Raw genomic sequence first — 115,343 nt, 5'->3', positions numbered from 1 at the left:
ACAACTGTCACACCTTGGCTGAGTGCCGCGCCGCCTCCAAATGCCGCTGCCACACTGACCGCTTCGAGAATGTTTTCTTCTGTTGCTCCCTCATCAAGACAGCCCTTCGTATGATAGATCATGCAATATTCATCTTGGGCATTGATGGCGATTCCGAGTGCAATCAGCTGCTTTTCTCTTTCAGTCAGAGAATTGCCGGCAAAGCATTGTTCAGTAAATTCGTTATACTTTCTTCCCATCAGAGGCATCTTTTGTTCAAATGTGCCTAAACCTAATTTATACTGTTTTAGCGCGTCCTGCATGCTTCCTCTGTCTTGATTCAAAGAGATTCCCTCCATCTGTTTAACATTCCTTTTTATTATGAACAGCTTTTAGGAAAATACCCGAAAAAAACCCCGGATTTCTCATCCGGGGTTTCAACGTGTCAGCAAACCCTCGCATTCGTTGTCAGACCTGCGCGTTGGTGCTCACGAATTAAAACATTCGCTCCGCTCCAATGCTCGGCCTTCCTAGACTTCAAGGGTTTTCATTCACGCTGAAAAGATAACAAAGCCCTAAAACTTAGTTTTAGGGCTTTGTCAATAATCGAACCCCGGATTTCTCATCCGGGGTTTCAAGCTTATTCAGATACAGGAAGCACAGCTCCGTCGTATTTTTTCTCGATGAAGTCTTTGATCTTTTTAGAGTGAAGAACTTCCATCAGCGCTTTGATTTTAGCAGAGTCTTCGTCGCCTTTTCTAACGGCGACGATGTTAGCGTATGGGTTGTTTTTCGTTGATTCTACTTCAATCGCGTCTTTTTTAGGATTTAATTTATTTTGGATCGCATAGTTCACATTAATGAAGGCCGCGTCTCCTTCTTTGTTTTCATATGCTTTTGCCGTTAATTCAGGCGCTACTTTTTTGAATTCAAGATTTTTCGGGTTTTTCTTAATGTCTTTCAATGTTGCGTCAACTGTTTCCACTTTAGAATCAAGCGTGATTAATCCTGCGTTTTCAAGCATTGCAAGCATCCGGCCTTGTTCAGCGACGTTGTTTGTCAGGATAATTGTCGCTCCGTTTGGAAGATCTTTTAGCGATTTGTATGTTTTAGAGTAAATACCAAATGGCTCTAGGTGAACAGCGCCGGCATTCACAAGTTTGTAATCTGTGTTTTCTTTCATTTCTTGCTCAAGGTAAGGAATGTGCTGGAAGTAGTTCGCATCCACTTCTTTATCAGCTAAAGCTTTGTTGTACATCTTGTAATCACTAAGCACTTTCACTTTCAGCGTGTAGCCTTTTTCTTTCAACAATGGTTCAGCTTCTTTTAAAATTTCCGCATGCGGTGTTTTTGTCGCCGCAACGACAATGTCTTTCTTGCCGGATTCAGCGCCGTTATTCGAACCGCAGGCAGCCAGAACTCCTGCAAATACAAGCAGTAATGCACCTAAAAATAGCTTTTTCAATGTAAATCCTCCCTTATCGTTTATCTATAATATTTGTTATTACATCACCGATGATTTGAATAATAAACACGATGATTAAAATAAACACAGTAGCAACGAAGGTCACATCAGCATTATTAGACTGATATCCTTCTACATACGCAAGGTTTCCAAGGCCGCCTGAACCGATGGCTCCGGCAATAGCCGTTGAGCCGATCAAAGCGATGGCCGTAACCGTGATGCCTGAAATAAGAGCCGGCATAGACTCCGGAAGCAGCACTTTGAAAATAATCGTAGACGTTTTAGCGCCCATTGATTTAGCGGCTTCAATCACACCTTTGTCAACCTCGCGCAATGCGATTTCAGCAAGGCGCGCGTAAAATGGTGCCGAGCCGATCACCAGCGCCGGCAATGCGGCGTTTGGCCCTAAGATCGTGCCCACTAAAAATTTCGTAAAACCTAATAATAAAATAATTAAAATGAGGAATGGAATCGATCTGAATATATTGACAATGGCTGCAATTACAGAGTTGACAGCTTTATTCTGCCAGAGGCTCCCTTTGCTTGTCAGGAAAAGCAGCAAGCCGAGGATCACCCCGATGACAAAAGCAAACACCAATGAAATCAGCGTCATATACAGTGTTTCATATGTCGCGTTCCACAATTCAGTTAAATCAACATTCGGGAAATACTTTTCAAACATTCGTGATCACCTCTGCTTTTACCTGTTTGTCATTAATGAACCGGATCACGTTTTGCACTTCTTCCTCGTCTCCGTCAATGTGGATGAATAATGAACCGTAAGCTCCATCCTTCGTCTGCGTGATTTTCCCCTGCAGAATATTGACACTGACATTGAAGTTTCTGATCATTTCTGTAATCAGAGGCTGTTCAGCCGAATCACCGACAAATGTGAGCTGAACCGTTTTTCCTGATGCTGTTTCATCAAGAAGATGCTGAAGCGTTTCTTTCGTTTCTTCCGGCTCTGTCACCTGCTGAACAAATCGTTTTGTCATGTCTTCTTTCGGATTTTTGAAGACGTCGAGAACTTCGCCTTCTTCTACAACCCTTCCGTTTTCCATGACGGCGACTCTGTTGCAGATTTTGCGGATGACATGCATTTCGTGTGTAATCAGCACAATCGTCAAGCCGAGTCTTTCATTAATATCGGACAATAAATCCAAAATTGAATCTGTCGTTTGTGGATCTAACGCTGATGTCGCTTCATCACAAAGGAGAACCTTCGGATTGTTTGCAAGCGCTCGGGCGATGCCGACACGCTGCTTTTGCCCGCCGCTCAGCTGAGACGGATATGTTTTTTCTTTTCCTTCTAAACCTACCAGTTTAATCAGTTCATTGGCACGCTTAATCCGTTCGCTCTTTTTGATCCCGGCAATTTCTAAAGGAAACATGATATTCTCTCTGACGGTCCGCGACCAAAGCAAGTTGAAATGCTGGAAAATCATGCTGATTTCATGGCGTGCTTTTCTTAAACCGCGTCCGTTTACTTCATTAATTTTAGTTCCCGCCACTTCCACGGTTCCTGAGGTTGGTTTCTCAAGGCCGTTCAGCAGACGGATTAAGGAACTTTTACCAGCTCCGCTATATCCTATAATTCCAAAAATCTCACCTTTTTTAATGGAAAGCGAGACATTTTGGACAGCATTGACATCTCCATGTTTCGACTTGTAAACTTTTGAAACATCTTGAAGATTGATCAAAGCAATCACCTGCCTTAACACTATTCTAAGAAATCTTCCGGGTTTTTCTGCAAAAGAAAAGCCTTTCTGCACATGTGAGCAGAAAGGCTTATATAAAACGCCTTTCTCTCATCTTTCAAAGCTGAACGCTTCGTGTGAATTGGCACCATTTCAACAGTGTTGATGGTTGCCGGGCTTCATAGGGCACTTCCCTCCACCTCTCTTGATAAGAGAAATATATAGTCTTTTTCGTCCGGAAATTCTTAATGTAGAATAGCACGGCGAATCAGCAAATGTCAATAAAATAAATGATGTCAACTTTTACTATTATAATAATTTTTTATTTTTCAATTCTTCAAAATCCTCTGAAAAAATCCGTTCGTCAGCCAGAGAATGGCCTCGAGTTTCAGCAGGGCTCTGAATGACCCCTTTACTTTAAGGCTTCCCCTCTGGATCAAGTGCTGGAGGGAAATGTCTCCGTGCAATAAATGAATGATTTCCGCTTGGTTTCCGTAAAAGGTCAGGTTGGACGTTTGAGGCGGAGAAATTTTTTTCATTTCTCCCTGTTCGTTTATTGAGACGGTTAAGGCTTCTGTTTCTCCTTGGAAGGTAATGAGCAATGCTGAAGCATTCAAAAGGGGTTTTAAAAACAGATGCTGGTACTCATCTTCTAAAACTTCCGCTTTCTCCATATGTACAACCTCCTATTTGTTGGTCATACATACACATTTCTCTTTCTGCGCAAGAACCCCTTTATAAAACGAACGACAATTTCATTGGAATACGTCGAGAAATATGTCATAAATGGGATGCGGAAGATGATTTTTGTTTAATCAGCTCATATAAATAAGAAACAGAATGAAACGCGTATCCTCTTTCAACCACTTTTCCGCCTTTAAACAGCAGAAAGCAAGGGACGCTCTCAATTTGATACGCTTTTGCAAATGTCGGAGAATAATTGACATTGTTTTGATAGAAGGCGACATCAGGCAGCATCTCTTTCACCACTGTCAGCATTTTGCTTGCAAGCTGGCAGGTGCCGCAAAACGGAGTATATAAATATAGGAGATACACATCATCTGCGATGTGCTCTAGCTCATGTTCTTGAAGTTCTTTCATGCTATACACCTCGGGACTTTCTTTCAAGAAAAATAGTATGGACATTCAGATTTGCGCGGAGCAGCACAGAAGCGACATGGTGTCTCGGTGCAGCCTCTACTTCCTTATAGGCTCTGTCGATATGCAAATGGCAGGCGTCATTAAATTCTCTTTTCAGCTGTTTTCTTAATTTCTCGCCTGATTCATCAGCATCAACTAATATATAGACGTCTTTATCGTAAAGCTCATCAGCCAATTCCTCAAGCTTCAGCTGGCTGATTGTTCCGTTTGTGCAGATGATGCGCACTGGTTCATTCAGCACACTTTCAACTTTCTCTTTATCTGATTTCCCTTCGACAATCATCACCTTTTCCTGCTCATCCATTTTCATCACCTGCTGCGCCAAATTTGAAACGTTCAGATTGTAAAAAGAAGGCAGTGAAATTCACCGCCAACATTAACACCAGCCGTTTTCATAGTCACAATCCACGTATTTTTCATCGTTTCCTGAGACCACATCGGCTGTTTTATAAAATTTCTCATTTTCAAAGGAATAACCGGATTTAAGCTCATATTCATCCATGCTTGTCATTTGCCCGATCATCTCATTATCATGATATAACGAGAGCCGGCCATTTTGAAAGCGGCCTGTCACATCATTGGTGACATCGAGCTTTTGTTTGCTGAAAGCCATATTGGACACCTCCTACACCGTTAGCGTGTCCAATTGCCTTCACAGCTATCCTATTTTAGTCTTCTTGTGTCATCTCTTCGTATTGCTCTGCTGTCATCAGTTTTTCAATTTCAGAAGCGTCAGACGGCTCAATGACGATCATCCATGCTTTTTCGTACGGAGATTCGTTGACGAATTCCGGACTGTCATCAAGATCTTCGTTTACTTCCACAACAGTTCCGTTAATCGGTGCATAAAGCTCAGATACCGTTTTAACGGATTCAACACTGCCGAATGGCTCGTCCGCTTTGATTTCAGCGCCAACTTCAGGAAGCTCGACAAACACGATGTCGCCTAGCTCGGACTGGGCAAAATGCGTAATTCCGATTCTGGCTTTTTCTCCCTCAACTTTAACCCACTCGTGTTCTCCTGAGTAACGCAAATCTTTAGGTATGCTCAATTGAATCCCTCCATTTTTTACAGCACTACAATAAGAAGATACCACACTTTTCAAAAAAAATTGACATTAAGCCCAGTTTTCTTCAAATTGGTCTTCTTTAAAACCGACTGTCACTTTTTCGCCGTCTGTTGTAAGAGGGCGTTTGATCAGCATTCCGTCTGAAGCCAGCAGTTCAAGCTGTTCGTCCTCTGACATGTGATACAGCTTTTCCTTTAGATTCAGTTCGCGGTATTTCATGCCGCTCGTGTTGAAAAATTTCTTGAGATCCAGCCCGCTTTTTTCATAAAGCGCTTTTAGTTCTTCTTTGCTTGGAGGCTGCTCTGCAATATGTATTTCGTTGATTTCTTTTCCATGCTCTTCAAGCCATTTCTTTGCTTTGCGGCACGTTCCGCATTTAGGGTACCAGTAAAAAGTTAACGACATCTTCTTCCCCCTCAATAAAATAATCGAGGTTATTTTAACACAGTTTGTTTTAAAAGCCTAAAACTGTGCTCCTTAAAAAAGCTCCGCGCATGCGGAGCTTTTGGACAATCAGACAATATATTTTTCAGCCTCAAAAACGCCCGCTGCCGCTTCGCGTTTTTTCTGAATGACGTTTTTAGGCGTTACGCGCGTCAGCTTGCGAAGAGCGGAAAGCATCATGCGGAGTGAATCTCCTTCTTCTATTGCGATAAGGGATTCCTTCGCGTGCGCTTCAATTTCGTTAAAAGCTTCCTGAACGAAAATTTCAGTATACAGCACCTTTTGCGCCGCTTTTTCTTCTCCTTGGGCGGCAATGGCCTTTTCCGTTCTGAGTACGGCGGATTCCATTGCGTATACATTGCTGACGATATCCGCGACGTTGACGAGAATTTCTTGTTCGCGATCGATGGCTTTTCCGTATTTTTGCGCGGCGAGACCGGCGGCGAACAGCGCGATTTTTTTGGCTTGCTTGACGATATATTTCTCCTGCTCTAAAACGCCGCTGCCCGGCTCTTCCGGCATAAGCATCATGAGTTCTTCTTGGAGCGCCTTCGCTTTTTCGAATAGAGGCAGCTCGCCTTTTAACGCTTTTTTCAGGAAAGTGCTTGGCACGATTAACCGGTTGATTTCGTTTGTGCCTTCAAAAATCCGATTGATCCTTGAATCCCGATAGGCTCTCTCTACTTCGTATTCCTGCATAAAACCGTAGCCGCCATGAATCTGCACGCCTTCATCTACGATATAATCAAGCGTCTCGGATCCGAATACTTTATTCAGAGAGCATTCGATGGCGTATTCTGCAATTGACTTGGCGATTTGCCGGCCGTCCTTGAGGTCTTCGGCCGTAAACTGGCTCATATTGTCTTCAAACAGCCCGACGGTTCTGTACACAGAGCTTTCCATCGCGTAAAGCCTTGATGCCATTGTCGCGATTTTTTCCTGTGTCAGCGAAAAGCCCGCAATCGGCGTTTTAAATTGGCGGCGCTGATTTGCGTATGCTGCAGACAGCTCAATCACCCGCTTAGATGCTCCAATCGTGCCAACCGCCAGCTTATAGCGGCCGATATTCAAAATATTAAAGGCGATGACATGCCCTTTGCCGATTTCTCCGAGCAGGTTTTCTTTTGGCACTTCAGCCTGATCTAAAATAAGGGTTCTTGTCGATGATCCTTTGATCCCCATTTTCTTTTCTTCCGGACCTGTGGATACGCCCGGGAAATCTTTTTCTACAATAAAGGCTGAGAATTTGTCGCCGTCCACCTTCGCGTAAACGACAAATACATCAGCAAAGGCAGAGTTGGTAATCCACTGTTTTTCACCGGTTAATACGTAATGCGTCCCCGCTTCATTCAGCACGGCTGTTGTTTTTGCTCCCAGCGCATCAGACCCGGATCCGGGTTCAGTCAACGCATAAGCCGCGATCTTTTCGCCTGAAGCAAGCCCGGGCAAATACGTTTTCTTTTGCTCTTCTGATCCGAAAAAGACGATCGGCAAGGAACCGATGCCGACATGCGCGCCATAAGAAAGCGAAAAGCTTCCCGCACGCGAAAATTTTTCCGTAATGAGTGCGGAGCTGATTTTATCAAGGCCGAGCCCTCCGTATTCCTCTGGCACATCAGCGCCAAGCAGCCCTAGTTCGCCGGCCTTCTTCAACAGTCTGACAGAATGCTCGAATTGGTGGTTTTCGATTTCATCTATATGAGGGAGAACATCTTGCTCGATGTAATCCTCTGTTGTTTTTGCAATCATTTTATGCTCGTCAGTGAAATCCTCCGGTGTATACATTTGATCGTATGTGACATCGTCGATTAAAAATCCGCCGCCTTTTTGTACTTCAGCCGCTTTTTTCACCATTTGTTTTTCCCCCTTTAGCATAATTCAAATACACCGGCCGCTCCCATCCCGCCGCCAATACACATTGTGACGACTCCAAACTGCTCGTTTCTCCGCTTCATTTCATGAATGAGTGAAAGTGTAAGCTTTGTGCCCGTACAGCCAAGCGGGTGCCCAAGCGCGATGGCGCCCCCGTTGACATTCACTTTTCCTTCATCAATTCCCAGTTCCCTGATCACTTGAATGGCCTGTGATGCGAAAGCTTCGTTCAGTTCAAACAAGCCGATATCCTGCAGCTGCAGCCCGGCAAGCTTTAAGGCGCGCGGAATGGCTTCCACCGGTCCGATGCCCATCACCTCCGGCGGCACGCCGCCTACCGTAAAGGAGCGGAATTTCACAAGCGGCGCCAAGCCAAGCGCATCAGCTTTTTCCCGATCCATCAGCATGACAGCTGCCGCTCCGTCACTCGTTTGCGAGGAATTGCCGGCAGTAACTGTTCCATCAACAGAAAAAGCCGGACGCAATGTCGCTAAAACCTCTGTGGTCGTTTGCGGGCGAACACCTTCATCCTGAGAAAACACAAATTGTTTTTCCTGCGGCTTATGATTTTCTCCGATTTCTGTCACCGTCACTTCGACAGGTACTATCTCATCTTTAAATTTCCCTTCTGCAAGGGCTTTGGCCGCATTCTGGTGGCTGCGAACGGCAAATGCGTCCTGATCCTCACGTGAGACGCCGTATTTTTTCGCGACCTGCTCAGCTGTATGTCCCATGCTCATATAATATTCCGGCGCCTGTTCTGCCAACGCTAGGTTCGGACGGGTGACATGCCCCATCATCGGAACCTGTGACATGGATTCTGCTCCCCCGGCAATCGCTGTATCGTAGGCACCAAGCATAATTTTTTCTGCCGCATATGCGATGGACTGAAGACCTGAAGAGCAGTAGCGATTGACTGTAATCGCCGGAACCGTATACGGCAGTCCCGCGAGCGCGCCGATGTTTCTCGCCATATTGAGCCCCTGTTCCGCTTCAGGTGTTGCACAGCCGATAATCAAGTCGTCAATATTGCCTTCGTAGCCGCCTGCCCGCTTCAGTGTTTCCTTCACGCAAATCGCTCCTAAATCATCCGGACGAACGGCGGCCAGCGATCCTTTTTTGGCTTTCCCAACCGGTGTCCTTGCACCTGACACAATGACTGCTTCTTTCATAAGCTCCCTCCTAATTCCGTAAAGGTTTACCTTTCACAAGCATATGCTGCATTCTCGCTTGAGATTTCGCCTCTCCTGCCAAACTCAAAAACGCTTCTCTCTCGATTTCCAATAAATACTCTTCATCAACCTCTGTGCCAAACGGCACTTTTCCGCCGGCTATGACATAAGCGAGTTTTTTCGCGATGTTGAAATCATGCTCAGATATATAGCCGGACAGTTTCATCTGCTCAGCGCCAAGCAAGAGTGCCGCATAACCGGTTTCTCCCGGCACCTTGACCTTTTCTTTTACAGGCGTGCGCCAGCCGGTATCGTATAAAGATGCGGCAAGCTGCTTCGCATCGTACAGCAGGTGATCCTGATTCACGCTGATATGGTCCGTTTCTTTTAAGATGTTCATCTCACGGGCCTCTTGGGCGGAAGCGGACACTTTCGCCATTGCAATCGTTTCAAATGTTTTCATTGCCGCATTCATCGGATCAAGACCGCGGCGTAGATGGTTGATGTACAGCTCTTTGTTTCCTCCTCCGCCAGGGATGAGGCCGACACCCGCTTCCACAAGGCCCATATAGGCTTCGCTTGCTGCTTGAATACGAGCGGCCGGCAGGCATACTTCCGTTCCTCCGCCGAGCGTCATGCCAAATGGCGCAGCGACAACCGGTTTTGCGCTGTATTTGATTTTCATCATCGTCTCCTGAAAACGGCGTATCACGAAGTCAACTTCCAAAAAGTTGTCATCCTGGACTTCCATTAAGATCATGGCGAGATTCGCGCCGACACAGAAATTTTTTCCTTGGTTGCCGATGACAAGCCCTTTATAGTTCCGCTCTGTTTCCTCTAACGCCTTGTTGATCATTTGGATGATGTCGAGGCCGATGGCATTGCTTTTTGAATGAAATTCAAGCAGGGCCACATCATCTCCAAGGTCGATCAGGCTTGCTCCGCTGTTTTTTTCAATCACGCTGTTTGTTTCCTTGAGCGCTTGTAAATGAATCCGTTTTTTGTTTTCTTTCACGGCTCTGTATTCGCCGCGGTCATAATAAAATACCGTTCCGTTCTCTCTGATGTAAAAGGTTTCATTTCCTTTGTCCAGCATGTCTTTAATCCAGCCGGGCATTTCAGCTCCAAGCTTTTCCGCCGACTGCTTGAGGCCGATGGCATCCCACATTTCAAACGGGCCCAGCTCCCAGCCGAATCCCCACTTCATGGCTTGGTCAATCGCATGAATATCATCGGCAATCTCGCCAAGCAGCTCGGCTGAGTAAAGCAAGGTTTGAGATGTGATATTCCACAGCAGTCTGCCGGCTCTGTCATCGGAATAAATAAGCGCTTTCAATTTGGCTTTTGTCCCTTTTACCTGTTTTGCCGCTTCAAGCGCCGGTGATTTCATTTTTGTCCGCTCGCCATAAGTAAGCGTCAATGGATCAAGCTCATAAATCGTTTTTCCTTCTTTTTTATAAAAGCCTTGTCCGGCCTTGCTTCCGATCCATCCTTTCTGAAGCATATCGTTCATGAAGCTTGGCAAGCGGAACATATCTTTTTCTTTTCCGTCCGCTTTGTCATACACATTTCGGGCCACGTGAGCGAATGTATCGAGTCCGACCACATCAAGCGTTCTGAAGGTCGCGCTTTTCGGTCTGCCGATCAGCGGACCTGTGATCGAATCGACTTCCCCAACCTGATAGCCGCCTTTCAGCATTTCTTGAACTGTGACGAGAAGCCCGTACGTGCCGATGCGATTCGCGATAAAGTTCGGTGTGTCCTTTGCTGTGACAACACCTTTTCCGAGGACATTTTCACCAAACGCCGTCATAAACTTCAAAATATCAGGGTCCGTTTCCTGAATCGGAATGATCTCCAGCAGTTTTAAATAACGGGCAGGATTAAAAAAGTGCGTTCCGAGAAAATGGGCTTTAAAATCATCCGACCGGCCCTCAGCCATTTCCTGAACTGATATGCCGGATGTATTGCTTGAGACAATGCTTCCTGGCTTCCGGTATTCATCCACAAGCGTAAAAATTTGCTTTTTGACTTCAAGGTTTTCGACAACGACTTCAATAATCCAATCTGCTTCTTTCAGCTTTGCTGCATCATCCTCCAGATTGCCTGGCGTGATATAGGACGTATTTTTCGCTGATGTGAGGGGAGCGGGTTTTTGTTTCAGCAGTTTTTTCAACGCCTGCCGGCTCAGCCTGCTGCGAACCTCCGGACTGTCCTTTGTCAGTCCCCTTTTTTCCTCTTCCTTTGTCAAATCGTTCGGCACAATATCAAGCAGCAGGACAGGAATTCCGATATTAGCCAAATGCGCCGCAATCCCGGAACCCATTACCCCCGATCCTAAAACGGCTGCCTTCCGAATGTGTTTGTGCATGAGATATCCCCCTTGAACATTGAATGAATAATCATTCATTTTTTGACCAAAAAAAATGAAACCCGTTTCTTCTTTCATCTTAAAAGATTTCCGGTTCGACTTCAATAGCTAATTTGTTATTTTTTTGAATGAAGCCTATAAAAGACGGGCAACTTAAATCCGGAGGTGAAGGGAATGGTGCGAGAGAAAAAAAATCCGTCTTCAGCGGCAGTCAGCGCGGCGAGCGTAAAAGGAGACGCCGGTCCGACCCAGCATTACGGCGGCGGAAAACGGACAAGTCAAAATCAGCAGTATAAAAAACAGAACATGGAACAATCATAATGCAGCTGCTCCTTCGCGGCTGCTTTCACTTTTTCAAGATCCCTTTTAGCACAAACGCTGCATTGGCGGGCCGTTCGGCAATCCTTCTCATAAAGTAGCTGAACCAGTCCGTTCCATATGGGACATACACACGCATTCTGTACCCTTCCTTGGCAAGTTCCTTCTGGCGCTCCGGCCTGATGCCGTATAGCATTTGAAACTCAAATTGCGACGCGGGGATTTGATGCTCGGCGACAAGCTGTTTCGTACATGCAATGATGTCATCGTCATGTGTGGCGACAGCCGTGTAGTTCCCGCTTAACAGCTGCAGCTTGATTAAGTTTTGAAAATGAAGGTCTGTTCCTTTTTTGTCGGGAAACGCTACAGCCGCAGATTCTTTATACGCGCCTTTCACAAGTCTGAGATTCGGCTTTATGTCACACATGTTTCTAATGTCTTCTGCCGCCCGGTACAGATACGCCTGTATGACCGTGCCGAGCTTCTCAAATTCCTGTTTGCATTTCCTGTAAATAGAAAGTGTCTGTTCATAATGAGAATAGTCTTCCATATCAATGGTCACAGCAACATCATATTGCTTCGCAACGGAAAGAATGTCGCGCAAATGAGTAAGAGCGAGTTCTTCTGAAAGATCAAGCCCGATCGAGGTCAGTTTTAATGAAAGCTCTGAATCCAATTGGTATTCGGCAATGGCTCGAATGGCTTTCTTGCATTCCTCGGCGACTTGATTTGCTTCTTTTTCCGAAGCTGCATACTCGCCTAAATAATCAATCGTTGCGCATAAACCAGATCTGTTTAGCCTTTTGACGGCCTTAACCGCCGAGTCAATTGTTTCCCCTGCGACAAATCTTTGTGCGCCGAACCGCGTTCCGTATGCTTTTGCGAACTTGGTAAGTGTTTTATTTTGAGAAAAAAATAAAAACACATGTCTTAACATCCGACTCCCTCCCGCCGTCATCTTCAAAACACCTGTATATAACTCCCAGACTGAAGGAAACTATAAAATGAACAGAAATCAAAGGAGGATCACAATGGACAATCAGCAGCAAGCTCAAATGCCGCCTTCCGTTATTTCGACAAAGGATCATTTGTATCTCAATGACATGCTGAACTGGAATTTGCTCGCGATGAAAAAAGCGCATTTCATGGCGCAGCAGTGCCAGGATCAAACATTAAAGCAAGAACTCGACCGTGTCGGACACATGCACCATGATCACTATCAAAGAATTGTAAAGCACCTGCAGCCGGACCAGCAGCAGTCCGGTTATATCCAATAAGGAGGCGCCAGAATGAATCAGCAAAATCAGAAAATCAGCAACCCGCAGACACCCGTACCGACAACTTCGGAGATGAATGACAGAGATTTCGTCAATGAACTGCTGTCAACGGAAAAATACATGACAACAGCTTATTGCACAGCCTTGCACGAATTCAGCCACGAGTCTCTTTATCAGGATATTCAATCCATTTTTGATGAGTCACAAAAAGCGCAAAGAAAACTATATGACCTCATGTTCCAATATGGATGGTATTCTGTTGAAGCGGAGGATGCCCAAAAGCTGCAGCAGTCCTATCAAAAGTTCCAGCAGACCATTCAGCAGCAGTCTCCTTACCAGCAATAACAGCATCAGCAAAAAGGATACGATGCGCGTTCGGGCATCTATCCTTTTTTTATGGGGAAAAAACAGTTGACTTTTCATTTATGCTTATTTATATTTAATAAGCATTAACTATTTTGTCATCAAAATATATATACAGTGTATGTAATAGAGGGGAAATGAACATGAAGAGTGCGGATCGGTTAATGTCCGATATTCAACTATCGCTTCAGGCGCTCTTTCAAAAGATACAGCCTGAAATGCTGGAAAGTATGGAGAAACAAGGTATTACCCCAGCGCAGCTGTTTGTGCTGGCCAGCCTGAAAAAACACGGAAGCCTTAAAATTTCTGAAATTGCCGAGCGCATGGAGGTTAAGCCAAGCGCGGTGACATTAATGGCAGATCGACTTGAGCAAAAAAATCTCATCGCCAGAACGCACAACACGAAAGACAGGCGAGTGATTGATCTCAGTCTTACTGATGAAGGAGACAGAAAGTTCGAGGAGGTTTTGGCGGGCAGAAAAGCCATAATGGCGCGATATCTCTCTTTCTTGACGGAGGAGGAAATGCTTCAGGCGGCGCATATTACAGAAAAGCTCGCACAGGCAGCAGCGGAAACTGATGAAAAGCACAACACGAAAAGAGGAAACGAATGAAATGAGTAATGAAGACAAACAGCAATCAAAACGAACATTATTAATAACAGGCTTAATTATTGCCATGTTTTTTTCAGCGCTTGACGGTACCATTGTCGGAACGGCCATGCCGAAAATCGTCGGTGATCTGGGCGGTTTGAGCATGATGACCTGGCTGACAACAGCTTATTTGTTAACATCCACAACTGTTGTTCCAATTGCCGGTAAACTGGCCGATTTATTGGGACGCCGCATTGTCTATGTATCAGGTTTGATCATTTTTATGGCAGCTTCTGCTTTGTGCGGAATGGCCAACAATATGACAGAATTGATTATCTTCCGAGGGCTTCAAGGAATCGGCGGAGGCATTATGATGCCGATGGCGATGATTGTCATCGGTGACTTATTCACAGGTAAACAGCGTGCTAAATTCCAAGGGGTCTTTGGCGCAATTTACGGGCTGGCTTCAGTGATTGGGCCGCAAATCGGCGGCTGGATTGTAGACTCTTTAAACTGGAAATGGGTTTTCTATATTAATCTCCCAGTCGGAATCATTGCTGTTATTTTTATTGCCAGAGGATTGCAGGGCCGCCGGCAGACTGGCCCGATCAACTTCGATATCGCTGGTATTTTCACGATGATTGTCGGGGTTGTCAGCCTCCTCCTCGCCTTAAGCTTTGGCGGGAAAGATTACGCGTGGGGTTCATGGCAGATTCTTGGCCTGTTCGCACTCGCACTGATCGGCATTGTCAGCTTTATTATCGTAGAATCAAAAGCAAAAGAGCCTATCCTGCCAATGTATCTGTTTAAAAACAGAACGTTTACATTTCTAAACCTGATCGGCTTCTTTATGAGTATCGGCATGTTTGGTGCCATTACGTTTGTTCCTTTCTTTATGCAGGGAATTGTTGGCGTAAGCGCGTCTGAATCAGGCACGATTATGACTCCGATGATGATCTCTATGATCATTACAAGTATTATCGGCGGCCAGCTTGTTTACAAAATCGGCATTAAACCGCAAATCATTACAGGTATGCTGGTGATGGCCGGCGGATTCCTGTTGTTGACGACTTTGGATCTTGATACGAGCAAGCTTGTCGCTACATCGTATATGGCGATCATCGGTCTGGGAATGGGTCTGGTTATGCCGATTCTGACACTTGCTTTACAGGAAAGCTTCTCGAAGGAAGAGCTTGGGGTTGTCACTTCATCCAGCCAATTCTTCCGTTCTATCGGAGGGACATTCGGTATTACTATGCTTGGCGCTGTGATGAATGCGAGATCAGGAAGTTTATTAACAGATAAACTGGTGCCGTACTTAGACTCACTTCCGGCACAGGCAAGCTCGTTTGCCTCACAGCTAAAAGGGATGATTGACACAAATCCGCAGGGACTTCTGCAATCATTGTTCAGCCCGGAAGCCCTGAAACAAATTCCTGCTGCTTTCTCATCTCACATTTTGCCAATTTTAAAAACATCGTTAATGGATTCACTCCACAGCGTGTTTTATACCGGCCTGATCTTTATCGCAGTCGGAGCCGTATTTACTTTGTTCTTAAAGCCTATCAAGCTATCGAACAAGAAAACGGGAGAAGAAGTAAAAGAGAAAACGGCACAAACCGTTGAATCACCTTCCCATTAATAGAGCACCCCGCGGGTCCCAAATCCGCGGGGTTTTCTTATTCGATCATCTGAGCCCTGCCATTTCCGAAGGACCAATCCTCATCCTGATTTCCAGCCAGCATGATAAACACATCTTCTTTTCTTACACCAAGCTTGGTATGAATCCGACTTGCGATTGACCGGTAAAGCGCTTTTTTCTGGTCAGTTGTTCTTGAATGTTTCAACGTAAAATGAATGTATATCAGCTCATCGGTACGCTCGACCTGCAGATAAGACGGATCATAAAAAAATTCGCTGTTTTCATATTGCCTGATGACTTGAAAATAGTCATCTTCCGGCACATTGATTTCTTCAGTCATTGATTGATGAATGGTCCTGCTTAGTTTTTGAAGCCACGCTTCGCTTCTCCCCGCCCGTAAATGAATTTGTACAAATGGCATCCCCGCATCTCCTCTCTTACAGCGTCTGTCCGCTGTCAATTGTGATGATTTGACCTGTGAGCGATTCCTGTTCAACAAGCGAACAAATCAATTTGGCGACATCATCCGGTTCAGCAATACGCTGCAGCAACAAAGTGCCGATCATACTTTTCATTTTTTCTTCCCGGCCGGCCCACCATCTCGTTGCGACAGCTCCCGGTGCTACACCGCTCACTCTGATTTCAGGCGCTAAGGCGTGCGCCAAAGATTTCGTTAAGCCGTGTACCGCCGATTTTGACACTGCGTAAGGCATAGATGAACCCGCACCGGTTACCCCTGCGATGCTGCCGACATTTACGATCGCCCCGGCCTTGCTTTTTTTCATGAAAGGAACCGCTGCCCGCGCGCAAAAAAACATCCCTTTCACATTGACAGCGTAAAGCTCATCCCAGATGTCTTCTGTCGCAGCTTCAAGGTCCTCCATTGGAATATGCCTTGTAATGCTGGCATTGTTGATTAAAATATCAATGGTGCCGTATGTTTTCACAATCGATTGAACCATATCCTGCACTTCGCTGTTTTTGGATACATTCGCTTGGATGGCAAAAGCTTGCCCGCGATCTTTTTTAATCATTTCTACTGTTTCCTCCGCTTCGGATTGCGAGCGTGAATAATTCACCGCAACAATCGCTCCGCGTTTTGCCAATTCCATGCTGGCTGCTCTTCCGATTCCTGTGCCGCCCCCTGTTACGAGAGCTATTTTGTTCATGACATTCATTGCCGCCACTCCTTGCCGTTTATGAAATTTTCTTGCTGATTCCATTGTAATCCAGGTTTGGTGTTACGTATAATGATTGTTAAAGATACTTGCTATCACTTAGATTGATAGCAAACGAACGGAGGAATGCAAAATGGAAAGCGGAGATTTACGTGTGTTTCAAATGGTAGCCCGCGAAGGCTCCATTACAAAAGCGGCCCGGCAGCTTGGCTATGTGCAATCGAATGTCACGGCCAGAATTCAGCAATTGGAAGCTGAGCTGGGCACCATGCTGTTTTTGCGCCATAATCGGGGCATGACGCTTTCCGCAAGCGGAAAGCTGCTGCTGGACTACACCAATAAAATTATCGGTCTGCTGGATGAAGCGTCTAAAGCACTCTCATCCTCCGTCGAACCAAGCGGACCGCTTATGATCGGCTCCACTCAGACAACCGCCGCAGTAAGGCTTCCGAAGCTTCTGGCTTCTTATTATGCAGAGCACCCAAACGTCCAGCTGTCTTTAACAACAGGACATACACAATTTCTCCTTGATCAGGTTCTTCGCTATGAATTGGATGGCGCCTTTATCGGATGCGAATGCAATCATCCTGAGCTCGAATCCTATCCTGCATTTGAGGAAGAGCCGGTAATGGTTTCGGCTGCTTCCGTCTCTAGTGAAGAGGACGCCATTACAAAACCGATTCTCGTTTACAGCACAGGCTGTTCGTATCGCGAGACACTTGAAAAATGGCTGCGCTCTGTCGGTGTCACACAGCCAGTCATTATGGAATTTGGAACGCTTGAAGCGATTATCGGCGGGGTTACAGCAGGTCTTGGCATCTCGCTGCTGCCGAGAACGGTTGTGCAGAAACACGCGGCTGAAGGGACGATTCGATTGTACCCGCTGCCTGAAGCTCTCAGACAGATGAAAACAGAATTTATTGTCCGAAAAGATTCGTTTATCAGCAGCGCGCTGCGGACATTTATGGATTCCTTCTTGCCCGAAAAAACGTCAGCATCACAAAAAAGCAGTCTGCTGTGATTGGCAGACTGCTTTTTTAGCTATTGTTTGTTTCGATGCGCTTCATTTAATTCCTTAATATGCTGAATGATATCTTTAATGCCCTGCTTCCCGTCAGGATATGTTGCATTCCAATGCTTGGCGAGCGGGGGCATGCTTTTGGCGATATGCGTGTATAAAACCCATTGCTTTACTTCTTCTTTTAGCTCATTGCTTGTTTCACCAAGCAGAAGCTCAGTATACTTCTCCAGCAATCCATCCAGCTGCTCCTGAAGTTTTTGTTCCATTTTCCATCTTCCTTTCAAAAAACAGCAAGGAGCTTTCTACAGTGAAAGCTCCTTCGCTGACGTATTATCCATGTGATGTAAGAGCCGCTTCCTGGACAATGCATCTGCCCCTGCCATGAGGGATGCAAAGAGGCGTTCCGAACAGCGGGTCCTGTGTGACCTGACAGTTCATCGAAAACACATTTTGCACAAGGTCACAAGTAATGACCTCTTCCGGACGGCCTTCAGCATAAATACGTTTATCTTTTATAGCCACAAGATGATGCGCATAGCGGCACGCCAAGTTTAAGTCATGGAGAACCATGACAATCGTCCGCTCTTCCGTCTCATTCAGCTCAAACAGCAAATCAAGAATTTCGATTTGGTGCGTCATGTCCAAATACGTTGTCGGTTCATCCAGAAGGATAATATCCGTTTCCTGCGCAAGCGTCATCGCGATCCAAGCCCGCTGGCGCTGTCCGCCTGACAAAGAATCGACGGCGCGGTCAGCCAGGTCTTCAAGTTTTGTTGCTTTAAGCGCTCTCTCAACCGCTGCCTCATCCTCTTTTGACCACTGTTTCAGCCAATTTTGGTAAGGATATCTTCCTTGCTTTACAAGCTGATGCACGGTCAGCCCCTCTGGAGCCGAAGGCCCCTGCGGCAAGATGGCGAGCTCTTTTGCGACTTCCTTCGTCGGAAGCTTGGCAATCGCTCTTCCTTCCAGGAGCACTGAACCGCCTCTCGGCTTCATCAGACGCGCTAATGAACGTAAAAGTGTCGATTTTCCGCAGCCGTTGCTGCCAATAAATACGGTAATTTCACCTTTGGGAATTGTTAAATTCAACTCATCAATAATAACGGCATCCCCGTATCCTAAGCTCAGCGTTTCTGTAGAAATTGCACTCATACCCATAACCGCTCCTTTTTGCTGGCTTTAGCAGCACTATGTATTGCACGTTTTCTATATACATGCGTCGTTTAAAGTCAATTGTCATCAATGCAAGTGATTCAGCCATTTGATATGGTTATATATCCCTCATTGTAGCAGAAAACACTGACTTTGAAAATCATTTTCAATTAGTATTTTGGACATCATTGGCGTTTATGGTTTTTAATCACATGGTTATTTCTTGATTTCTCTCACCGAACCGTTTTTCAGCTTCAGCTTTAAGTCGATATGATCAAAATGGCTGTCCAGATTAAACGCTGCCAGCACACTGTGAATCACTTCTGTTTCAGCCATTTGGTCATTCACGGAAAGCTCGCTCAGGATCATTTTCATCTCATCTAATGCTTCTTCTCCCTCCTGAGTTATGCCAGAGAGTTTATCCTGGATTTCCGCTGTTTCCTGAGTCCCGTTTTTTGTATAGATTCCTTCATACCGATTATGCTCACCATCCCCGTAGCTCACACGAAGCGAGAAATTGCTGTAAGGAACGGACTTCAGTTGAGTGACGGCTGAATGTTCTCCTTCTGCCTGCTGTTGTTCTTCATTGAGACGGCAGCCCGCAATCAGAACCACTGCGAGACAAACAGCCCCGGCTGCTCTGATCAAATGCATATGTTTCCCCCCTGTAGGATTCCATTTGTTTTAGGTATATCCAGAGAATGAAATCCTCATTCAGGGAAGAATTTAAAAAGCCGAGGCATATAACGCCACGGCTTATCTTTAAGATTCTGTCATTTGCAAAAAGGCTTCCGCATCACGAACGGCCAGCTTGATGGCATTTTCCCAGAAATCGCGCTTCGTAATATCAGCGCCCAAATGCTTCATCGCCAAATCTTCCACAGTCATAGAAGCTGTATCCCGCAACAGTGCAATATACTTCTCTTCAAACGCGTTTTTTTCCTCAAGCGCCATTGCGTAAATACCGAGAGAAAACAGGTAGCCGAACGTATAAGGAAAATTGTAAAACGGCACCCTCGTGATGTGAAAGTGAAGCTTTGACGCCCAAAAGAGCGGATGGTATTCTCCTAACGCATTGCAATATGCTTCTTTTTGCGCCTCTTCCATCAGCTCATTCAAACGGCCGGCCGGAACCACTCCACGCTTTCGTTCTTCATAAAATCTCGTTTCGAATAAGAATCTTGCATGGATATTCATGAAAAACGCAACGCTTCTTTGCACTTTATCTTCAAGAAGGACGAGCTTTTCTTCCTTCGTCTCCGCCTGCTGGACAGCCGCATCCGCCACAATCATCTCTGCAAACGTTGAAGCCGTTTCTGCGACATTCATGGCATAGGACCGATTTAACGGCCTGACATTGAGCATTGATTCCTGATGGAATGCGTGCCCAAGCTCATGTGCAAGCGTTGAGACATTTGAGGCACTTCCCGAAAATGTCATGAAAATCCGCGATTCTCCGCTGTCAGGAAAGCTCGTGCAAAAGCCGCCGACTCTTTTTCCGCTCCTGTCTTCCGCTTCTATCCAACGGTCCCGAAACGCTTTTTCAGTGAAAGAGGACAGCTTTTTGCCAAACGTTGAAAACTGGCTGATGATGACATTTGCGGCTTCATCATAAGTATAGGCTTTTCCGTCAGACCCGATCGGCGCCTCAACATCGTACCAGCTGAGTTTTTCAAGGCCGAGCATCGAGGCTTTCCGGTTCAGAAACTGAACGAACGGCTGCTTGTTTTCAGTGATGACCTGCCACATCATATCAAGTGTTTCTTTTTTCATCCTGTTGATCTGCAGCGGCTCCTTCAAGACGTTCTCCCAGCCCCGCGCTTTATAGGTTTCAAGCCGGAATCCCGCCAAATGATTAAGCGTGCTGCTGAACACATCCTGCTTGCTTTCCCAAGCTTGATGCAAACGTTCATATATTGTTTTTCTGACAGCGCGGTCTTGATGATCCATCACATTTTCAGCCTGGCCGACAGACAACTGCTTGTTCACACCGTTTTCCTCATACGGGATCGTCATTTTTCCGACAACCATATTGTATAAGTCGCTCCAAGCGTGGTATCCGTCCACCGCGAGGTTTCCAATCAGCTTTTCTTTATCCGGGCTGAGCTTTTCGGCAACCCGCTGTCTTCTTTCATTTAATATGTATGATACATCGCGTAATCCCGGTTTTGTTAACAATTCATTCCACACATCTTGATCAATGGCCACAAGTTTATGATCTAATGTAACGAGTGACGATTGAAAATCTGCGGAAAGCCGGTTCATAAGTGACTGATGCTCTATAGCCTTCTGATCATTGATATTCTGGGCCTGAAGGCAAGCGACAAAAGCGCCGGCCTGCTGAAGCATGACAGATGTCTGTTCGAATACAGCAAGCAATGCCGTCAGCCCTTCAGCCTCTTCGGGCGATTCTGGCGCCTGAAACGCATCAGTCCTATCTTGAAATGCAGAGAGACTTTGTGACAGCTCCTCAATATATCTCTTGAATTCTTCTGAGTGGCTCCCGCCCTTAAAAAATGAATCCAGATCCCACCTCTGGTCTACCCCTTGCAGCGCCATAACACAAAACCCCTTTCCTTCTTTCGTTTTATTATAGAACAATTCTGAATTATTGTATAAAAATTTCTTTTATAGGCGTCTTTTTCCGTATATGAATGTACAATAGCTGTAACAGATCATTTAGGAGGTATATGATGCATAAAAAAATCGCAATCGTAACTGGAGCGTCAAAAGGCTTTGGTCAGCTGGCGGCAGTAAAGCTCGCCAAGTCATTTTTCGTGATTGCCACAACAAGACAGCCTGAGAAAGCTGAACAGCTGCGGGAATTGGCCGCAGCACACAATGTGTCAGATTCTATTCACATAACCGCTCTCGACGTCACAGATGAACAATCCATTGCCTTATTCGGGAAAGCTATGAGTGCTTACGCTCCCATTGATCTTCTCGTCAACAACGCCGGAACGGCTTACGGCGGATTTGTCGAGGATGTGCCGATGGAACATTTCAGACAGCAATTTGAAACGAATGTCTTTGGAGTCATCCATGTGACAAAAACTGTGCTGCCTTACATAAGAAAGCACGGCGGCGCAAAGATTATAAACGTGAGCAGCATCAGCGGACTGACCGGATTCCCTGCGCTGTCGCCTTATGCGGCGTCCAAGCATGCATTAGAGGGTTTTTCTGAAAGCCTGCGTATCGAGCTGCTTCCATTCGGTATCGAAACCGCTTTAATCGAACCGGGCTCATACAAGACATCGATCTGGTCAACCTCATTATCAAATTATATGTCGGTGCCTGCAGACGATTCAGCCTATCATCAATACTATAAAAAAATTCTTTCCTACGTCGAAAAAAACGCCGATGAAAGCGGGGACCCCCAAGAGGTTGCCGACCTCATTTATCATTTGGCAACAAAACAGCACGTAAAGAAATTCCGTTACCCAATCGGAAAAGGCATCAAGCTCACCCTGTTATTCCGGTCGCTATTCCCTTGGTCTGCGTGGGAGTCTATCCTGAAGAAAAAACTATTCAACTAACCTAAATTATAATTATTATAATTTAGTATTGATTTTTAATTAATATATGGTATAATTATATTAACAGATCACAAGGAGGACGTTATCTTATGAAAACTGAAAACGCAAAAACAAACCAAACATTAGTTGAGAATTCAATGAACACGCAATTATCAAACTGGTTTCTTTTATACGCTAAGCTCCACCGCTTTCACTGGTATGTGAAAGGACCGCATTTCTTTACATTGCACGAGAAATTTGAAGAACTGTATGACCATGCAGCGGAAACAGTCGATACCATCGCAGAGCGCCTGCTGGCGATCGGCGGGCAGCCTGTTGCCACAATGAAAGAATACATTGAGCATGCATCTATCACAGACGGCGGAAATGAAACGTCAGCGTCAGAAATGGTACAAGCATTGGTAAACGACTACAAACAAATCAGCAGCGAATCTAAATTCGTGATCGGCCTAGCTGAAGAAAATCAAGACAATGCAACAGCGGACTTGTTTGTCGGATTAATTGATGAAGTGGACAAACAAGTATGGATGCTTTCCGCCTACTTAGGATAAAAAAAGCTGAACCCTTTTCGGGTTCAGCTTTTTATTTTCTTATTAGCTTGTGCTGCTTTCTGTCTGTTTGGTCAATGTCACATTCAATGTTTTCGTTTTTCCGTTTCTCAGCACTTGGATTGTCGTTTGATCTCCGACTTTCAAGTCTTTGTAAAGGATCTGACGGATATCCGCACTGCTTTTCACGTCTTTGCCGTTTAGTTTGACAATGACATCCTCAGATTTGATGCCGGCTTTTGCTGCTGGTGAATTCCCTTGAACTTCTTTTACATAAACACCTTTGCCCAATTGATCGCCAAACAGGCCAAGTGTATTTTCCTGATACGTTTCAGGAACTTGCGACATATCAATCATTTGCACGCCTAAAAATGGTCGATCTACTTTCCCTTTTGCCAGCAGCTGGTCAACAATCGGCTCGACATCATTGCTTGGGATCGCAAATCCAAGTGACTCCACGCCGCTTTCGCTCACCTTCAAACTGTTGATGCCGATGACCTGACCGCTTGCATTGATTAACGGGCCTCCGCTGTTCCCCGGATTGATCGCTGCGTCAGTTTGCAGCACGTTCATTTCCACCGTGCCTTGTGTTGTATCCACATCAATCGTCCGGTTGAGTCCGCTGATAATGCCTTGTGTTACCGTGCCGGAAAACTGCTGACCGAGCGGATTTCCGATGGCGATGACCTTTTCACCCGTACGCAGCTGTGAAGAGTCGCCGAAGCTCGCCACTTTTTTGATGTTCTTGCTGTTGATTTCCAGAACAGCCAAATCAGTAATCGTATCACTGCCGACAAGCTTGGCAGTCTCCGTTTCCCCATTGTATAACGTGACAGTCAGCTTATTAGCGCCTTCAACGACATGGTTGTTTGTGATGACATACGCCTTATTGCTGTCTTTTTTGAAAATGACGCCTGACCCGGTTCCGCTTTCACTTTCTGAACTGGAGCCGCCACCCGTGCCGAATGTGTTATTTTGAGAGGTTTGGATATTTGAGATGCCGACAATCGTCGGCTCTAAATCCTCTACCATATCAGCAACGTTTGAAGCGTTCGTTATCGGTGTCGTTGAAAAATTATTAGATTGCACCTGTTTATTGGCGGAAGCCGTCTCGATCGCCTGATTTTGGTCTGACGGAAGATAAGGAGCGACACCGAGCATCAGGCCCCCGCCGATAATCCCGCCTAAAATCGGACTCAGCCATGCGGCTCTCCGTTTCTTTTCCTTTTTCACAGCCGTTTCTTTCTTTTCCATTTCTAACGCAGAAGCTGTTTCCTGCTTTCCCGCTTCATATGAAACAGGCGCGTCAAGCAATTCCTGTTCAGGATGTTCAATCAGCTGCCGGTTTTCTATGTTCGAATGTTCTGTATGTGAAGATTCTGTTTGATGTTGATCGTTTTGGTCATCACGTCGATAATCCATGGTTCTTACACTCCTTTAACGATTTTTCATTTATCGTTACATATTCATCGCATGTACAAGTTCAATTGTCCCAATAATGAGGAGAAAAGCAAAGCACCAAAATAGAATATGTTTCATCATCCTACATCTTCCTCGCTCTTTTTCTTCCTTCCTTCCCTTAAACATATCATAAACAAACATTGTGGGATAAAAATGAAAAGAATATGTGAAATTATGAAAATGTCCTGCCGTATGTTAAAACTAGTTTATAATGACGTTGAAAGGATGTGAAGAGCCTTGTCATACACCATTTATCTAGTTGAAGATGAGGATAACCTGAATGAACTGCTCACGAAGTATTTAGAGAATGAGGGCTGGAACATTACATCTTTTACGAAAGGTGAAGACGCCAGAAAGAAAATGACGCCGTCTCCCCACCTGTGGATTCTCGATATCATGCTGCCGGATACCGACGGCTATACATTAATAAAAGAAATCAAAGCGAAAGATCCTGACGTGCCGGTCATTTTTATTTCCGCCCGAGATGCAGATATTGACAGAGTGCTTGGCTTAGAGCTTGGCAGCAATGACTACATTTCAAAGCCGTTTCTGCCGCGGGAGCTGATTATCCGTGTGCAAAAGCTGCTGCAGCTCGTTTATAAAGATGCTCCGCCTGTCCAAAAAAATGAAATCGCCGTCTCTTCGTACCGGGTCGCTGAAGATGCCCGCGAAGTCTATGATGAAAACGGAAATATCATCAATTTGACGTCGAAGGAATTTGATCTGCTGCTATTATTTATCCATCATAAAGGGCATCCATACTCTCGTGAGGATATTCTCGTTAACGTATGGGGGCATGATTATTTCGGAACGGACCGTGTTGTTGATGACCTTGTCCGGAGACTGCGCAAAAAGATGCCTGAATTGAAGGTGGAGACGATTTACGGGTTCGGCTACAGGATGATGACATCATGAAAAACAAACCGCTCTCGTTTCAAATATGGGTTGTCATATCCGGCATCCTGTTAGCGATATCCCTTTTACTGCTTGTCTTATTTTCAAACACGCTGCGCGATTTCTTTACGAATGAAACGTATACGACAATTGAAAATGAGCAGCATGTTCTGACGGAGTACCGCCTGCCGGGTTCAATTGAAAGGCGTTATTACAGTGAAGAAGCCACCGCGCCGACCACCGTCCGCTCCGTACAGCACGTGCTCCTGCCAGAAAATGAAGAAGCTTCTTCAGACAAGGATTTAAGCATTCTGTCGTCTTCGTTTATCCATAAGGTGTACAAGCTGGCCGATAAGCAGGAGGCCAAAAAGAAACGGTACAGCGCCGATATCAATGGAGAGAAAGTGTTTTTTGTCATTAAAAAGGGGCTCTCCGTTAATGGACAATCAGCAATGATGCTCTCTTACGCGCTTGATTCTTATCGGGACGACCTGGCCTTTACCCTATTCAAACAGCTTCTGTTTATTATAGCTGTTGTCATTTTATTAAGCTGGATTCCGGCCATTTGGCTTGCGAAGTACCTATCAAGGCCTCTCGTGGCATTTGAAAAGCACGTCAAACGGATTTCCGAACAGGATTGGGATGACCCAGTGAAAGTGGACCGGAAAGATGAGATCGGCAAATTGGGCCATACCATTGAAGAGATGCGCCAAAAGCTTGTGCAAAAGGACGAAACTGAAAGAACCCTCTTGCAAAATATCTCTCACGATTTAAAAACGCCGGTCATGGTCATCAGAGGCTATACGCAATCGATTAAAGACGGGATTTTCCCTAAAGGAAATCTTGAAAATACAGTAGATGTCATTGAAGGCGAGGCCCTTAAACTGGAGAAAAAAATAAAGGATTTATTATATTTAACGAAGCTGGATTATTTAGCAAAGCAAAAAGTGGAGTACGATATGTTCAGTATCGCGGAAGTGACGGAAGAAGTCATCGAAAGACTGAAATGGGCGCGGAAAGAATTATCGTGGAGAATTAATGTAGAAGAAGACATTCTGATGATGGGCGATCCGGAGCAATGGAACAAACTCCTCGAAAATATTCTGGAAAATCAAATCCGCTATGCTGACACAAAAATAGAAATCAGCATGAAACAAGATGATCGGAATATCGTGATCACCATTAAAAATGACGGCCCGCATATTGAAGATGAGATGCTCTCCAGCCTATATGAGCCATTTAATAAAGGGAAGAAAGGCGAATTCGGCATTGGTCTCAGCATCGTAAAACGAATTTTAACTCTTCATAAGGCGTCTATCTCAATTGAAAATGACAAAACGGGTGTAACTTACCGCATAGCAGTGCCAAAATAGACTGTACATGTTTTTGCAGTCTATTTTTTTATGTGAAAGAATAGCCGTTAAAATCTCTGTAATTTGCTTTGAGCGGCTGTTTGCATTGATGAACCCATTTTTTCTCTGACAAGGTCTGTTTCGGATATTTGACTTTCTCCACTTTGATTCCTCTGTTTCGCAAGCGGCTGATCATTTCGTCCAATTCTTTCATTTTAGATTCACCCTTTCGCTTGAGCTTTGACCATTCGGTCATCTCAATATATAATATAAATAATACATGATAAAAAAACAAGTTACAATAAGGTTAATTTTATAATAGAAGGTGTGACTATATGGTCATATCCTAATGAGGCCTTCGGGCTCTGAAAGGGTGGAACCATTGAAGGAAAAAGAAAAGCTGATTATTGAAACAGCCTTAAAACTATTTGCGCAAAAAGGATACAACTCAACTTCAGTTCAGGAAATCGCAAAAGAATGCAAAATATCTAAAGGCGCTTTTTATATTTATTTTCCTTCGAAAGAAGCGCTTCTTCTGTCTATGCTGAACTACTATTATGATAAAACGTTTACCCGAATTTTAAATATTAAAACGAAGGGCGACAGCCCGAGAACGGCTTACCGCAAACAGCTGACCGTACTCTATGAAAATATCCTTGAACATAAGGATTTTATCAGCATGCAAATGAAGGAAGGTTCCCTGCCTTACACAGAAGAAGTGGAGCAATGCGCAAAAAAAATCCGCCAGTCCTCACTTCAATTTCATATTGACAGCCTGCTGAACATTTACGGAAAAGCAGCGGAGCCGTACACTGCAGAGCTTTGTTTCTTAATTGAGGGGATCAGCCAGATTTATCTGGAATGCATGATTTTGCTCGATTACAGTGTGAAGCCGGATCAATTAGCCGACATCATTATGAATCGAATTGATGATATGGTAAAAGGCATGTCTGAACGACACGATAAGCCTTTCATCACATTGGAAGAGGCAAGCTCTTTATTTGGGCCTCTTACACACGGACGGCCTGACCCGCTGACTGAATCGATTGTGAAAAGCCTTCGTGACAAAATTAACAGCTTACACACAAACTCCTCTCTTGAATTATCGGAGAGCTTAGACATACTTGAAGCAGAAATGAAGAAAAAAACACCGAAGCTGGCGATCATAAAAGGAATGATCCATAATCTGACGGAGTCTGAAGCTCTCGCCAAAGATGCGGAGCAGCTTAAATACCTATTAAAACAGCAACATATTTAGAAGAACGGCTGCTTAAAAAGCAGCCGTTTTTTCTTTCTATTACGCCTTTGGCTTTACCATCTCTTCAGGCTTAACCATTTCGTTAAATTGCTCCTCTGTCAGCAATTCAAGCTTCAAAGCAGCTTCTTTCAGCGTTAATCCCTCTTTATGAGCGAGCTTGGCGATTTTCGCCGCGTTTTCATATCCGATATGCGGGTTCAGCGCCGTAACAAGCATTAATGAATTTGACAGGTTTTCCTCAATCGTTTCTTTGTCAGGCTCAATACCGACAGCACATTTATCATGGAATGAATTCATGCCGTCACTAAGCAGCTGCACAGATTGCAGGAAATTGTAAATAATCACAGGCTTAAACACGTTCAGTTCAAAGTTCCCCTGACTTGCCGCAAAGCCGATTGTTGCATCGTTCCCCATGATTTGCGCTGCGATCATTGTTAATGCTTCACTTTGTGTCGGGTTGACTTTACCAGGCATAATGGAGCTGCCCGGCTCATTTTCAGGAATGACGATCTCCCCGATGCCGCAGCGAGGTCCGCTTGCAAGCCATCTGACATCGTTGGCGATTTTCATTAAGTCAGCCGCAAGCGCTTTTAATGCGCCATGCGCATAAGTGATTTCGTCATGGCTTGTTAGCGCGTGGAATTTATTCGGCGAGCTGCTGAACGTTTGGCCGGTCAGTTTTGTGATCTCTTCTGAGACAAGCTCTCCAAACTCTGGGTGAGCGTTGATTCCGGTTCCGACAGCCGTTCCTCCGATTGCAAGGGCACGCATTTTATCTGTCGCTTCCAAAATCATTTCCTTCGAACGGTCCAGCATGTAAACCCATCCGCTGATTTCCTGTCCGAGCGTCAAAGGCGTAGCATCTTGAAGATGCGTGCGTCCAATTTTGACAATATCGTTGTATGCTTTCGCTTTTTCATCCAATGTATTGCGAAGCTGATCAAGCGCAGGCACAAGCTGCTCATAAACAGCCAAAACAGCGGCAACATGCATCGCAGTCGGGAATGTGTCGTTTGAGCTTTGGCTGCGGTTTACATCATCATTTGGATGAATCGTTTGGTCAGAGTTCTTTTCTTTTAATAAAGCAGTCGCGCGGTTGGCTACCACTTCGTTCATGTTCATATTGCTTTGAGTGCCGCTGCCGGTCTGCCATACGACGAGCGGGAAGTTGTCATCGTATTTGCCTTTGAGCACATCATCACAAACCGCTGCAATCGCTTCTGCTTTTTCCGCATCCAGATTGCCGAGGCGTTTATTAGCGAGCGCCGTGCTTCGTTTTAATATTGCAAACGCCTTCACAACACGCATCGGCATTTTTTCAGAACCGATCTTGAAGTTCTCCTTGCTTCGCTGTGTTTGGGCGCCCCAAAATTTATCAGCAGGAACCTTTACTTCTCCCATGGTGTCTCGTTCAATTCTGTATTCCATTTATGTATCCCTCCATAACGGTTGCTTCATTAGATCATAATTCGCCAGTGAAATAAAAAATCCTCTTTATTTTTCAATCTTGGCAGATTTTAATTTTAATTCAAGATATACGCGGGAATCCTTTGAATATTTGTACTTTGGATTCGTTCTGCCATACTCCTTTGATGTATAAGACACATCATAGTGCTTCTCAAATGACCTGATGAGCTGTTCTATTTCTTCTTGTTTTCCAGCAAGCCTTACCTGTGCCACTTTGTCTCCTCCGCTTTCATAAAAAACTCACATCATGAAATACTCTAACACAGTATATCATTTTTTTAACAGGAAAAGATAACCTCTAATAAGGACTGGGATAAGAGGTGACTTCCTTGGAACACACGTTTAAGGAATATATACATGATAATTTAGCATTGGTGCTTCCAAAATTAAAAGAAAATGATGATCTGGTCAAAAACAAAAAAATGCTGGCGAACGGACTGGTTTTTTACTATCTCTATTTCAGTGAATTGAATGACGAGCATAAAGTGTCAGAATCCATTAAAACCTTAATCAAAGACGAGGAGACCTTAACGCTTGATCAGATCAAAAAACGCCTTGATCAGCTTGACGCAAGACCCGTTGAGACCGCGGAAAAAACGGTGGAGTCGATTCTCAACGGCAATTGTGCCGTGTTTGTCAACGGACTGGACAAAGCCTATATCCTGACCACAGGACAGAAAAAAACAAGAAGCCTGGCAGAGCCGACAACTGAAAAAGTCGTTCGCGGCCCAAAAGTTGCATTTGTAGAAGATCTCAATACAAATCTCGCTTTGATCAGACAAAGAACCTCTCATCCGGAATTAACCACCAAAAAAATCATGATCGGCAAAAACAAACTGAAGCCGGCGGCCATTATGTACATTGAAGGCAAAGCAAAAAAGTCCATCATAAAGGATGTAAAAGCGCGGCTGAAAAATATCCAGCTGGAGGATATCCAAGACAGCGGAACGCTTGAGGAGCTCATTGAAGATAATAAATATTCACCGTTTCCGCAGATTCAAAGTACAGAAAGACCAGACAAAGTATCGTCGGCCCTGTTTAACGGCCGAGTGGCCATTTTGATCGACAGTTCACCTTTTGTGCTGCTGGTCCCGGTTTCTCTCGGCATCCTGATGCAATCCCCGGATGATTACTATGAACGCTGGATTTCAGCGTCTCTTATCCGGCTGCTGCGCTTTGCTAGTATCTTTATTACCTTGTTTTTGTCATCAATTTATATCGCACTCGTTTCCTTCCATCAAGGGCTGCTGCCGACCGCACTCGCCGTCACGATTTCGGCAAACAGGGAAAATGTGCCGTTTCCGCCGATATTTGAAGCTCTGCTGATGGAAGTAACCATCGAGCTGTTGAGAGAAGCCGGTCTCCGCCTGCCCAACCCGCTCGGCCAGACAATCGGTCTTGTTGGAGGCGTTGTCATCGGACAGGCTGCTGTAGAAGCGAATCTCGTCAGTTCGATTATGGTTATCGTTGTCAGCGTCATCGCTCTCGCATCCTTTACCGTTCCCCAATATGGAATGGGGCTGTCTTTCCGGGTGCTGCGTTTTATTTCGATGTTTTCCGCCGCTATTCTCGGGCTGTACGGGATTATCTTATTTATGCTTGTGATTTATAGTCACCTAGCGAGACAAACGAGCTTTGGATCTCCGTATTTTTCGCCAACCGGATTTTTCAGCATGAAAAATACGGACGATTCCATTATCCGTCTCCCAATTAAAAACAAAACAAAAGAGGCGAATAATCCAAATGAGCCAAAAACAGACTCAAATCAAACTTAATACCTTCCAGGGGGTTTCTATCATTGCAAATACGATGCTGGGAGCCGGTCTGTTAACATTACCGAGAGCGCTGACCGGGAAAGCAAACACTCCTGACGGCTGGATTGCGCTGATTTTGGAAGGCTTTGTATTCATTTTATTCATCTATTTAAATACGCTTATTCAGAAAAAACATCAGTATCCTTCTCTGTTTGAATATTTACAGGAAGGGCTTGGCAAATGGATCGGCAGCTTCCTCGGCCTTTTGATCTGCTGCTATTTTATCGCGGTAGCCAGCTTTGAAACCCGGGCCATGGCGGACATAGTGAAGTTTTTTCTGCTGGAGAGAACGCCGATTCAGGTGATTGTTTTAGCGTTTATCGGCTGCGGCATTTATTTAATCGTTGGAGGATTAAATGATATATCGCGTCTTTTTCCTTTTTATCTGGTCATTACGATCATTATTTTGCTGGTTTTATTCGCTATCAGCTTTAAGATTTTTGACCTTGATAATTTGCGGCCCGTTTTAGGTGAAGGTCTCGGTCCTGTCGCGAACTCGCTTACGGTTGTTTCGATCTCTTTTTTGGGCATGGAAATTATGCTGTTTCTGCCTGAGCATATGAAGAAAAAGAAAAAGACATTCAGATACGCGTCTTTCGGGTTTCTGATTCCGATTCTTTTGTACATCCTGACATACATCATCGTGGTTGGCGCGTTGACTGCTCCTGAGGTCAAAACACTGATATGGCCAACCATTTCTCTCTTTCAGTCCTTTGAACTGAAAGGCATATTCATTGAACGGTTTGAATCTTTTCTGCTGGTCGTCTGGATCATTCAATTTTTCACTACGTTTGTCATTTACGGATATTTTGCAGCTAAAGGGCTGAAGAAAACGATTGGATTATCAACGAAGAAAAGCCTGATTCTCATCGGTGCGGCAACCTATTATTTTTCTCTGTGGCCGGATGATGCCAATAAGGTTATGATGTACAGCGATTATCTCGGTTATATTTTCATCTTTCTGTTTTTGCTTCCTTACGTTATCTTTTTTATTGTCGCGGTCAAAAGGAGGATTACAGCAAAATGAACGTTCGCATGATATGTATCTTGATGTGCACCATTTTGCTGTCCGGATGCTGGGACAGCCAAAATATTGAGGAATTAAGCTTGGTGATCGGTGTGGGCATAGACAAGTCTGATGATAAAAATTTAGAGCTGACTCAGCAAATTCTCGTGCCGAAAAAAATCAGCTCAAAAGAAGGATCTTCAGCTGATCCGACTAAGATTGTTTTCACAAAGGGCGAAACAGTGCATCAAATGATGAGAACGGCAGCATTAAAGAATAATCCCACGTTTTCTCAGCATTTGCGTGTCATCCTCTTTTCTAAAGACGTTATTGCTGATCATGTCGGAATGGATGCAATCATTAATCAGTTTGTCAGAGACAACGGAACAAGAAGAAGCTCGTTTGTATTCGTTAATGATGGCCGCACAAAAGATATATTGAAAATGAATGATGAAGGTGATCCGGCGTCTAATGTGATTTATGATCTGACTGAGAACAATAAAGTGACGATCCGAATGATGAAGCCTGTTACACTGGGAGAAATTTCGGAACACTTAACCTCTGACGATTCGTTTCTTATCCCTCATGTCGGAGAGGAAAACGGAAGGCTTGCCATCAATGGTGCTTCTATCATTAAAAATAAATTTTGGCTGCGGGATTTAACTCCGGGCGAGGTGCAAAATATTAATTTATTCACAGGCACTGTCCAAGGCGGCGTCATTGATATGAGACATCACGGCAAACTTTTTTCTTATGAAGTGTATTCCGCCAATCGCAAGATCAAAACAGACTACAAAGACGGCAAGTTCAAGTTTACCGTAACACGCAATATTGAGGGTCGGTTATCCGAGGACTGGAATCCTAAGGAAGACTCTTTTAAGGATTCCTATATAAAAGGGATCGAAAAAACCGTGGAAAAACAATTGCGTGAAACAGTGACCGCGTTCGTGGGCAAACTGCAAAAAGATATCAAGGCGGATGTAACCGGGCTGGGAAACGAGGTCAGAATTCATTATCCTCAAAAGTGGAAAAAAATCGCAAGAAAATGGGATGATGATTATTTCAGCACGGCGGAAATAGACTATCGCGTCAATGTGGTTGTGAGAGACTTCGGGACAAAAGGCGCGTCCGATTAACGGCCGCCTATTTCACAAGATGATTCCGGTGTGCATACACCGCGGCCTGCGTCCGGTCACTGACACCCAGTTTTGATAAAATATTGGTGATATGGGTTTTAACTGTTTTAATGGTGATAAAGAGTTCCTCGCCTAATTCTTTGTTTGTTTTTCCTTCTGCGATCAGGCAGAGAATTTCAAGCTCCCGCTTTGTCAGTGATTCATGCGGGAGCGCATTTTCACCTGAGTGGCGCAGCCGGGATAATACTTTTCCCGCCACTTTTGATTCCAACTTTGGCTCTCCCTTGCTTGCAGCGCGGATGGCATCGGCGATTTCAGCCGCTTTTGAGGTTTTCAATAGGTAGCTGAGCGCGCCCGCTTCAATGACCGGGTACACTTTGTCATCATCTATGAAGCTTGTGAGCACAATAATTTTCGGATCGGGAAGCTCCCGGCAAATTTGCTTTGTTGCTTCAATCCCATCCATGCCCTCCATGACAAGGTCCATTAAAATGACATCAGGCGACAATTCCGCAGCAAGCCGCACGCCTTCGCTGCCGTCAGACGCTTCTCCGACGACCTCAATATCGGCCTGAGCCTCTAAAAAAGCCGCGAGCCCCATTCTGACCATTTCATGATCATCAATCAATAATACTCGAATCACGTTCGTTCTCTCCTTTTTCTTCCGGGAAAATCGGAACCTTCACTTCGATTTGTGTGCCTTTTCCTTCTACTGAAATCACTTCGGCGACCCCGCCAATTTCGCTTGCACGCTCTTTCATAGAGTTCAAGCCATATGAGGATGCTTTCACCTCATCCATTTTAAAGCCTTTTCCATTATCAATCACCTTCAGCCGGAGCTGATTGTTTTTTATGCCCAAAATGACCGATACTTTAGAGGCTTTTGAATGTCTAAACACGTTTGAAAGGGCCTCCTGAACGATTCTGAACAAATGATCCTCCATACCCTTGGATATCGCCGTGTCCTGAATATCCCACTCAATATCAAGCGGCTGTTTCTTGCGGAACTCATCCAAAAGCTCTGTAAGTCCTTCTTTTAGTCCTTTTCCTTCAAGGGTAACAGGCCTTAAATGGAGCAATAGCGCCCTCATTTCATTCTGGGCTTCACCTGCCATATGCTCGACCAGCTTGATCCGCTTGACTGTTTTATCATCTGCATCCTTGACGTGTTCCAATACGGCTGCTGTCATCATCGATATGGCAAAGAGCTGCTGGCTGACCGCATCATGAAGGTCTCTTGCCAACCGCTGGCGCTCTTCGGAGATGACTGACTTCTTCATTTGCGCCTGCCATTCCGCACGTTCATTTGAAAGTTTTTGCAAGGAAGCGACTTGAAGCTCCACACGCTTCGCCATTTCATTCAGCTGATCGGCGGCCAGGCCGATTTCATCATCTCCAAGCGGCGGTATCCGATAAGCGAAATTGCCGTTTTCAAAGGTTAAAATGGATTCAATTAATGTATCAATCCTTGTCTTCAGCCGATTGCCGTACATATACCCTGAGGCAAAGCCGACCGTGACGCTGATCAGCAGCAATATCAGGATAAACGGAATTCCGAACCAGCTTGATGACAGCAAAACAAGCGGATCGAGCCGATAATAAAACATCATAAAGGAAATCAAGCAGGCAAAAAGGAGCAGGCTGATTCCCGTTGTCATGCGGATGGCGCGCCATTGGAGACTCGCAAGCAGTTTTTTTCTCATACGTACTTCACATCCACATCACCGATAAATAAGGAAACAGACACTTTGACACGGCGCTTCGACTCGCTGAAATCGGATGACGCGGCATAGACTTTTGTGCTTAATCCGCTTTTCTTCGAGCCGATCAGATTGATATCACCGATAAAAACAGCCGAGCTGACAGCCACTTCAAGGTCTGATGGGACATAAATATCAACATTTCCAATGACTCCGCTAATGACGATTGTGCTTTCTCCCTCGGGAATCATTGCTTTAGATAAATCGATTTTAATATCGCCGATAAAACCAGAAATAGTTAAATCATTCAGGTCAAACGGCTGCTTCATCATCTGAAGCTCTCCGATAAAAAAGCTGCGCATGTCGGGATGTTTTACATCTTTCGGCGGCTCATGATGTTCTTTTTTATTGAGGTTGACCTGTTTTTCATTCGGTTCAAATATCGGCTTCCCTTTGACAAGCCTGTAGCCGGCGTAAATCAGAAATGCGGCAAACGCATAGCCGAATAAATTGAAGGTGATGCTGAAGAGGTTTTTCAAAAATAGAAACGCGGCAAAGATGTACATGACGGAGCCAAGCCAATCACGGGAATATTTTTTTAAGAAATAGCCGGCAATCAGAAAAAAGAGCGGCCAAAACAGCAGATCGCCTATTCCGATAATTTGCAAAAACATGCTGATGCCGAATAATGCAATGATCAATCCGAGAAGCTGTTTTTTTGTCATTCCTGGTGTCCGCCTCCTTTCTTCTGCCTGATGCTACCGTATTGTTACATCCCCGCTGTCCGTTTTCATAACGATCGGATGCCGGCCGCTTCCTTGCGAGCCTGTGATTTGATGTTCTTCTTTATGTGCTGGTTCAGCAAATGAATATGGCGAACTGACGTCACCGCTCGATGATTTCGCGTTGACTGTAAAGCTGCCGTTTTTGGGAAGGCTCAGATCTGCATCACCGCTTGTCAGTGAGACAGATACAGGGCCCGTTACCTTTTTCAGTGCGGCAACAAGGTTTCCTGAAGTCATCTGCACATCAAGAGAGCCTGATACATCAGCCAGATTTGTGTCTCCTGAAGCTAGGTCAATGCCGGCTGTTTTGGTGTTGGTATTTGAAATGGTGACATCGCCGGATGATCCCTTTACCTTCAAATCTTGAAGGCGGACGTCCGTCACTCTTATATTTCCGCTCGCAGATACTGCGTTCAGCTCGGAAAGCACAAGATGATGATTGCCGTGCACAGACACGTCACCGCTTGAGGTTCGCACCGTCAGGTCACCCTTATAATCATATGGAACACGGACGACAAGGGAAGAACGGGTAGCCCCATTCAAAAATTGAAATTCTTTTTCCTTTGCGGTCAGCTCCAGTTTTTTTCTGTTTTCAGTAACAAATAACTTTCCTGAGTCTCTTGAAATGCCTGCCGAAATGTCATTTCGCTCTTCCGCTATGATCCGGACATTCTTGCCGTCCGACTCAATGACCACACTGTCAATGTCCCGAGGCGATGCGCTGGCAGAATCGGCTTCCGTGCCGTTTACGAAACTCAAGCCAGCAGCAAACACGTCTTTTACGACGACGGCGAAAAATATAAGAATACCGGCAGTGATCAGCAGTTTGCCCAGCATTTTTTTCATTCGATTTCATCCTTCTCAGTCATTCTATTATAAAGGAAAAGCTTGTGAATTGATACGCGCGGAAGGGAAGGAATTGTCCGCAAATCCTTCCCTGTTCCGCTTATTCATTTGCTGCTTGTGATGCCTGATCTGATTTTTGCAGCGAGAGGGCCCGCATTTTTTCAATCTCCGCTTCCACATCGTCTGAGAATTCTTTGCGTGTGAGTTCTGTGCCGGCTTCCGCTGACTTTGAATAATTCGCGCGGATTTCCATTTCTTCAATACGGTTTTCAATACGCAAAAACTCGCGATACGCGCTTTCGCTGTCAATTTTGTCAAAGGTCGTATTCATATGCTCTTTTGCTTTCGCCGCATTTGCACGGGCAATCAGCGCCTGTTTTTTATCCTTTACGTCCTGAAGCTTTGTTTCAAGTGCAGCCAGCTGTTCTTTCAGCTCAGCAAGCTGACTGTCTGCTTGTTCATAGGACGCTTGATGCTCAGCAGCCTTCCCTTCTAAATACTTCATTTCAGTCAGCGCCTTTTTCGCCAGCTCTTCTTCGCCTGCGTCAAATGCGAGCTGTGCCTGATTTTTGCGTTTGCCTGCCGCTTCAGCTGCTTCTTCATATTTTTTCTTAAATTGATAGGCAATTGTGTGCTGTTTCACAATGGTTTGTTTTGCTTTTGCAATGTCGCTTTCCATATCACGGACATATTGATTCAGCATCACCTTTGGGTTCTCCAGTTTATCAAGGCCTTCATGAACTGACGCAACAAACATGTCTCTCATTCTCTTTAATACCATACTTGATTCCTCCTAATATGCTGATATTATTTTTTCTTCAAAAATTCTTCCCATTCGTCATCAAAGTGAGATTGGTATGCAGCCGAAGCCGGTTCAGGATCAAAAGATGCTACACCGTTATCCGCTGATCCGTTTTTCATCAGCTTCCAGCCGTAATACACCATAGCGGCCGCCAGCGCGATTCCGACGACAAACGGAAGTGAGCAGATGAGCATGATCACTCCGATACCGCCCAAGATGATTCCCGTGATGGTTTTTCCTGCGGCAAACCTTTTGATTCCTGCGTATGTCATCAAGCTCCCGATTGCGAGCGGGATGATAAAGCCGAAGCTTCCTCCTCCAAAAAAGACGGAGATCCCAAATACAATGAATAAGAATCCGCCTATCGTTTTCATGTTTATCTTCATGCAGATCCTCCTTTCGTTTTCCTTGTCTTCATCTTAAACAAATTGGCTTTTGCGCAAAACGAATCAGAGGTTGATTTTTACATAAGACCGGAGTCGTATCTTGTGCCGGACCCATAGGCACAAAAAAACGCCATGCACGAGGCATGGCGTTTCAAAATCCTTTTACAGATGAATACTTGCTTCCCTTTCTTTAATCAGGTCGGATTGTTCTGCTTTAGCCAGCTTAGTGAACAGCAAAATTCCGATACCCGCAATAATTTCAACAACCCCTCCGACAGCGATCACTGTTCCCGAACCAAAAGCATTCGCGGCATATCCGCAAATAACAGCTCCGGCAGGTATAGATATATTTGAGATCATATGTATAACGGCGTAGACCTGCGGCTGATCCTCATTATCCACAGAGGTTTGGATAATCGTGTATTCTGGAACATTAACAGCACTGACTGCGGCGCCAAAGGTGAATGCAGCAAAAAAGACGAGCGGCAAAAAGGTATTCATCCCGGTAACAAAGAAAGCAAACCCTTCAATAATGCCGGCCGTTACGAATAGCAGGCCGTACCTGTTCACTTTGACTTTTGCCAAGACAAATCCCAATAAAAACGCGCCTCCGGCAGTGGCGGCCTTTAAAAGTGAATACACGATCGGCTGGCCGTTTAAATCTTCCGCAACGTAAACGGCTGAGAGTGCTTCCCAAGGAGCGGCCGCAAAATTCATAAAGATACAATAAATAGCGAGCGGATATAAAATCTGATGTCTTCTGACAAGCGTAAAACCGCGTTTCAGTCTGCCGATATATGTGCCTCTCTGCGCAACAGCAGCTGACTCTGATTGAGATTCAACCGCAGTGTGCTTAATAAAAAGGACGAGAAAGCCAGAAACCAGATAGAGAACTAGTGCGATAAGCATTGTATAAGAAGGACTGATAAATGTCAGAAAAGCACCGCATAACGTGACAGCTCCGAGCCGGACAATTTGAGCGGAGGATTGCAGTACAGCGTTTGCTTTTTGAATGCCCTGTTCATTTACGATTTGGGGAATTAAGGCTATGGAGGCGGGATTGTAGGCAGCCCCTGTAGCAGAATGCACAATCATAAGAGTCATGACAAACCACAGCGGAGAAAAGCCTGCAAAATGGCAAAGAGGAATAATCAAGACAATCGCAGCCCTTGTCAGATCTGAAAAGTACATCCAAAATTTCAGCGTGTTCTGTTTCATGAAAGGACCCGTCACAGGCGCCAGAACAGCTTCCGGCAAAAAGGTGACAGCAATCAATAAAGCGGTCCCGATCGCACCTTTGCCGTCATAAATTAAAAACCATAATATTGAATTAAATGCGAACATATCGCCGGATATCTTGACTATTCTTGAGAAAAAAAGATAATTGAAATTTCTCTTCCAGATGCTATTACCTTCAATTAATTTCACCATCTATCAGAGCCCTCACTTCCTATTTTTTACATACATTTGTTACAATATCTCATTTTTCCATTTTAAGGTCAATAATTCATAAGGTTCATTTTTTGTCGTAAAATGGGATAGTGACAGAATGAAAAACAAAAAAAGCCGGCATGCATTTGAACACGCCGGCTTTCGTTTTCTTTTTTTATGATTCACTGCTGTTTCGGTCCCGAAACACAATAGCACTTCTTTCATATTCCACATCGTCAATGCCGCTTCTCACATTCACAACCCGCGCGGCTGCAAAGAAATAGTCGGACAGGCGATTCAGATAACGCAGCACTGTTTCATGGATCTCCTCTGATTTCATCAGCGCCGTCACTCGGCGCTCCGCCCGCCTTGTAATGGTTCGTGCCGCATGGAGAAGCGAAGCCCCCTTCGATCCGCCTGGAAGAATAAATTTCTTCAGCTCTGGCGCCTCTGCTGTGTAGGCATCAATCCGCATTTCTAGAAAGGAAACGGATTCTTCTGTTAGTTTATAGTCTTTGCTTTCTGTGACTATCGCCAGATCGCCTCCGCAGTCAAACAGCTCATGCTGGATGTTCAGCAGCTCGGCTGTCAAATCTTCAAAGCCGGGCTGCCCGGAAAGCTCTGCCAAAGCAAGTCCGACAAAGCTGTTCAGCTCGTCAATCGTGCCATAGCTTTCGACGCGTAGGCTGTCCTTGTCCGTTCTGCCTCCGACTAGGCTCGTTTGTCCTTTATCGCCTGTTTTTGTATATAGTTTCATCCATATGTCTCCTTTACAGACTTATTCAAACAGCTCTGCAGCCTCTTTTACACATTCAGCTGTCCCTTTCTGTATCAATTGATTCAGCCGCCGTTCTGTGTTTTCGGATTGCTGAGTTTGCGTCGCGGCGATGAGAATATCCCCCTCTGCCCGTCGGTCTCCCAGCGCTTTCACTCGTTCTGCCTCGGCGTTCATCAGAGCTTTGACGAAGAATTGATCTGCGGCATAACCATTGATCAAAATCCATATTGAAAAGCCGCTCATGACGCAGATGAAAACGGATAAATCTCCATCTTCATATGTTCGATATACATAACGGTCAAGCCGTCCCGGAGAAGCCATAGCACACGTTTCCTGCAGACGAAAACCGTTTTCAGATAAATAGCCCGTCAGCCCTTCTATCGGATCCGACTGGGGTGGCAGCTGTTTATGAATCAGCGCCCTGCTCCATGAAAACCCTGCACCGAGAGGCGCTGAGGACAGGGTGCGAAGCGGGGTTTCCGTTTGCAGGAGAATATTATCGCACCCAGCTTGCAGCAATGCTTCAAATAAGATAGGCCGCGGCTGTACGCTGTCTTTTTCAGGCTGAATCACAATCATCGGTTTAGATGAGCTCTGATGAACCAATGCGGTGACATCTGTATCGTACACCGCCTTTATATGATGCTCGGTGACAGCATATTCCGGTTTTTGCTTAGGCCCGGCTGTACCGTTTTTCATAAACAGGAGCTCATCACAGTACAGGCTGGCTGTGTTCAGATCATGAAAAACACTGACAGCTGCCATTCCGTTTTCTCTTGTCAGGCGTCTGATGAGGTCAAGCAGGTCTTTTTGATAAGCCAGGTCAAGAAAATTGGTCGGCTCGTCCAAAAATAAAATATGCGGCTGCTGCGCCAATGCTTGGGCCAAATACACCCGCTGCTGCTCCCCTCCGCTTAGTTCACGGATCGATTTTTGCGCAAAAGCGGCTACTCCTGTTTGCTCCATTGCTTCCTGTACAATGGCTTCATCTTTTTTAGTATGCTGTCTGAATAATCCTGTTTGGAATGGATATCTCCCGAAGGCTACAGTTTCTTTGACGGTAAAGGTAAAGGCTTGATCCGTTTTTTGCGGCAGAACGGCCATGATTTGCGCCAGTTTTTTCGGTTTATAGTCCGCAAGCGGTCTGCCAGCCAAATAAACGCTGCCTTCCTTGGCTGGCAGCGTCCCTGTCAGCAGGTGCAAAAGCGTGGTCTTTCCGCTTCCATTAGGGCCGAGAATACCGAGGAATTCTCCCTTCTCCACTGTGAAACTGACATTGTTGATCAGCTTGCTGTCTCCATATCCTCCCGACAGCCCTTCTGCCTTCATCATAATCGTTTCCCCCCGCGGTGCTGCCGAATTAAAATAAGGGCGAAAACTGGCGCCCCCGCCAAGGACGTAATAATTCCAATCGGCAGTTCAATCGGCTCAATGATCGTTCTGGAAAGCAAATCGGCTAAAACGAGAAAGCCTGCTCCGAGCAAGGCGGACAGCGGCAGTAAATGCCGATGGTCCGTTCCCCACAAAAGTCTTGTGATATGCGGAATCACAAGGCCGACAAAACCGATTGTGCCCGACACAGCCACAGCGCTTCCCGTCAAAAGAGAGCCGGCTATTAAAATCAGCACTTTTCTCTGCTGAACGCTGACTCCGAGAAGTTTTGCTTTGTCTTCTCCATATGTCATCACATTCAGCTCTCGGCCGTTTATGATCAATACAATGGTTCCCAAAAGAAAAAACGGGAGAAACAAAACCACATAGCTCCAGCCCCGCATGGAGACGCTGCCAAGCAGCCAATGCACAATCGGCAGCAGGTTGTCACCTGTCAGGGCGATGATAAGAGAAATCAATGCGCCCAAAAATGAGTTGATGATAACCCCTGTTAAAATGAGGGTCGAAACAGACATTGAAGCATGAACGAGACGGCTGAAGGAAAGCACCGCAGCAATTGTGACAAGTGCCGCGGCCACGCTCACAACCGGGAGTGTAAATCCTCCGATCACAGGAAGCCTCAGGCCAAAGAACAAGGTCACAACCGCTCCGACGGAAGCACCGGATGAAACACCGATCGTATATGGATCAGCAAGCGGATTTTTCAGCAGCCCCTGAAAAGCGGTCCCTGCGATAGAAAGAGCCGCCCCCACAAGGGCGGCCAGCATAACTCTCGGCAGTCTGATATTCATCATAATATTGGTGTACATCGGGTCATCAGAGCCGATAGAGCCGCCGAAGCCTTCATGCCAAAAGACACGAAAGATAGCGGGGATGGGAATTTGCAGGCTTCCGCAAGAAATGCCTAAGACGATGCTTACAGCTAAAAATGAAATACTGATGAAATATGCGGCGTAACGATTATTCCTTAAATGTATCCGGGTAAATGCTTTCCGCAAGTTCTTCGACCCCTTCGATCAGACGGGGACCGGAACGTGTCACAAGATCAGGATCCACATCATACACACGATGATGTTTCACAGCATTGATTTCGCTCCAGCCATCGCGTTTTTCCACTGCTTTCGCTTTCACTCCGTCTGTCGTCACGATAGCATCAGGATTATGTTTTACGATCGCCTCGTCTGTCATTTGCACCCAGCCTGTTTGGTCCGCTGCTGCGTTTTTAGCATGGATGACATTCAGCATTTCATTCATAAACGTGTCTTTTCCGGTTGTGTAAATGTCAGGGTCCGGAGAAACCTCGATAAATACGCTTTTCTCCTCGTTTTTTGAAATGGTTTTCGCTTTTTCTTGAATATCCCGCAAATCTGATTTCATGTTTTTCACGAGCTGATCGGCTTTTTTCTCTGCACCGGCAGCTTCTCCGATCATTTCGATTGATTTGTACACCTCGGAAAATGATTGTGCGTCATTGACAGTCAGCACGGTAATGCCCGCATCCTTCAGCTGTTTGATGGCGTCCGCTGACGCTGCCATGGAAGACTCATGGGCAAGGACGAGATCCGGCTTTAGAGAAATGACTTTTTCAACGTTTACATTCATGTCTCCGACTTTCTCAACCTTTTTGACTTCCTTTGGATATGTATCGTTTGAGGTGACGCCGACCACTTTGTCACCGAGACCGAGAGCGTATGTAATTTCTGTGTTGCTCGGCATTAATGAAACAATCTTTTTCGGCTCCTTTTTGATGGTCACATCTTGATTGGACGCATCATCAATCGTGACAGGGAACGCTCCTGTCTTTTGCTTTGCCTTGGAATCCTTTTGATCCGCAGTATTTCCGCAGCCTGCCAGCATAACAGCAGCGAGCAAAAGCGCAGTCCATATTCGGGCTGATTTTTTCATAACCTTTCCTCCTAAGTGAATTAAAAAAAGCATCTCTACGACGGTAAAGATGCTGTAAACAACACAAAAAAGCCTATTGTTTACACATCATCTGTCCTCGCAGACTTCGTGCTGATCAAACAGGCAGGTATCCTGGCTCTTGGCGCTATAGCCAATTACAGTGGCGGGACCGCACCGGCTTTTACCGGTTTCCCTATTAAGCCGGCTGTTGTTCACGGACCGGCACCTATTTGACATTGGTATCCTTTTTTCGGAGTAATTATACTATATGACCGACAGGCTTGTATATGCGTTCCGAACGGCTTTCCCCTTGAGGTGTGTATGAAAGCAAAATCCTCGTAAACACTAAATTTGATCTTGTATACTTATATCATCATCTAGAAAAAGGAATGATTCTTATGGATTTACAGCTAAGAGACAAACTCGTCTTAATCACAGGCTCAACTTCAGGTATCGGGAAAGCCGCAGCAAAAAGCTTTCTGCAAGAAGGTGCGGCAGTCATTGTCAACGGACGCAAACAGGAAACTGTCAATCGCGCAGTTGAAGAGCTTTCTTCATATGGAACGGTGCACGGCGCGGCTGCCGATTTGTCAAAAACAGATGAAGCCGCGGCTGTTATTGAAAAAGTCAATGAAATCGGTGATATCGATATCCTTGTCAACAACCTTGGTTTCTTCGAGGTAAAAGACTTTGCCGATGTGACAGATGAGGAGTGGAATCAATATTTTGAAGTGAATGTGATGAGTGCGGTTCGGACAAGCCGTCACTTCCTTCCCAAAATGCTTGCCAAAAACAGCGGCCGCATTTTAAACATTGCAAGCGAAGCAGGTGTCAAACCGCTACCAACAATGATTCCATACTCAATGACAAAAACGGCGCTGATCAGCCTTTCAAGAGGAATGGCAGAAATGACGAAAGGCACAAATGTGACGGTAAACTCAGTGCTTCCAGGGCCTACTTGGACAGAGGGCGTGGCATCCTATATGGAAGGCGCGGCACAAGCTGCAGGACAGGATACAGATACATTCATCAAAGACTATTTTAAAGTCAATGAACCGACTTCTCTTATTCAGCGATATGCGACAGCAGAAGAAGTCGCCAACACGATCGTATTTCTCGCGTCTGACGCTGCATCTGCCATTAACGGCACGGCACAGCGCGTCGAAGGCGGCATTATTCGTTCTCTGTAATATGCAAAAAACGCATCCGTCTTTCGGATGCGTTTTTTTATACTTCTCCAGCGAATGGAACAGGCTGATATCCGCCTGTTGCCAGTTTTGCTGAAAACAATCCTCCCGCGTGAGGCTGCTCGTATCTTTCTGTTTCTGTCATTTGTTCCGTTGCCGTTGTGATATAAAGAGTTTTTAAGTCTTTGCCGCCGAACGCGCAGCACGTGACATATTTGGCCGGCACACTGATTGAATCGATTTCTTTTTTCTGAAACGGGTCTATCTGAACGACGCGGCCGCCCCCAAACAGCGCCACCCACAGCATGCCATTTTGGTCGATGGTCATGCCGTCCGGCAGTCCGTCAGTTTGATCAAAACGATAGACGGATTCTGGATGTGAGACATCCCCGCTTTCAGGATCATAGCTGTAGCGGACAATTTCCTGCGTCGGCGTGTCGATGTAATACATTAAATCCCGCTCGCGATCCCAATCCAAACCGTTCGAGGTCGAGACTTGATCTTTCATTTTGATCAGTCTGCCGTCAGGATCTAAACGGTATAGCGAGGCCTGATTTTCCTCGCCTTCCATGCTTGTCGTCCCCGCCCAGAGCCTTCCGTACGGGTCGCATTTTGCGTCATTAAAACGCAGGCTCTCATGCAAATCCTTCGGCTGTTTGATTTTTTCTAAGCTGTCATCTTGAAGATGATACAGATAAAACCCGTCCTTCATCGTCATAATCAGCTCATCCTTTGAATATTTCGCAAGCGCCGTCACAAAGGATTTGAATTTGACGGACCGGTTGATTTTTTCTGCAGGGTCAAAGATGTGGAGCTCGCTCCCTAAAATATCGACCCAATATAAACGGGCGTTTTCTTCATCCCATAGCGGACCCTCACCAATTACTGCCCGCGTGTCTGCTTCCAATACTGCATCCATGTATGTTACACCTCTTTAGCTTAAGTCTATACATTGTTATTCCCGCCGAAGAGGTATCCAAACCACATGTTTATTGTTTTTTAAATAGAATGGTAATGACCGACCCAATGTTTATTCTGCTGTTTACATGAATCGTCCCGTTATGAAGGTGGACAAGCTCCTTGGCTATCGCAAGGCCGAGGCCCGTTCCGGCAGCGGAATCTTTCGTGTTCGTCCCTCTGTAGTAACGGTTAAATAAATTGGTGATCGTTTCTTCATCCATTCCTTTCCCATTGTCCTTTACTTTTAAAGAAATATGGTTTTTTGTTTGTTCGAGAATGACCTGAATCTCCGTCCCTTTATCGTTGTGCTTCACGGCATTTCCAAGCAGATTTTCTAATATGCGCCTGAACCATGCTTCATCGAGCGCAAATTCAATAAGCGCTTCTTTGGACACAAAGGAGATGTCATACCCTTCAGAAAACGGATTTTTCTTAAAATCCTCAATAACATTTCTGAAAAAAGGGATCAGGCTTGTAAGCTTTCTTTCAATTGGAAGAGCGTCATTTTTCAGACGGTATGTTAAATTTAAGTCCTCAATCAGCTTGGACATGTATTCAGATTTTTCTCTGACAACCTGACCCATTTCTTTCACTTCTTCCGGTGACCAGTCATACTGCTTCGACTCAAGCATCATGCTGTAACCGTAAATGCTGCTGAGCGGTGTTTTTAAGTCGTGCGACAAACCCGCAATCCATTCTTCTCTTGTCGCCTGAATTTTTTCTCTGTTTCGTTTATCCCGCCTCAGCGTGTCAGTCAGCTGATCCATTGATTCAAAAATCTCACCGAAGAAGCGGTACGGCTGTTTGATTTTCCCTTTTTTGTTTTTACTGATCGGACGGCCTTCGCGGTTTTTCGGTTCCTCAAGTTTCCCTTTCGAAAGATTAACGAGCCATTTGATCGTGTGAAAAATCGGAAGCCCGAACCGGAACATATACCAAACAGTCATCCAAATGATATACATGAACAAAACGGCCAAAACGAGGAACATCGCCTTTAATACAACCTTCAGAAACGATTTGTTAAACTCCTGATCGGTTACATAGACGGGGTTCGGCACCGTAGCGACCATCCATCTGTCTTCACTAAGGATCTTAACGGAAATCTCCCGCTTATAGTTCCACGGTTTTGAGCTGTATTTAAGCAGCTCCAGCTGGTTCAGCATTTTACTTTCACTTTTTGTGCCATTAATGCTGTCCAGCATGTTTCCATTGCTGTCTAGAAGATAAACGGCGCCTTTCTCCCGCTTAATAGAGTCGATGGTACTGGACTTATAATGTGCGAAAGCGTCTATTTTTTGTTCGTGCTTTTCAATGTCAGTCAGCATCTGTTCGCTCTTTAATTTCCAGCCCGATAACAGGAGATACGACTTGTCTTCAATATCGATGGCCCAATAATTCACCCTATAATGATGAAACTTTTTCGTTTTATAAATAGATAATAGCTCTTTCTTAGTAAAGGATTCGGGCACGTCTTTCGGCACGCTGTAGGAATAAGCAGTTTTCCCTTTCGAATCAATGATTTGCATCCAGCCGTCCTGCTTATCGACAGATTTCTTAAGAAAATCATCCACTTCCCATGTCCCGTCTTCATCTACATCGAGATATGCCTCAAGTGTATCGGTCGTTGCCTTTGTCAGCCCTGAATTGGATTCCGCATCGCTAAATCGCGAGTCTAAATAGAAAAAAGAAGCGACAAGCATAACTGTGAGCAGCAAAATCACAATCAGCATCTGCCCGAAAAAGTGAAACAAAAACTTCCATCTTAATCTCATGACCGCTTGCCTTCGGGATTCGGGATAAAACGGTAACCAAGACCGCGAACGGTTACGATATACTCAGGATTGCTCGGATCGCGCTCGATTTTTTCCCTCAGTTTGCGAATATGAACCATGACGGTGTTGTTGTCACCGTAGGACGGATAGCCCCAAACTTTTTCATAGATTTGATCTTTGGAAAGCACAACATTAGGATGTTCACAAAAATACTGCAAAAGCTGCAAAAGCTGCGCTGAACAAGCGACAGCTTCCCCGCCTACAATCAGCTCAGCATTTTGCGGAGAAAATGTAAAATAATCATATGTATATGTTTTATTTGAATTCGTTTCTTTCGACTGATATGTCCGCTTGAGATGCGCCCTGATCCGCGCCGCTAATTCAAGCGGATTAAATGGCTTTGTGATATAGTCATCAGCTCCAACCGCAAAGCCCGACAATTTGTCCGCTTCGGATGATCTTGCAGTCAGAAAAAAGATCGGCGCCTCTGAATATTCTCTGATCAGCGTGCAGGCTTCAAAACCTGACATTCCGCCCATCATGACATCCAGCACGATTAAATCAACCTTATTGGCCTTCACAACCGGAATCGCTTCTTCTGCGCTTGCCGCATCCAATATATTTCGATAACCTTCTTTTTCGAGAACGCGTTTGATCATATCCACAATCGCTTTCTCATCGTCTACGATTAAAATTGACGCATTTTCCACTTTTATGTTCCTTTCTGTCACTGTTTTTTTCATCTTATCATTATATCGTTTATTTTTGGTACATTTTTGAATGGGAAAGCCGGACAAACAGAAAACGGGAACCCAGAAGATTCCCGTTTTTCGTATTTTAGATGATAAATGGTTATGAGTTCTCGTCCGCCATGTGCAATATAAACTCCCAAAACCCCGGAACATCCTGGCATAAAAGCATATGAGCCTTTTCAAACATTTTGATCTTCAGCTCTTGCTCTAAATCTTCTCTTTCTTGATAGGAGGTATTGCTGAGTTTTTTTCTGATCATCGGTGAAAAGCATGCAATCAGATGTTCAATGTCATACATGTCGTCTCTTTGTTTCTTTTGTTCAAACTGTCTGTTCACAGCTTACTTTTCCCCCTTTTTTCGCGCCGCCAGCTGCTTTCTGATATTCTCAAGCCCCTTTTTATGAATGTTGGAAATGTTTTGCCGGGACTCCCCTAATGAATCTGCAATCTCCTGCATCGTAGCACCGTGAAGATAGACTCTCGTCAGCACGCTTTTTTGTTTGTCAGTCAGATTTTGGATCGCTTGATAGAGCTGATAATCCTGAACATGCTGGCTCAAATCATCCTGCTGGTCCAAAAATGCTTCAAATGCATCGCTTCCCGCTTCGGAAGGAAGCCGTTCTCCTGCTTCCGGATGATCCACTGTCAGCGGATACCGTTTTTGGTTTTTGCGAACCCGCTTATCAAAATCGATAGAAAAGATCCGAATCATTGAATTCATATACTTGACGAGGCGAATTTCCTTATAAAATTGCTTGAATTGCTCGTCCAGCGATTTTGCATCTTTTTCGTTCGGGCTTTCCATTACGCTTTTGAACAAACGGTAATGCTGAGGATTGCTCAAAAAATGCTTCACGATGGGATGCTTCATTATCTCCTTACATTTCGACCGCAAAAGACCTTGATAGTCCATCAAACCGCCTCCCTACTAAATTAAATGAAGGAAAGCAAAAAAAAGTAAACTACTACTTTCTGACTAGCGTTTGCCTTACATACTCCAGCCGCAGTTTACGTTTTCTTAGATTTCCTTCACTTATATACATGACTGTAAAAAAGAAGGGAGGTATTTTCCCATGGATCAGGTTTTCATAGAGGAAGTGGTAAAACAGATCGGCAATCTAGGCTTTCCTGCGCTGATTGCCATGTACCTGCTGACCCGATTTGAGAGAAAGTTTGATCAGCTCATAGAACTGATGACAGAACTGAAAGATCATAAAGCAAAAAATTAATTTCCAACCGAAGTTGACTTTTCGCTGTTTTTTTTCACTTAACAAGACAGAAGGGAAAACGAAAGGCCTTTCACCTTCTCTTTCTGCTCACACATTTCATTTTTCAAGGAGGAGACAGTTTTATGAAAAAACAAAACGGCATTCCGCAGCCAATCAGAGGAGACAAAGGAGCAACGGTAAAAATTCCGCGCAATATTGAAAGAGACCGCCAAAATCCTGATATGCTCGTTCCGCCGGAAACGGATCATGGCACCGTCAGCAATATGAAATTCTCGTTCTCTGACACTCATAACCGATTAGAAAAAGGCGGATACGCCCGTGAGGTCACCGTGCGTGAGCTGCCGATTTCAGAAAACCTCGCATCTGTAAATATGCGGCTGAAGCCAGGCGCCATTCGCGAGCTGCATTGGCATAAAGAAGCTGAATGGGCTTATATGATTTACGGAAGTGCAAGAGTCACAATTGTGGACGAAAAAGGGCGCAGCTTTATCGATGATGTAGGCGAAGGAGATCTTTGGTACTTCCCGTCAGGCCTGCCGCACTCCATTCAAGCCCTGGATGAAGGAGCTGAGTTCCTGCTCGTGTTTGATGATGGATCATTCTCTGAAAACAGCACGTTCCAGCTGACAGACTGGCTTGCCCACACCCCTAAAGAAGTGATTGCTGCGAACTTTGGTGTAACAAAAGAAGAAATCGCCAATTTGCCTGGCAAAGAAAAATATATATTTGAAAATCAACTCCCAGGCAGTTTAAAAGATGACATTGTGGAAGGGCCGAACGGCGAAGTGCCTTACCCATTTACTTATCGCCTTCTGGAACAGGAGCCGATTGAATCAGAGGGCGGAAAAGTATACATTGCAGATTCAACAAACTTTACAGTGTCTAAAACAATCGCATCCGCGCTCGTAACGGTGGAACCCGGTGCCATGAGAGAGCTGCATTGGCATCCGAATACTCATGAATGGCAATACTACATCTCCGGCAAGGCAAGAATGACCGTTTTTGCATCTGACGGCCATGCCAGAACGTTTAACTACCAAGCCGGGGATGTCGGATATGTTCCATTTGCAATGGGCCATTACGTTGAAAATCTTGGGGATGAACCGCTTGTCTTTTTAGAAATCTTCAAAGACGATCATTATGCCGATGTTTCCTTAAACCAATGGCTTGCTATGCTTCCTGAAAAATTTGTTCAAGCGCACCTTGAATTAGGCAAAGACTTTACCGATATTCTTTCAAAAGAAAAGCATCCGGTTGTAAAAAAGAAATGCAGTAAATAAAAGACTCACAGCTTGCAGAGATCACTCGTTCTCTGCAAGCCTTACTTCATAAGGAGCTGAACCAGTGAAACTTCAAACTTCTACAAAACGTCTATTGCGGCTCTCCGCACAGTACGTGATGGCCGCCGCCGCAGTGGTATTGACCTATTATACAGTCATTTTCATTTTGTTTTTTTTAGCGGGAACAAGCTACCGCTCAACGGCTCATGTCCTGCTTTTTGCCGTGCTATTCCTTATCCTCGGGTTATTCTTTGAACCTTTTGAACGTCTGATCATACATAGTTTTACATTTTTCAGGACGGGAAAACGCTTATTCATTTTTCTTGCCGGCATCGTACAGCTGCTGTTTTTGTGGATGACTGCTTACACGACAGACCAATTGATGAGCGACATCTGGCTGTCCACTACAGAAGAAATGATCGTCGCAGCCGTTTTTTTGATTTTAGACAAATGCAACTCAGCCCTTCCAAGCTAAAAAAGAACGCATTCCAAATGGATGCGTTCTTTTTATTCATAGCGAAGCGCGTCTACAGGCTGAAGTTTAGATGCCTTGATGGACGGAAGCAAGCCGAAAATAATGCCGACTGCCATTGAAAAGATGAGTGCTCCCGCAACAGCCGGAACGGAGACGATAAAAGGCATCGGAAAAACGACCGTCAGCAGCTTAGCGATGCCGCAGCCCGCCAGGACACCGAGTATTCCGCCAATGCTTGTCAGCACAACAGCCTCGGTTAAAAACTGAAATAAAATCACCCGCCGCTTAGCACCGAGCGCTTTCTTAATCCCGATTTCCCTCGTGCGCTCCGTAACGGAAACGAGCATAATGTTCATAACGCCGATACCGCCGACCAAAAGTGAAATACTAGCGATTCCGCCAAGCAGCAACGCAAAGGACCGGTTAAAGGATTCCATTTCCTGTGCAATCTCCTGAAGATCTACTACGCTGTACTCTGCTTTTTCCAGCTCGGCATCAGACAGTCCTTGGTTTAAAAGATCAGCAGCCATTACACCCGCTTCTTGAATATGCTCAGACGAATCAGCCTGGACGGCAATCTGAGTTGGCGCATCAAAGCCTTCAATGAGCGGCCACACTTTTTTCGGCGTGTACAAAACAGGGTTCGCGTAGTCGCCTTCAAACATACTGTCCTGCTGATTTTTTTCTTTAAACACACCGGCAACCTTAAACGGCACACCATTCATCTCAATGTTTTGATGCAGAGCGTCTCCGTCTGGAAACAGTTCATCTCTGGCGGCCTCATTGATCATCACCGCTTGGCGTGTGCTGTTTAATTCGTTTTCCGTCAGCTTTCTTCCTTCGATTATACGGATTGGGAACATATCAAAATAATCAGCGTCAACTCCGTACACTTGAGGATATGAAACGTTTGTTAAATGAAAAACGCTCGCGTCTTCAGACAAATAGTATAAGGATAATCCTCTGATTATAGGATCGGATTTGATCGCCTTTACTGTTTCTTCCGCTACAGGCGGCGCGGACGTATACGACACCTGAGAAGAGCCGCTGCCCTGCTCTTCCCCGCCCGATGGCTGATAGACAACATTAATCGCGTTATTCCCCATGCCGATCATGCTCTGCTTTAATTGTTCACTTTGGCCCTTCAGCATCGAAACAATCGCGATAATTGCCGCTATGCCGATAATGACACCGAGCATTGTCAAAATCGATCTTAATTTATGAGAAAAGATAGACTGAAAAGAGATTCGAATATGTTCAAGCATGGCTGATATCCCCTCTCTCATCTAAAACCAACTCACCGTCTCTGATAAATACGGTTCTGTCAGCTTTTTTAGCGACGTCCGGGTCGTGGGTAATCATAATAATGGTCTTGCCTTCCTGATGGAGCTCAGAAAACAGCGACAAAATTTGTTCGCTTGATTTCGTATCAAGCGCCCCGGTCGGTTCATCAGCTAAAATAAACCTCGGCTGATTGACAAGGGCCCTCGCTATCGCCACCCGCTGCTTTTGTCCTCCTGACAGCTTCGGAGGCTTGTAAGAGACTCTGTCTTTTAACCCGACCTTTTCCAGTGCCTCATAGGCTCTTTGTCTTCTTTCTTTTTTCTTCACTTTATTGTAGATCATCGGCAGTTCGACATTTTGCAGCGCGGTAAGACGCGGCAGCAAATGAAAGGTTTGAAATACAAACCCGATTGATTCATTGCGGATTTCGGCTAAAGCGCCGTCCTTCCCTTTCAAAATATCTATCTGGTCAAGCGTATACGTTCCGGAGGTTGGCCTGTCCAAACAGCCGATGATATTCATTAACGTTGATTTTCCAGAACCGGAAGGCCCCATAATCGCCAGAAACTCCCCCGCCTGGACAGTCAGATTAATATGCTTCAAGATTGGAACTTCTTCTTTTCCCAGCCTGTACGATTTCGAAATATTATTCAGTGTCAGCATTGACTGTAACCTGCTTTCCTTCCTTGACCGCGGGATCAGGATAGATCACATAATCTTCCGGCGTCAGGCCGTTCTTAATTTCCACCATGTCATTTTTATCAGTATCCCCGAGTTCCACAGGCTGTTTGACCGCTTTCTGCTTCTCATCCGCTTTCCACACGTATGGTTCGCCGTCATCCTGAATGACCATGTCGGACGGCAGTTTAATGGTGTCCGCATCAGCCTCATCACCCATCACTTCGATGTTGACATGATAGCCGACTTCGAGACCCTTATGGCTGTCTAATATAATAGTGAACGGATAGTTAGAGGATTGAGGGTTCATTTCTTCCTCAGCAAAACTTTCTGATTCCTCACCCTCGCCTGCTCCCGCTGGAAGCTTGCCGATCGAGGCGACCTTTCCTTTCCACTCGCCTTCACCGCCTGTTTTCAGCGTGACTCTGACTTTGCTGCCTTTTTTAATTGTGTCCATTAACAGCTCGTTGATTTGGCTTTTGACCAGGTACTTCCCCGTCGAAACAATCTGGATATACGGACCTGCCGCCTGATCGCCTGTTGCTCCGTCAGCGATATCCTGATTGACGCTTTGAACGATCCCGTCATGCTTGCTTGTCATGACATTGGAACCTTTGTTTTTTGTCAGGGCAGCCAGCTCTTTTTGATGCTGCTTCAGCTCAAGCTGGCTCGTTTTCAAATCGAAATTGGCCTGATCAAGCTCATCTTGAAGCTGTGATTTCTCCTCTTTTCCGGCCGCCTTCAGCTTCTTTTCCGTTTCCGTTATTGATGTTTGCAAACGGCTGATTTGCAGATTTGTCATTTCGATTTGCAAATTGGCTTGCTCAGTCTCGTCGGAATGATCCTCACCCTCATACTCAAAAAGCTTATCGCCCTTTTTAACCTGGTCGCCTTCTTTGACATATGTTTTTTTAATGCTGCCTTTTTCTGAATCAATATATACCTTCTGCTGTTTCTCCGGCTCAACCTTTCCGGAAAACGTTTGGCCAGATTCTGATTCTCCTCCCATGTACACAGCTACCGACTCGGCATAAGGCTCCGATGTTACGGCAACTTGGTTCATGTGAGTAAAAAAGGTAAAACCGACGGCTCCGATCCCAGCCAATACAAGCACACCGGCACATATTGCACCGCCAATAAGCCATTTTTTCTTCTTGGACACCACGATCTCCTCTTTCTGTAAAATATGTAATATTTACGAAACATTCTACCGATATTATCTATTAATTCAAAAAGACTTTCAATCTATTTCTTGAAATAATGGAACCAAATAGTAAAATTGTATTTTTGCAGACAAAAATAAAAAAATCCCGGCTCTGAACCGGGATTTTTCTTACACAGAAACTAGCGTTTTGTCATTTTTAATCAGGTCATAAGTCAAACATACAGGTTTATTTGTACGCGGATCAGTCACAATCTCGGCATCAATCTGAAATACCTGCTTCAGAATGTCCGGTGTCATGACCTCCAGTGCGGTGCCTTCCTTGATGACCGTGCCTTTTTTGAGTGCGATCATATAATGAGAAAAACGGGCCGCATGGTTAAGGTCATGAATGACCATTAATATCGTCCGCCCCTGCTCTTTGTTGAGTCTGTCAAGCAGCTGCAGAATTTCAAGCTGGTGGGCGAGATCAAGATACGTTGTAGGTTCATCCAGCAACAGCAGCTCCGTCCCTTGCGCAAGCGCCATGGCTATCCATACACGCTGACGCTGTCCACCTGAAAGTGCCTCAATCGGCCGTTCAGCGAATTCAGCCATGCCTGTTTCTTCAAGCGCCCATTTGATAATCCGGCGGTCTTCATCATGTAATCTGCCAAATCCTGATTGATGCGGAAACCTGCCGTACGACACCAATTCAGACACCGTTAAACCGTTCGGCGCTTCAGGTGTCTGCGGAAGAATCGCCATATCTTTCGCAATGTCCTTTGTAGACATTTTATGAATGGCTTTGCCGTTTAAATAGACGGCGCCTGTATGCGAACGCATGATTCTCGACATTGTTTTTAAAATCGTTGATTTCCCGCAGCCGTTCGGGCCAATTAAGGTGGTGATTTTCCCTTTAGGAATCGAAATATTTAAATCCTCAACAATCACCCTGTCGCCATAACCAATTCCAAGCTGATCGGTTGTTAATGAATGCATATTCGGCCCCCTCCTCTAATTCGTTTTCATCAATAAATATATAAAGTAAGGCGCACCTAACACGGAAATGACAAGCCCGACCGGAATTTCTGACGGTGCCAATACATTCCTCGCAAGCGTATCAGCGAGCAAAAACAGAAATGCGCCGATGAAGGCGGAGACCGGTATCAGCGTCTGGTGACGAGGTCCAGTAAGCCTTCTTGCCACGTGGGGCGCAATCAATCCTAGAAACGCGATGCCCCCTGCAGCTGCCACACATGAAGCTGCAAGAGTGACCGCTGCCAGAAGAAGAATCCGTCTTTCCCTTTCAACAGCAGTGCCCAGCCCTGTCGCTAATTGGTCTCCAAGCTGCAAAATATTCAAATAGTGTGCCTTATATAAAGTAAACGGCAGCAAGATCACAATCCAAGGGAGAATCGCCCAGATTATATTCCAGTTTGCCCCCCAGATCGAGCCGGATAGCCAAACCGCAGCTTGCATAAAATCATGAGGGTCCATCTTGAGCTGAAAAATCAGCAGCAGGGCGTTAAATCCGGCATTCACCCCAATGCCGACTAGAATCAGCCGAATCGGTGTCACGCCTTTCTTCCAAGCCAGAAGATAGATCAGAAATGCGGCGAGGATTGCGCCTGCCAAAGCACTGAATGGCAGCATCAATGTTCCGAAAAAACCGAGATCTGAAGCTGATCCTTGAAAAAAGTAAATGAAAAGCACAACTGCTAGTGAGCCGCCGGCGTTAATTCCGAGAATACCCGGTTCAGCCAGATCATTTTGAGACACGCTTTGCAAAATGGCTCCGGCAACAGCGATCCCTGCCCCAACGAGCAAGGAAAGGATGATTCGGGGCAGCCTGAACTCAAATAAAACCAGTTCATCACGCGCCGTTCCTTGGCCGAAGAAGACCTGAAGCGTTTTAAGCGGCGCAATTTTGATGACGCCGGCATTCAAGCTGATAAAAAAGACCAGCACGATGAGCAGAAAGGTTACAGCCATCACAACGAGCGGTTTTTTTGTTTTTGTTTTCATTACAGCCCTCTCCTTTCACGGCGTGCCAAATAAAAGAAAAAGGGAACGCCGATGAGAGAGGTCAGCGCGCCGACAGGCGTTTCAAAGGGCGCGTTTACAAGTCTTGCCGCAATATCAGCAAACACAAGCAGAACAGCGCCAAGCACCGCCGAGCAAGGAATGATCCAGCGATAATCCACACCGACTAAAAACCGGGTAATATGGGGAATGATCAGTCCGATAAATGCGATGGTGCCGGCAATTGATACCGCAGCTCCCGTCAAAATCACAACGACAAGCATGCCAACTGCCTTCACCGCTGATGTATATTGTCCAAGCCCTTTCGCCAGCTCGTCACCGAGACTCAGCACTGTCACCGACCGGGCGATGATAAAAGCAAGCGTTAAACCGACAGCCCCTGCGAGAAGCAAAAGGTGGACACCCGACCATTTCACACCCGCTACACCGCCTGCGTACCAAAAGCTGATATCCTGAGCGACATCAAAGCGAATTGCGACAGCGGTTGAAACCCCCGTAAAGAAATAAGTGACTGCTGTTCCCGCGAGCGCAAGCTTTACAGGCGTAAGTCCGCCTCTTGCAAACATGCCGATGCCCATTACCGTTGATGCCCCCAGCCCAGCTCCTGCAAAGGACCATAGTACAAGCCCCATCGCAGAAAGCCCTGGAAAAAAGGCAAATGCAATCGAGATGGCAAACGCGGAGCCAGATGTAACGCCCATAATCGAAGGCTCTGCCAAAGGATTTCTCGTCATCCCCTGCATAATCGCCCCCGACACTGCTAATAAAGCGCCGACAAGCGCGGCTGCAGCCGTTCTCGGCAGCCGAAGGTCGTGTATGATTTGGTGGGACGTTTCAGTCGGCTGAAAATGAAAAATGGCGTCCCATATGGTGCGCAAATGAATATCTGCTGCACCGAGAGATATGGATAAAAGCGCGCCAAAGCCTAGCAAGCATATCCCTGCAATAAGGACGATGACCGCGCTATATGACCTTGACGTCCATTGGATGTCTTCTGATGTAGTCTGGCTATATTTCTTATGACTCAACAGCCGTACTTCCTTTCCGATAATGATAATGATTATCAATTGTTGTTCCAGTATATCACTTTTTTCTGCTGATGTAATAGATCGTTTTGAACAAAAATGAGAATATCATTGCAAAAATATCATGCCAACTAACACTTGTGATGGTATAATCACATTGATAATGATTCTCTTTATCATCATTTTTTCAGAAAGAAGGTATGAGATATGACCCCTATATACAAGAAAATCGGAGCCGCGTTTTTTGCCCTGCTATTGATTGCAGCGCTGGCAGCCTGCGGGAATAACTCAGAAAGCAAAGGCTCTACCTCTAGCTCAAAAGGCGAAGAAACCTTTACATACAAGGCTGAAAACGGGAATGTAAAAATCCCTAAGCATCCTAAACGGGTGGTTGTCATGGCGGACGGCTACTACGGCTACTTCAAAACACTGGGCATCAACGTCGTCGGTGCACCTGAGAATGTATTTAAAAATCCTTACTATAAAGGAAAAACAGACGGTGTCACAAACATCGGAGACGGCACTTCCGTTGAAAAAGTCATTGATTTGAACCCTGATTTGATTATCGTCTGGACAACGCAAGGCGCTGATATTAAAAAGCTTGAAAAGATCGCGCCGACCGTCGCTGTAAAATACGATAAGCTCAACAACATCGAACAGCTGAAAGAATTCGCAAAAATGACGGGAACCGAAGATAAAGCCGAAAAATGGCTGGCTGAATGGGATAAAAAAGTTACGGCAGCAAAAACAAACATCAAAAAAGCCGTCGGTGACAAAACCATTTCCATCATGCAATCGAACGGAAAAGACATTTACGTATTCGGTAAAGATTTCGGAAGAGGCGGAAGCATCATTTACAAAGATCTCGGCCTGCAGGCCACAAAGCTCACAAAAGAAAAAGCCATTGACCAGGGCCCTGGATATACAAGTATTTCATTAGAAAAGCTCCCTGACTTCGCCGGGGATTATATTTTCGCAGGCCCATGGCAATCAGGCGGTGATGATGGCGGCGTATTTGACAGCTCTATTTGGAAGAACCTTAGCGCCGTTAAAAATGGCCATGTCTATAAGATTGACCCGATTGGCTTTTATTTCACAGACCCGATTTCATTAGAAGGCCAACTGAAGTTTATTACGGAAAGCTTAACAAAATAAACCGAAAAGCCGCATAGACTATTTTATGGAGCTGTCCCATCAGCAGATCGATACATGATTCATCTTAGCGCTCGTTCTGTTTGATTTGCTGGAAAGGCTGAAAAAACATTTTTGCGTATGCGATTATCTATTTCAGCTTTTCTGTCAGCCATTGTTATTTCAACAAAAAAGACACCTGGCAAAGCTCAGGTGTCTTTTTTGTTTTATGCTTGTTTTTCTTTCTGGAACTTTTTAATCACAAATGGATAAACGATCAAGCCGACAAAGAATAAACCGATGCCGAGAATAAATGTTGTTAAATCCGCTGTGCCTGTTACGATAACAAACAAGGAGTATACACATGCTAAAATCGCAATCAATCCGTCTTTTAGACGGGAGCCTTTCAGCTGGTCATACGTTTCGCCCTTGATCACAAGCTTCAAGCTGTAGATCGCTGATACCAAATACGGAATGAGATACGCAAGCGTTGCCGCTGTCGTTAAAAATGTAAATGCGTCACTTATTGTCCGGGAAATAACCGAGAAAATGAAGACCTGTGACATCACATTTGTAATCACTAATGCGTTAACCGGGCTTCCTTTTTTATTCGTTTTCGCAAAGAATGCCGGGAAATCTCCTGCTTTAGCAGCTTGGTATGGAACCTCAGAGCCAAGCAAAATCCAGCCGAGCATCGTTCCGAATAAGCAAAGGATAGCCAAAAGCGCCATAATTACGCTTCCCGCGTTTCCAACAATCGCATACAGTACATCAACGAACGGTTTTTCAGAGCCGACAAGCTTATCATGCGGCAGAACACCCATCGTAATTAAAGTGACAATAATATAAATGCTTAAGGCAATCAACAGCCCGGTAATTGTCGCACGTTTCACATCACGCTGGGAACGCGCACGGCCGGACAGGATTACCGCCGATTCAATTCCGACAAACGCCCACAGTGTAGAAATCGCGGCGTTATGCACCTGGCCGCCAATTCCAATGCTTGTGCCGTTTTCTCCTTGAATCGGGAAATAAAAATGACCGAATAATGCCGTTTGAAACACAAACAACCCAGCAACGATAAAGAAGACAAAGCCTAGTACTTTAGAAAGCGTTGTGACAAAGTTCAATTTACTTGCACCGTTAATGCTTGCAACAAGAATCGTGTGCGTTCCCCATAACAAGATCGTACATACTGCAAACGTCAGCAATTGGCCGAGTGTCACCTCTTGCCCGCCGATCGAAAACATTTCACGTTTATCAACCAAAATCGGGAAGAACGAAGTCAAGTAACCGGCGAGACTCGTAATGATCGCCACGTTACTGATCCAGCTCGCCACCCAGTAGCCCCACACCATTGTGAAACCGGCAGCGTTCCCTTTCTTCGGATCAGCGAACAGCGCTCTTGCATAACTTTGCGGCCCCGCTGTCAGCTCAGGCTTGCGAATGGACAAATGCCCGAAAACAAGTGCAATCATCAGCACGCCGGCACCTGTCAAAAGCCAGGCGGATATAGCGCCGAACGGACTCGCGATTGAAGCAAGCGAGCTCGGCAAGGAGAAAATTCCTGATCCAACCATATTTCCAACGACAAACGCCGTTAATAACCAAAAACCCCATTTTTTCGTCTGTTCCATTTCAGTACCTCCATGATTCTTTGTACGGACCAGACCCCGAGATCATATAAACGCAAAAAAAGCCTGAACAAAAGTCCATGCTTAAAGAAACACACACCCTTGATCTCCGGATAGCCCTCCGCGAAAAAGCACGCGGCAGTCCTGCACTTATTCAGATACAGTCCCAGCATAGAGAAGGATCGGCTTTCTCCACACTTCGGCGCTGATGCCTTTTACACATGTTTAACAGCTCCTGTCAGCCTGGCATGTGTGACTCATCATCCGCGCAACCTCTACCTCACTGAGAAAGAGTGAGGATTTAAATATTCAGTTACTCCCAGAAGGTTATCAAAGAAAGAATGATCTGTCAAAGGGAACAGATGGAAAATACGGATAGAGCAAGGCCCTATCCGCATGTGGTTATCGATTATTTTTCTTTTTTTGCACAGCTTCTTGAAGCGGATCATCTTTTAGGGCTGAACCAGCATCTTCAAGAGCTCCTTGGATTACGTTTTTTTCTTTATCAGAACGTTTTCCTTTTTCTTTATTAAAGAAACCCATTCGAATCACCTCTTTTAGAAAATAGGTACATGTTTAAGATGCCTTTTTCCTTTAAAAATTATGCACGACATTTTTATCATCAAAAGTCCTGTTGATCAAACATACATTCTCTTGATATATTTGTAATTCAGAGATTTTTGCAAAAGATAAAAGGAGAAGCGTGAAATGACTGGAAAAACACACATCATGGGAGGCATCGCTTCTTGTACGGCAGCGGCTTATTATTATGGATTTGATCCAGTGCTTATGGCTGCGTCAGGCGCGGTTGGGGCTTTGATACCCGATATCTGCCATACGCAAAGCAAAATAGGGAGAAGATTTCCTATTTTATCGAAAGTGGTCAGCTCTGTTTTTGGCCACCGAACTTTTACACACAGCCTGCTGTTTCTGCTCATTATGTTTTTGATCACAACAACATATATTCCAAATCAAAACATATCCACCGGGCTGATGATCGGAATGGCGAGCCATTTGATTCTCGACGCTTGGACGGTGAACGGCATTAAATTATTGTTCCCTTCAACGATCCGCGTACGGCTCCCCTTATATATGAAGACAGGCAGTTTTTCTGAGCAGCTGGTGCTGGCCGGCCTGACAATCGCTTCATGTTATTATTTTTATATGCTGTTCCATGCACGCATGTTTTAAACATGAATGCGAATACTTGTCTGAACGGGCTGTTTTTAGTAGGTTTACATAAGAAGCATTTCATGCAGATGATCAAGAAACGTGAGGGGTCATATTGATGAAAGGAACCTTTTTTCATAATCAGCGGTTTTTATGTTTTTCGATCGTATTTATGTGGATTAAAACATATGCGATCTATAAACTCGGCTTTGATTTGCAGACCGATTCTCCGTTAGAAGAAGTGATGCTGCTGATCAATCCGCTCAGCTTTATCCTTCCTTTATTCGGGATCGGCCTGCTTTTGAAAGAAAACAAGCAGCGGGTCTTTTTGCTGATTGCCAATTTGGTTCTGACGGTCATCTTGATCTCCAACACGATTTTTTACGGCTTTTATATCGATTTTATCACCATCCCGGTTTTGTTTCAGGCCAGTAATATGAGCGATATGGGCAGCAGTGTAAAAGAGCTGTTCAATCCTCTGTTTATCGCCCTGTTTACGGATTTGTTTTTTCTTTTATGGCTTGCCCGAAAAGAGAGACACCCGCGGACAAAAGCCGCCCCCCGCACGATCAAACGGTATTATGCAGTTTCCTGCGGCATGATTTTATGCACTTTGGCACTTGCTGAAGTACAGCAGCCGAAGCTTTTGGCACATTCCTTCGACAGGGAAATGCTCGTCAAAAGCATCGGTCTGTTTCAGTTCCATCTCTACGATACGATTTCTCAGACTGTTAATATGAGCGCGAAAGCATTCGCAGATGAAGACAGCATGACTGCGGTTAAAAACTACACAGAGGCCGATTACAGCAAGCCTGACCAAAGCAAATTCGGGCTGGCAAAGGGGCGCAATGTCATCTTTGTGACGCTTGAATCGACCCAAAGCTTTGTCCTGAATGAAAAGGTAAACGGAAAAGAAATTACCCCGTTTATGAACGATCTGATCAAAAAAAGCTATTTCTTTGATCATTTCTATCAGCAAACTGAACAAGGCAAAACATCTGATTCAGAATTCATCGTCGCTAACTCGCTGTATCCTTCCCTTAGCGGAGCCGTCTTTTTCACGAAAAGCGACCATCAATTTCACACGATGTACAAATCGCTCAAGCAACATGATTATTATTCAGCCGTCTTTCACGCCAACCATAAAACATTTTGGAACAGAGATGTAATGTACGATACATTTGGGATTGACCGTTTTTTTGATGTTGATGATTTCCATGTCACTCCCGGCACATCGACAAACTGGGGCTTAAAGGATAAGGAATTTTTAGAGCAGGCCGCCGGAAAGCTGAAAAGCCTGCCGCAGCCGTTCTACAGCAGTTTCATCACGTTAACGAATCATTTTCCGTTTGAGATTGATGAAAAGGATCAGCTCATAGATGAATTTGATTCAAGCAGCAACCTGTTAAACCGCTATGTGACCACGGTGCGCTACGAAGATGAGGCATTGAAGCATTTCATCAAAAAACTGAAGGACGAAGGCTTATACGACAATTCGATGATTGTATTTATGGGAGATCATTACGGGATTTCAGAAGCCCATAACGAGGCGATGGCCGAGTTTTTAGGAAAAAAAGAAATCACGCCGTATGACAACATTCAGCTCCAGCGCGTGCCGTTGATTATACATATCCCGGGAATAACAGATCAAAAGCCGGAAATCATCTCTGATGCCGGAGGACAGGTCGATGTCAGGCCGACACTGATGCATCTGCTCGGCATTGATACAAAAGGCGATGTTCAATTCGGCAATGATTTGCTGTCAAATGACCGCACCCCATTCGCCGTGCTGAGAAACGGCAGCTTTATTACGAACGACTATGTATACACAAAAAACACGTGCTACAGCCAAAAAACAGGCGAAGTGCTGAGAGATCAGGATGCGTGTATTCCTTTTAAGGAGAAAGCAAACGAAGAACTGTCTCTCTCTGATAAAATTTTAAACGGTGACCTGTTTAGGTTTTCTGAATAAAAAAATCCCTCGTTCCAGAGGGATTTTTTACGTTTCCAGCAGCACTTTGCCTGTCAGCCTTGTTTGATAGCCATTTAAATGAGACAGATTCGCTTTATATTCCTCGGAGTTCAAGATCTCCTTCACAGCCTTCAGCAGCTGTTCATGTTTTTTCAAAACGACGATATCATATTGTTCATCAATGAGCGGGATAAAATCTACACTGCCCATATGTGCAGCGTGCTGCGCTCCAATACCCGCGTCAGCCTGTCCGCTTGAGACTTGTGAGGCGACAGCGTAATGATCGGCCACAATGTCGCTGTATCCCATTACATCAGCCGAATTCACACCAAGCAAGCCAAGCTGTTCATCAAGGAGCACTCTTGCACCAGAACCTTTTTCTCTGTTGATGATTCGGATATCAGTTCTTTTTAAGTCTTCCCAGCCTTGAATGTTTTTCGGATTCCCTTTTTGCACATACAGTCCTGCTTTGCGAAGAACGGCGTTGATGAGACAAAATGGTTCGCCTGACAAAATCCGTTTTACATAAGGTGCATTATATTGGCCCGTTTCCGCATCGTACAAATGCAGGCTGACAATGTCGCATCTGCCTTGAAACATATCAATCAGGCTGTTTAAGCTTCCTTTATATTTGCGGAGCGGCGTCTCCTGAATGGCATTCTCCAAATGCTTGCTGAGCAGATCCATCGAAATGTCCTGTCCGCTGATCATGATATTCGATCTACCGTCTGTCTCCGCCTCCTGCCGCTTTCTCGGCTCTTCAGCAGCAGCAATAGGCTGAGACATTCTCATATTCGTCTTATATTGCTTTAAATCTTCGTCGTCCACACGCATTTGCCTGCCGACACGGTAAGCAGGCAGCACGCCTTTTTTAATCAGATCATAAACAGTCAGCTTTGATACCTTCAGCAAACCTGCAACTTCTTCTATCGTATAGGAAGAGGTTTCATTCATCATCATCACTCTCCTATTTCATTATACCTTTTCAATGCAAAAGAACCCACATAAACCAAACATAATCAGTTATAATTAGTTATAACTAATTATAAGGGGTGCAATCATGTTTAAAAAGTATTCCATGTTAACAGCAGCCTTAACCGCTTTTCTGCTTGCAGCAGGCTGCTCTGCAAACCAATCCTCAACAGACAGCGAGAAACAAGTAACGTTAACCATCTCAGCTGCCGCCAGCGCCCAAGATGCGCTTGAGGAAATCCAAAAGAATTTTGAAAAAGAACATCAAAACATGACAATCCAAGACAACTATGGCTCATCCGGCGCCTTGCAAAAGCAGATTTCACAAGGAGCAGGAGCAGATCTGTTCTTCTCAGCCGCTGAGGATAAATTTCAAAAGCTGGTGGATGACGGGGATATCGCAAAAAAAGACAGCACTGATTTAGTCGGCAATGAAATTGTGCTTGTCGTACCGAAAAACGAAGATTCGCCTGTTACTGGCTTCAGCAATCTGGCTGATTCAGAAAAAATCGCCCTCGGCACACCGGAATCCGTACCGGCGGGGGCCTACGGGAAAGAATCGCTGACAAAGCTGTCTCTATGGGACAAAGTGAAGGATAAGATCGTTTACGGAAAAGACGTTCGCCAAGTTCTTTCGTATGTTGAAACCGGCAATGTAGACGCAGGCGTTGTTTATAAAACAGATGCTCTGATCTCTAAAAAAGTAAAAATCGTTGATGAGGCAAAAGCAGATACACACAGCCCGATTGTCTATCCGTTAGGAATTGTAAAAGATACAAAACACCGTAAGGAAGCGAAGGAATTTTACGATTACCTGCAATCAGATGAAGCAATGAAAGTATTTGAGAAATATGGCTTTACTGCCAAGTAGCATAAGCGCTTCAGAGTTTTTCACACCTGTTATGCTTTCCTTTCAGGTGGCGGCAGTTGCCGGTATTGCTGTCATTATTCTCGGCACATTGGCTGGAGCATGGATGTCCCAGGCATCATTTTTCGGAAAAACGGTGCTCGAAACATTTTTTATGCTTCCGCTCGTTCTTCCGCCTACAGTTGTCGGTTTTATCTTGATTGTTATATTCGGAAAGCACAGTTTCATCGGACAAGCGATTGAATGGCTCTTTCAGCAGCCTGTCATTTTCACTTGGTGGGCCGCTGTGATCGCCTCGGCTGTTGTGGCTTTTCCGCTTATGTATCAATCAGCCAAAACCGGATTTGCTGACATTGATCCCGATATACAGGGCGCGGCCATGGTAGACGGCGCAAACAGGTGGAAGGTATTTATCTATATTTCCGTCCCGCTCGCCTATCCTTCATTGCTGACCGGAAGCATCCTCAGCCTCGCGCGGGCGCTCGGAGAATTTGGCGCAACACTGATGTTTGCAGGGAACATCCCCGGTGTTACGCAAACGCTGCCGACGGCTATTTACGTCGCATTGGATTCCGGCAACAATACCCTTGCCTGGGCGTGGGTCGTCTGTATTGTTGTCATATCCTTTGTGATGCTGTTATTTATTCAGAAAAAGACACACTAAAAAAACTCCCCTGTACGGGGAGTTTTTAATTAAAACAAGAGTTCGTCCGGATCTGGACCGACACGCTCATCTTTATTTAACGCGTCGATTTTGTCCATGTCTTCCTGAGACAATTCGAAATCAAAAATATCAGCGTTTTCGATAATGCGGTGTTCTTTAATGGATTTTGGAATTGTGATCACTTCGTGCTGAAGATCCCAACGCAAGATGACTTGAGCCACAGATTTATTGTATTTTTCTGCAATCTGTGCAATCACTTCGTTATCCAAAAGCTGTCCCTGCATAAGCGGAGACCATGCTTCCATTTGGATGCCGTTCGCTTTGCAGTAATCTCTTACTTCTTTTTGTGTGAGACGAGGGTGAAATTCCACTTGGTTCACCATCGGTTTGATTTCAGCATCCTTCAACAGCTCTTCCAAATGATGAACCTGGAAGTTGCTGACACCGATGGCGCGGATTTTGCCGTCTTTATACAGCTTTTCTAGCGCGCGCCACGTATCTTTATATTTATCCTTGCCAGGCCAGTGAATTAAATAGAGATCTAAGTAATCAAGCTGAAGTCTTTCCAGGCTTTTTTCAAAGGCAGCAAGCGTTGTTTCATAGCCTTGATCTTCATTCCATACTTTTGATGTAATGAACAGCTCTTCTCTTGCCACACCGGATTCTTTAATCCCGATGCCAACGCCTTCTTCATTTTGGTAGACAGCCGCTGTATCGATGCTGCGATAGCCGTTTTTAATCGCCGCTTTCACTGATTCAGTCGCTTCACTTCCGTTTTCTACTTTAAAAACACCAAGGCCGAACCAAGGCATTTCCACTCCGTTATGTAGCTTTACAGTATCTTTTAAACTTTTTGGCACTTGAACATCCACCCTTTCATTGAAATGTAAGCATTTTATATTATCTCACACTCCTTCAAGCCGATACCAATAATACGCTTAAAGCCCTCTTGTGCTGCTTTTTTCACAGCACATGCAAACCGACGTACTATTTTTTTCCTATTTTAACAAAATTGAGATTAAGAAGAAAATAAGCAGGGTAATCGATGGGTGTAACCAAAAAAACAAAGGAGGAAACAACTTGAAACGTATTCGTATCCCAATGACACTTGCGCTTGGTGCCGCTTTGACCATTGCCCCTTTATCCTTTGCTTCCGCTGAAGAAAAACCAGCTCCAAAGATCTCGCAGACCACAACAGCCCGAGCATCTGCGTCTGAGGTCGGTCTCAATGTAGACCTTGATGTGCTTGGCATCGCCAATCAGATTTCCGACGCCATTAAATCCGCACAGAACCGAGATGGGTTTGTGAAAAACCTCATGGAGTCTTCCTTCTACGCGTCCGGCCAAAAATACAACGTCATGGTGTTTAATTTGAGCCAGGAATATGAGGATCACTTAAACGGTGTGCAATTTTACGGCTCAGCCGTTTATGACGGCATTACGTACGGCATTTGGGTATTTGAAGACGGAACCTTTACAAACAAAGGGGATGGCGGCTGGATCAACTGGGCCTTCAGAGGCTGGTTCGACCGGGATGGCAGCACCGTCGAATTTCATCGTCCTTAATAAGAAAAAAGCTGGCGTTTTGGCGCCAGCTTTTTTCCTGCATCTATTCGCCGCCTTCAAGCATGGCGGCTTCTACATCATTAATGTATTGGCGAAGCTCATGGGAGATGTCCCTGGATATTTCCCGCTCCTCAAAGAGCGTTTGAATTTCGTTTCTGATCGCCTGTACAGCCTTCAGCTTCACTTCCAGCTTCTGATTTTCAAAATGGGCGTTTGATTTCAGCTCATGATAGCTGTGCTCCAGCCTGAAAATTAACTGTCTATAAAACGAAATGGCAGATACAAACACTTCTTTATGTTCTTCCGTCTTATGTTTTTCCAAGTATTCTATCGCTGCTTTCGCCGTTTTCACTCTCGTTGCCCGTATCAATCCAACTTCATTTAAAATCGACATCTCCGGCTTTTTATGTTCGCCGAAGAAGATCCAATACATCAGCCGCTTGAGCCTTGTTTTTGATAATCCGACTTTAAACGGGTTGGCATACAAAAGTTCCAATTCATTAAATCGTTCTTGCAGCGCATTTGCCGTTTCTTCCGGAATATCTCCCCGCTCCAGCATTTTCATCAGTGCCTCTTGCTCAGCCTTAACCCCTTGCGCACGAATCTTTCGCTCATGTTTTTTGATACGATTAGTCGATGTATATTGCTGAAAACGAAGATTTTTCATTTTTTCATTGTATTCAGCTATGACCGCAAGAGAGGCCGTTTTGTTTGTCTCATTCATATCCTCTTTAATCGTTTGGAGAGCTGTTTTGATCAATTTACGTCTCGCCGTCAGCAGCTTCTTATTTCGTTCCTCGTCCTCTTCTTCTTTTTCAGTCAGAATCGGCAGGACAACGGCGGCAATGACAAGCGTGCATAAAATGACGCCGGCTGCTAAAAAGAGAATCAGATTTCTTTCCGGAAACGGTGTGCCGTCTTCCAGAAAATACGGAATAGAGAAAGAACCCGCAAGCGTTACTGCTCCACGCACACCGGAAATCGAAATTAACAGCGTCGAACGAAGCCCCGGTTTATAGATGTTTTGATCCTTATTAAAGAACCATTTGCCGTTCCAGAAGAACAGCACCCACAGAAATCTGAGGAGCATTAACGTAAATGTAATGACTAGGATATAACCGATCACCTTCATGTTGCTGATGGCGGTGTCGTTAAAAATGACAGAAATGACGTCCGGAATCTGCGTCCCGAGGATTACGAAAACCAGACCATTCAAAATAAATAAAATAATGTTCCACGTACTTGAAGAGACGATTTGCAGTTTGACCATCGTTGATTCCAGACGATCCTGTTCAACCGCATGGGTAATCCCTCCAGCCACAACGGCTAAAATGCCCGAAACGCCAATTTCTTCCGCTCCCAAATAAATCACGAACGGTGTCAGAATTTGAATCAGCATATGCATCGTGACATCCTGCATACCAAGACGGCGCAGTAAGAGACGAAAACGAATAATCAAGAACGAAATGACAACCCCGCACAGCAAGCCTCCGAGAGAAATAAAGACAAAGCTGACGGCCGCATGCGCTAATGAAAATGCACCGGTCACAGCTGCCGCAATCGCAAATTTAAAGGCCACCAGACCTGATGCGTCATTCATCAGCCCCTCCCCTTCAAGCAGGCGAAGAATTCCTTTTGGCATTTTCACTCTTCCTGATAATGCGCTGACAGCGACGACATCAGTCGGTGAAAGAATGGCCGCAAGTCCAAATGCCGCTGCCAGCGGAATACCAGGAATCATCCAGTGAATCGTGTAGCCTCCAACAATCACAGTCGCAAATACAAGACCGAGTGCAAGCAATAAAATCGGGGCTCTTAAATTCCAAAGCTCCGCCCGCGGTGTCCTCTTTCCATCATTAAATAGAAGAGGCGCGATAAACAGAACAAAAAACAATTCGGTGTTTAATTCAAAATGAAGCCCCTGTGGAAACGAGGCTGCTACTATTCCAAGCGCCACTTGAATCAGAGGCACCGGAATAAATGGAATAAAACGGTTCACGATATTGGATATCGCAATAATCGTTAATAAAACGAGAACAACTAAAAATATGTCCAAATGCATGACCTCCTTCGTTGTTGTGTTTGTAGTGCCCATGGATCTGCTTGTGTAAAAGAAGCGGAGGCTGGGATGGCCTTTCATGCCGAATGTGATTCGCTATACTTATCTTCTTTTATAGTACCCTTTTTAGGGTATTATTTCTCATGATATGCTCATAGTGAACTTTTTTGCCGCAGAGCAAATTACAGAAAAAAAAGACAGGGAGCTATTCCCTGCCTCGCGACTTACTGTATCAATTATGAAAATTCGTGCCATCAGTCGTTGCTTTCATGATACCGGCGCGGATGACAAAGTCACCGAAGTGCTCGCCTTCCTCACGTTCTTTCGCATAGCGGGAAAGAAGGACGCGCAGCTCGCTTAAAATCTCTGCTTCACCGATGTTTTCACGGTACATTTTGCTTAAACGGCTTCCATCAAATGCCGCGCCTAGATACATGTTATATTTGCCCGGCGCCTTTCCGATAAATCCGATCTCACCGAGCGCATGGCGTGCACACCCGTTCGGGCACCCTGTCATGCGAATGGTGATTTCCTGTTCACGAAGGCCGTTTTCGTCAATAATCTCTTCAATCTTATCCAAAAGGGTCGGCAAATAACGTTCCGCTTCAGCCATTGCCAATCCGCAGGTCGGAAGAGCGACGCACGCCATAGAGCTGCGGCGGAGCGCTGAATGATGCTTTCCGTCAGTTAGTCCGTATTGCTCGATTAACGCGCTGATTTCAGCTTTTTTCTCACTTGAGACGTTCGCGATAATCAAGTTCTGATTGGCTGTCAGACGGAACTCACCTGTATGAACTTTGGCGATTTCCCGCAAACCTGTCATCAGCTTATAATCATCGTAATCCGTTATACGGCCGCCTTCGACAAACAGCGTGAAATGCCATTTATCCTCAATGCCTTCCACCCAGCCGTAGCGGTCGCCGTTATGATCGAAATGATACGGCTTCGCTTCTTCCAGGCTCCAGCCGAGACGGTTTTCCAATTCTTCTTTTACGGTATCTAAACCGAGGCGGTCAACCGTGTATTTAAACCGCGCATTTTTGCGGACAGAACGGTTTCCGTAATCGCGCTGAATCGTAATCGTTTTTTCAGCAACGTCATACATTTGCTCAGGCCGGCAGAATCCGATGACCTTGGCTAATTGCGGGTAAGTCGCTGTGTCGCCATGCGTCATGCCCATACCGCCGCCGATGGCCACGTTAAAACCGATCAGTTTGCCATTTTCGACAATCGCAATGAATCCGAGATCTTGTGAAAAGACGTCAATATCATTAGACGGCGGAACGGCAATACCGATTTTAAATTTCCGAGGCAGATAGAGCGGTCCGTACATTGGCTCGACTTCTTCCTCAGGCGTGCCGGCCACTCTTTCCTCATCAAGCCAAATTTCATGATATGCTCTCGTCCGCGGCAGCAGATCATCACTTAATTTTTTAGACCACTCGTATACCTCTGAATGAATTTCAGACTGATAAGGATTTGATGCGCACATGACGTTGCGGTTTACGTCTCCGCAGGCTGCGATCGTATCTAAAAGAGCTGAGTGGATCGTCTGAATGGTTTTTTTCATGTTCCATTTCAGAATGCCGTGCATTTGGAACGTTTCACGTGTCGTCAATTTTAGTGTGCCGTTCCCATATTTCTGAGAAAGGTCATCCATGACAAGCCATTGCTCAGGCGTTGAAACCCCTCCTGGCATACGCACGCGCAGCATGAACTGATATGCCGGTTCAAGCTTTTGCTTTTGGCGTTCATTGCGGAGGTCGCGGTCATCCTGCAAATAACTGCCGTGGTGTTTCATCAGACGGTTGTCATCATCCGGAATTCCGGAACTGATCCGATCCTGCATGACTTCTTTCAGTGTGCCTCGCAAATAATCACTTTCTTCTTTAATGCGTTCAACATCACTTGGAGGGCCGTCCGGTGCTTTTAAGATTTTGGTCACCATGTTGAAAAACTCCTTTCAAGTCAAATCAGTATACATCACGCTGATAGCGTTTTTGCTGCTGCATATCGGCAAGATAAGCTTCCGCTTCTTCGCGGCTCATATTGCCTTCCTTCTCTATAATGTCAAGCAATGTGTTGTGGACGTCATGCGCCATATGCTTTTCATCACCGCAAATATATACAGCCGCACCGTCTTGAAGCCATTCGAACAATTCTGCGCTCTGTTCAAGCATGCGGTGCTGCACATACACTTTTTCTTCCGTATCACGTGAGAACGCTACATCCATTTTTGTCAGCACACCGTCTTTGAGCCACTTCTGCCACTCTGTCTGGTAAAGAAAATCCGTGACAAAGTGCTGATCGCCAAAGAACATCCATGCTTTTCCTTCCGCTCCAGACTCCTCCCGCTCCTGCATAAAGGAACGGAACGGCGCGACGCCTGTCCCTGGGCCGACCATGATAATCGGTGTTTCTGGATCTTTCGGAAGCTTAAAGTTTTGATTGTGCTGAACATAAACCGGAAGTGTATCTCCAGGCTGCAGACGTTCCGCGCATAAAATCGAGCAGACGCCTTTTCGTTCACGGCCGTGCGCATCGTAGCGGACTGCGCCGATCGTTACATGCACCTCATCCGGATTTGCTGATAAACTGCTCGCAATCGAATAGAGGCGTGCCGGCATTTTTCGCAAAATCGAGACAAACTCCTGCGCCGATACGCTGAATGGTCCGTAATCACGAATAAGGTCAAGCACATCGCGTCCTTCCATATATGCTTTTACATGATCCTCGTTCCCCGGGGCTAAAAGCTCTCTAAGCTCAGCGCTTCCCGTCAGCTGGGCCGCCTGTTCAAGAAGCGGTTTTGTGAGAACGGTAATCTCATAGTAAGAAATCAGCGCTTCTTTCAGCGGACGGACATCGCCTTGCTTATTAAGCGTTACAATTTCTTCAGGGTCCCAATTCATTTCCTTAAGCAGCAGCTCGACAAGCTCCGGATCGTTTTCCGGATAGACGCCGAGGCTGTCACCAGGCTCGTATGTCAGGCCAGATCCTTCAAGAGACAGCTCCACATGGCGTGTTTCTTTATTTGATCCGCGGCCGTTCAAATTCAGATTTTCTAACACTTCAGCCCGAAACGGGTTTGTTCTGGAATAGGAAGACTCACCGGTTTGAGGTGCAGCTGCCGGCGCAGGCGCGGCGTTGCCGCCCCCCGCTTTACTTAAACCCTCAAGTACGCTCTCAAGCCATTCGGCTGCCGGTTCATCGTAGTCGAGATCGCAATCAACGCGCGGAGAAATCCGTGTTCCCCCGAGTTCTTCTAAGCGCTGATCAAATTCTTTTCCTGTCTGGCAGAAAAATTCGTATGAGCTGTCACCAAGCGCCAAAACGGAAAAACGAAGATCTTCAAGCTTAGGCGCCCTTCTTCCATGAAGAAATTCATGAAACGACAGCGCGTTATCAGGAGGATCACCTTCACCGTGCGTACTGACGACGATCAAAAGATTGTTGACTTTCTTCAGCTGATTCGGTTTAAAATCGCTCATGGATGAGACATTCACTTGAAAACCGCGCTGTTCAAGCTGCTTGCCGGCATTCTCTGCAAGACCCTGCGCGTTTCCTGTCTGTGAACCGTAAAGAACGGTCACTTCTTTTGAAACGGACGGTGCCGCTGCTTCTGAAGACACAGCCGATGTCACCCCCACAGTTTCTTGGGCGGAAACTGATTGCGCGGATAAATATCCGCTCAGCCAGATTTTCTGAGATTCGGTCAAGGTTGGCAGAAGGCGGTTAAGGAGCTCTGCCTGCTCCTGATTAAACGGACTGTTCATTACCTGAAGTTGCAACGTATCCACCTCACAAAGTTATAAACTGATCGAAAATTGCATCTAATTGAACTTTACCGGAATACTAGGTTTAAGTAAAATATATTTACATGATGATAACTATTAATAATCCTAATGATAAAACCGCAAAGTTTCACCTAAATAGAAAAAAGAGAAGGAATCCCTTCTCTTCAATCCGCATTTTGATATAAATGAGGCGGCACAGCCGCTGCAAACGGACTTGCCTTACCTGTATAAAACATTGTCAGCGTATGCATCGCACGGGTGCAGGCAGTGTATAACAGCCTGCGGTCGTGCTCTGTTTGATAATGTTCTTCTGCCACATCATAGACAAGTACTGCGTCAAACTCAATACCCTTTGCTAAATACACCGGGATGACACAAACTCCCTTTTGGAATGTTTGATTTTCTTTATGGATCAGCCGAACATCTATATATTCGCTTATGTGAGCATGCGCCTGTATGCACTGCCGCGCCGTCTTGCAAATGACAGCTATCGTTTCATGCCCCTGCTGCTTGAGCCGCTCAATTTCTTTCACAAGCTTTTGACAAAGGTCCTCACGCCCTTCAGTTTGAAAAACGCGAGGGACTTCCCCGTTCCTGTTAAAAGGTTCAATGTCCGCTCCGTCCTGAAGCATCGCTTTTGTTAACTCGACAATCTGTCTTGTCGATCTGTACGTTCTCTTCAAGCGAACATATTCAGCCGGCTCACCTTCAAAAGAAGCATCCATACGCTTTGCGCCATCTATGGCATGGGCATAGATCGACTGATTGATATCACCGAGCACTGTCATGCTGGCAGCCGGAAAAATGCTTCTCATGTACGCCATCTGAAACGGCGAATAGTCCTGAGCTTCGTCGATAAAAAGATGTTTGATCTTCGTATTTTTCTTTCTGCCTTCGATCAAATCCTGCATATAAAGAAACGGCGCCGCATCCTCATAGAGCAATTGATTTTCCGCAAATGCCGATCGGGTCTGCTCTCCTATTTCCGCCGTCTTCTCATGCTGGAATTTCCCTCCCCAGCCAGAAAACAATTGCAGATACAGCTGTTTCATATCAAGAAAAGCAAGAAATTTGACCGCCTGTTTGAGCGGTGTGAAAGCCTTTTTTACAATGATTGACGCAAGCAGCTGCTGCTCTCTTTGATAATCGTTAAAGGTACTCTCACTGAACCGTTTCCTATCCTGAAGCTTTTTGTACACGTCCAGGTAATCCTCTTTGTCGAGCAGCTCAGCTTCTTGGACAACCCAATCCTTGCGCCGTTCCTTTTTCTCAAGCTTATTCAGCTCATTCAGCAGTAGCCTCGCCGTTTGCTCCATCCGATTTGGAATAGATTGGCCTTGATCCAGTGAGTAAAAATAGGATTGAATTTGTTCCTTTGTGATCAGTTTTTGTCCGCGGAAAACGATATTTTTAAAGATCATCCCTCCAGAGGACAGCCGCGTGACGTATTCATCAATGAATTGCTGAAAAGATAAGCCCGCCTTCCATGTAATTCCCGCAAGCCTTGTTGAAAAACCGTCATCTTTTGTTTCAGCCAGGCAGTATTCAAGCTGGTCAAAGGGGCTTTCACATTGGAACTTACGGCCAAGCCGAAGCTCAATATATTCCTGAAACGTCGCCTGCTCCATGTTCTCTTCTCCTAACTCTGGCAAAACAGAGGAGACATAACTGTTAAATAAAAAGTTGGGAGAAAATAAAACGATTTGTCCGGCATCAATGACGCCGCGGTGCCTGTATAACAAATAAGCGACACGCTGAAGCGCTGCCGATGTTTTTCCGCTGCCAGCCGCTCCCTGCACGATCAGGAATTTGCTTTTTTCATTACGTATAATCTGATTTTGTTCTTTCTGAATCGTAGACACGATGTTTTTCATTTGGGTATTAGAGTGATGGCTTAATACCTCCTGCAACATTTCATCGCCGATCGTCATATCAGTATTAAACATCGCCTTGAGAGCGCCGTTTTTGATGATAAATTGACGTTTCAGCACCATTTCTCCTTCTATCGTTTCACCGGGCACTTCGTACTCTGCTTTTCCTGGGGAATAATTATAGTACATACTTGATATCGGCGCCCTCCAGTCATAGATCAGAAAGTGTTCCTCCTTCTCATCCATACAAGAAGCTAAACCAATGTAAATTCGCTCTGCCTGCTTGTCGCCGTTTTCAATAAAATCAATCCGTCCGAAATAAGGCGATGCTTTTAATTGATGAATTCGTTTGAGCTGCTGATCCATACGCCGATGATTCCGTTCCCGATCAGACAGCATCTCTGCCTGCTGCTTAATGCTCGCCATCGTTTCAACCGCTTCATGAGCATCATCAACATTAACCGTAACATCCTCCCAAAAGCTTTTTCTTAATCCGATAATATCTTGCTTTAACCCGCCCGCAGACGTTTCCAGAAACCGCTCTTTTTTACCGAGCTCGTGCAGCACCTCATCTATTCTTGACTGCTCTTCCTTCCATTCCTTATCCTGCTGATTCATGAACGGCACCTCCAGAAAATAGTTGACAAACACAGACGAAATACTGTAGAATATAATTGGATACATATAATCAATATATGTTAAAATAGGCAAATGCAATTTATCTTAGCACATTCACCCAATATCAATCAAGATTTGGGTTATTTATATGCAAAAAAACCGATTTCGATTTGAAATCGGTTTTTTTAATATTAGTTATCTAAACGAAAAGAACGGTTTGGCAGCTTCCACTTAAACATATAAGAACAAACGCGGCACACAACGAGCACGAAAAACAGAACGTACAAGCCAAACGAGTTTCCAAGCCAGCCCAAGCCGACGATTAATCCGCCGAGAGCCGCCCAGACCGCATAAATTTCTGCTTTCAGCACAAGCGGCTTTCGTCCGGCAAGAAGATCGCGGATGATCCCGCCGCCGCTTCCGGTCAGCACCGCAGCTACGATGACAGCGCTAAGCGGATGTCCCATTTTGACGGCATACAGCGCGCCTTGGATAGCGAAGGCTGCGAGACCGATCGCATCAGATAAATTGCCCCACTTGTTCCAATGCTTTAATAGCAGCTTCGGAAACAGAAACACAATCGTAATGGAGACGAGGGCGATTTGAAAGTACGCGCCCTGCTCCCATAATGCTGACACGGGAACACCGATCAGCAAATTGCGGATCGCTCCTCCACCAAAAGCTGTGACAATCCCTAATATATAAACTCCTAAAATATCATATTCCTCTTCCATCGCAACAATTGCGCCGCTGACCGCAAACGCAATGATGCCAATCACACTGAGCAGCTCCCAAGCCATTCTGATGACTCCCTTTTTGTTTGTTAAATTTTCTGACGACCTCTAGATTTTATAATCGCTCAAGTGTAAAATCAATAACATTTTCACGATAAAAAAAGATAAATTTTGAGGGAGTGCACCAAACGCTATTAAGCATGGAGATTACAAAAAGCGCCCGGCATACGCGGGCGCTTTTTAGTTATTCAGATTTTTCGCCTTTCAGCAGACACATAAAAATGATAATCAGGATAAAAGCAATCAGGGCCAGAAATGGAATGGTTATAAAACCAAACCAGTTAATATATTGGCCTGAGCATGGCACGCCGCTTACACACGGCTTAATGCCGGTAAAGCCGGGCACTTTTTGCTCTAAGTAGTGCATTGTTGAAATAAATGCTCCGATAATCGCCATCGGAAGCACATATTTTTTTACGCGTGTGTCTCCTTGAAAGGTGGCGATGCCTAAAATCAGAACGAGCGGATACATGAGAATGCGCTGATACCAGCACAGTTCACAGGGGATGAACTTTCTGATTTCACTGAAATACAGGCTGCCAAGCATAGCGACAAGAGCGACAACCCAGGAAGCATATAAAAATACGATTCTATTTTTCATATGATTACTTCCCTTTCAACTCTTTTTCTATTGTTTCTTTGATTTCATTATAATCCGCAAAATGTTTGATCACTTTATCATTTACGTAAATCGTCGGGGTTGCGTTCACATTCATTTTTTGATTAAGGTTCGTGTCCTTTTCCACTTGAGAAGCGAATGTCTCCTTATCAAGATTGTCCTTGAGTGTCTCAGGTTTTACCTTTGTGGTGCTTTTGGCAAGATCACCGAGAACCGCTGGGGTTACCCATTCCTGTTCTGTGTCCGGCTGTTTTTCGAACAGCTTTTCATGGAATGCCCAGAAAGAGTCGGGGTCTTCCTTCCATACTTCTTCTGATGCAAGAGCCGCTAATCTTGAACCTTTTCCATGTAACATGACGTTCACGAATGAAAATTTCACATCGCCCTTATCAATAAAGTCTTTTTGGATCTTTGGGAAGATGTCACTGTTAAACATCTTACAAGACGGACATTTGTAATCTCCGAATTCTACTACAGTTACCGGCGCATCATCCTTGCCGAGCACAGGCTGGCCTTTAATAGACGGCTGTTCGGAAACCGCTTCATTGCCTTGTTCCGTTTTGTTATTAATGATGACAATGGCTGCTAGCAAGACAACGACCACAACCGTAAGGATAACCGCGAATTTCACAGAAGACTGCTGTTTCTTTTTCACTCCGACACCTCATCGTTTTAAAATTAAAAAAGAAGCGGGTCACAATTGACCAACTTCTTTATTTTAACAAGACAAGCGACGATAAGAAAACCCCGAAAAAATGAATTCTCTCCGACAATTTATTCGTTTTTGATACGCATGACGCGCATGGCGTTCGCCACTGCGAGCAGGGTAACGCCGACATCTGAGAAGACCGCTTCCCACATAGTCGCAATTCCGAATGCCCCGAGAATGAGAAAGATCGCTTTTACACCTAAAGCAAAGCTGATGTTTTGCCATACAATTCGCCGTGTCCGTTTCGCAATTCGAATTGCTTCAGCTACTTTTGATGGCTGATCTGTCATCAGCACGACGTCTGCAGCTTCTACCGCGGCGTCTGAGCCAAGGCCTCCCATGGCAGCTCCGATATCCGCGCGCGCAAGCACCGGCGTATCATTGATGCCGTCACCGACAAAAATGAGTTTTTCATTTGGCAAAAGCTTGGCTTCCAATGCTTCGACCCGTGCGACCTTATCCTGCGGCAGCAGCTCCGCATATACATCGTCAATGCCAAGCTGTTTTCCGACAGCTTCCCCCGTTTGTTTCGCATCGCCAGTCAGCATAACTGTCTGTTTGATTCCAAGCGACTTCAGATCAGCCATCGCCTGTGCCGCGTCTTCCTTTACTTCATCCGCTATGACGATTGCTCCGGCATAGCGTTGATCAACAGCAACGTGTACAATTGTTCCGGCATTTTCATCCAGAACACCCTCAATCTGCTCTCTTTCCATGAGCTTTTTATTCCCGGCAAGAATGGCTGTGCCGTTTACTTTTGCAATAATGCCGTGGCCGGATATTTCCTCATATGACTCAATCGCGTCTGAGGAAAGCATTTTCCCGTAAGCTTTACGCACAGATTCGGCAATTGGATGCTGGGAATGAAGCTCAGCATATGCCGCCGCTTCAAGTAATCTGTCCTTTGTAAATCCTTCCGCAGGTTTGATTTCCGTCACTTCAAAGCTGCCTTTTGTTAATGTTCCTGTTTTATCAAACACCGCGTATTTGACTTGATTTAAGGCCTCTAAATAATTGCTTCCCTTCACAAGCACGCCAGCCTTTGAGGCTGCGCCGATTCCGCCGAAGAAACCGAGCGGTATAGAAACAACGAGCGCACACGGACAGGAAATCACTAAGAAAATAAGCGCCCGATAGACCCAATCGGAAAGTGCGGCGCCAGAAATCATAAGCGGCGGGACAAACGCCAGCAACACCGCGATGATGACAACAGCAGGTGTATAATACTTCGCAAACTTCGTGATAAAGTTTTCCGTACGGGCTTTGCGGCTGCTCGCATTCTGAACCAAATCTAATATTTTCGATACTGCCGATTCCTGATAGCCTTTGGTAACTTCAATATGCAAAACGCCGTTTTGATTGATAAAGCCTGACATAACCTCTTGTCCTTCTGCAGCTTTTCGCGGCACGGATTCACCTGTCAAAGCAGACGTATCAACCATCGCTGAACCCTGGATAACCTTTCCGTCCAGCGGTATGCTTTCTCCCGGATTGACCACAATGATGTCTCCAATCTGTACGTCCTCCGGAGAAACCAGTTCAATGCCGTTCTCTGTTTTCACATTGGCGTAATCAGGCCGTATATCCATTAACGCACTGATTGATTTTCTGGACCGGCTGACCGCCGCTCCTTGAAAAAGCTCACCAATTTGATAAAAGAGCATAACGGCAACGCCCTCAGGGTATTGCTGAATCAGAAAAGCGCCGATTGTGGCAAGAGCCATTAAGAAATGCTCGTCAAACACCTGACCGCGGCTGATGTTTTTGACTGCACGGATGACAATGTCACCGCCGATGATCAAGTAAGCAACGAAGAAAAGCAAAAATTCCACGGTTCCGGAATGAACGAAATATGCCGCTGCTCCGAGAATGACAGCCGCCGCCATTCTGATCAGCATATTGATCATTCTTTTGCGATAGCCGTCATCAGCTGATTTCTTTTTATGCTTTTGACGAACTGTTACATGGGGATCAATCGATTTCACTTTTTTCTCCACCTTATCGGTGACCCATTGCTCTTCTTTTCCATCGGCTGAGACAGTCAGGGTGCTTGCCGCAAAGTTAACCGCGCATCCGTCAATGCCTTTTATGCCTTTGACTCCATTTTCGATTTTTTGGGCACAATTGCTGCAATCCAAACCGTCCAGAACGTATTCCTGTTTCACTAGTCTCACCTTTCCTTCCGATTTAGGGTTCCCTCTTCAAAGCGTATCAATGAATGATGTAGTGGATTTTTATATATGAGCACATACTCATATATCAGTTACGTTTATTATATGCCGTTTTCCAATAAAGTGTCAATGCAAAACAAAAACCGGCATATGGCCGGTTTTTTATTTTACTTTCTGCAAACGGAGCGCGTTTAGCACAACGGAAACGGAGCTGAATGCCATTGCTGCTCCCGCGATCCATGGCGCTAAAAATCCGAGCGCTGCGATTGGGATGCCAAGGCTGTTATAGCCAAGCGCCCAAAATAAGTTTTGTTTAATGTTTTTCATTGTCAGTCTGCTCATGCGAATGGCGTCGGCAATGCTGTTTAGATCGCCGCGAATCAGCGTAATGTCAGCTGTTTCCATGGCAATGTCCGTGCCTGTTCCAATCGCCATGCCGATATCGGCTGTGGCAAGTGCCGGTGCATCGTTAATTCCGTCGCCTACCATGGCTGTTTGGCGGCCTTCTTTTTGCAGGCGGGCAATTTCTGCCGCCTTTTGTTCTGGAAGGACTTCCGCAATGACACTTGTAATTCCCGCTTCCTTCGCGATGGCTTCTGCGGTTCTCCGGTTGTCTCCCGTCATCATGATGACATCCAGGCCCAGTTCTTTCAAACGGGCCACTGCCGCCCGTGACGTGTCTTTTATCGTATCGGCAACCGCTACCAGCCCTGCCGCTTCACCATCAATGGATACCAGCATAACCGTTTTCCCTTCTGCCTCAAGCTCTTCCATTTGGGCAAGAAGAGCTTCATGCTCAACCTGTTCGCTCTCCATTAACTTTCTTGTGCCGACGAGAATGGTTTTGCCTCCGGCTTCAGCTAAAATGCCTGCGCCGATTTTTGCCTCAAAGCGGGTCAGCTTCGGTATCTCAAGCCCTTTTTCTTTCACGCCGGAAACAATCGCTTCGCCGAGCGGATGCTCCGAGCCCGTTTCGGCTGCCGCCGCAAATCGAAGCAGATCTGTTTCTTCATAACGACCGAACGGAATGGCATCTGTCAGACGCGGCTTGCCGTTTGTGACAGTTCCGGTTTTATCGAGAACAATCGTATCGAGACGATGTGTTTTTTCTAAATGCTCGCCGCCTTTAAAGAGAATCCCGAATTCGGCAGCACGCCCAGATCCAGCCATAATGCTCGTTGGAGTGGCGAGGCCGAGGGCACAGGGACAAGCAATGACAAGAACCGCGATGAACTTGCTGATCGCTTCGGCAAAATCGCCGGGAGCCGCCCAAAGATACCAAATGAGGAAAGTGAGAACGGCAATTCCCAACACGATAGGCACAAAAATCCCGGAAATTTGATCAGCGAGACGCTGGATCGGCGCTTTTGACCCTTGCGCTTCCTCAACGATTTTGATGATATGAGAAAGCGCCGTATCCTTACCGACATTGACCGCTTTGATTTTCAGAAAACCGTTTGCGTTCACGGTGGCACCTGTCACACTGTCACCTGGATTTTTATCCACAGGAAGACTTTCTCCTGTAATCATCGATTCATCAACTGCCGAGCGGCCTTCTATTACTTCTCCGTCGACAGGAATTCGTTCGCCCGGTTTGACGTAAACCACGTCATCGACAAGCACTTCGTCTATCGGAATGATTTGCTCCTGTCCGTCTCTGACGACAGTCGCTGTTTTCGCTTGAAGCTTCATCAGCTTTTTAATGGCATCTGATGAACGGCCCTTTGCTTTTGTTTCAAATAGCTTGCCTAATAAAATCAGTGTCAGCAAAATCGCGCTTGTTTCATAGTAAAGGCCGTCTGTATGCCCGTGGGAACCGAGGCTTTGGATCGTAAGATAAAGGCTGTAAGCGTAAGCAGCCGTCGTTCCGAGCGCGACCAATACATCCATATTGGCGCTTTTGTTTCTGAGTGCCTTATACGCACCCGCATAAAACGGCCAGCCGATCAGAAACTGGACTGGCGTCGCCAGCGCAAACTGCATCCACGGATTGAGGAAAATATCCGGCACCCAAATGAACGATGTAAACGTAAAATGGCTTTCCATCGCCCAAAGCAATGGAAATGACAGAACCGCTGAAAAGATCAGTCTTGCCGTTTGCTTCCGTTCTTCTTTCTTTTTAGAAGCTGCTGCTTCACTGTCCTCATCGCCCTTTAGCTTAAGCTTATATCCCAGCTTATCTACTGCTTCTTTCAAATCGCCGACAGCCGCTTCTTTTGGATTGTACTCGACCGTAACTGTTTCTAAAGCGAAGTTTACGGGAGCGTTTGCGACGCCTTCTATTTTGTTAAGCCGCTTTTCAATCCGATTGGCGCAGGCCGCACAGGTCATGCCTTCGATATCGAATTCAGCTTTTTCCGTTACGACGTGATAGCCCAGCTTTTCTATTTTTTCCTGAATCGCTGCAGCCCCTGTTTCAGCGGGATCGCAGGTCACATTTGACGTTTCTGTTGCCAGATTGACATTGGCATCCGTGACACCCGGCATCCGCTTGAGGCCTTTTTCAATTCTGGATGCACAGGCCGCACAGGTCATGCCAGACACCTGCATTGCGATTTCCTTTTGTTCACTCAACATACTCACTCCTTTATATACACCCGGGGGGTATATGAAAATGAAAGAAATATCGCGCCTTCTTAAAGGCGCGATATTTTGAATCACTCGGCTACATCATAGCCCTGATCTTCTATCGCATCTGCAATATCTTTGACTGATACTTTGTCAGCATCAAACGAAACATCGACTTTTCCCGCTTCCAGATTGACATGAACCGCACTGACGCCGTCCAATTCTCCTACGCTCGTTTCCACCGCTTTGACGCAGTGCTGACAAGACATACCCTCAACTTGCAATGTTTTTTGTTCCATTTGAATTCCTCCTGTTTTGTTCTTTCTGTTTTCATCCTACCATACCCCCGTAGGGTATTACAATAAAAAAAGCCTTTATGATTTTGTGAACTTTTTAAATACGTCTAAAAGCTCAGAAATGGCTTGTTCTCCGTCTCCGCTTTTGATGGCATCCGCTACACAATGATGGGCATGATCCTCAAGCAAATGAAGCGCCACATTTTTCATTGCAGCCTGAACAGCTGAAATTTGTACAAGAATGTCCACACAATATCTATCGTTTTCCACCATGTTTTGAATGCCTCTGACCTGGCCTTCTATCCGTTTCAGGCGGTTTGTGATTTGATCCTTTTCTTTCGAGCTTTTATGGTTTAATGCTTTATGGTCGTTATGTTTCTCCATCGGTACACCTCTGTTCCTTATATTAATTCCCATTATACTGATTGTCCAAACTGTTGTCTAAGCTTGCCTCGGCAAAAAATGAATCAGTTAGGTTTTACCATTTGATCAGAAGGGTATATACTTCTTGCGAAAACGCTTTTAAAGGGGAGAAGAAAAGTGGATACGATAAAGGTTGGGATGTTAGGGTACGGACTGTCTGGCTCTGTTTTTCACGCGCCGCTGCTTGCTGTTTTAGATGAGTTTTCCATCAGCAAGGTCATGACATCGCGGACGGAAGAAGTGAAACGGGATTTTCCGGATGCTGAAGTTGTGCATGAGCTTGATCAAATCATAAATGACCCGGACATTGAGCTTGTCATTGTCACCACGCCGAGCGGTCTTCATTACGAGCACGCCATGGCATGCATTCAGGCTGGAAAACACGTCGTGATTGAAAAACCGATGACAGCCACTGCTGAAGAAGGAGAAGCATTACAAAAGGCCGCCAAAGAAAAAGACATATTGTTAAGTGTATATCATAACAGACGCTGGGATAATGACTTCTTAACGATTAAAAAGCTAATTGAGGACAAATCACTTGAAGAAATCAATACATATCTAGTCTCCTATAACCGCTACAGACCCGAAGTTCAAGAGCGATGGCGTGAAAAAGAAGGCACTGCCACCGGTACGCTGTATGATCTCGGCTCCCATATCATAGACCAAACTCTCCATTTGTTTGGGATGCCAAAAGCTGTCACTGCAAATGTGATGGTCCAGCGTCACAATGCCGAAGCTGTTGACTATTTTCATATCATGCTGGATTACGGCAAGCTCCAAGCGATTCTGCATGGAGGATCAATCGTTCCGGCAAACGGCCCGCGTTATCAAATTCACGGACAGCAATCCAGCTTTATCAAATACGGAATCGACGGACAGGAAGACGCACTCAGAGCAGGGAGAAAACCTGAGGATGACAGCTGGGGTGCGGATGATCCGCAGTTTTACGGACAACTGACAACCGTTCACGGCACGAACAAGAAAACAGAAACGATCCCTTCGGTAAACGGCTCCTATCTCACCTATTACCGCAAATTAGCGGAAAGCATACGGAAAGGCGCAGCGCTCCCTGTCACCGCTGAGGAAGGAATTGATGTTATCCTCATCATTGAAGCCGCGATGAAAAGCAGTGAGGAGAAACGAACAATTACGCTGGAACAATAAACAAAAGCCTCCCCTTTTAACAGGGGAGGCTTTTTCATTAAAATGTTTTTCCTGCTTCTTTCGCACGCGCAATCGCGTCTTCTTTGATTTGCTGTGCTTTATCAGGCTCCGCATTTTGTCCCTCTACGAAAATGCCATCGAAGGATGGAACGCCGAAGAAGTTCATCATGATGCCGATGTAGCGGTGGCCCATTTCCATTTCAGCCGCAGGGCCTTCTGAGTAGTAGCCGCCGCGCGCTTGGATATGAATTGCTTTTTTGTCAGTCAACAAGCCGACAGGGCCTTGTTCAGTGTATTTGAATGATTTTCCTGCAACTGCAACAGAATCAAGATACGCTTTCATTACTGGCGGGAATGAGAAGTTCCATAAAGGAGTAACGAATACGTATTTATCAGCAGATGCAAATTGATCGCTAAGCTCTCCCAAACGGCCGACTTTCGCTTTTTCGCTTTCAGAAAGCTCTTCAAAACCTGTGCCTGACTGCAGCTTGCCCCAGCCGCTGAATACATCCGCATCAATGTGCGGGATGTTTTCATTGTACAAATCAATATGTACAACCTCATCATTTGGGTTCGCTTCTTTGTAAGATTCGATGAACGCTTTACCTGTTGCCATACTGTAAGAAGTTGCTTCATCATGAGGGTGAGCAGTGATATACAATACTTTTGCCATTTTTACCAGCCCTTTCGTTTTTAAAAATCACACATCAATTATTATCATACAGATGCTTTATGATTATTCTTTCTCTCTTTGACTTTATTATAGGGGCACTTAAAATTACTTTCAAGCAAAACATCTCGAATTAAAGATTATTTTACTTTTCAAAAGCTGTCCGCAAGCCAAAATACAGTGCGGACAGCTCTTTGCTGATCCGCGGATAGCAAGAAACATGCGGCACTTGTATGTCTGCCGGCGCCTTTTTCATCAAAGCGGACTGCTCAGCTTGTTCAAAAAAAGCTCGTATCCGGTTCATCTCTTCTTCGGAAAACGGAGCAGACGGACGATGATGAGCTTGGGCTGAGAGCAAATAATACCCTAGGTGCTGAGCACCGGAAACGGCAGGCCAGAGCGCATCCGCATAAGTATTGGGAAATTCACCAAGCGTCTGATCATACGCATCCCGAAGCCTGACAAGGCTCCCCCTTAGCTTGTGTTCGTCTGCTGTCTGCGCGGTTAACAGTTTCTCCATAAACTGCCCTTCCAGCCGGATCACCTCCCGCATCAGTTCGGGCAGCCGCTTCTTGGAAAAACGCCTCCACAGCAGCATCGTTCCCAATAGCCCGATCACACTGCCGACAGCTACATCCGTCAGCCTCGCTATCATAAAATAACCGATGTCCGAGCCGCCATGCATGCTTTCTGTGATGACAAGCGCGTTTGCGGTCAAAAAAGGAACCGCCAGCGCATAATTTCGGACAATCAGCATCTCAAGAAGACATTGCAGCGCTGCAATACATAACGCAATATAAACACCGCCCGGCTTTAAAAACAGGATAGCGCCTGCCAGCCCAACACCGATCACGGTTCCGGCCGAACGCTGAATGGCCCTGTGAAGCGTAAAGACAACAGTCGTGCCAAGCATGACCGCTGCTGCCGAAAGCGGAATCCAGTAGGAGCGTGCAAAACCAAATGTGAGGGCAAACAGATCTGCGGCAAACAGCACAATTCCGTACTTTAACGCCCGTATCAAAACCGGCGACTGCCAGTCAAAGGCATTTCTCAAATCGTAAAATGAGTTTGGCAGACGGCTCGGCTCCCCGTCCAGCTTATCAAACTCTCCTGAAGCGATATGCAAAGCCTCATTGATTTCTTCAAACAGCTTCCGGCTTGGCTCTGAATTATTCTCCTTCATCTGAAACGGACTGAAAGCACGATCATGCCCCAGCATATCTCCGGCTTGACGGAGTGCTTTTTCAATCTGTGCCGTCTTTCCATCTGGTGTTTCAGCTGAAAAATGAATAATGGCGAGAAATATGTCGTCAGCTTTTTCGAGCAGGCGGAAAAAACGTTCATCATGCAGTGATTTTTTCCGCCTGTTTCCCTTGCCGAGAACTGTTTGACGGGCTGTTCTGAGCATAAGCACTGTCTGATGCTGCGCGTTCTGAAAGCCTGGTGTTCCGACGGCTGAAAGACAATCGGCAAGCTGGTCATATGTTTTTTGCAGCACCGCCTCCTCAGGTCCATGTTTGTTCCATAACCAGCCGATTAAGGCGATGCCCATGGCAAAAATGCCGCCGAGACATGTCAGCTCCGCTCGGAACAGCGCTTGTGAAGGATCGGCTGGAAGCCCGGTGCTGACTAAAAAGGCAAGAACAAAAAACATCGGCGCAGGACCTTGTATACCGAGCGCACTGAAAATAAACATCGCCGCTGCACCAATCAGCCCAAGAACAGCCGCCATCATCCAAACCGTCCCGGACAAAAGCGTTCCTAATCCAAATGAGAGCGCAATCCCAATGGAAACCAAGAGCAGCTTCAAAGCGCGCTTTTTATACGATTCACCGCCCGCATATAAATAAACAAAGCCCCCGATGCTTGCAGATAAACCGTAATCCGTATGACCCATCAGTGTACCGGCCAGCACAGGAAATCCCGAAGCGACGCCTGATCCGATTGCCTTTTTCCATGGAAAGGGATGTGCTTGAATCCGAAAGGCATCCTTTACGATGCTTGGCATAGTTCTTTGATTGTTGTTCATTTGACAAAATCCTTTTCAGCGAATGTGTAGAGCTTTTCCCGTTTATTCGCTATAGTATGCCCCAAAAACGTGTGAACTTCTCAATTGATGCGTTCGTATAAAAAAGCAGAGACCATACTGTCTCTGCTTCTCTACATCAGTTTGTCCGCAATATCCTGAATCGGCTTGATCCAGTTGCTGTACGTCAGCTCGGCAGCTTTTTTCCGATCCTTGTCCTTACATGCCTGAATAATTTGTTCATGTTCTTCAATCGAATTTTGCGGCGATGTAAAAAAAAGATATTCAATCCGAAGAATATGCATATGAAGGACAGATGTGAAATTGCGGATATATTCATTATCGGCCGCATCAATCATGACATCATGAAACGCTTTATCAAGCCCAAGCACTTCATAAATTTCATTTCGGTCAATCGCCGCCTTCATTTGCTGATTGACCGCCGCCATCTCCTCCAAGTGGGAGGACTGAATGTGTTCGATTGCCAGTTCGGCAGCGGTGGATTGCAGAGCCGCCATAGGCGGGTACACCTTGAAAACATCGTTTTTTTCAATTTGTGAAATTCTTGTTTCTTTCCCCGGTGACATTTCAACAAAGCCCTGTACCGCCAATAATTGCAGAGCTTCTCTAACTGGCGTTCTGCTGACGCCAAGCGCTTTCGCTAACTCGTCGTCATTGATTTTTTCTCCGGGAGCGAGAATGCCTTCCACAATCCATTTTTGAATTTGCTCCAATGCAATCGTTTTAGCAGTCTGCCGTATAGGTTTTGGGGTATTTGACGGGATTGGCATAAAAGCATCACCTCTGAATATTTGTTTGTTTTTTTAACGCCGCCGGCTTGCCGGTACTCTTTTTTTGCGATAGAACAAAAATCATGACCAAAATACAAGCCGCTCCTGCCGCTTGATAAAAACCAAAGGATACACCAAGCCACAGGATAGAGGATGCCACTGCAGCCACCGGCTCAGTGCACCCCAGCATGCTTGCTTCTTGCGGAAATAAATATTTCAAGCTTGTCAAATACATATAAAAACCCAATAGCGTTCCGAATATGACAATAAAACCAATTGATACGCCCGCTGACATCGTCCACCCCTGTACATCAACGTCCCACGGCGGATGAATAAAGCTCATGCCAATGCCTCCGATCAGCATTCCCCAGCCAATCACAAGAGCAGATCCCCAGTTTTTCAAAAGTGAGCTGGAGTACAGCGTATAAAAGGCAAGGGCAGCGGCAGAAAGCAGTCCCCAGATGACAGACAAAGGAGATATAGTTAAATTATTGATACTTCCATTGGTCAGCAGTAAAAAAGTGCCCCCCAAAGCAAGCACAAGTGCGCACATATCTGCTAACTGAAAAGAATTCTTCCGGGTCACAAGCATAAACAGCATAATCATAACGGGTGCCAAGTACTGAAGCAGCGTAGCTACAGCTGCATTACCGGTTCCTATTGAAGCCAAAAAAGTATACTGAACGCCCAGCATGCCGGCAATTCCGAAAACAACCAGCTGAATAGCCGATTTTTGATCCTTCCAAATCTCCCACACCGCACGTCTGTTTTTACCGGCAGATATGATCATCAGCAGAAGCAATCCTGATAAAAGCAAACGAACGGTGACAAGCCACTCCACCGACACATCACTTGTTTCAAACAAATGCTGGGCAGCAGTTCCCGATAATCCCCAAAAAGCAGCTCCGACAATGACCATAAAAAATCCGTACATCCGTTGTTTTTGAGTCGCCAACGTACATCCTCCTGACAGGTAATATGCAATATATTACATATTATATCGTTTTACTTTTCTGAAAACAAAGTTTTTTTACAAAAATAAAAAACAGCGCTGTCAGCACTGCTTTGTTGCATGGCTTTCCTTTAAGAGAAAATAAATAAAAAATAAAGGATAAATCAACAGATACCCATTAAACAGCCACCAAACAAGATCGAAGTCCCGGCTGAATGACCAGAAAGAAATCGCCTGAAGGCCTGAACAGCTGGTCAATACAAGTGAAATCAGCGCCATCAGCTTCCAGTCAGCAGGATTCACCCGATACAAATACAAACTGTACAATCCTGTGACAGAGATCAGGATATCCAGCGGAAAAAAGGACCAGTTCCAGGCAATCATAAATGGTTGTTCATGATGTTTAAAAGCCCAGCTCTCCGGTATCAGCGAAAACCCTGCTGACAGCCAATACAAAATAAAACCGATATCAGTCACGAGAAAAAACAGTTTCATATATTTCATTTGTACGGCCCGCTTTTATGTATCGGCTCAGACTGCGTCCCTTGCCCAATCAGGTTTAAAGACACCACACCGGCGATAATCAAGCCGATTGAAATGAGTTTCATCACGCTCATATTCTCTTGAAAAAACAAAAAACCAACGACTGTAATCAGGACAATTCCCATTCCTGACCATACGGCATAAGCAACAGATACATCTATTGATTTTAGCGTAAGCGTCAGAAAGAAAAGACTTCCGCCATAAAAGAAAATCAATATAATACTGGGAATAAGCTTTGTAAAACCTGACGATAGCTTCATGCTGACCGTCCCGGCAACCTCAAACAAAATCGCTAAGCATAGAAACACCCAATTCACGCTTCATCCTCCTCATCAGCTGTTATGCCGTTCATCAATACATCTACAATCGATTCAAGAACCTCTCCTGTCGTGAACTGATGTTTGAGCGGATATTCAGGGTCATACACTTGGTTGATGCTTCCTATATACATGTGGACAAACAAATCCAAATTGATATTTCTGATTCTCTTTTTCCGTTTGCACTCGTTTAATAATTCAAGGACAATCGTCCATTCTTCCTTCATAAACGTGTCTAATGTAAGCCACGCATCGTAATGGTATTTCTTCAGTTCGCTTAATAATCCCATGTTCAGCAGGTCCATTCCCTGCGGAAGACCGATCAGCAATTGTTTCACTTTTTCAAGCACGTCCAAACGCTCATTTTCATAGATGTCTCTTTCCATCTGCTTCATCTCTGCGATAAATTGTTCAACCACCGCTCCCGCGAGCTTATCTTTAGATGAGTAATACGCGTAGAGTGTCCGCTTGCTCGTTCCCAGCGCTGCCGCCAAATCATTCATCGTAAATGAAAATCCTTTCTGCCGGATCAGCCGTATGGTTTCCGCCAAAATTCTTTTTTCCAAATCGATCCCTCACTTCCGGTACCCAAAAAACTATATTGGTACCAAAATTATACGACAGCAATTTGTGGAAATCAACAACATATAAAAAACCTCTCCCAAAAGGAGAGGTTTAAAAGACACTGCGGACCAAACCGCCGTCCGCCCGAAGCGCTGCGCCATTGATCGCGGAGGATAGCGGGCTGCTTAAAAATGTGACAAAATGGGCGATTTCTTCCGGACGGATCAGTCTTTGAATGATAGATGTCGGCCGGTTTTCTTTCATAAAGCGTGCCTCAGCTTCTTGAACAGTCAGGTTTTCACCAGGATACAGCGAGTTCAGCATTGTTTCCACACCCTCTGTTAAGGTAGAGCCCGGCATGATGGTGTTGACCGTGACATTCGTGCCGGTTGTCAGCTCCGCCAAACTGCGGGAAATGGACAGCTGCATCGTTTTCGTCGCACTGTAATGGGCCATTTCCTGTGACGGCATTATCGCCGCTTCACTGGCAATGAAAATCACACGCCCTTCTTTTTTCTCGATCATGTTATGCAAATACTTGCGTGTCAGCCTTACACCGCTCATAATATTCACTTCAAAAAAACGAAACCATTCATCATCGGGAATATCAAAGTACTCCGCCGGTTCAAAAATCCCTAAATTGTTGACTAAAATATCAACCTCTGGATATGCCTGAAACAGCTCATTGCAGCCTTCTTCTGTTCCCAAATCAAATGCGGCCGGATAAAGGACCGCTTCTGAATGTTGTGTTTTCAATTCTTTTATCGTCTGATTCACTTTCTCTTCCCGGCGTCCGTTAATAATCACTGCTGCGCCCTCTTCAGCTAACGAAGAGGCAATGGCTTTCCCGATCCCTGATGTCGAACCGGTCACCAGTGCGGTCTTCCCTTGTAAATTGAGTTTCATTCCTTCATCCCTCCGTTTTTGTTTCCTCTTATTTATTGACAGAAATCTAATTGGTGAAACATCTGCTCTGCAATCAGTATGAAACAGCTGGGATTCAAATGGAAGTACGCACTTTTTAGTGCCTGTGATTCGGAGAAAAAATAAAGCAGAACCTCTTTAGAGGTTCTGCTTTATTGTCAATATGTGATGCAATCCTTTGGTCACTTCTCAAAGGCTGGGACATCAAAATGTTGCCAAAATGTTACCGCAGTGCCCTCAAAGGCTTTAAAAGCCTTGATAGCACTGCGGTTTCAAAGTATGTATGGAGACGGTGGGAGTCGAACCCACGTCCAGAGACATCGATTACTTAAGCGTCTACGAGCGTAGCCTGCATATTTAGGATTTCACTCATCTTCTTGCCTGCGGGCGGGCCTTCCGAGAGCTAGTCTGTTCATCTCTTCTTACGTTCTCAGACGGGAACGCAAGCGTAGCCTACTTAGATGTGCTCTTCACAGACACATAGGCAATGTCAGGAAGAGCTCGCTGCGCTTATTAGGCAGCTAATGCTACGTTTTGGTTAAAACTGTTAGTTTTGCCAGTTATATTTATGTGCGTGTTAACGAGATCGCCTCTCGGCTCGCAGCTCAAGCTCGATCCATCCCTGTCGAATCCGTAACGTCCCCTTGTTATAAGGGAAATACGGGAGAAAATATCAAGCTCTCACTCAAACTGGCTATAGTCTTATTATAACATGATCACGGCGCTTTTCAATTGTCAAATCCTTCAAATGAATAGCGTTGTGATCTGATCGTGAACACAGTATAGCACAGGCCTGATTTTTGAATCAAGCACTATGCCTTTAGAAGCCTTTTTGACTGTCTCTAAACGCTCTTTCGATTTCCCGCTTCGCGTCCTTGCGCTTCAGGTCTTCCCGTTTATCATAGTTCTTCTTCCCTTTTCCAAGGCCGAGAAGCACTTTGGCAAAACCGTTTTTTAAATACAGCTTCAGCGGAACGAGAGAATAGCCTTTTTCCTTCGTTAACCCGATCAGCTTATTAATTTCCTTGCGGTGCATTAATAGCTTTCTCGTCCGGAGCGGATCGTGGTTGTAGCGGTTTCCCTGCTCATACGGGCTGACGTGCATATTGTGGAGAAACACTTCTCCCCGTTCGATTTTGGCGAAGGAATCCTTAAGGTTTACACGGCCGGCGCGAATCGCTTTGATTTCGGTTCCTTGCAGAACGATGCCTGTTTCATAGGTTTCTTCTATAAAATAATCGTGATTGGCTTTCTTATTTTGAGATAATACTTTTCCTGACCCTTTCGGCATGCCAGAACCTCCTCTCTCTAAGGAAAAACTGTCCACCTTTTGCGATACGCTCTATTTTACCAAATGTCACGTGCCGCTACAATGAAAAGCTCTTTCCGAAAGAAAGCAAATAGAGCGCTGCGGCCCTATTTGCTGGTTGAGCTGTTATTTCTTCTTTTTCCGTTTCTGTTTCGGCGCGTTTTGGAAGCCGCGTTTTTTCTTCTTCTTCGGCTTAGTGAACCATTCCCCTTTTTCTTCAGACGGAGCCGGAGAAACAGGCGTATTCGTGCTTTGAACGCGTTTTCTGGCAGGTTTTCCGCGCTTTCTGCTCCGGCTGCTATCCAATTCTCTCGGACGGCGCGGAGACCCCTTCATGCCGACGATTTCAAAGTCGATATTGCGCTCGTCTTTATTGACATCGACAACCTTGACTGTGATTTCATCTCCAATGCGGAAGACATTTCCTGTCCGCTCGCCGATCATCGCAAAATGCTGTTCGTCAAAGCGGTAGTAGTCATCCGTCATAAAGCTGACGTGGACGAGTCCTTCGATTGTATTCGGCAGCTCGACGAACATTCCGAAGTTTGTCACAGAGCTGATCATGCCGTCAAACTCTTCACCGATTTTATCAAGCATGTATTCCGCTTTTTTCAGATCATCCGTTTCACGCTCGGCGTCAACTGCACGGCGCTCCATCGTTGATGTATGCTCGGCGATATCCGGCAGGCGTTCAGCCCATTTTTCCTGTGTCGCTTCATCGACTTTGCCGTTGATTAAATACGTTCTGATCAGACGGTGGACAATTAAGTCAGGATAACGTCGGATCGGCGATGTGAAATGCGTATAGAATTCCGTTGACAGACCGAAGTGCCCCAAGCTCTGCGGGTCGTATTTCGCCTGTTTCATCGAACGGAGCATGACAGTGGATATAACGGTTTCTTCAGGTCTGTCACGCACAGCGTCAAGGATGCTTTGCAGCGCACGCGGATGAATATTTCCCGCGGTTCCTTTCACCACATAGCCAAATGTCGTTACGAATTCTAAAAACTTTTGCAGTTTTTCAGCATTCGGTTCTTCGTGAATCCGATATATAAACGGGACGTTCATCCAATGGAAGTGCTCCGCTACCGTCTCGTTCGCCACAAGCATAAATTCTTCAATCAGTTTCTCGGCGACAGAGCGTTCTCTGATGACAACGTCTTTCACCGCGCCTTCATCATCAACAAGCACTTTCGCTTCCTTGAAATCAAAATCAACGGCGCCGCGGTTCATCCGCTTGTCGCGCAAAATTTGAGCCAGCCGCTCCATGTCTTTGAACATCGGGACAAGCGGCTCGTATTTTTGTTTCATCTCTTCGTCATCGTCAACAAGAATTTTATTCACATCTGAATATGTCATTCTCTCCGTTGTTTTGATGACACTTTGGAAGATCTGGTGCTCCGTCACCTGCCCCTGACTGTTAATGGTCATTTCACAGGAAAGTGTCAGGCGGTCAACCTTTGGATTTAAAGAGCAGATGCCGTTTGACAGTCTGTGCGGAATCATCGGAATGACCCGGTCAACTAAATAAACACTCGTCCCTCTTTCAAGCGCCTCTTTGTCAATCGGCGAGTTTTCGGTTACATAATGGCTGACATCAGCAATGTGAACGCCAAGCTTGTAGCTTCCGTCTTCAAGCTTCGTCACGGTAACCGCATCATCCAAATCCTTCGCGTCCGCTCCATCAATGGTGACAATCACCTGGTCACGGAGATCGCGGCGGTCTTTCAGGTCTTTTTCGTCAATTGTGTCGGGCGTACTTGAGGCCTGCTCCATCGCCTCAGCAGGAAATTCACCAGGCAGGCCGTGCTTATGAATGACCGATAAAATATCAATGCCCGGATCATTTTTGTGGCCGAGAATGGTTTCAATCTCGCCCTCGGCGTTCATGCGGCCTTCAGGATAGCTCGTCAGCTTGACAACAACCTTATGCCCTTCCGCCGCTCCGTTTTTCCCGTTTTTCGGGATGAAAATGTCACTCGTGATTTTTTTGTCGTCCGGAATGACAAAACCGAAGTTTCTTGTTTCTGTATACGTACCGACAACCTTCTGAATCGCCCTTTCTAAAATGCGGATGACGGTCCCTTCCTGTCTGGAGCCGCTTGACTGTGAATTCAGACGAACCATGACGATATCGCCGTTCATTGCCGTATTCAGCTCATTAGGCGGAATAAACACATCACTTAACGACGTGTCCTCAGGCAGCAAAAAGGCGAATCCTTTTGCATGCGCTGATATCTTTCCTTTTATTAAATTCATCTTTTCCGGAATGCCGTAGCGGTCGCTTCTCGTCCGTACGATAAGCCCTTTATCTTCCAAAGTGACTAACGCTTTGACGAGCTCCTTAAACTCCTCAGCTTCCGTAATATTTAACATCTCCTCAAGTTCCTGAACAGTCAGAGGCTTATACGCCTCTTCCTTCATAAACGAGAGGAGCTTATCCATAAATGCTTCTTTTTCCATTATCCGACCTCCTGTTGATTACCAATCAAGCTTCTCTAAAAATTCATACACATCCTGATGGACGAGGTCACGTTCTTTGTCGAGCGTGATGACATGGCCTGATTCCTCGTACCATTTCAGCTGTTTATCATCGGTTTCCACTTCGTTGTAAATAATATTGGCGCTTTCGGTATTAATCATGTGATCATGACGGGCCTGCACCACAAATGTCGGTGAATAAATCATATCGACATTGTTCCGCACATCGGCTATTAAGTCTTGCAGCGCCTTGAGCGTGTTCATCGGCGTTTTTTCAAATTCTTTCATTTCCTCTTCAATTTGCTCCGGGCTTTTCCCCTCGAATTTTTTATAATTGCGAGCGTATGAAAGGACGCCCTGATACATGACTTCTTCACTCTTTATATGCATCGGCGCGCACATTGGAACAATTCCCTTTATGGGTACAGTGTAACCCAATTTCAGCGAAAAAACCCCGCCAAGCGACAGTCCGCAGGCTGCAATGCTCTCATAGCCTTCAGATTTTAAGTATTCATAGCCATCCATCACATTTTTCCACCAGTCCTCGGGCCCCGTATGTACTAGTTCTTCAGGGGGCACCCCGTGTCCTTCATATTGAGGTGCGTGGCACGTGTAGCCCCGTTCATTCAAGTAACGTCCCAGCATTCTTACATCCGCTGTATTTCCTGTAAAGCCATGCAGCAAAAGCACCGCTTTGTCTCCGCCTTCAAATGTAAATGGTTTTGGTGTCACAACTTTCATGCTCATGTCTCCCTTTCTATCTGCACGGTCATTTTAGTTTTCCACAGTTTGATCAGAAAAAAACGCTCTGAATATCAGTCTGAAACGTGAAAAAGGCCTGACTTTACATCAGACCTTATACAAACATCGCCCTATAGGATATAAGCAAGCGCAATCGTTAACACGAAAAACAAGACTGCCAGCACAACCGTGATACGGTGCAAAATCAAGTCAAGACCTCTTGCTTTTTGTTTCCCGAAGAGCTGCTCCGCTCCGCCCGAAATCGCACCAGATAATCCGGCGCTTTTACTGGATTGAAGCAAAACGACAATAATAAGTGCAATGCTGACGATAACCAATAAGGTAATCAAAACTGCGTGCATCCCTTACACCTCCAGACTCACTGGCCTACATTACTTCTATTTTACATGAAAAGGGTTGGCATGTCACGATGTATCAGACGCGGGATAAGGGCGTTTTATCTTGGTTACCCTATTCATACGAAAATCAAAAGGAGAAAAACAATGCCCCTTATCAGCATAGCCAGCAGAAAACATCTTTATTATGCGGAATATGGACAGGGAATTCCGATCATCTTTATCCACCCTCCCGGCATGGGGCGCAAGGTTTTTTATTATCAGCGCCTTCTCTCCAAGCATTTCAGGGTGATCTTTCCCGATTTAAGCGGCCACGGCGACAGCGATCATGCGGATCAGCCCGCCTCTATTTCTTATTATGCAGACGAGATCGTGCAATTCATGGACGCTCTGCACATGGATAAGGCTGTGTTATTCGGGTATTCCGCCGGCGGCTTAATCGCACAGCATATCGGCTTTACCCGCCCGGACAAAGTGTCGCATCTTGTTCTGTCAGGCGCCTACCCCGCTGTTCATCACGTAATCGGCCAGAAACTGCACAAAATGGGCATGTATCTGCTTGAAAAAAACCCATGGCTGCTCATAAAAATCCTCGCCGGCAGCCACACAAAAGACAGCCAAGTTCGAGCCATATTGACAGACCATATGAAAAAAGCAGACCAGACCCATTGGCATCAATATTATCAGGCTTCACTCGACTACAACTGTATTGAACAGCTGCCACATCTGCAAATGCCGAAGCTGTTCATGTATGGCGGCCTGCGGGACTGGACCTTTACAAGCGCAGGCTATTACCGAAGAGCGTGCAGCCATGCCGAATTTTTCAGATTGGAATATCAGGGACACCAGCTTCCGACAAAACAATGGAAAACATGCAATGAACTGGTGACAGGATTTGTGCTGACACATCATTCCCAGAAATAGAAAACGCTTGAATTCCTGGCGTTTCGCTAACGTTTCATTGACTTTTGTCAATAAAATCATAGTAAAAAAGATCCTCAAATTTCAAATTAAAATAGTGAAGCATTTTACCGATCACAAGCTGTCCCGGCCGTCTTTCTCCATTCAGCACGCGGCTCAGTGTGGCGGGTGAAACTCCGATTTCCAGCGCAAGCTGATTAAGGGAATAATCGTTATTGACCATATACTGCAAGACATAATCACGTCTAATCTGTATCTTTTCTACCGGCACTTTCCTCACCTTCCGTTCCTGAAAAATCTATTTTCTATACTTTTACATTACGGCTTATGTTAACTTTTGTCAATGCATTTCCAGTCTACCTATTTCCTTTAGTCAATAAACATACTAAAATATGAGTAACAGTGAGGGACGGGGTGAGACATATGGAAAGCTTTGGTGAACAATTGCGGGCATTGCGCGAAGAGAGAAAGTTAACAGTCAATCAGCTGGCGACTTATTCAGGCGTAAGCGCAGCCGGTATCTCCAGAATCGAAAACGGCAAACGGGGCGTTCCCAAACCTGCCACCATCAAAAAACTGGCTGAGGCTTTAAAAATTCCTTATGAAGGTCTTATGTATAAGGCTGGTTACATCGAAGAGGTGCATGAAGCCAAGGCTCCTTATGAAACGAAGTGTAAGCTGCTTGAAAAAGCGAAGGCCTATGACTTAAAAGACCTTGCCCTTTTTGAAGACGAAAAGTGGCAATATCTCAATAAAGAAGATTTGCTCATGCTGGATCATTATTTTTCGTTTATTTCAAACGAAGCTAAAAAACGCTCTGCTGATGACTAACTCTTGATAGAAATGTGAGGCGATAAACCATGTCACCGTTCGGACAGCAATTACGGGAGCTGCGCCGCGCCCGCAAGCTGACAGTGAATCAGCTCGCGGTGTACTCAGGCATCAGCTCGGCCACCATTTCAAAAATTGAAAACGGCAAGCGCGGCACGCCAAAACCTGCAACAATCAAAAAACTGGCGGCCGTGCTGAAAGTGCCGTACGAAGACCTGATGGCTGCCGCAGGCCATATCCGGGCCTTTCCGGAAGAAATCCGCGAGGCTCCGGAAAGCTATCAGTCCATTTACGACATTTACCAGACAGCTGTTACTCGCGGAGCGGAGCACCTCCCGATTTTCAACAGCAAAAAATGGGAACACCTTTCAAAGCAAGATATTGAAAATCTCAGCAAATACTTCGATTTTTTAGCCTCTGAAGCGAAAAAACGCGCCTCTTCTTCATAATCCCCTCTTCTCTTTCTCTATTTTATGAATCGCTGTTGCATACCTCCCCTCATGATTTGCGTTATAATAGTGACAGACGAGGTGAAAAGGATGAACCAATCAGAAATGTGTCCTAGATTTGAAAAAGCAGTCGACATCTTGAGTAAACGCTGGGTCGCTTTAATTGTATTTCAGCTGTTGAACGGGTCACAGCGATTTAGCGAAATTGAAGCAGCACTTCCAAATCTAAGCGGCAGAGTTCTGTCAGAACGGCTGAAAGAACTTGAGCTTGAAGGAGTAGTGAAGCGGGATGTCATCCCGGAAACTCCGGTTCGCATCGAATATTCATTAACTGATAAAGGAAAGGCGCTCGCCCCCATTCTAGGTGAGATTTCTAAATGGGCGACGGATTGGATTGACCCTTCCTTTCTTAATTAATTACTAAAACAGCTCTGATCTCAGAAACGAGAAAAGGAGCTGTTTTTATTTTTCGAATGAAAAATGATTTCTCAGCTCAGAAAATTCTTATGTTATTAAGTACTTGGAAAACAGAAACGGAAAATCTGACAGACACCGGACAGGCTATGCAGCATATCAAACAATCCGTCACCCACGTGACAGACCGCATTAAGGAAGTAACGGATAGATTGAAGCAGTTAACAAACCAGTCGATTGAAAATATCGCTTCTGTATCTGAAGAGTCTGCCTCCGGCATTGAATAAACATTTTCGATTAGAGCAATCCGCCCACTCGATGGATCAAGTGCTTGAAAATGCCGAAGAGCTTGAACAGCTGGTGAAGGAGCTTAATGAGAAGATGGATCAAAAAAACCTCCTCGAGGTTAGCCGAGGAGGGCAAATTATGCACTGCGTATATATGTCCATAATAAAGGTTCTAAATTGTATACTGATTTAATAACTCTGCTTTATATTTCTCAATATCTATAACATCGTAACCTAAAAACTTTTCATAATTATCATCAGCAAAACAGAATAAAATCCCATTAAATTCAAACGAATTTGATGTTTCCAAATCATACAATCTAAAGCTATAAATTTCTTTTTTGTTTCGAGCGGTTTTTTTGTAAATTTTTTTAGAACCTGCTAATTTAGATATATCATTTGCTAATTCCCCGAAAATCTCCATACCTACTATTAAGTTTTGCTTATTAATATCTAATGAAATATTTTCATTAACTTCCAAATCCTCAGTCAGCTTAACTGTAGATGGTTGATTAATTGGAGGAATTACATAAATATAAGCTAACTCAGCTTCTTTATCATATGTTATTGCCGAATTTGAATACATGGGATACCACCCTATCTCCAACGTTTTTTAGGCTTCGCAGATTTATAAGTAGTAGTTAAAGTATTACCTTTTCTAGCGACTGCAACACCTTTATAGTAATATACGGTTGATTTATATTTAGGATCATAATATTTTTTACCCTTTTTTACTGCCATAAACACTTTGGTAGGTGAAATTCCTCTTTGATACATTCTTAATCCTAGATGGTAAGAAACCTTTATAAATTTAAAACCATATTTTTTAAACATAGATGAAGACATTGCTATTAATACTCTGACAGCTGGGCCAAACCATTGGCCTTCTACCTTTTCTGAACTTTGTTGTTCATCTATTTCTTGATCCATTTGATCTAGGACACTAGTATCTATTTCAGGGTTAATTTCATCTATGTAAGCAAACGTTTCATCATCAATTTTGATATCTTTTTCATCGATTGTCTTTTCTAAAACCGATTCAGTATTTTTGACTTCTAGTTCAGTAATCTCTTTTTCGGTATCTGCAACATAGTTTACCACTTTTTTATCATCAATCATATCCGATACATCTAGATTTAGCAATTCTTCATCTGATAAAGTTGTATTGTTTTCTAAATCAGTAACGTCTTTAAAGCTCTGATCATTGATTTGCTCAGCAAAAACCGTACCTGTAGCAGTAAAAAACATAACAAATGCTGTTAATAGAAAAACTAACTTTCTACTTTTTTTAATTACATTCTTGTTCATTTCTTCCTCCTAAGATAATATATTGATAAGCATATATTACCACATTGAATTTTTCCTTCAACTATTTTTTGGTTAATTTTCATAATTAAAGGAGATATAAATGTTGAGACCTAATATCACGAATTATTTATTCTTTTTGCTTATGATAATTTTTATCACCTTATTCCCATGTAACAACTTAAATGCAGCTTCTAATGATATATCACAACAATTTAAAGATATCCAAAAAATTAAAAACAAGTATAAGTTAGATGGGGAAGGGGTATCGATAGCAATTTTAGATTCAGGAATTAGCACTAAAATGAATTCCCTTCCTATAGAAGAAAGCGTATCTTTTGTAAATGAGCCTAATACCACAGTTAATGACTTAAATGGACATGGAACTTATAACACCGGTATAATTAACGCCATTGCTCCGAAAGCAAAACTATACATTGTTAAAGTGTTAAATAAAGACCTTAAAGGGAATTATACAAATATTACAAAAGGGATTGAATGGAGTATAAAAAATGACGTTGATATCATATCCATGAGTTTAGGTGGAGATTCTTATTCTAAAGAACTTCATGCCGCCATAAAAAAAGCCTATAATAAAGGCATAATACTTACTTCTTCTGTAGGCAATAAAGGTATATCAAATCTAGACACTGTTTCATACCCAGCTAAATTTAATGAAGTTATAGGAGTGGGAGCATTAAACTCACATGATAACCGTTTATTTTCTTCAAGTAAAGGGCAGGGAATAACTATAATGGCCCCTGGAGAAAATTTAAAAAGTTATTCAATTAATAGTGACTATTATAAAACAAGCGGAACTTCAGTTTCTAATGCATATGTAAGTGGGGCACTAGCTCTTCTATTTCAATTTGAAGATTTTAATATTACTAATGAAGATATTATTAACACTGTGAAAAAATCAGCCTACTCCAAAGGATCAAGATTTGAATATGGTTACGGAATATTTGACTTAGAAGAAGCAATTAAACATAGACATAATGCTGAATTAATAAAAATCACTTTTTGTATCTTTGGTATCATAACTATTTTCTTATTGTTCCTATTTATAGTTAAAAAAAATTATATCTCCTAACATTAAGAAGATATAATTTTGTAATTCTACATATGTTCTATCTTTCTCTAGTTACTATATCACCTTCAAGGTCCGCTCCAGCCAAGCCATAAGCAAATCAGCTCCTACCGCCATCACCGCAGTCGGGATCGCGCCGGCCAGAATAATGGCTGTTCCGTTTGTCGCATTTGAGCCGCGGACGATCATGTCCCCAAGTCCGCCGGCGCCGACAAATGTGCCGATCGCTGTAATTCCGATGGCGATGACAAGTGCCGTGCGCAAGCCTGCCATGATGACAGAAAGCGCGAGCGGGAGCTCAACCATCCGAAGCACTTGGAATTTCGTCATGCCCATCGCTTTTCCCGATTCTAAGTAAGCATGTTCAATGCTGACAATCCCTGTGTACGTGTTTCGGATAATCGGCAGAAGGGAATACAAAAATAATGATACAATCACAGTGTTTGCGCCGAGCCCCATAACAAGCATTAAAACCGCCAGCATGGCGAGCGCCGGGATGGTCTGGATGACATTTGTTACGGCGAACACCCATGCTGATAAGCGGCGAAAATGCGCAATGAGGATTCCGGCCGGAACTCCGACGACAGCGGCAAACAAGACGCCGTAAGCCGACATGAGAAAGTGGCGGCCAAATTCGCTTATGACGTAGCTGCCGTTCTGCGCATAATATGTCATTAACTGTTCAAGCACGTTCATTTCCTTCGTCCCCCTTTCACGATGCGAAGTAATGATGTTTTTCTAAATATTCTTTAGCAACGACTGACGGTTCTTTTAGGTTGCCGTCGACTTCATAGTTGAGCTCCTGCATCGTCGCTGTGTCGATTTTCCCGATCATTTTCCGGATAATGCTCTCCAGCTCTGGATGTTCTTTGAGCACTTGTTCCGGAACAACCGGCGAGCAGTCGTACGGCGGGAAAAACTGCTTATCATCCTTTAACATTTTGAGACCATAGGACTTGATTCTTCCATCCGTCGAATATGCAAGCACAATGTCCATTTTTCCGCTTTTCACCGCGTCATACACAAGTCCGATCTGCATCGGATACGTACCGTCGAATGTCATGCCGTAGGTTTTCGTAAAATCCTGATAGCCGTTTCCCTTGAGCTTCATCCAATAGTTATCGACACCCAGCTTTAATTGCGGCGCCCATTTTTTAACGTCTGATACGTTTTCCAAATGATATTGATCTGCCAGCTTCTTGCTGACCGTAAAGGCATACGTATTATCAAACCCGTAGGAGTCATACCATTTTAACTCGTATCTTTTTTGAAACTCCCGCTGTGTCAGCTCCAGCGCTTTGTCCGGGTCTTTTTCAGGCTCCATTCTCAGCGTGCCCGTCAGCGCGTCGCCGGTATATCTCGTGGCTGCAATGTCGATTTCCCCGTTCATTAAGGCTTGCTGCTGCACCGCGTTGGAGCCGAGATTTTTAATGGTTGTTGTTTTAAGATCAGTATGGTGTTCAATCAGCTGGCCCAGCATGCTGGCGATGATTTCTGATTCGCTCATGCTTTGCGCGCCGATTTTAATGGTCTGGTCTGAAGCGGCGCTGAGCCCCGGAAGCGAACAGCCGCTTAGCGTCAGCATTGCTGCGAGCGTTAAACCGGTCATCCATTTGAGATATGTTCTTTTCATGAGCAGCCTCCTTATGACACTTCCTTCAATCTCTGCATGCCGGCAGGTGTCAGTTTTCGCTCTGCCACCGCCAGCACATAATCAATCACAATTGCCAATATCGTAACGGGAGCGGCACCCCCGATGATATATTCCGGCTGATATAAATTCAGCCCGATAAAAATGTAATCACCCAATCCGCCGCCTCCGATAAAGGAAGCAAGCGTGGCCCATCCGATTAAGTAAATCGTCGATGTTCTGATTCCCGCCATAATAACAGGCGCGGCAAGCGGCAGCTCCACAAGGCGGACTTGTTCAGCCGGTGTCATTCCGATACCTTTTCCAGACTCAAGCAGATTTTTATTGACGCCGCGAATCCCGGTATACGTGTTGCGGAGAATCGGCAATACGGAATAAAAAAACAAAGCCGCAATGGCCGGAACCTTCCCGACACCGAGAAGCGGAATAAAGAAAGCGAGAATCGCCAGACTCGGCAGCGTCTGAATGATATTGACGATGCCGATCATCGTGCCGGCTCCCTTTTTCATTCTAGTAAGCATAACCCCAAGGGGCACTGCAGCAAGTACGCCTAAAATGACAGCAATGAGCGATATCGTGATATGCTCATATGTTTTGTAAAGGAGCTCTCCTCCGTTGTTTTGCAAAAATTGCACAATATGATTCACTACTGACCGCCTCCCTATGACAACACCGCAAGCTGCTTTTCTTCTCCCCAAAGAGAGTCATACACGATGTCGACAAGACTCGCTCTCGTCACAATTCCGATTAAACGCCGATTTTCATCCACCACAGGGACATATTTGACACCTCGTTTTAAAATTTTACGGACCGTGTCGCGCAGCAGTGTGCCGCCCAATACTGTGTAAAGATCTTGATGTAAAACCTCTCCTACGAGATTCGCTTTTTTCCGGCATTGATCAATGATCTCAACATCGACATAGCCTTGCAGCATGTGTCCGTCATCGACGACAAGCAGTGAATCGACACGCTCTTGCCCCATGAGCTGTATCGCTTCAGAAAGCGTTTTATCCGCTGCGATCGTCACAGGCTGTGTGTTCATAATCTGGTCAACCCGCTCCACATCCGGGCTGGATGACTGGATCAGCCGCTCCTTGCCGATAAATTCCTCAACAAATTCGTGCGCGGGATTTCTCAAAATATCATCTGGCGTTCCGACTTGAACGATTTCTCCCGCTTTTAAAATCACAATCCGGTCTGCCAGTTTAATGGCTTCATCCATATCGTGGGTAACAAATACGATGGTTTTATGTAAGGTTTTTTGCAGTTTTTTGAATTCTTCCTGAAGGGAATCCCTCGTAATCGGGTCGAGCGCCCCAAACGGTTCATCCATTAAGATAAGCGGCGGCTCTGCGGCAAGTGCCCGTAATACACCAATTCGCTGCTGCTGCCCCCCGCTTAATTCATGAGGGTAACGGTCTAAATATTCAGGCCCCATATCAACCAATTTCAGAAGCTCACGCGCCCGCTCTTTCCGCCTGTGCTCCGGCCATTTCAGCAGTTTCGGCACGAGAGAGATGTTCTGCTGAATGGTCATATGGGGGAACAGGCCGATCTGCTGAATGACATAGCCGATCTTACGCCTCAGCTCAACGGGATCCTGTTCCATGATGTTTTCGCCGTCAATGAAAATCTTGCCGGCGGAAGGCTCGATTAATCGGTTAATCATTTCATTGTTGTCGTTTTTCCGCAGCCGCTCGGGCCGATAAAACAGATAAATTCGCCTTTTTCAATCTTAAGATTCACATTGTTCACGGCTTCTTTTCCGCCCTTGTATGTTTTCGAGACATTTTCTAATGTCAGCAAACATCGCACCTCCAAAGTTAAGTTTATTCAATTTGTTCAGTTTATATTTAATTTTTCAGACAATTGAATGCTTCCCATTATAGAATAAAGTTTATAAATTAAAAAGTTTACAATTTGTTCATATTTTTTATAAAGTATGTATAAACGATGATTTACCCGCATTGACCTGTAATGATCTCCTTATTGCTCCCGTTTCCTGCCAAATTCTCATATTACAGCATTTCCGTCGCATCAAAAATGTGGTATATTGACATCGGAATTGTTAGCTGAAAGGATTGAAACCGTTGGAGAAAGATCCGTTAACGATCATTGAACAAGCTGAGGACCATTTAATAGAACGAATCGCAGAAAACATGCATGCATTTGGAATGCCCTCTACGGTTGGACGTGTGCTGGGCATTATTTATATGAATCGAAAACCGATGACGCTGGCTGAATTGTCTGAAGCGACCGGCATGAGCAAAACTCGCATGAGCCAAGTTGTGCGGGAAATGCTAGATGCCAACATCGCCGAGAAAGTATTCGAAAAGGGCGTGCGAAAAGATTTATATGAGGTTGAGCAGGATTACTACCAAACGTTTATCACGCTGTTTTCAGCCACTTGGGGCAAAGTCGTCAGCAAAAACAAAATGATGCATAAAAAACTCAATCGGGAGCTGCTCAGCATCTTAGAAGAAGAGCTTACTCCTGAAGCTGAAGAAAAAGTGAATGAGCTGCTGAAGGAACTAAAGGAGTGGCTTGATTATTATCATTGGCTCAGCCGTTTGATTGAGTTTTTTGAGAGCGAAGAGATTTTTAAATATGTGCCGAAGCCGTAAAAAAACGCCCTGTCATAAACAAGGCGTTTTTTCTTATGCGGCGCCGGCCAATTTTTTCTTCTTTTTAATTGGGCTTAACACGCGTTCCAGCCAGCCCATCACCAAATCGGCAACCACTGCCATCAGGGCCGTGGGGATGGCACCCGCTAATATAATCGCGGTGCCGTTTGTTGCGTTTGATCCCCTGACGATGATATCCCCAAGTCCGCCTGCGCCAACAAATGTCCCGATGGCCGTAATGCCGATGGAGATGACAAGCGCGGTGCGAAGGCCCGCCATGATGACAGAAAGCGCAAGCGGAAGCTCAACCATCCGCAGCACTTGAAATTTTGTCATTCCCATCGCTTTTCCGGATTCCAGATAGGCGTGTTCAATGCTGATAATGCCTGTATACGTATTTCTGATAATCGGCAGAAGAGAATACAGAAATAATGACAATATCACCGTATTAGCACCCAGCCCCATGACGAGCATCAGTACGGCGAGCATGGCGAGAGCCGGGATGGTCTGAATGACATTCGTCACCGCAAAAATCCATCCGCTTAATCTTCTGTACCTGGCTATCAGGATGCCGAGCGGAACCCCAACAATGGCGGCAAACAAAACGCCGTACACCGACATCAGAAAATGACGGTAAAACTCCTGCAGCACGTAACCGCCGTTTTGCGAATAGTAAGTGCCAAGCTGCTGTATTACGTCCATATGATCCGCCTCTTTTCTTAGTCAAAATAATGGTGTTTCTCTAAAAATTCCTTCGCTACGACAGATGGCTCCTTCAGCTTGCCATCCACCTCATAGTTCAGCTCCTGCATCGTTTCCGTATCGATTTGACCAATCAGCTTATTGATCACGCCTTCAAGCTCCGGATGTTCCTTAAGCACCTTTTCCGGAATCACCGGTGAGCAGTCATACGGCGGGAAAAACCTCTTATCGTCTTTTAAGATTTTCAGATCATAGGCTTTAATCCGTCCATCTGTTGAATAAGCAAGAACGGCGTCCATTTTTCCATTTTTGACTGCGTCATAGACAAGCCCGATCTGCATCGGATAGGTTGTGCCGAACTCAAATCCATACGTGCTGACAAAGCCTTTATATCCGTCGCCTTTCCGTTTCAGCCAGGCATTGTCGACGCCCAGTTTATATTCGGAAGCGTTTTTCTTCAGGTCAGATACGGTGCTGATATGCTCCTTTTCCGCAAACTTTTTTGTCACGGTAAAGGCATATGTGTTATCAAATCCGTAGGAATCAAACCATTTATAGGAAAAGCGTTTTTCAAATTCATTCTGCACAATGTTCAGCGCTTTTTTCGGATTTTTCTCCGCTTCCTTGCCGAGGGTGCTTGTTAAATCCGTCCCGGAATAACGTGTGGCAGAAATATCAATATCTCCGCCGAGCATCGCTTGGTGCTGAACATAGTTTGAGCCGAGGTTTTTGACTAAAGCCGTATTTAAATCGGTATCATGTTCAATAAGCTGCGCGATCATATTCGCTACAATTTCTGATTCTGTCATGCTTTGCGCCCCGATTTTGATTGTATCGTCTGATGCGCCGCCCAGTCCCGGCAGAGAACAGCCGCCGAGCAGCAAGACAAAGACGAGCGCGAACGCGCCAAGCCATTTGATTTTTTTCGTTTTCAAAAGAGCCAACTCCTTACGAAACTTCCTTCATCCCTTGCAATCCTTTCGGCGTCACCTTTCGTTCTGTCACGGCCAGCACGTAATCAATGATAATGGCCAGAATGGTGACCGGCACGGCGCCGCCGATAATATATTCAGGCTGATACAGGTTCAGGCCAATAAAAATATAATCCCCGAGACCGCCGCCCCCGATAAACGACGCCAGTGTCGCCCAGCCGATTAAATAAATGGTTGACGTGCGGATTCCCGCCATAATGATCGGAATCGCCAGCGGGATTTCGACGAGCCGAATCTGCTCCCAGCCGGTCATGCCAATCCCTTTGCCCGATTCCAGCAGATTTTTGTTGACCCCTTTGATACCGGTGTACGTATTGCGCAGGATCGGCAGCACCGAATAGAAAAATAAAGCGACAATCGCAGGCACTTTTCCTACACCGAGAAGCGGAATAAAAAAGGCTAAAATCGCCAGACTCGGCAGGGTTTGCACAATGTTTGCGACGCCTATTATCGCGCCTGCGCCTTTTTTCATTCTAGTGAGAGCGACGCCGAGCGGCACGGCGACAATAATGCCCAATACAACGGCTATGAGTGAAATATATAAATGCTCTCCTGTTTTATACAGCAGCTCTCCGCCGTTTGTTTGCAAAAAAGTCATCATTTGATTCATCTTAAAAGAGCCCCTCCCCTGGTCAGATCGTCATGAGCTGGTCTTCTTCGCCCCATATGGAATCGTATACGATATCAACAAGGCTCGCTCTCGTCACAATTCCTGCTAAACGGTTCTCCTCATCCACCACAGGAACATACTTCATTCCCTGCTTTAAGATTTTCCGGACCGTATCGCGAAGAAGCGCTCCTTTTTGCACGGTATATATATCCGAGCGGTATACATCGCCAACGATGCTCGCTTTTTTGCGGTTTTGATCAATCATTTCCACATCAACGTAGCCCATCAGCACATTTTGCCGGTCCACAACGAGCAGCGAGTCGACACGTTTTTCTCTCATCAGCTGAATCGCCTGAGAAAGCGTTTTGTCCGCCGATACCGTCACAGGTGTTCTGTTCATCATTTGCTCAACCCGCTCGATATCCGGTCTTGACTGGATCAGACGCTCTTTCCCGATAAATTCTTCAACAAATTCATTTGCCGGATTCCTGAGAATCTCATCAGGTGTGCCGACTTGAACGATTTCTCCCGCTTTTAAAATCACAATCCGGTCCGCAAGCTTAATCGCTTCATCCATATCGTGCGTTACAAACACAATCGTTTTGTGTAAGGTTCTCTGCAGTTTTTTGAATTCTTCCTGAAGGGAATCCCGCGTAATCGGATCAAGCGCTCCGAACGGTTCATCCATTAAAATGAGAGGGGGTTCCGCGGCCAGTGCGCGCAGCACGCCGATTCTTTGCTGCTGTCCGCCGCTGAGCTCATGGGGATAACGGTCTAAATATTCCGGGCCCATATCCACAAGCTTTAACAGCTCTCGCGCCCGTTCTTTCCGTTTGTCTTCAGGCCATTTCAGCAGTTTAGGCACGAGTGAGATGTTCTGCTGGATGGTCATATGGGGGAACAAACCAATTTGCTGAATGACATAGCCGATTTTTCTCCTCAGCTCAACCGGGTCCTGTTCAATAATATTTTCTCCGTCGATAAAGATCTTTCCTGACGATGGCTCAATCAATCTGTTAATCATTTTCATCGTCGTCGTTTTTCCGCAGCCGCTCGGGCCGATAAAACAGATAAATTCACCCTTGGCAATATCTAAATCAATGCTGTTCACAGCTTTTTTGCCGCCTTTATATACTTTTGACACTTGCTCCAATTTCAGCAATCCGTGCACCTCCGCAGGTTTCCTTTAAATTTTCTGAAAAGTATAATCTTTATTATAGTTTGAACTTTATAAAATAAAAAGTTTACAATGTGTTGAAATTATATGTTATTTACAGGTTATATATTGTTATGACTAAGACAGAAAGGGTGTTCTTACAATTACGCCGGATACCTCCCTCTTCCTCCACATTCTGCTATTTTCAACAACTGGCAGGAATATGATATATTGACACCATCAATTTCCATTTGAAGGGATGATCCGGTGTGGAAAAAACTGCTCTCGACATCATTGAACATGCTGAAGAGCATCTCATTGAGAAGATTGCCGAAAATATGCATACGTTTGGAATGCCTTCGACTGTCGGGCGTGTGCTTGGAATTATTTATATGAATCGAAAACCGATGACATTAAGCGAGCTCTCTGAGGCAACGGGGATGAGTAAAACACGGATGAGCCAGGTTGTCCGTGAAATGATCGACGCCAATATTGCCGAAAAGGTGTTTGAAAAGGGCGTACGAAAAGACCTTTATGACGTCGAGCAGGATTATTATCAAACCTTCATTTCTTTATTTGCGGCGAATTGGACAAAGGCCGTGAACAAAAACAAAGTGCTGTATAAAAAATTAAACCGGGAGCTGACTGATCTTTTACAAAGGGACGGGCTTACCCCGGAAGCGGAAGAGCGGGTCAATCAGCTGCTGAATGAATTAAAAGAATGGCTTCATTACTATGACTGGCTGAGCAGGCTGATTGAATTTTTTGAGAGTGAGGAAATCTTTCAGTATGTGCCGAAAACAAAAGAAAGCAGCTCTCTAAAATAAGGGAGCTACTTTTTTGCATTATGATTTTAAGATCGGAAACATGCCATTCAGTCCGGCACCGATCATTCCGACCGCAACTACGGCTAAGATTAATCCCATCAGTCTGGTAATCACGTTCATCTCGGTTTTCCCGAGTTTGCTGCTGATGAAAGAAGAATAGTGGAAAAAGAGAAAGGTCAGGACAATAACAGCAGCTATGCCAATCAAGACAGCCGCATAATGACCAATGCCGCCATGTCCGGCGGAAAGGCTCATCACTGTTGCAATCGTTCCGGGCCCGGCAATAATCGGAATGGATAAAGGTGTGACTGAAATATCCGCTTTTTCCTTGCTTTCCCTATGTTCATCATGATGAAGAGACTGCACGTGCGACTGTTTCGCATTCAATAGATTATAGGCAATGCCGAAAATGAATATACCGCCCGCCACCCGAAGCGCGTGAATATTGATATCAAACAGTTTAAAGATCAGATGGCCGAAAACCAAAAAAGCCGCCAAAATAAAAAAGGATAAAATCGATGCTTTCCGGGCAATCGATTTTCTTTCCGCAGCTGAATAGCCCTCAGTCAGCGTCAGAAAGATCGGTACGTTTCCGATCGGATTGGATACTGCAAATAAAGAAATGAAGACATGAACGATGAATGAGAACATCATAAACCTCCTTGTTGTTAGTGTTTGCACAGGATAAAGAAATATTCTTCTCCCTTTACCCGGAAATGATTTCTCTATAAACGCTGATAGCCTCTCCATACTGCAATGGGAGTGATAAGTTGGACAGGAAGATGGATACAGAAGTGTTTAAAAAATGACAGCAGATATACCGGGTTTTTCTGATATCGGAAAATGACGACCATAACAAAAGACACGGCTGAAATGGAACTCGTGTCTTTTTTATGCGGCATTTTTGTATGAATATTGGTTACTTTACAACTTTTTTCTTTTATAATAAAACTATTAGTCTATTTTCCCTATAACACAGGTAAAGGAGTTATTTTATGTATTGTCCTCAATGCGGCCATCAAACAGATGGCGGAAAGTTTTGTGAGAAATGCGGATCGCCGCTCCCTGGTCAATCAGGCCAGCAGCAGGCAGCGCAAACCGGAGCTGCTGCAAAGCAAGCGGCAAAGCAGTTTGGTTCATTTGTCTTGGCCGTCCTGAAACGCCCTTATCAGGAGTGTAAAACAACAGGCGGAGAACAGCTGATCAGCGCGATCATCACGTTGGTTCTTTTCAGTTTGCTGACCCCTTTGATGTTTTATATTCTTTTTTCAGATGGTCCCGGAAGCGTAAGCTTTACAGCAGTCTTCTTAGAGCCAACCATTTATTTTATTTTATTTCTATTTGGTTTGCATGCATTAATCTTTTTCGCCTTAAAAATCGCGGGAAACCAAGTTTCTTTTAAGGATTCATTCTCCAGATTCGGAGCGTTTCTCATACCGTTTACGGTTATTTTGATTCTTGCCCTTTTCTTCTTTTTATTACATACAGACATTTGCTTTACCATATTAGCGGTTGGTTTAATCGGTGCATTCTTTGCCATTCCTCCTGCGATGCTGAGCAGTTACCAGCATTCATATAAAGGAAAATTTGATATCATTTACTCAACAATTGTGATTTATTTGATCATCTGCGTTACATTTCAGCTCATTATCGAACACTATGTCAAAGAGATTTTCCGTTATATGCTCTTTTAAAAAAACAACCCCCATCACCTGCTGGTGATGGGGGTTGTTTTTATTGAATTGAGGTTAAGTAAATTCTTTTGTTTTTCACTACGCCGGTATAGGTCCAATTATACGTTCTGAGCTTTGGACTGCCGCCTGATTTTGTGATTTCGAATTCTTCGTATGTTTTAATTGTGATATTCGAGCCGCTTTGACTAAAGCTTTTGACCTCTACATCAATAAATACTTCAGTCGTCCCCTCACTATACAATTTCTTAACTAGTTTCTGCTGATCAGCATATAATGTGCTTCCTTTTTCCAAATTACCTTCCATCACTGCAAATTCATTTAAACTCACAGCGCTTGATTGATTTGTCAGATAATTAACCATAAATGATGTCACTTGCTCTTTTGTAAGTGTGTCGGAATTAACTCTGGACTCATTTGATGACTTTGATGACGCCCAAGCGGAGGTGTATATTTTAGGATTTTCATTTTTTAGAGTTTTTATATGGTCTCCTATGGAATCAGAAGTGGTCTCCGCACTCTCAAGCTTCCATTCTTTTTGTTTTTTATCATACGACAAATAATAACGATAAGCTGTATGTTCTTGTTTCATCTCAGGTTCTGTATAATCATCAAAATAAGCTGATTCGTGAAGTTCATTTCCGTTCACTGAAACAATCCATTGTCCCTTGTCACTTTGTGAAATAGCAAATGAATCAAGATCGTAATCTGTTTCTATATATTTATCCTTATAATACATATGATTGCTCTTCATCTCTGAAATTTGTTTTTTCGTTTGAGCTTTAACATCGGATACAGCTTTTGTCATCTGTTCGGTTTTCCCATTGGAGAAGGCAGCCGTGTATTGCTCAGTCGCCTTATTAATAGTTTCTATGATGTTTTCTTTTGTTTCTTTATCGGGAACTAATCTCATCTTCATGTTACTACCTGTAATTGGCATTGCATCGGTCATTTGCTTTCCCCATGGAAAATCAGCTTTCACAGTCGCCGTCATACTGCCATCAGTCAAAAGAGGGCCGTATGTAAAAGTTTTGAACGGATCTTTATGAATCGACTTGCCATTAATCAGCAACTCTCCCTTCCCGCTCTTAATGTCATCCGCTAAGCTGAATGTGACATTGTCCGCTTCCAATGAGAGATCAACACGAAAGCTGTTATCGCCAACCGCTTGAATGTCTTCCTTTTTCACAAGATCGACGACATCGTTTTTCAGTTTGGCTGAGACTGTATATTCGCCGGGAATATATGGTCCGAGAGTTTGTGCTTGATCCGCTTTCTTTATAGATCCGGCTTCCTCTTTATTGACATATAGATCGGTATTTTTATAATTGCTGCTTACTTCAAAATAAACAGGTGCTACCTTTAAATCATAATGATCAAATACGAGCAAGCTTTTTCCGTCTTTCTCCGCGTATACGATATCCTTTTGGGCTGTTTCAGCACGCAGCGATGCAAATAGCTCATCTTTTTTGTCCGGGTGATCCTTCAAATATGTAAGAAACGGTTTTACATTATTTTTAGTCAGCTTAAGTTTGTCATTTACCGGCGTAAGGAGAGAGGCGATTTGCTCTTTATCCTCATTCTTTACAGCCTCTTCAAATTTGTTGACTAACCTATCCTTTGACGTAAAGTACGCCCCGGTTTTATATGCAGCGAATAATATAACGCACGCTGCGGCAATGCTGCTCCATAAAATGATGGTTTTCTTAGGGATGGGTTTTCGCGGAACCTGCCTCGATTCAGCAGTGCTTGCTGTTTCTTGATTTGCCTGTCTGCTGCCCCCTCCGATCGGGGTGCCGCATTCTTTACAAAACTTGGCTCCTTCATTATTTTGAGAGCCGCAATATTTACAAAAAAACATGACTTTCCTCCTATTCTACTATTTTGATGACATTTACTGCTTTTCATATTTTATAATAAAACAGAGTGAAATTGGGAACGAATGAAAAAATTAAATGTCTATCAGACTAAAAAGGTGGAATGAATATGCAAAAGCTTAGGGTTCAATTAGCTAAAAAAACAAATGACGAATTATACGACTTATTGCTGCTCGCCGATCCTTCCAAAGACATTGTAGACGAATATCTTGAGAGAGGAGAATGTTACACGGCTTGGTCCGGTGATGAGCTTGCAGGTGTTTATGTATTGCTGAAAACAAGGCCGCAAACAGTTGAAATTGTAAATATTGCCGTAAAAGAATCTCTTCAGAAGAAGGGCTTTGGCAAACAGCTTGTACGAGACGCCATCGAAAAGGCAAAGGAGCTGGGTGCGGATACGATTGAAATCGGCACGGGGAATTCCAGCATTCATCAGCTGTCTCTCTACCAAAAATGCGGATTCCGCCTTCAGGCGATTGACCACGATTTCTTTGTCAGACATTATGATGAGGACATTTTTGAAAACGGAATTCAATGCCGCGATATGGTAAGGCTGTATTTGGATCTTTAATAAAAGAGCTGCCGTATGATCATCGGCAGCTCTTTTCTATTGAAATTAAAAATACTGATTCGCTTTTTTTCCGGCATCTCTCTGCATTCCTTGTCTCACTGACAGTATGAAAAAAGTAAGCGTGAGGGTCAGACCGACAGCCAGAAAAATATAATCAGCGTCCATAACCACAAGAAGCACTGTATAAGCAGCTGCTGATAGAGGTTCTCCCATCTTTACGATAGAAAAAATAAGCGCGAATATCCTCCCGAAGTATTCAGTCGGAACTGTCTTTTGAAAATACAGAACCGTTTGCACATCAATATAGGAAATGATGACGCCCAGCACTAAAAAAATGACGCATTCCAGCCCGTTAAGCGAAAAAAACAAAAACATCATGAGCAGTCCTACCGCTGTTAACGTTCTGGGATAGAGCCGTTCTAGCCGCTTGGTATTCCACTTGAAAAATACAGCCAGATTCCCTAAGAGCATCCCGCCCTGAAACATTGAATACATGATGGCGAACCATACGGAATAGTTCTCATGAAAACGTTCCACTGCAAGAATCGGCCCCATTACAGAAATAAACCCGGCAATGACAAGATTCACGATAAAAAAATAACCGACAGCAGTCATCCAAGATGAGTTGCTTTTCAGCATTCTGTACCCTGTCTTAAGGGCTTCTGCCCCTTTGCTTTTTAGGCCGGCAGATTCTGAAATTCGAATAAAAGCAATAAATACAGCGGATACAAAAAATGCGGTCCCATTAATGAAAAACAGCAGCCCAAACGGAATCGCCGCAATCAAAACGCCGCTGATCAGCTTTCCAACGATCAGGCCAATAAGCTCGCTTGTATTGATTAAAGAAGTTGCTTGATCGAGATGTTTCTGAGGGACAAGCAGCGGAATAAGCGCCACTTTCGCCGGGGAAAAGAGCATTGATTGCAGCGATAAACAAAATGCGCATACACCAATGATCCATACAGTTAACAAACCGTTCGCGCTAAGGACTGCCAAAAGAATCATGATGACTGCCCTTCCGGTATTACACAAATACAATATCGATTTTTTTCGTAAAGAATCAATTAAGGGACCTGTAAACATTCCGAAGGTCAGGGGAACAAGCTCGATAAAAGAAATCACTCCGACTAATATTTTGCTTCCGGTCAAATCGAGCACAAGGAGCGGAAGCGCAATAAGCCAGACGCCATCCGCCGCAGAAGAAAATACTTGTGCAGACCAAAGCTTTGCATAATTTGGTGTTCGATATGCCGAATCACGTCGTTTTTTGATCTTCATCAGAAGCACCGCCGAACCATTCTAATGTTCTCCATGATTCTTTTCTTTGTGTATAGTCCTCTTCCATCACTTCAAATACGATACCCGTGCCGTCATCGCGATGTATTTCCTTTAACATCTCCGCCGCTTGTCTGAGCAACGATTCATTAATCGTTCCCTCCGCAGGATGGCGCCCTTCAAAACAGCGGACATCGCCATGCGGGAAGGCTAGCTGGCGAAACGAACTGAA

The 115,343-nt window shown here is 45.0% G+C and carries 120 protein-coding genes, 1 other RNA gene, 3 pseudogenes and 3 riboswitches (2 of these 127 running past the window's edge); of the genes and pseudogenes, 35 read left to right on the top strand and 89 right to left on the bottom strand.

Going from position 1 to position 115,343, the window contains the following annotated elements; translation table 11 throughout:
* The 13 genes from V756_RS0104410 to V756_RS0104350 form a co-directional block, all read right to left on the bottom strand.
* Positions 1–338, bottom strand: partial view of a carboxymuconolactone decarboxylase family protein gene (locus tag V756_RS0104410; RefSeq protein WP_024713607.1) — the 5' portion only. The gene continues 40 nt to the left of window position 1, outside the view; only the first 338 of its 378 coding nucleotides appear in the window; the start codon lies at positions 336–338; the stop codon falls past the left edge of the window.
* Positions 339–619: 281 nt separating this feature from the next.
* Positions 620–1,444 carry a methionine ABC transporter substrate-binding lipoprotein MetQ gene (gene metQ / locus V756_RS0104405; protein WP_024713606.1) on the bottom strand — a complete coding sequence of 275 codons (825 nt, stop codon included), beginning with the start codon at positions 1,442–1,444 and terminating at the stop codon, positions 620–622.
* A 13-nt stretch (positions 1,445–1,457) separates the two neighbouring features.
* Complete coding sequence (gene metP, locus V756_RS0104400; RefSeq protein ID WP_024713605.1) at positions 1,458–2,126, bottom strand: methionine ABC transporter permease MetP; 669 nt, start codon at positions 2,124–2,126, stop codon at positions 1,458–1,460.
* On the bottom strand, positions 2,119–3,144 hold the full coding sequence (metN, locus tag V756_RS0104395) for a methionine ABC transporter ATP-binding protein MetN (protein ID WP_024713604.1): 1,026 nt from the start codon (positions 3,142–3,144) through the stop codon (positions 2,119–2,121). Before metN ends, metP begins: the two co-directional genes overlap by 8 nt.
* 105 nt (positions 3,145–3,249) lie before the next feature.
* Positions 3,250–3,356: riboswitch (SAM riboswitch) on the bottom strand.
* Between the two features lie 114 nt (positions 3,357–3,470).
* Positions 3,471–3,815, bottom strand: a complete 345-nt coding sequence (locus tag V756_RS0104390; protein ID WP_024713603.1) for an SCP2 sterol-binding domain-containing protein — start codon at positions 3,813–3,815, stop codon at positions 3,471–3,473.
* 106 nt (positions 3,816–3,921) lie between these two features.
* Positions 3,922–4,242, bottom strand: coding sequence for a thioredoxin family protein (locus V756_RS0104385; protein WP_024713602.1), 321 nt, complete (start codon positions 4,240–4,242; stop codon positions 3,922–3,924).
* Between the two features lies 1 nt (position 4,243).
* Positions 4,244–4,606, bottom strand: a complete 363-nt coding sequence (locus tag V756_RS0104380) for a toprim domain-containing protein (RefSeq protein ID WP_024713601.1) — start codon at positions 4,604–4,606, stop codon at positions 4,244–4,246.
* Positions 4,607–4,678: 72 nt separating this feature from the next.
* Entirely contained in the window at positions 4,679–4,915 is a 237-nt protein-coding gene (locus V756_RS0104375; RefSeq protein WP_003240826.1) for a YusG family protein, read from the bottom strand.
* A gap of 55 nt (positions 4,916–4,970) precedes the next feature.
* Positions 4,971–5,354: a glycine cleavage system protein GcvH gene (gene gcvH / locus V756_RS0104370; RefSeq protein ID WP_024713600.1), complete on the bottom strand. Its 384-nt coding sequence runs from the start codon at positions 5,352–5,354 to the stop codon at positions 4,971–4,973.
* A 66-nt stretch (positions 5,355–5,420) separates the two neighbouring features.
* On the bottom strand, positions 5,421–5,777 hold the full coding sequence (locus tag V756_RS0104365) for an arsenate reductase family protein (RefSeq protein ID WP_003222779.1): 357 nt from the start codon (positions 5,775–5,777) through the stop codon (positions 5,421–5,423).
* Positions 5,778–5,885: 108 nt separating this feature from the next.
* Entirely contained in the window at positions 5,886–7,670 is a 1,785-nt protein-coding gene (fadE, locus tag V756_RS0104360) for an acyl-CoA dehydrogenase FadE (protein ID WP_024713599.1), read from the bottom strand.
* A 14-nt stretch (positions 7,671–7,684) separates the two neighbouring features.
* Positions 7,685–8,860 (bottom strand): acetyl-CoA C-acetyltransferase, encoded by a 1,176-nt coding sequence (locus tag V756_RS0104355; RefSeq protein WP_024713598.1) that lies wholly within the window; start codon positions 8,858–8,860, stop codon positions 7,685–7,687.
* 10 nt (positions 8,861–8,870) lie between these two features.
* Positions 8,871–11,231 carry a 3-hydroxyacyl-CoA dehydrogenase/enoyl-CoA hydratase family protein gene (locus tag V756_RS0104350; RefSeq protein WP_024713597.1) on the bottom strand — a complete coding sequence of 787 codons (2,361 nt, stop codon included), beginning with the start codon at positions 11,229–11,231 and terminating at the stop codon, positions 8,871–8,873.
* Positions 11,232–11,405: 174 nt separating this feature from the next.
* On the opposite strand from V756_RS0104350, the gene V756_RS01000000121835 reads away from it, so the two are divergent.
* Positions 11,406–11,552 carry a YuzL family protein gene (locus V756_RS01000000121835; RefSeq protein ID WP_032681721.1) on the top strand — a complete coding sequence of 49 codons (147 nt, stop codon included), beginning with the start codon at positions 11,406–11,408 and terminating at the stop codon, positions 11,550–11,552.
* Between the two features lie 25 nt (positions 11,553–11,577).
* On the opposite strand, the gene V756_RS0104340 is transcribed toward V756_RS01000000121835, so the two are convergent.
* The gene (locus tag V756_RS0104340; RefSeq protein ID WP_024713596.1) at positions 11,578–12,486 is read right to left on the bottom strand and encodes a proline dehydrogenase family protein; all 909 of its coding nucleotides are present in this window, start codon (positions 12,484–12,486) and stop codon (positions 11,578–11,580) included.
* A gap of 94 nt (positions 12,487–12,580) precedes the next feature.
* On the opposite strand from V756_RS0104340, the gene V756_RS0104335 reads away from it, so the two are divergent.
* The 4 genes from V756_RS0104335 (at position 12,581) to mdtP (ending at position 15,424) form a co-directional block, all read left to right on the top strand.
* Positions 12,581–12,826, top strand: a complete 246-nt coding sequence (locus tag V756_RS0104335) for a hypothetical protein (protein WP_024713595.1) — start codon at positions 12,581–12,583, stop codon at positions 12,824–12,826.
* A 12-nt stretch (positions 12,827–12,838) separates the two neighbouring features.
* Entirely contained in the window at positions 12,839–13,171 is a 333-nt protein-coding gene (locus tag V756_RS0104330) for a spore coat protein (protein WP_024713594.1), read from the top strand.
* 161 nt (positions 13,172–13,332) lie between these two features.
* Complete coding sequence (mdtR, locus tag V756_RS0104325; RefSeq protein WP_024713593.1) at positions 13,333–13,803, top strand: MarR family transcriptional regulator MdtR; 471 nt, start codon at positions 13,333–13,335, stop codon at positions 13,801–13,803.
* A complete protein-coding gene (mdtP, locus tag V756_RS0104320) occupies positions 13,769–15,424 on the top strand; it encodes a multidrug efflux MFS transporter MdtP (RefSeq protein WP_255210012.1) in 1,656 nt (551 codons plus the stop codon). Before mdtR ends, mdtP begins: the two co-directional genes overlap by 35 nt.
* Before the next feature lie 37 nt (positions 15,425–15,461).
* Here the strand turns inward: mdtP and V756_RS0104315 are convergent, their stop codons facing one another.
* On the bottom strand, positions 15,462–15,845 hold the full coding sequence (locus V756_RS0104315; RefSeq protein WP_024713591.1) for a tautomerase family protein: 384 nt from the start codon (positions 15,843–15,845) through the stop codon (positions 15,462–15,464).
* Positions 15,846–15,861: 16 nt separating this feature from the next.
* Positions 15,862–16,602: an SDR family NAD(P)-dependent oxidoreductase gene (locus V756_RS0104310; protein WP_024713590.1), complete on the bottom strand. Its 741-nt coding sequence runs from the start codon at positions 16,600–16,602 to the stop codon at positions 15,862–15,864.
* Positions 16,603–16,735: 133 nt separating this feature from the next.
* On the opposite strand from V756_RS0104310, the gene V756_RS0104305 reads away from it, so the two are divergent.
* Positions 16,736–17,623 carry a LysR family transcriptional regulator gene (locus tag V756_RS0104305; RefSeq protein WP_024713589.1) on the top strand — a complete coding sequence of 296 codons (888 nt, stop codon included), beginning with the start codon at positions 16,736–16,738 and terminating at the stop codon, positions 17,621–17,623.
* A 20-nt stretch (positions 17,624–17,643) separates the two neighbouring features.
* Here the strand turns inward: V756_RS0104305 and V756_RS0104300 are convergent.
* The 4 genes and pseudogenes from V756_RS0104300 to V756_RS0104285 all read right to left on the bottom strand — a co-directional run bounded on the left by V756_RS0104300 (position 17,644) and on the right by V756_RS0104285 (position 21,334).
* A pseudogene (locus V756_RS0104300) lies at positions 17,644–17,954 on the bottom strand (YusU family protein).
* A complete protein-coding gene (locus V756_RS0104295; RefSeq protein WP_081719768.1) occupies positions 17,954–18,781 on the bottom strand; it encodes an ABC transporter ATP-binding protein in 828 nt (275 codons plus the stop codon). Before V756_RS0104295 ends, V756_RS0104300 begins: the two are co-directional and overlap by 1 nt.
* Positions 18,782–18,991: 210 nt before the next feature.
* The gene (locus tag V756_RS0104290; protein WP_024713586.1) at positions 18,992–19,429 is read right to left on the bottom strand and encodes a YusW family protein; all 438 of its coding nucleotides are present in this window, start codon (positions 19,427–19,429) and stop codon (positions 18,992–18,994) included.
* Positions 19,430–19,537: 108 nt separating this feature from the next.
* Positions 19,538–21,334 (bottom strand): M3 family oligoendopeptidase, encoded by a 1,797-nt coding sequence (locus tag V756_RS0104285; RefSeq protein WP_024713585.1) that lies wholly within the window; start codon positions 21,332–21,334, stop codon positions 19,538–19,540.
* Positions 21,335–21,468: 134 nt separating this feature from the next.
* Here V756_RS0104285 and V756_RS0104280 point away from each other — a divergent pair, with 134 nt between their 5' ends.
* Both V756_RS0104280 and mrgA read left to right on the top strand, forming a co-directional pair.
* Positions 21,469–22,311 carry an oxidoreductase gene (locus V756_RS0104280; RefSeq protein WP_024713584.1) on the top strand — a complete coding sequence of 281 codons (843 nt, stop codon included), beginning with the start codon at positions 21,469–21,471 and terminating at the stop codon, positions 22,309–22,311.
* An 89-nt stretch (positions 22,312–22,400) separates the two neighbouring features.
* Positions 22,401–22,862 carry a metalloregulation DNA-binding stress protein MgrA gene (gene mrgA / locus V756_RS0104275; protein ID WP_024713583.1) on the top strand — a complete coding sequence of 154 codons (462 nt, stop codon included), beginning with the start codon at positions 22,401–22,403 and terminating at the stop codon, positions 22,860–22,862.
* 42 nt (positions 22,863–22,904) lie between these two features.
* Here the strand turns inward: mrgA and V756_RS0104270 are convergent, their stop codons facing one another.
* Positions 22,905–24,281, bottom strand: a complete 1,377-nt coding sequence (locus tag V756_RS0104270) for a S1C family serine protease (protein WP_024713582.1) — start codon at positions 24,279–24,281, stop codon at positions 22,905–22,907.
* 276 nt (positions 24,282–24,557) lie between these two features.
* Here V756_RS0104270 and cssR point away from each other — a divergent pair, with 276 nt between their 5' ends.
* Together cssR and cssS are read left to right on the top strand one after the other, a co-directional pair.
* The gene (gene cssR, locus V756_RS0104260; protein ID WP_024713581.1) at positions 24,558–25,235 is read left to right on the top strand and encodes a two-component system response regulator CssR; all 678 of its coding nucleotides are present in this window, start codon (positions 24,558–24,560) and stop codon (positions 25,233–25,235) included.
* On the top strand, positions 25,232–26,587 hold the full coding sequence (gene cssS, locus V756_RS0104255; protein WP_024713580.1) for a two-component system sensor histidine kinase CssS: 1,356 nt from the start codon (positions 25,232–25,234) through the stop codon (positions 26,585–26,587). The genes cssR and cssS overlap by 4 nt, the downstream gene beginning before the upstream one ends.
* A gap of 28 nt (positions 26,588–26,615) precedes the next feature.
* Here the strand turns inward: cssS and spxO are convergent, their stop codons facing one another.
* On the bottom strand, positions 26,616–26,780 hold the full coding sequence (gene spxO, locus V756_RS01000000121830) for an anti-adapter protein SpxO (RefSeq protein ID WP_032681718.1): 165 nt from the start codon (positions 26,778–26,780) through the stop codon (positions 26,616–26,618).
* Between the two features lie 168 nt (positions 26,781–26,948).
* Between spxO and V756_RS0104245 the strand changes: the two genes are divergently transcribed.
* Positions 26,949–27,824 carry a TetR/AcrR family transcriptional regulator gene (locus tag V756_RS0104245; RefSeq protein ID WP_024713579.1) on the top strand — a complete coding sequence of 292 codons (876 nt, stop codon included), beginning with the start codon at positions 26,949–26,951 and terminating at the stop codon, positions 27,822–27,824.
* Between the two features lie 39 nt (positions 27,825–27,863).
* On the opposite strand, the gene fumC is transcribed toward V756_RS0104245, so the two are convergent.
* Together fumC and V756_RS0104235 are read right to left on the bottom strand one after the other, a co-directional pair.
* Positions 27,864–29,252 (bottom strand): class II fumarate hydratase, encoded by a 1,389-nt coding sequence (gene fumC, locus V756_RS0104240; RefSeq protein WP_024713578.1) that lies wholly within the window; start codon positions 29,250–29,252, stop codon positions 27,864–27,866.
* Between the two features lie 66 nt (positions 29,253–29,318).
* A complete protein-coding gene (locus tag V756_RS0104235; RefSeq protein ID WP_003221676.1) occupies positions 29,319–29,504 on the bottom strand; it encodes a YvzF family protein in 186 nt (61 codons plus the stop codon).
* Between the two features lie 116 nt (positions 29,505–29,620).
* Between V756_RS0104235 and gerAA the strand changes: the two genes are divergently transcribed.
* From gerAA to gerAC, 3 genes are read left to right on the top strand one after another with little or no spacing between them, the layout of a single operon-like run.
* Positions 29,621–31,066 (top strand): spore germination receptor protein GerAA, encoded by a 1,446-nt coding sequence (gene gerAA / locus V756_RS0104230; RefSeq protein ID WP_024713577.1) that lies wholly within the window; start codon positions 29,621–29,623, stop codon positions 31,064–31,066.
* The gene (gene gerAB, locus V756_RS0104225; RefSeq protein WP_024713576.1) at positions 31,035–32,132 is read left to right on the top strand and encodes a spore germination receptor protein GerAB; all 1,098 of its coding nucleotides are present in this window, start codon (positions 31,035–31,037) and stop codon (positions 32,130–32,132) included. The genes gerAA and gerAB overlap by 32 nt, the downstream gene beginning before the upstream one ends.
* Positions 32,129–33,247 (top strand): spore germination receptor protein GerAC, encoded by a 1,119-nt coding sequence (gene gerAC / locus V756_RS0104220; RefSeq protein WP_024713575.1) that lies wholly within the window; start codon positions 32,129–32,131, stop codon positions 33,245–33,247. The genes gerAB and gerAC overlap by 4 nt, the downstream gene beginning before the upstream one ends.
* Positions 33,248–33,254: 7 nt before the next feature.
* Here the strand turns inward: gerAC and liaR are convergent, their stop codons facing one another.
* The 11 genes from liaR to V756_RS0104165 all read right to left on the bottom strand — a co-directional run bounded on the left by liaR (position 33,255) and on the right by V756_RS0104165 (position 43,272).
* A complete protein-coding gene (liaR, locus tag V756_RS0104215) occupies positions 33,255–33,890 on the bottom strand; it encodes a two-component system response regulator LiaR (RefSeq protein ID WP_024713574.1) in 636 nt (211 codons plus the stop codon).
* Positions 33,868–34,950 (bottom strand): two-component system sensor histidine kinase LiaS, encoded by a 1,083-nt coding sequence (gene liaS, locus V756_RS0104210; protein ID WP_024713573.1) that lies wholly within the window; start codon positions 34,948–34,950, stop codon positions 33,868–33,870. The genes liaR and liaS overlap by 23 nt, the downstream gene beginning before the upstream one ends.
* Positions 34,947–35,672, bottom strand: a complete 726-nt coding sequence (gene liaF / locus V756_RS0104205; RefSeq protein ID WP_024713572.1) for a cell wall-active antibiotics response protein LiaF — start codon at positions 35,670–35,672, stop codon at positions 34,947–34,949. The genes liaS and liaF overlap by 4 nt, the downstream gene beginning before the upstream one ends.
* Before the next feature lie 33 nt (positions 35,673–35,705).
* Positions 35,706–36,578, bottom strand: a complete 873-nt coding sequence (liaG, locus tag V756_RS0104200) for a LiaG family protein (RefSeq protein WP_024713571.1) — start codon at positions 36,576–36,578, stop codon at positions 35,706–35,708.
* A gap of 100 nt (positions 36,579–36,678) precedes the next feature.
* Positions 36,679–37,359: a stress responsive protein LiaH gene (gene liaH, locus V756_RS0104195; protein WP_024713570.1), complete on the bottom strand. Its 681-nt coding sequence runs from the start codon at positions 37,357–37,359 to the stop codon at positions 36,679–36,681.
* Between the two features lie 26 nt (positions 37,360–37,385).
* A complete protein-coding gene (gene liaI / locus V756_RS0104190) occupies positions 37,386–37,766 on the bottom strand; it encodes a cell envelope stress-induced membrane anchor protein LiaI (protein ID WP_024713569.1) in 381 nt (126 codons plus the stop codon).
* 162 nt (positions 37,767–37,928) lie between these two features.
* Positions 37,929–39,197: an MFS transporter gene (locus V756_RS0104185; protein ID WP_024713568.1), complete on the bottom strand. Its 1,269-nt coding sequence runs from the start codon at positions 39,195–39,197 to the stop codon at positions 37,929–37,931.
* A gap of 175 nt (positions 39,198–39,372) precedes the next feature.
* The gene (locus V756_RS0104180) at positions 39,373–39,954 is read right to left on the bottom strand and encodes a cob(I)yrinic acid a,c-diamide adenosyltransferase (RefSeq protein ID WP_024713567.1); all 582 of its coding nucleotides are present in this window, start codon (positions 39,952–39,954) and stop codon (positions 39,373–39,375) included.
* A gap of 21 nt (positions 39,955–39,975) precedes the next feature.
* A complete protein-coding gene (locus tag V756_RS0104175) occupies positions 39,976–41,304 on the bottom strand; it encodes an ABC transporter ATP-binding protein (protein WP_081719776.1) in 1,329 nt (442 codons plus the stop codon).
* Positions 41,304–42,365 (bottom strand): FecCD family ABC transporter permease, encoded by a 1,062-nt coding sequence (locus V756_RS0104170; protein WP_024713565.1) that lies wholly within the window; start codon positions 42,363–42,365, stop codon positions 41,304–41,306. The genes V756_RS0104175 and V756_RS0104170 overlap by 1 nt, the downstream gene beginning before the upstream one ends.
* A complete protein-coding gene (locus tag V756_RS0104165; RefSeq protein WP_024713564.1) occupies positions 42,328–43,272 on the bottom strand; it encodes an ABC transporter substrate-binding protein in 945 nt (314 codons plus the stop codon). The genes V756_RS0104170 and V756_RS0104165 overlap by 38 nt, the downstream gene beginning before the upstream one ends.
* A 105-nt stretch (positions 43,273–43,377) precedes the next feature.
* Positions 43,378–43,517, bottom strand: a riboswitch (cobalamin riboswitch).
* Between the two features lie 153 nt (positions 43,518–43,670).
* On the opposite strand from V756_RS0104165, the gene V756_RS0104160 reads away from it, so the two are divergent.
* On the top strand, positions 43,671–44,462 hold the full coding sequence (locus V756_RS0104160) for an SDR family NAD(P)-dependent oxidoreductase (RefSeq protein WP_024713563.1): 792 nt from the start codon (positions 43,671–43,673) through the stop codon (positions 44,460–44,462).
* Between the two features lie 37 nt (positions 44,463–44,499).
* Here V756_RS0104160 and V756_RS0104155 read toward each other — a convergent pair whose 3' ends face one another.
* From V756_RS0104155 to sigO, 5 genes are all read right to left on the bottom strand, one after another.
* Positions 44,500–45,378, bottom strand: coding sequence for an SMP-30/gluconolactonase/LRE family protein (locus V756_RS0104155; protein ID WP_024713562.1), 879 nt, complete (start codon positions 45,376–45,378; stop codon positions 44,500–44,502).
* Between the two features lie 70 nt (positions 45,379–45,448).
* Positions 45,449–47,191 carry a two-component system sensor histidine kinase YvrG gene (yvrG, locus tag V756_RS0104150; RefSeq protein ID WP_024713561.1) on the bottom strand — a complete coding sequence of 581 codons (1,743 nt, stop codon included), beginning with the start codon at positions 47,189–47,191 and terminating at the stop codon, positions 45,449–45,451.
* The gene (gene yvrH, locus V756_RS0104145) at positions 47,188–47,901 is read right to left on the bottom strand and encodes a two-component system response regulator YvrH (protein WP_024713560.1); all 714 of its coding nucleotides are present in this window, start codon (positions 47,899–47,901) and stop codon (positions 47,188–47,190) included. Before yvrH ends, yvrG begins: the two co-directional genes overlap by 4 nt.
* Before the next feature lie 142 nt (positions 47,902–48,043).
* The gene (gene rsoA / locus V756_RS0104140; RefSeq protein WP_024713559.1) at positions 48,044–48,280 is read right to left on the bottom strand and encodes a sigma-O factor regulator RsoA; all 237 of its coding nucleotides are present in this window, start codon (positions 48,278–48,280) and stop codon (positions 48,044–48,046) included.
* Positions 48,281–48,283: 3 nt separating this feature from the next.
* Positions 48,284–48,814 carry an RNA polymerase sigma factor SigO gene (gene sigO / locus V756_RS0104135; RefSeq protein ID WP_081719775.1) on the bottom strand — a complete coding sequence of 177 codons (531 nt, stop codon included), beginning with the start codon at positions 48,812–48,814 and terminating at the stop codon, positions 48,284–48,286.
* A 202-nt stretch (positions 48,815–49,016) separates the two neighbouring features.
* On the opposite strand from sigO, the gene V756_RS01000000121820 reads away from it, so the two are divergent.
* The 3 genes from V756_RS01000000121820 (at position 49,017) to rsiO (ending at position 50,927) form a co-directional block, all read left to right on the top strand.
* The gene (locus V756_RS01000000121820) at positions 49,017–49,172 is read left to right on the top strand and encodes a YvrJ family protein (protein WP_032681714.1); all 156 of its coding nucleotides are present in this window, start codon (positions 49,017–49,019) and stop codon (positions 49,170–49,172) included.
* A gap of 122 nt (positions 49,173–49,294) precedes the next feature.
* Positions 49,295–50,452: an oxalate decarboxylase gene (gene oxdC, locus V756_RS0104125; RefSeq protein ID WP_024713557.1), complete on the top strand. Its 1,158-nt coding sequence runs from the start codon at positions 49,295–49,297 to the stop codon at positions 50,450–50,452.
* A gap of 64 nt (positions 50,453–50,516) precedes the next feature.
* Positions 50,517–50,927: an acid stress-sensitive anti sigma factor RsiO gene (gene rsiO, locus V756_RS0104120; protein ID WP_024713556.1), complete on the top strand. Its 411-nt coding sequence runs from the start codon at positions 50,517–50,519 to the stop codon at positions 50,925–50,927.
* Positions 50,928–50,959: 32 nt separating this feature from the next.
* Here rsiO and V756_RS0104115 read toward each other — a convergent pair whose 3' ends face one another.
* From V756_RS0104115 to V756_RS0104090, 6 genes are all read right to left on the bottom strand, one after another.
* Complete coding sequence (locus V756_RS0104115) at positions 50,960–52,192, bottom strand: ABC transporter permease (RefSeq protein ID WP_024713555.1); 1,233 nt, start codon at positions 52,190–52,192, stop codon at positions 50,960–50,962.
* The gene (locus V756_RS0104110; RefSeq protein WP_024713554.1) at positions 52,185–52,874 is read right to left on the bottom strand and encodes an ABC transporter ATP-binding protein; all 690 of its coding nucleotides are present in this window, start codon (positions 52,872–52,874) and stop codon (positions 52,185–52,187) included. The genes V756_RS0104115 and V756_RS0104110 overlap by 8 nt, the downstream gene beginning before the upstream one ends.
* Entirely contained in the window at positions 52,858–54,051 is a 1,194-nt protein-coding gene (locus V756_RS0104105) for an efflux RND transporter periplasmic adaptor subunit (protein WP_024713553.1), read from the bottom strand. Before V756_RS0104105 ends, V756_RS0104110 begins: the two co-directional genes overlap by 17 nt.
* Positions 54,052–54,222: 171 nt before the next feature.
* Positions 54,223–55,032 (bottom strand): ABC transporter ATP-binding protein, encoded by an 810-nt coding sequence (locus tag V756_RS0104100; protein ID WP_024713552.1) that lies wholly within the window; start codon positions 55,030–55,032, stop codon positions 54,223–54,225.
* Positions 55,033–55,047: 15 nt separating this feature from the next.
* Entirely contained in the window at positions 55,048–56,058 is a 1,011-nt protein-coding gene (locus V756_RS0104095; protein ID WP_024713551.1) for a FecCD family ABC transporter permease, read from the bottom strand.
* Positions 56,058–57,104, bottom strand: a complete 1,047-nt coding sequence (locus tag V756_RS0104090; protein WP_024713550.1) for a FecCD family ABC transporter permease — start codon at positions 57,102–57,104, stop codon at positions 56,058–56,060. The genes V756_RS0104095 and V756_RS0104090 overlap by 1 nt, the downstream gene beginning before the upstream one ends.
* Before the next feature lie 204 nt (positions 57,105–57,308).
* Between V756_RS0104090 and V756_RS0104085 the strand changes: the two genes are divergently transcribed.
* Entirely contained in the window at positions 57,309–58,256 is a 948-nt protein-coding gene (locus V756_RS0104085) for an iron-hydroxamate ABC transporter substrate-binding protein (RefSeq protein ID WP_024713549.1), read from the top strand.
* 203 nt (positions 58,257–58,459) lie between these two features.
* On the opposite strand, the gene V756_RS0104080 is transcribed toward V756_RS0104085, so the two are convergent.
* Entirely contained in the window at positions 58,460–59,869 is a 1,410-nt protein-coding gene (locus V756_RS0104080; protein WP_024713548.1) for an amino acid permease, read from the bottom strand.
* Positions 59,870–59,972: 103 nt separating this feature from the next.
* Positions 59,973–60,152: riboswitch (Lysine riboswitch) on the bottom strand.
* A 116-nt stretch (positions 60,153–60,268) separates the two neighbouring features.
* A complete protein-coding gene (gene sspJ, locus V756_RS0104075; protein WP_024713547.1) occupies positions 60,269–60,409 on the bottom strand; it encodes a small acid-soluble spore protein SspJ in 141 nt (46 codons plus the stop codon).
* Positions 60,410–60,574: 165 nt separating this feature from the next.
* On the opposite strand from sspJ, the gene V756_RS0104070 reads away from it, so the two are divergent.
* Entirely contained in the window at positions 60,575–61,057 is a 483-nt protein-coding gene (locus V756_RS0104070; protein ID WP_024713546.1) for a metal-dependent hydrolase, read from the top strand.
* Positions 61,058–61,154: 97 nt separating this feature from the next.
* Positions 61,155–63,008, top strand: coding sequence for an LTA synthase family protein (locus V756_RS0104065; RefSeq protein WP_024713545.1), 1,854 nt, complete (start codon positions 61,155–61,157; stop codon positions 63,006–63,008).
* Positions 63,009–63,035: 27 nt separating this feature from the next.
* On the opposite strand, the gene V756_RS0104060 is transcribed toward V756_RS0104065, so the two are convergent.
* Positions 63,036–63,962 carry a substrate-binding domain-containing protein gene (locus tag V756_RS0104060; RefSeq protein ID WP_024713544.1) on the bottom strand — a complete coding sequence of 309 codons (927 nt, stop codon included), beginning with the start codon at positions 63,960–63,962 and terminating at the stop codon, positions 63,036–63,038.
* Positions 63,963–64,068: 106 nt separating this feature from the next.
* Here V756_RS0104060 and modA point away from each other — a divergent pair, with 106 nt between their 5' ends.
* Both modA and modB read left to right on the top strand, forming a co-directional pair.
* Positions 64,069–64,851, top strand: a complete 783-nt coding sequence (gene modA, locus V756_RS0104055) for a molybdate ABC transporter substrate-binding protein (RefSeq protein ID WP_024713543.1) — start codon at positions 64,069–64,071, stop codon at positions 64,849–64,851.
* The gene (gene modB / locus V756_RS0104050; protein WP_142675245.1) at positions 64,823–65,512 is read left to right on the top strand and encodes a molybdate ABC transporter permease subunit; all 690 of its coding nucleotides are present in this window, start codon (positions 64,823–64,825) and stop codon (positions 65,510–65,512) included. The genes modA and modB overlap by 29 nt, the downstream gene beginning before the upstream one ends.
* 29 nt (positions 65,513–65,541) lie before the next feature.
* Here the strand turns inward: modB and pgoN are convergent, their stop codons facing one another.
* The gene (gene pgoN / locus V756_RS0104045) at positions 65,542–66,372 is read right to left on the bottom strand and encodes a glyoxal/methylglyoxal reductase (RefSeq protein WP_024713541.1); all 831 of its coding nucleotides are present in this window, start codon (positions 66,370–66,372) and stop codon (positions 65,542–65,544) included.
* Between the two features lie 220 nt (positions 66,373–66,592).
* Between pgoN and yvgO the strand changes: the two genes are divergently transcribed.
* Entirely contained in the window at positions 66,593–67,078 is a 486-nt protein-coding gene (gene yvgO / locus V756_RS0104040) for a stress response protein YvgO (protein ID WP_024713540.1), read from the top strand.
* Positions 67,079–67,121: 43 nt separating this feature from the next.
* Here the strand turns inward: yvgO and V756_RS0104035 are convergent, their stop codons facing one another.
* From V756_RS0104035 to csoR, 11 genes are all read right to left on the bottom strand, one after another.
* Positions 67,122–69,134 carry a Na+/H+ antiporter gene (locus V756_RS0104035; protein ID WP_024713539.1) on the bottom strand — a complete coding sequence of 671 codons (2,013 nt, stop codon included), beginning with the start codon at positions 69,132–69,134 and terminating at the stop codon, positions 67,122–67,124.
* Between the two features lie 235 nt (positions 69,135–69,369).
* On the bottom strand, positions 69,370–71,085 hold the full coding sequence (gene cysI / locus V756_RS0104030; protein ID WP_024713538.1) for an assimilatory sulfite reductase (NADPH) hemoprotein subunit: 1,716 nt from the start codon (positions 71,083–71,085) through the stop codon (positions 69,370–69,372).
* 25 nt (positions 71,086–71,110) lie between these two features.
* Positions 71,111–72,925 carry an assimilatory sulfite reductase (NADPH) flavoprotein subunit gene (locus V756_RS0104025; RefSeq protein WP_024713537.1) on the bottom strand — a complete coding sequence of 605 codons (1,815 nt, stop codon included), beginning with the start codon at positions 72,923–72,925 and terminating at the stop codon, positions 71,111–71,113.
* Positions 72,926–73,095: 170 nt separating this feature from the next.
* Entirely contained in the window at positions 73,096–75,420 is a 2,325-nt protein-coding gene (helD, locus tag V756_RS0104020) for an RNA polymerase recycling motor HelD (RefSeq protein WP_024713536.1), read from the bottom strand.
* A 191-nt stretch (positions 75,421–75,611) separates the two neighbouring features.
* Positions 75,612–76,220 (bottom strand): trimeric intracellular cation channel family protein, encoded by a 609-nt coding sequence (locus tag V756_RS0104015; RefSeq protein ID WP_024713535.1) that lies wholly within the window; start codon positions 76,218–76,220, stop codon positions 75,612–75,614.
* Positions 76,221–76,398: 178 nt separating this feature from the next.
* Complete coding sequence (locus tag V756_RS0104010; RefSeq protein ID WP_024713534.1) at positions 76,399–76,815, bottom strand: disulfide oxidoreductase; 417 nt, start codon at positions 76,813–76,815, stop codon at positions 76,399–76,401.
* Positions 76,816–76,819: 4 nt separating this feature from the next.
* Positions 76,820–77,488, bottom strand: coding sequence for a disulfide bond formation protein BdbD (gene bdbD / locus V756_RS0104005; RefSeq protein WP_024713533.1), 669 nt, complete (start codon positions 77,486–77,488; stop codon positions 76,820–76,822).
* Between the two features lie 119 nt (positions 77,489–77,607).
* Positions 77,608–79,716, bottom strand: coding sequence for a heavy metal translocating P-type ATPase (locus V756_RS0104000; RefSeq protein WP_142675244.1), 2,109 nt, complete (start codon positions 79,714–79,716; stop codon positions 77,608–77,610).
* Between the two features lie 159 nt (positions 79,717–79,875).
* Positions 79,876–82,287 carry a copper-exporting P-type ATPase CopA gene (gene copA, locus V756_RS0103995; RefSeq protein WP_024713531.1) on the bottom strand — a complete coding sequence of 804 codons (2,412 nt, stop codon included), beginning with the start codon at positions 82,285–82,287 and terminating at the stop codon, positions 79,876–79,878.
* A gap of 83 nt (positions 82,288–82,370) precedes the next feature.
* The gene (gene copZ / locus V756_RS0103990; protein ID WP_003228406.1) at positions 82,371–82,580 is read right to left on the bottom strand and encodes a copper chaperone CopZ; all 210 of its coding nucleotides are present in this window, start codon (positions 82,578–82,580) and stop codon (positions 82,371–82,373) included.
* Positions 82,581–82,655: 75 nt separating this feature from the next.
* Positions 82,656–82,961 (bottom strand): copper-sensing transcriptional repressor CsoR, encoded by a 306-nt coding sequence (gene csoR, locus V756_RS0103985; RefSeq protein ID WP_024713530.1) that lies wholly within the window; start codon positions 82,959–82,961, stop codon positions 82,656–82,658.
* A gap of 117 nt (positions 82,962–83,078) precedes the next feature.
* Between csoR and iolW the strand changes: the two genes are divergently transcribed.
* Positions 83,079–84,164 (top strand): scyllo-inositol 2-dehydrogenase, encoded by a 1,086-nt coding sequence (gene iolW / locus V756_RS0103980; RefSeq protein WP_255210014.1) that lies wholly within the window; start codon positions 83,079–83,081, stop codon positions 84,162–84,164.
* Between the two features lie 37 nt (positions 84,165–84,201).
* On the opposite strand, the gene azoRB is transcribed toward iolW, so the two are convergent.
* From azoRB to secG, 13 genes are all read right to left on the bottom strand, one after another.
* The gene (gene azoRB, locus V756_RS0103975; RefSeq protein WP_024713528.1) at positions 84,202–84,837 is read right to left on the bottom strand and encodes an FMN-dependent NADH-azoreductase AzoRB; all 636 of its coding nucleotides are present in this window, start codon (positions 84,835–84,837) and stop codon (positions 84,202–84,204) included.
* A 142-nt stretch (positions 84,838–84,979) separates the two neighbouring features.
* Positions 84,980–86,863 carry an FUSC family protein gene (locus V756_RS0103970; RefSeq protein ID WP_024713527.1) on the bottom strand — a complete coding sequence of 628 codons (1,884 nt, stop codon included), beginning with the start codon at positions 86,861–86,863 and terminating at the stop codon, positions 84,980–84,982.
* A 131-nt stretch (positions 86,864–86,994) separates the two neighbouring features.
* Positions 86,995–87,651, bottom strand: a complete 657-nt coding sequence (locus V756_RS0103965) for a GntR family transcriptional regulator (RefSeq protein ID WP_024713526.1) — start codon at positions 87,649–87,651, stop codon at positions 86,995–86,997.
* Between the two features lie 7 nt (positions 87,652–87,658).
* Complete coding sequence (locus V756_RS0103960) at positions 87,659–88,606, bottom strand: EamA family transporter (RefSeq protein ID WP_024713525.1); 948 nt, start codon at positions 88,604–88,606, stop codon at positions 87,659–87,661.
* 99 nt (positions 88,607–88,705) lie between these two features.
* Positions 88,706–89,107 carry a YvaD family protein gene (locus tag V756_RS0103955; RefSeq protein WP_024713524.1) on the bottom strand — a complete coding sequence of 134 codons (402 nt, stop codon included), beginning with the start codon at positions 89,105–89,107 and terminating at the stop codon, positions 88,706–88,708.
* Positions 89,104–89,463, bottom strand: coding sequence for a DMT family transporter (locus V756_RS0103950; protein WP_024713523.1), 360 nt, complete (start codon positions 89,461–89,463; stop codon positions 89,104–89,106). The genes V756_RS0103955 and V756_RS0103950 overlap by 4 nt, the downstream gene beginning before the upstream one ends.
* Complete coding sequence (locus V756_RS0103945) at positions 89,460–90,029, bottom strand: TetR/AcrR family transcriptional regulator (RefSeq protein WP_024713522.1); 570 nt, start codon at positions 90,027–90,029, stop codon at positions 89,460–89,462. The genes V756_RS0103950 and V756_RS0103945 overlap by 4 nt, the downstream gene beginning before the upstream one ends.
* A gap of 109 nt (positions 90,030–90,138) precedes the next feature.
* Complete coding sequence (locus V756_RS0103940; protein ID WP_024713521.1) at positions 90,139–90,933, bottom strand: SDR family NAD(P)-dependent oxidoreductase; 795 nt, start codon at positions 90,931–90,933, stop codon at positions 90,139–90,141.
* Between the two features lie 299 nt (positions 90,934–91,232).
* Positions 91,233–91,595, bottom strand: a transfer-messenger RNA (tmRNA) gene (gene ssrA, locus V756_RS1000000123250).
* Positions 91,596–91,771: 176 nt separating this feature from the next.
* A complete protein-coding gene (smpB, locus tag V756_RS0103935; protein WP_010331890.1) occupies positions 91,772–92,242 on the bottom strand; it encodes an SsrA-binding protein in 471 nt (156 codons plus the stop codon).
* Positions 92,243–92,386: 144 nt separating this feature from the next.
* A complete protein-coding gene (gene rnr / locus V756_RS0103930) occupies positions 92,387–94,723 on the bottom strand; it encodes a ribonuclease R (RefSeq protein ID WP_024713520.1) in 2,337 nt (778 codons plus the stop codon).
* Positions 94,724–94,741: 18 nt separating this feature from the next.
* Positions 94,742–95,482 carry an alpha/beta hydrolase gene (locus V756_RS0103925; RefSeq protein ID WP_024713519.1) on the bottom strand — a complete coding sequence of 247 codons (741 nt, stop codon included), beginning with the start codon at positions 95,480–95,482 and terminating at the stop codon, positions 94,742–94,744.
* Positions 95,483–95,613: 131 nt separating this feature from the next.
* The gene (gene secG, locus V756_RS0103920; RefSeq protein ID WP_003220028.1) at positions 95,614–95,844 is read right to left on the bottom strand and encodes a preprotein translocase subunit SecG; all 231 of its coding nucleotides are present in this window, start codon (positions 95,842–95,844) and stop codon (positions 95,614–95,616) included.
* 141 nt (positions 95,845–95,985) lie between these two features.
* Here secG and V756_RS0103915 point away from each other — a divergent pair, with 141 nt between their 5' ends.
* Positions 95,986–96,762, top strand: coding sequence for an alpha/beta fold hydrolase (locus V756_RS0103915; protein WP_024713518.1), 777 nt, complete (start codon positions 95,986–95,988; stop codon positions 96,760–96,762).
* Positions 96,763–96,796: 34 nt separating this feature from the next.
* Here V756_RS0103915 and V756_RS0103910 read toward each other — a convergent pair whose 3' ends face one another.
* Positions 96,797–97,030, bottom strand: coding sequence for a helix-turn-helix domain-containing protein (locus V756_RS0103910; RefSeq protein WP_003220031.1), 234 nt, complete (start codon positions 97,028–97,030; stop codon positions 96,797–96,799).
* 152 nt (positions 97,031–97,182) lie between these two features.
* Between V756_RS0103910 and rghR the strand changes: the two genes are divergently transcribed.
* The 4 genes and pseudogenes from rghR to V756_RS01000000121815 form a co-directional block, all read left to right on the top strand.
* Positions 97,183–97,590, top strand: coding sequence for a transcriptional repressor RghR (rghR, locus tag V756_RS0103905; RefSeq protein ID WP_024713517.1), 408 nt, complete (start codon positions 97,183–97,185; stop codon positions 97,588–97,590).
* Between the two features lie 29 nt (positions 97,591–97,619).
* The gene (locus V756_RS0103900) at positions 97,620–98,039 is read left to right on the top strand and encodes a helix-turn-helix domain-containing protein (protein ID WP_024713516.1); all 420 of its coding nucleotides are present in this window, start codon (positions 97,620–97,622) and stop codon (positions 98,037–98,039) included.
* Positions 98,040–98,129: 90 nt separating this feature from the next.
* Positions 98,130–98,456 carry a catDE operon transcriptional regulator CatR gene (gene catR, locus V756_RS0103895; protein ID WP_024713515.1) on the top strand — a complete coding sequence of 109 codons (327 nt, stop codon included), beginning with the start codon at positions 98,130–98,132 and terminating at the stop codon, positions 98,454–98,456.
* 116 nt (positions 98,457–98,572) lie between these two features.
* Positions 98,573–98,843, top strand: a pseudogene (locus V756_RS01000000121815) (methyl-accepting transducer); the annotation flags it as partial.
* 69 nt (positions 98,844–98,912) lie between these two features.
* On the opposite strand, the gene V756_RS0103885 reads toward V756_RS01000000121815, so the two are convergent.
* Both V756_RS0103885 and V756_RS0103880 read right to left on the bottom strand, forming a co-directional pair.
* Entirely contained in the window at positions 98,913–99,326 is a 414-nt protein-coding gene (locus V756_RS0103885) for a DUF2283 domain-containing protein (protein ID WP_024713514.1), read from the bottom strand.
* Positions 99,327–99,337: 11 nt separating this feature from the next.
* The gene (locus V756_RS0103880) at positions 99,338–100,048 is read right to left on the bottom strand and encodes a hypothetical protein (RefSeq protein WP_024713513.1); all 711 of its coding nucleotides are present in this window, start codon (positions 100,046–100,048) and stop codon (positions 99,338–99,340) included.
* Positions 100,049–100,151: 103 nt separating this feature from the next.
* Here V756_RS0103880 and V756_RS01000000121810 point away from each other — a divergent pair, with 103 nt between their 5' ends.
* Positions 100,152–101,138 (top strand): S8 family serine peptidase, encoded by a 987-nt coding sequence (locus V756_RS01000000121810; RefSeq protein WP_255210011.1) that lies wholly within the window; start codon positions 100,152–100,154, stop codon positions 101,136–101,138.
* Between the two features lie 54 nt (positions 101,139–101,192).
* Here V756_RS01000000121810 and opuBD read toward each other — a convergent pair whose 3' ends face one another.
* From opuBD to opuBA, 4 genes and pseudogenes are all read right to left on the bottom strand, one after another.
* Positions 101,193–101,831, bottom strand: coding sequence for a choline ABC transporter permease OpuBD (opuBD, locus tag V756_RS0103870; protein ID WP_024713511.1), 639 nt, complete (start codon positions 101,829–101,831; stop codon positions 101,193–101,195).
* 16 nt (positions 101,832–101,847) lie between these two features.
* Entirely contained in the window at positions 101,848–102,768 is a 921-nt protein-coding gene (gene opuBC / locus V756_RS0103865) for a choline ABC transporter substrate-binding lipoprotein OpuBC (RefSeq protein ID WP_024713510.1), read from the bottom strand.
* 11 nt (positions 102,769–102,779) lie between these two features.
* Positions 102,780–103,433 (bottom strand): choline ABC transporter permease OpuBB, encoded by a 654-nt coding sequence (opuBB, locus tag V756_RS0103860; RefSeq protein WP_024713509.1) that lies wholly within the window; start codon positions 103,431–103,433, stop codon positions 102,780–102,782.
* 14 nt (positions 103,434–103,447) lie between these two features.
* A pseudogene (opuBA, locus tag V756_RS01000000121805) lies at positions 103,448–104,592 on the bottom strand (choline ABC transporter ATP-binding protein OpuBA).
* A gap of 284 nt (positions 104,593–104,876) precedes the next feature.
* Here opuBA and V756_RS0103845 point away from each other — a divergent pair.
* Positions 104,877–105,410, top strand: coding sequence for a GbsR/MarR family transcriptional regulator (locus V756_RS0103845; RefSeq protein WP_024713508.1), 534 nt, complete (start codon positions 104,877–104,879; stop codon positions 105,408–105,410).
* A 33-nt stretch (positions 105,411–105,443) separates the two neighbouring features.
* Here V756_RS0103845 and opuCD read toward each other — a convergent pair whose 3' ends face one another.
* Genes opuCD through opuCA form a run of 4 tightly spaced genes read right to left on the bottom strand, consistent with a single transcriptional unit; the run spans position 105,444 to position 108,876 of the window.
* The gene (gene opuCD / locus V756_RS0103840; RefSeq protein WP_024713507.1) at positions 105,444–106,112 is read right to left on the bottom strand and encodes a glycine betaine/carnitine/choline/choline sulfate ABC transporter permease OpuCD; all 669 of its coding nucleotides are present in this window, start codon (positions 106,110–106,112) and stop codon (positions 105,444–105,446) included.
* 17 nt (positions 106,113–106,129) lie between these two features.
* The gene (gene opuCC / locus V756_RS0103835) at positions 106,130–107,047 is read right to left on the bottom strand and encodes an osmoprotectant ABC transporter substrate-binding lipoprotein OpuCC (protein WP_024713506.1); all 918 of its coding nucleotides are present in this window, start codon (positions 107,045–107,047) and stop codon (positions 106,130–106,132) included.
* 13 nt (positions 107,048–107,060) lie between these two features.
* Positions 107,061–107,714: a glycine betaine/carnitine/choline/choline sulfate ABC transporter permease OpuCB gene (gene opuCB / locus V756_RS0103830; RefSeq protein ID WP_024713505.1), complete on the bottom strand. Its 654-nt coding sequence runs from the start codon at positions 107,712–107,714 to the stop codon at positions 107,061–107,063.
* A 22-nt stretch (positions 107,715–107,736) separates the two neighbouring features.
* Positions 107,737–108,876, bottom strand: coding sequence for an osmoprotectant ABC transporter ATP-binding protein OpuCA (gene opuCA, locus V756_RS0103825; protein WP_024713504.1), 1,140 nt, complete (start codon positions 108,874–108,876; stop codon positions 107,737–107,739).
* Positions 108,877–109,139: 263 nt separating this feature from the next.
* On the opposite strand from opuCA, the gene opcR reads away from it, so the two are divergent.
* A complete protein-coding gene (gene opcR, locus V756_RS0103820; protein ID WP_024713503.1) occupies positions 109,140–109,697 on the top strand; it encodes an opuC operon transcriptional regulator OpcR in 558 nt (185 codons plus the stop codon).
* Positions 109,698–109,715: 18 nt separating this feature from the next.
* Here the strand turns inward: opcR and V756_RS0103815 are convergent, their stop codons facing one another.
* Positions 109,716–110,351: an NAAT family transporter gene (locus tag V756_RS0103815; protein ID WP_081719764.1), complete on the bottom strand. Its 636-nt coding sequence runs from the start codon at positions 110,349–110,351 to the stop codon at positions 109,716–109,718.
* A gap of 341 nt (positions 110,352–110,692) precedes the next feature.
* On the opposite strand from V756_RS0103815, the gene V756_RS0103810 reads away from it, so the two are divergent.
* On the top strand, positions 110,693–111,391 hold the full coding sequence (locus V756_RS0103810; RefSeq protein ID WP_024713501.1) for a zinc ribbon domain-containing protein: 699 nt from the start codon (positions 110,693–110,695) through the stop codon (positions 111,389–111,391).
* A 40-nt stretch (positions 111,392–111,431) separates the two neighbouring features.
* Here V756_RS0103810 and V756_RS0103805 read toward each other — a convergent pair whose 3' ends face one another.
* A complete protein-coding gene (locus tag V756_RS0103805) occupies positions 111,432–113,249 on the bottom strand; it encodes a zinc ribbon domain-containing protein YvbJ (RefSeq protein ID WP_024713500.1) in 1,818 nt (605 codons plus the stop codon).
* 119 nt (positions 113,250–113,368) lie between these two features.
* Here V756_RS0103805 and V756_RS0103800 point away from each other — a divergent pair, with 119 nt between their 5' ends.
* Positions 113,369–113,836 carry a GNAT family N-acetyltransferase gene (locus V756_RS0103800; RefSeq protein WP_081719763.1) on the top strand — a complete coding sequence of 156 codons (468 nt, stop codon included), beginning with the start codon at positions 113,369–113,371 and terminating at the stop codon, positions 113,834–113,836.
* Between the two features lie 45 nt (positions 113,837–113,881).
* Here V756_RS0103800 and V756_RS0103795 read toward each other — a convergent pair whose 3' ends face one another.
* Positions 113,882–115,114: an MFS transporter gene (locus V756_RS0103795; RefSeq protein WP_032681704.1), complete on the bottom strand. Its 1,233-nt coding sequence runs from the start codon at positions 115,112–115,114 to the stop codon at positions 113,882–113,884.
* Positions 115,092–115,343: the 3' end of a sugar phosphate isomerase/epimerase family protein gene (locus V756_RS0103790; RefSeq protein ID WP_024713497.1), read on the bottom strand. The gene runs 666 nt beyond the window's last position; only the last 252 of its 918 coding nucleotides appear in the window; its start codon lies beyond the right edge, outside the window — the gene reads right to left on this strand; the stop codon is at positions 115,092–115,094. The genes V756_RS0103795 and V756_RS0103790 overlap by 23 nt, the downstream gene beginning before the upstream one ends.

This window comes from Bacillus tequilensis KCTC 13622 (assembly GCF_000507145.1).
GTDB lineage: Bacteria > Bacillota > Bacilli > Bacillales > Bacillaceae > Bacillus > Bacillus tequilensis.
The sequence above is the reverse complement of the archived record's forward strand: the minus strand, read 5'-3'. Positions and strand labels throughout refer to the sequence as shown.

Coding starts and splice junctions, on each gene's coding strand:
- V756_RS0104330 (WP_024713594.1), top strand. CDS start 12,839: ATGAATCAGCAAAATCAGAAAATCAGCAACCCGCAGACACCCGTACCG.
- V756_RS0104060 (WP_024713544.1), bottom strand. CDS start 63,962: ATGAATGAAACCTCTTCCTATACGATAGAAGAAGTTGCAGGTTTGCTG.
- V756_RS0104280 (WP_024713584.1), top strand. CDS start 21,469: ATGCATAAAAAAATCGCAATCGTAACTGGAGCGTCAAAAGGCTTTGGT.
- V756_RS0104365 (WP_003222779.1), bottom strand. CDS start 5,777: ATGTCGTTAACTTTTTACTGGTACCCTAAATGCGGAACGTGCCGCAAA.
- cssS (WP_024713580.1), top strand. CDS start 25,232: ATGAAAAACAAACCGCTCTCGTTTCAAATATGGGTTGTCATATCCGGC.
- mdtR (WP_024713593.1), top strand. CDS start 13,333: ATGAAGAGTGCGGATCGGTTAATGTCCGATATTCAACTATCGCTTCAG.
- V756_RS0103810 (WP_024713501.1), top strand. CDS start 110,693: ATGTATTGTCCTCAATGCGGCCATCAAACAGATGGCGGAAAGTTTTGT.
- liaG (WP_024713571.1), bottom strand. CDS start 36,578: ATGAAAAAAATGCTGGGCAAACTGCTGATCACTGCCGGTATTCTTATA.
- secG (WP_003220028.1), bottom strand. CDS start 95,844: ATGCACGCAGTTTTGATTACCTTATTGGTTATCGTCAGCATTGCACTT.
- V756_RS0104165 (WP_024713564.1), bottom strand. CDS start 43,272: ATGAAAAAATCAGCCCGAATATGGACTGCGCTTTTGCTCGCTGCTGTT.
- opuBC (WP_024713510.1), bottom strand. CDS start 102,768: ATGAAAAGAACATATCTCAAATGGATGACCGGTTTAACGCTCGCAGCA.
- V756_RS0104110 (WP_024713554.1), bottom strand. CDS start 52,874: ATGCTGACACTGAATAATATTTCGAAATCGTACAGGCTGGGAAAAGAA.
- liaI (WP_024713569.1), bottom strand. CDS start 37,766: ATGAAGATAAACATGAAAACGATAGGCGGATTCTTATTCATTGTATTT.
- V756_RS0103805 (WP_024713500.1), bottom strand. CDS start 113,249: ATGTTTTTTTGTAAATATTGCGGCTCTCAAAATAATGAAGGAGCCAAG.
- V756_RS0104010 (WP_024713534.1), bottom strand. CDS start 76,815: ATGAAAAATAGAATCGTATTTTTATATGCTTCCTGGGTTGTCGCTCTT.
- fumC (WP_024713578.1), bottom strand. CDS start 29,252: ATGGAATACAGAATTGAACGAGACACCATGGGAGAAGTAAAGGTTCCT.
- rghR (WP_024713517.1), top strand. CDS start 97,183: ATGGAAAGCTTTGGTGAACAATTGCGGGCATTGCGCGAAGAGAGAAAG.
- helD (WP_024713536.1), bottom strand. CDS start 75,420: ATGAATCAGCAGGATAAGGAATGGAAGGAAGAGCAGTCAAGAATAGAT.
- V756_RS0104160 (WP_024713563.1), top strand. CDS start 43,671: ATGGATTTACAGCTAAGAGACAAACTCGTCTTAATCACAGGCTCAACT.
- sigO (WP_081719775.1), bottom strand. CDS start 48,814: ATGAAGCATCCCATCGTGAAGCATTTTTTGAGCAATCCTCAGCATTAC.
- V756_RS0104065 (WP_024713545.1), top strand. CDS start 61,155: ATGAAAGGAACCTTTTTTCATAATCAGCGGTTTTTATGTTTTTCGATC.
- smpB (WP_010331890.1), bottom strand. CDS start 92,242: ATGCCGAAAGGGTCAGGAAAAGTATTATCTCAAAATAAGAAAGCCAAT.
- yvrG (WP_024713561.1), bottom strand. CDS start 47,191: ATGAGATTAAGATGGAAGTTTTTGTTTCACTTTTTCGGGCAGATGCTG.
- gerAC (WP_024713575.1), top strand. CDS start 32,129: ATGAACGTTCGCATGATATGTATCTTGATGTGCACCATTTTGCTGTCC.
- V756_RS0103965 (WP_024713526.1), bottom strand. CDS start 87,651: ATGCCAATCCCGTCAAATACCCCAAAACCTATACGGCAGACTGCTAAA.
- opuCD (WP_024713507.1), bottom strand. CDS start 106,112: ATGGACGTAATACAGCAGCTTGGCACTTACTATTCGCAAAACGGCGGT.
- V756_RS01000000121835 (WP_032681721.1), top strand. CDS start 11,406: ATGGTGCGAGAGAAAAAAAATCCGTCTTCAGCGGCAGTCAGCGCGGCG.
- V756_RS0104285 (WP_024713585.1), bottom strand. CDS start 21,334: ATGGCGCTGCAAGGGGTAGACCAGAGGTGGGATCTGGATTCATTTTTT.
- V756_RS0104310 (WP_024713590.1), bottom strand. CDS start 16,602: ATGAATGTCATGAACAAAATAGCTCTCGTAACAGGGGGCGGCACAGGA.
- mdtP (WP_255210012.1), top strand. CDS start 13,769: ATGAAAAGCACAACACGAAAAGAGGAAACGAATGAAATGAGTAATGAA.
- V756_RS0103885 (WP_024713514.1), bottom strand. CDS start 99,326: ATGTATTCAAATTCGGCAATAACATATGATAAAGAAGCTGAGTTAGCT.
- V756_RS0104085 (WP_024713549.1), top strand. CDS start 57,309: ATGACCCCTATATACAAGAAAATCGGAGCCGCGTTTTTTGCCCTGCTA.
- V756_RS01000000121820 (WP_032681714.1), top strand. CDS start 49,017: ATGGATCAGGTTTTCATAGAGGAAGTGGTAAAACAGATCGGCAATCTA.
- V756_RS0104390 (WP_024713603.1), bottom strand. CDS start 3,815: ATGGAGAAAGCGGAAGTTTTAGAAGATGAGTACCAGCATCTGTTTTTA.
- V756_RS0103915 (WP_024713518.1), top strand. CDS start 95,986: ATGCCCCTTATCAGCATAGCCAGCAGAAAACATCTTTATTATGCGGAA.
- copZ (WP_003228406.1), bottom strand. CDS start 82,580: ATGGAACAAAAAACATTGCAAGTTGAGGGTATGTCTTGTCAGCACTGC.
- V756_RS0104290 (WP_024713586.1), bottom strand. CDS start 19,429: ATGCATTTGATCAGAGCAGCCGGGGCTGTTTGTCTCGCAGTGGTTCTG.
- modA (WP_024713543.1), top strand. CDS start 64,069: ATGTTTAAAAAGTATTCCATGTTAACAGCAGCCTTAACCGCTTTTCTG.
- V756_RS0104015 (WP_024713535.1), bottom strand. CDS start 76,220: ATGGCTTGGGAGCTGCTCAGTGTGATTGGCATCATTGCGTTTGCGGTC.
- liaF (WP_024713572.1), bottom strand. CDS start 35,672: ATGACAAAAAAACAGCTTCTCGGATTGATCATTGCATTATTCGGCATC.
- V756_RS0104095 (WP_024713551.1), bottom strand. CDS start 56,058: ATGAAAACAAAAACAAAAAAACCGCTCGTTGTGATGGCTGTAACCTTT.
- V756_RS0104315 (WP_024713591.1), bottom strand. CDS start 15,845: ATGCCATTTGTACAAATTCATTTACGGGCGGGGAGAAGCGAAGCGTGG.
- V756_RS0104115 (WP_024713555.1), bottom strand. CDS start 52,192: ATGCTTGAACATATTCGAATCTCTTTTCAGTCTATCTTTTCTCATAAA.
- V756_RS0103925 (WP_024713519.1), bottom strand. CDS start 95,482: ATGAAAGTTGTGACACCAAAACCATTTACATTTGAAGGCGGAGACAAA.
- oxdC (WP_024713557.1), top strand. CDS start 49,295: ATGAAAAAACAAAACGGCATTCCGCAGCCAATCAGAGGAGACAAAGGA.
- V756_RS0103795 (WP_032681704.1), bottom strand. CDS start 115,114: ATGAAGATCAAAAAACGACGTGATTCGGCATATCGAACACCAAATTAT.
- V756_RS0104070 (WP_024713546.1), top strand. CDS start 60,575: ATGACTGGAAAAACACACATCATGGGAGGCATCGCTTCTTGTACGGCA.
- V756_RS0104340 (WP_024713596.1), bottom strand. CDS start 12,486: ATGTTAAGACATGTGTTTTTATTTTTTTCTCAAAATAAAACACTTACC.
- opuCB (WP_024713505.1), bottom strand. CDS start 107,714: ATGAATCAAATGATGACTTTTTTGCAAACAAACGGCGGAGAGCTGCTG.
- fadE (WP_024713599.1), bottom strand. CDS start 7,670: ATGGTGAAAAAAGCGGCTGAAGTACAAAAAGGCGGCGGATTTTTAATC.
- V756_RS0104080 (WP_024713548.1), bottom strand. CDS start 59,869: ATGGAACAGACGAAAAAATGGGGTTTTTGGTTATTAACGGCGTTTGTC.
- csoR (WP_024713530.1), bottom strand. CDS start 82,961: ATGGAGAAACATAACGACCATAAAGCATTAAACCATAAAAGCTCGAAA.
- V756_RS0103940 (WP_024713521.1), bottom strand. CDS start 90,933: ATGAAACTCAATTTACAAGGGAAGACCGCACTGGTGACCGGTTCGACA.
- opuBD (WP_024713511.1), bottom strand. CDS start 101,831: ATGAACGTGCTTGAACAGTTAATGACATATTATGCGCAGAACGGCAGC.
- V756_RS0103800 (WP_081719763.1), top strand. CDS start 113,369: ATGAATATGCAAAAGCTTAGGGTTCAATTAGCTAAAAAAACAAATGAC.
- gerAB (WP_024713576.1), top strand. CDS start 31,035: ATGAGCCAAAAACAGACTCAAATCAAACTTAATACCTTCCAGGGGGTT.
- liaH (WP_024713570.1), bottom strand. CDS start 37,359: ATGGTATTAAAGAGAATGAGAGACATGTTTGTTGCGTCAGTTCATGAA.
- V756_RS0104305 (WP_024713589.1), top strand. CDS start 16,736: ATGGAAAGCGGAGATTTACGTGTGTTTCAAATGGTAGCCCGCGAAGGC.
- V756_RS0104335 (WP_024713595.1), top strand. CDS start 12,581: ATGGACAATCAGCAGCAAGCTCAAATGCCGCCTTCCGTTATTTCGACA.
- V756_RS0103815 (WP_081719764.1), bottom strand. CDS start 110,351: ATGATGTTCTCATTCATCGTTCATGTCTTCATTTCTTTATTTGCAGTA.
- metP (WP_024713605.1), bottom strand. CDS start 2,126: ATGTTTGAAAAGTATTTCCCGAATGTTGATTTAACTGAATTGTGGAAC.
- V756_RS0103970 (WP_024713527.1), bottom strand. CDS start 86,863: ATGAACAACAATCAAAGAACTATGCCAAGCATCGTAAAGGATGCCTTT.
- V756_RS0104185 (WP_024713568.1), bottom strand. CDS start 39,197: ATGGTGAAATTAATTGAAGGTAATAGCATCTGGAAGAGAAATTTCAAT.
- catR (WP_024713515.1), top strand. CDS start 98,130: ATGAACCAATCAGAAATGTGTCCTAGATTTGAAAAAGCAGTCGACATC.
- cysI (WP_024713538.1), bottom strand. CDS start 71,085: ATGGTGACCAAAATCTTAAAAGCACCGGACGGCCCTCCAAGTGATGTT.
- V756_RS0104175 (WP_081719776.1), bottom strand. CDS start 41,304: ATGAAGGCAGAAGGGCTGTCGGGAGGATATGGAGACAGCAAGCTGATC.
- V756_RS0103900 (WP_024713516.1), top strand. CDS start 97,620: ATGTCACCGTTCGGACAGCAATTACGGGAGCTGCGCCGCGCCCGCAAG.
- V756_RS0104270 (WP_024713582.1), bottom strand. CDS start 24,281: ATGGATTATCGACGTGATGACCAAAACGATCAACATCAAACAGAATCT.
- V756_RS0104385 (WP_024713602.1), bottom strand. CDS start 4,242: ATGAAAGAACTTCAAGAACATGAGCTAGAGCACATCGCAGATGATGTG.
- V756_RS0104180 (WP_024713567.1), bottom strand. CDS start 39,954: ATGAAACTATATACAAAAACAGGCGATAAAGGACAAACGAGCCTAGTC.
- sspJ (WP_024713547.1), bottom strand. CDS start 60,409: ATGGGTTTCTTTAATAAAGAAAAAGGAAAACGTTCTGATAAAGAAAAA.
- V756_RS0104375 (WP_003240826.1), bottom strand. CDS start 4,915: ATGGCTTTCAGCAAACAAAAGCTCGATGTCACCAATGATGTGACAGGC.
- V756_RS0104350 (WP_024713597.1), bottom strand. CDS start 11,231: ATGCACAAACACATTCGGAAGGCAGCCGTTTTAGGATCGGGGGTAATG.
- rnr (WP_024713520.1), bottom strand. CDS start 94,723: ATGGAAAAAGAAGCATTTATGGATAAGCTCCTCTCGTTTATGAAGGAA.
- liaS (WP_024713573.1), bottom strand. CDS start 34,950: ATGAGAAAAAAACTGCTTGCGAGTCTCCAATGGCGCGCCATCCGCATG.
- V756_RS0104100 (WP_024713552.1), bottom strand. CDS start 55,032: ATGCATTCATTAACAACCGATCAGCTTGGAATTGGTTATGGCGACAGG.
- V756_RS0103955 (WP_024713524.1), bottom strand. CDS start 89,107: ATGAAATATATGAAACTGTTTTTTCTCGTGACTGATATCGGTTTTATT.
- V756_RS0103880 (WP_024713513.1), bottom strand. CDS start 100,048: ATGAACAAGAATGTAATTAAAAAAAGTAGAAAGTTAGTTTTTCTATTA.
- V756_RS0104295 (WP_081719768.1), bottom strand. CDS start 18,781: ATGGGTATGAGTGCAATTTCTACAGAAACGCTGAGCTTAGGATACGGG.
- V756_RS0104355 (WP_024713598.1), bottom strand. CDS start 8,860: ATGAAAGAAGCAGTCATTGTGTCAGGTGCAAGGACACCGGTTGGGAAA.
- azoRB (WP_024713528.1), bottom strand. CDS start 84,837: ATGGCAAAAGTATTGTATATCACTGCTCACCCTCATGATGAAGCAACT.
- mrgA (WP_024713583.1), top strand. CDS start 22,401: ATGAAAACTGAAAACGCAAAAACAAACCAAACATTAGTTGAGAATTCA.
- V756_RS0104380 (WP_024713601.1), bottom strand. CDS start 4,606: ATGGATGAGCAGGAAAAGGTGATGATTGTCGAAGGGAAATCAGATAAA.
- V756_RS0104155 (WP_024713562.1), bottom strand. CDS start 45,378: ATGGATGCAGTATTGGAAGCAGACACGCGGGCAGTAATTGGTGAGGGT.
- spxO (WP_032681718.1), bottom strand. CDS start 26,780: ATGAAAGAATTGGACGAAATGATCAGCCGCTTGCGAAACAGAGGAATC.